Annotated in this window: 112 protein-coding genes and 2 riboswitches (1 of these 114 only partly in view); of the genes, 46 read left to right on the top strand and 66 right to left on the bottom strand. The window is 71.3% G+C overall.

Annotated elements, in window-relative coordinates; translation table 11 throughout:
- Positions 1-540, bottom strand: the 5' portion of a protein-coding gene (locus BLS95_RS09945; protein WP_090930626.1) for an aspartate carbamoyltransferase catalytic subunit. It extends 378 nt beyond the left edge of the window; the window shows 540 of its 918 coding nt (coding positions 1-540); the start codon lies at positions 538-540; the stop codon falls past the left edge of the window.
- Positions 537-1,109: a bifunctional pyr operon transcriptional regulator/uracil phosphoribosyltransferase PyrR gene (gene pyrR, locus BLS95_RS09940; RefSeq protein WP_090930625.1), complete on the bottom strand. Its 573-nt coding sequence runs from the start codon at positions 1,107-1,109 to the stop codon at positions 537-539. The genes BLS95_RS09945 and pyrR overlap by 4 nt, the downstream gene beginning before the upstream one ends.
- Positions 1,110-1,260: 151 nt before the next feature.
- Here pyrR and BLS95_RS09935 point away from each other — a divergent pair, with 151 nt between their 5' ends.
- From BLS95_RS09935 to bldD, 4 genes are all read left to right on the top strand, one after another.
- Complete coding sequence (locus BLS95_RS09935; protein WP_090930624.1) at positions 1,261-2,505, top strand: arginine deiminase; 1,245 nt, start codon at positions 1,261-1,263, stop codon at positions 2,503-2,505.
- Positions 2,506-2,514: 9 nt separating this feature from the next.
- A complete protein-coding gene (gene arcC / locus BLS95_RS09930; RefSeq protein WP_090930623.1) occupies positions 2,515-3,450 on the top strand; it encodes a carbamate kinase in 936 nt (311 codons plus the stop codon).
- Positions 3,451-3,460: 10 nt separating this feature from the next.
- Positions 3,461-4,882: an amino acid permease gene (locus BLS95_RS09925; protein WP_090930622.1), complete on the top strand. Its 1,422-nt coding sequence runs from the start codon at positions 3,461-3,463 to the stop codon at positions 4,880-4,882.
- A gap of 590 nt (positions 4,883-5,472) precedes the next feature.
- Positions 5,473-5,967 (top strand): transcriptional regulator BldD, encoded by a 495-nt coding sequence (gene bldD / locus BLS95_RS09920; RefSeq protein ID WP_026214021.1) that lies wholly within the window; start codon positions 5,473-5,475, stop codon positions 5,965-5,967.
- Between the two features lie 1,047 nt (positions 5,968-7,014).
- Here the strand turns inward: bldD and BLS95_RS09910 are convergent.
- Positions 7,015-7,461: an SAV_6107 family HEPN domain-containing protein gene (locus tag BLS95_RS09910; protein ID WP_090930620.1), complete on the bottom strand. Its 447-nt coding sequence runs from the start codon at positions 7,459-7,461 to the stop codon at positions 7,015-7,017.
- 457 nt (positions 7,462-7,918) lie between these two features.
- Between BLS95_RS09910 and BLS95_RS09905 the strand changes: the two genes are divergently transcribed.
- Positions 7,919-9,091 carry a hypothetical protein gene (locus BLS95_RS09905; protein WP_143043649.1) on the top strand — a complete coding sequence of 391 codons (1,173 nt, stop codon included), beginning with the start codon at positions 7,919-7,921 and terminating at the stop codon, positions 9,089-9,091.
- A gap of 168 nt (positions 9,092-9,259) precedes the next feature.
- Here BLS95_RS09905 and BLS95_RS09900 read toward each other — a convergent pair whose 3' ends face one another.
- Both BLS95_RS09900 and BLS95_RS09895 read right to left on the bottom strand, forming a co-directional pair.
- Entirely contained in the window at positions 9,260-9,451 is a 192-nt protein-coding gene (locus BLS95_RS09900; protein ID WP_090930618.1) for a ferredoxin, read from the bottom strand.
- Between the two features lie 6 nt (positions 9,452-9,457).
- The gene (locus BLS95_RS09895; protein ID WP_090930617.1) at positions 9,458-10,645 is read right to left on the bottom strand and encodes a cytochrome P450; all 1,188 of its coding nucleotides are present in this window, start codon (positions 10,643-10,645) and stop codon (positions 9,458-9,460) included.
- Positions 10,646-10,741: 96 nt separating this feature from the next.
- On the opposite strand from BLS95_RS09895, the gene BLS95_RS09890 reads away from it, so the two are divergent.
- Positions 10,742-11,347 (top strand): TetR/AcrR family transcriptional regulator, encoded by a 606-nt coding sequence (locus tag BLS95_RS09890; RefSeq protein ID WP_090930616.1) that lies wholly within the window; start codon positions 10,742-10,744, stop codon positions 11,345-11,347.
- A 33-nt stretch (positions 11,348-11,380) separates the two neighbouring features.
- Complete coding sequence (locus tag BLS95_RS09885; RefSeq protein WP_090930615.1) at positions 11,381-11,914, top strand: hypothetical protein; 534 nt, start codon at positions 11,381-11,383, stop codon at positions 11,912-11,914.
- 21 nt (positions 11,915-11,935) lie between these two features.
- On the opposite strand, the gene BLS95_RS09880 is transcribed toward BLS95_RS09885, so the two are convergent.
- Complete coding sequence (locus tag BLS95_RS09880) at positions 11,936-12,769, bottom strand: L,D-transpeptidase family protein (protein WP_090930614.1); 834 nt, start codon at positions 12,767-12,769, stop codon at positions 11,936-11,938.
- 122 nt (positions 12,770-12,891) lie between these two features.
- Here BLS95_RS09880 and BLS95_RS09875 point away from each other — a divergent pair, with 122 nt between their 5' ends.
- The 5 genes from BLS95_RS09875 to alc all read left to right on the top strand — a co-directional run bounded on the left by BLS95_RS09875 (position 12,892) and on the right by alc (position 17,652).
- Complete coding sequence (locus BLS95_RS09875) at positions 12,892-13,368, top strand: YbaK/EbsC family protein (RefSeq protein WP_090930613.1); 477 nt, start codon at positions 12,892-12,894, stop codon at positions 13,366-13,368.
- A 10-nt stretch (positions 13,369-13,378) separates the two neighbouring features.
- Positions 13,379-13,966, top strand: coding sequence for a GNAT family N-acetyltransferase (locus tag BLS95_RS09870; RefSeq protein ID WP_090930612.1), 588 nt, complete (start codon positions 13,379-13,381; stop codon positions 13,964-13,966).
- Between the two features lie 281 nt (positions 13,967-14,247).
- The gene (locus BLS95_RS09865) at positions 14,248-15,402 is read left to right on the top strand and encodes a glycerate kinase (RefSeq protein WP_090931001.1); all 1,155 of its coding nucleotides are present in this window, start codon (positions 14,248-14,250) and stop codon (positions 15,400-15,402) included.
- Positions 15,403-16,707 carry an allantoinase AllB gene (gene allB / locus BLS95_RS09860; RefSeq protein WP_090930611.1) on the top strand — a complete coding sequence of 435 codons (1,305 nt, stop codon included), beginning with the start codon at positions 15,403-15,405 and terminating at the stop codon, positions 16,705-16,707. It abuts the gene before it with no gap.
- The gene (alc, locus tag BLS95_RS09855) at positions 16,708-17,652 is read left to right on the top strand and encodes an allantoicase (RefSeq protein WP_090930610.1); all 945 of its coding nucleotides are present in this window, start codon (positions 16,708-16,710) and stop codon (positions 17,650-17,652) included. It abuts the gene before it with no gap.
- A 121-nt stretch (positions 17,653-17,773) separates the two neighbouring features.
- Here alc and pknB read toward each other — a convergent pair whose 3' ends face one another.
- The 4 genes from pknB to BLS95_RS09835 form a co-directional block, all read right to left on the bottom strand.
- The gene (pknB, locus tag BLS95_RS09850; protein ID WP_090930609.1) at positions 17,774-19,705 is read right to left on the bottom strand and encodes a Stk1 family PASTA domain-containing Ser/Thr kinase; all 1,932 of its coding nucleotides are present in this window, start codon (positions 19,703-19,705) and stop codon (positions 17,774-17,776) included.
- Between the two features lie 203 nt (positions 19,706-19,908).
- Entirely contained in the window at positions 19,909-20,664 is a 756-nt protein-coding gene (locus BLS95_RS09845; protein ID WP_090930608.1) for a thiazole synthase, read from the bottom strand.
- Positions 20,657-20,857: a sulfur carrier protein ThiS gene (gene thiS, locus BLS95_RS09840; RefSeq protein WP_090930607.1), complete on the bottom strand. Its 201-nt coding sequence runs from the start codon at positions 20,855-20,857 to the stop codon at positions 20,657-20,659. Before thiS ends, BLS95_RS09845 begins: the two co-directional genes overlap by 8 nt.
- Positions 20,854-22,257, bottom strand: a complete 1,404-nt coding sequence (locus BLS95_RS09835; protein ID WP_245764959.1) for an FAD-dependent oxidoreductase — start codon at positions 22,255-22,257, stop codon at positions 20,854-20,856. The genes thiS and BLS95_RS09835 overlap by 4 nt, the downstream gene beginning before the upstream one ends.
- Positions 22,247-22,363, bottom strand: a riboswitch (TPP riboswitch). Its footprint overlaps the gene before it by 11 nt.
- Positions 22,364-22,415: 52 nt before the next feature.
- On the opposite strand from BLS95_RS09835, the gene BLS95_RS09830 reads away from it, so the two are divergent.
- Genes BLS95_RS09830 through thiE form a run of 3 tightly spaced genes read left to right on the top strand, consistent with a single transcriptional unit; the run spans position 22,416 to position 24,606 of the window.
- Complete coding sequence (locus BLS95_RS09830; protein ID WP_245764958.1) at positions 22,416-23,585, top strand: NAD(P)/FAD-dependent oxidoreductase; 1,170 nt, start codon at positions 22,416-22,418, stop codon at positions 23,583-23,585.
- Between the two features lie 30 nt (positions 23,586-23,615).
- Positions 23,616-23,990 carry an Rv2175c family DNA-binding protein gene (locus BLS95_RS09825; RefSeq protein WP_090930605.1) on the top strand — a complete coding sequence of 125 codons (375 nt, stop codon included), beginning with the start codon at positions 23,616-23,618 and terminating at the stop codon, positions 23,988-23,990.
- Positions 23,968-24,606, top strand: coding sequence for a thiamine phosphate synthase (gene thiE, locus BLS95_RS09820; RefSeq protein WP_090930604.1), 639 nt, complete (start codon positions 23,968-23,970; stop codon positions 24,604-24,606). Before BLS95_RS09825 ends, thiE begins: the two co-directional genes overlap by 23 nt.
- 67 nt (positions 24,607-24,673) lie before the next feature.
- Here the strand turns inward: thiE and BLS95_RS09815 are convergent, their stop codons facing one another.
- Positions 24,674-25,741 (bottom strand): polyprenyl synthetase family protein, encoded by a 1,068-nt coding sequence (locus tag BLS95_RS09815; RefSeq protein WP_245764957.1) that lies wholly within the window; start codon positions 25,739-25,741, stop codon positions 24,674-24,676.
- A 128-nt stretch (positions 25,742-25,869) separates the two neighbouring features.
- Between BLS95_RS09815 and metF the strand changes: the two genes are divergently transcribed.
- Entirely contained in the window at positions 25,870-26,790 is a 921-nt protein-coding gene (gene metF, locus BLS95_RS09810) for a methylenetetrahydrofolate reductase [NAD(P)H] (RefSeq protein WP_090930602.1), read from the top strand.
- A gap of 30 nt (positions 26,791-26,820) precedes the next feature.
- Positions 26,821-27,990 carry a winged helix DNA-binding domain-containing protein gene (locus tag BLS95_RS09805; RefSeq protein WP_245764956.1) on the top strand — a complete coding sequence of 390 codons (1,170 nt, stop codon included), beginning with the start codon at positions 26,821-26,823 and terminating at the stop codon, positions 27,988-27,990.
- Between the two features lie 58 nt (positions 27,991-28,048).
- On the opposite strand, the gene BLS95_RS09800 is transcribed toward BLS95_RS09805, so the two are convergent.
- From BLS95_RS09800 to BLS95_RS09765, 8 genes are all read right to left on the bottom strand, one after another.
- Entirely contained in the window at positions 28,049-28,261 is a 213-nt protein-coding gene (locus tag BLS95_RS09800) for an EF-hand domain-containing protein (protein ID WP_090930600.1), read from the bottom strand.
- Between the two features lie 64 nt (positions 28,262-28,325).
- On the bottom strand, positions 28,326-29,711 hold the full coding sequence (locus BLS95_RS09795) for an 8-oxoguanine deaminase (RefSeq protein WP_090930599.1): 1,386 nt from the start codon (positions 29,709-29,711) through the stop codon (positions 28,326-28,328).
- A complete protein-coding gene (locus tag BLS95_RS09790; protein WP_090930598.1) occupies positions 29,711-30,226 on the bottom strand; it encodes a (2Fe-2S)-binding protein in 516 nt (171 codons plus the stop codon). Before BLS95_RS09790 ends, BLS95_RS09795 begins: the two co-directional genes overlap by 1 nt.
- Positions 30,226-31,086, bottom strand: coding sequence for an FAD binding domain-containing protein (locus BLS95_RS09785; RefSeq protein WP_090930597.1), 861 nt, complete (start codon positions 31,084-31,086; stop codon positions 30,226-30,228). Before BLS95_RS09785 ends, BLS95_RS09790 begins: the two co-directional genes overlap by 1 nt.
- 5 nt (positions 31,087-31,091) lie before the next feature.
- Positions 31,092-31,955, bottom strand: a complete 864-nt coding sequence (pucL, locus tag BLS95_RS09780) for a factor-independent urate hydroxylase (RefSeq protein WP_090930596.1) — start codon at positions 31,953-31,955, stop codon at positions 31,092-31,094.
- Positions 31,956-32,255 carry a hydroxyisourate hydrolase gene (gene uraH, locus BLS95_RS09775; protein WP_090930595.1) on the bottom strand — a complete coding sequence of 100 codons (300 nt, stop codon included), beginning with the start codon at positions 32,253-32,255 and terminating at the stop codon, positions 31,956-31,958.
- Positions 32,252-32,755 (bottom strand): 2-oxo-4-hydroxy-4-carboxy-5-ureidoimidazoline decarboxylase, encoded by a 504-nt coding sequence (uraD, locus tag BLS95_RS09770; protein ID WP_090930594.1) that lies wholly within the window; start codon positions 32,753-32,755, stop codon positions 32,252-32,254. Before uraD ends, uraH begins: the two co-directional genes overlap by 4 nt.
- 114 nt (positions 32,756-32,869) lie before the next feature.
- Positions 32,870-33,814: an NADP-dependent oxidoreductase gene (locus BLS95_RS09765; RefSeq protein ID WP_090930593.1), complete on the bottom strand. Its 945-nt coding sequence runs from the start codon at positions 33,812-33,814 to the stop codon at positions 32,870-32,872.
- 162 nt (positions 33,815-33,976) lie between these two features.
- Between BLS95_RS09765 and BLS95_RS09760 the strand changes: the two genes are divergently transcribed.
- Positions 33,977-34,840, top strand: a complete 864-nt coding sequence (locus tag BLS95_RS09760) for a deoxyribonuclease IV (protein WP_090930592.1) — start codon at positions 33,977-33,979, stop codon at positions 34,838-34,840.
- A 342-nt stretch (positions 34,841-35,182) separates the two neighbouring features.
- On the opposite strand, the gene BLS95_RS09755 is transcribed toward BLS95_RS09760, so the two are convergent.
- The 5 genes from BLS95_RS09755 to BLS95_RS09735 form a co-directional block, all read right to left on the bottom strand.
- Entirely contained in the window at positions 35,183-36,676 is a 1,494-nt protein-coding gene (locus BLS95_RS09755) for a sodium:solute symporter family transporter (RefSeq protein ID WP_090930591.1), read from the bottom strand.
- Positions 36,673-36,963, bottom strand: a complete 291-nt coding sequence (locus BLS95_RS09750) for a hypothetical protein (protein WP_090930590.1) — start codon at positions 36,961-36,963, stop codon at positions 36,673-36,675. The genes BLS95_RS09755 and BLS95_RS09750 overlap by 4 nt, the downstream gene beginning before the upstream one ends.
- Positions 36,964-36,985: 22 nt before the next feature.
- Positions 36,986-37,726: a LytR/AlgR family response regulator transcription factor gene (locus BLS95_RS09745; RefSeq protein ID WP_090930589.1), complete on the bottom strand. Its 741-nt coding sequence runs from the start codon at positions 37,724-37,726 to the stop codon at positions 36,986-36,988.
- A 66-nt stretch (positions 37,727-37,792) separates the two neighbouring features.
- Positions 37,793-38,950 carry a sensor histidine kinase gene (locus BLS95_RS09740; protein ID WP_090930588.1) on the bottom strand — a complete coding sequence of 386 codons (1,158 nt, stop codon included), beginning with the start codon at positions 38,948-38,950 and terminating at the stop codon, positions 37,793-37,795.
- Positions 38,951-39,005: 55 nt separating this feature from the next.
- Positions 39,006-39,602 (bottom strand): molybdopterin-dependent oxidoreductase, encoded by a 597-nt coding sequence (locus BLS95_RS09735; RefSeq protein WP_176993110.1) that lies wholly within the window; start codon positions 39,600-39,602, stop codon positions 39,006-39,008.
- 238 nt (positions 39,603-39,840) lie between these two features.
- On the opposite strand from BLS95_RS09735, the gene aroF reads away from it, so the two are divergent.
- The gene (gene aroF, locus BLS95_RS09730) at positions 39,841-40,884 is read left to right on the top strand and encodes a 3-deoxy-7-phosphoheptulonate synthase (protein WP_090930586.1); all 1,044 of its coding nucleotides are present in this window, start codon (positions 39,841-39,843) and stop codon (positions 40,882-40,884) included.
- Positions 40,885-40,970: 86 nt separating this feature from the next.
- Here the strand turns inward: aroF and thiI are convergent, their stop codons facing one another.
- Positions 40,971-42,167: a tRNA uracil 4-sulfurtransferase ThiI gene (gene thiI / locus BLS95_RS09725; protein ID WP_090930585.1), complete on the bottom strand. Its 1,197-nt coding sequence runs from the start codon at positions 42,165-42,167 to the stop codon at positions 40,971-40,973.
- A gap of 252 nt (positions 42,168-42,419) precedes the next feature.
- On the opposite strand from thiI, the gene BLS95_RS09720 reads away from it, so the two are divergent.
- On the top strand, positions 42,420-43,289 hold the full coding sequence (locus BLS95_RS09720) for an MHYT domain-containing protein (protein WP_090930584.1): 870 nt from the start codon (positions 42,420-42,422) through the stop codon (positions 43,287-43,289).
- A gap of 240 nt (positions 43,290-43,529) precedes the next feature.
- Here the strand turns inward: BLS95_RS09720 and BLS95_RS09715 are convergent, their stop codons facing one another.
- From BLS95_RS09715 to BLS95_RS09705, 3 genes are all read right to left on the bottom strand, one after another.
- Positions 43,530-44,555: a 6-phosphofructokinase gene (locus tag BLS95_RS09715; protein ID WP_090930583.1), complete on the bottom strand. Its 1,026-nt coding sequence runs from the start codon at positions 44,553-44,555 to the stop codon at positions 43,530-43,532.
- Positions 44,556-44,869: 314 nt separating this feature from the next.
- Positions 44,870-46,210, bottom strand: a complete 1,341-nt coding sequence (locus BLS95_RS09710; protein WP_090930582.1) for a N,N-dimethylformamidase beta subunit family domain-containing protein — start codon at positions 46,208-46,210, stop codon at positions 44,870-44,872.
- Positions 46,211-46,262: 52 nt separating this feature from the next.
- Complete coding sequence (locus BLS95_RS09705) at positions 46,263-47,177, bottom strand: lactonase family protein (protein WP_176993109.1); 915 nt, start codon at positions 47,175-47,177, stop codon at positions 46,263-46,265.
- A 31-nt stretch (positions 47,178-47,208) separates the two neighbouring features.
- Here BLS95_RS09705 and BLS95_RS09700 point away from each other — a divergent pair, with 31 nt between their 5' ends.
- Complete coding sequence (locus BLS95_RS09700; RefSeq protein ID WP_218135679.1) at positions 47,209-48,123, top strand: bifunctional helix-turn-helix transcriptional regulator/GNAT family N-acetyltransferase; 915 nt, start codon at positions 47,209-47,211, stop codon at positions 48,121-48,123.
- On the opposite strand, the gene BLS95_RS09695 is transcribed toward BLS95_RS09700, so the two are convergent.
- Positions 48,092-50,284 (bottom strand): MMPL family transporter, encoded by a 2,193-nt coding sequence (locus tag BLS95_RS09695; protein ID WP_090930580.1) that lies wholly within the window; start codon positions 50,282-50,284, stop codon positions 48,092-48,094. The genes BLS95_RS09700 and BLS95_RS09695 overlap by 32 nt on opposite strands.
- 94 nt (positions 50,285-50,378) lie before the next feature.
- Here BLS95_RS09695 and BLS95_RS09690 point away from each other — a divergent pair, with 94 nt between their 5' ends.
- Positions 50,379-50,972 (top strand): TetR/AcrR family transcriptional regulator, encoded by a 594-nt coding sequence (locus tag BLS95_RS09690; RefSeq protein ID WP_176993108.1) that lies wholly within the window; start codon positions 50,379-50,381, stop codon positions 50,970-50,972.
- A 144-nt stretch (positions 50,973-51,116) separates the two neighbouring features.
- On the opposite strand, the gene BLS95_RS09685 is transcribed toward BLS95_RS09690, so the two are convergent.
- From BLS95_RS09685 to BLS95_RS09670, 4 genes are all read right to left on the bottom strand, one after another.
- Positions 51,117-52,139: an alkaline phosphatase PhoX gene (locus BLS95_RS09685; RefSeq protein WP_090930578.1), complete on the bottom strand. Its 1,023-nt coding sequence runs from the start codon at positions 52,137-52,139 to the stop codon at positions 51,117-51,119.
- A gap of 113 nt (positions 52,140-52,252) precedes the next feature.
- Positions 52,253-52,885: a class I SAM-dependent methyltransferase gene (locus BLS95_RS09680; protein WP_090930577.1), complete on the bottom strand. Its 633-nt coding sequence runs from the start codon at positions 52,883-52,885 to the stop codon at positions 52,253-52,255.
- Complete coding sequence (locus BLS95_RS09675) at positions 52,882-53,520, bottom strand: TIGR04282 family arsenosugar biosynthesis glycosyltransferase (protein ID WP_090930576.1); 639 nt, start codon at positions 53,518-53,520, stop codon at positions 52,882-52,884. The genes BLS95_RS09680 and BLS95_RS09675 overlap by 4 nt, the downstream gene beginning before the upstream one ends.
- A gap of 110 nt (positions 53,521-53,630) precedes the next feature.
- Entirely contained in the window at positions 53,631-54,098 is a 468-nt protein-coding gene (locus BLS95_RS09670) for a Dps family protein (protein WP_090930575.1), read from the bottom strand.
- A gap of 138 nt (positions 54,099-54,236) precedes the next feature.
- On the opposite strand from BLS95_RS09670, the gene BLS95_RS09665 reads away from it, so the two are divergent.
- The gene (locus BLS95_RS09665) at positions 54,237-55,217 is read left to right on the top strand and encodes a helix-turn-helix domain-containing protein (RefSeq protein WP_090930574.1); all 981 of its coding nucleotides are present in this window, start codon (positions 54,237-54,239) and stop codon (positions 55,215-55,217) included.
- Positions 55,214-57,658, top strand: coding sequence for a VIT domain-containing protein (locus BLS95_RS09660; RefSeq protein WP_090930573.1), 2,445 nt, complete (start codon positions 55,214-55,216; stop codon positions 57,656-57,658). The genes BLS95_RS09665 and BLS95_RS09660 overlap by 4 nt, the downstream gene beginning before the upstream one ends.
- 257 nt (positions 57,659-57,915) lie before the next feature.
- Here the strand turns inward: BLS95_RS09660 and BLS95_RS09655 are convergent, their stop codons facing one another.
- Complete coding sequence (locus BLS95_RS09655) at positions 57,916-58,179, bottom strand: YciI family protein (RefSeq protein WP_090930572.1); 264 nt, start codon at positions 58,177-58,179, stop codon at positions 57,916-57,918.
- Positions 58,180-58,252: 73 nt separating this feature from the next.
- Between BLS95_RS09655 and BLS95_RS09650 the strand changes: the two genes are divergently transcribed.
- Positions 58,253-58,912, top strand: a complete 660-nt coding sequence (locus BLS95_RS09650) for a Crp/Fnr family transcriptional regulator (protein ID WP_176993107.1) — start codon at positions 58,253-58,255, stop codon at positions 58,910-58,912.
- 100 nt (positions 58,913-59,012) lie between these two features.
- Positions 59,013-59,879 (top strand): homocysteine S-methyltransferase, encoded by an 867-nt coding sequence (gene mmuM / locus BLS95_RS09645; RefSeq protein WP_090930570.1) that lies wholly within the window; start codon positions 59,013-59,015, stop codon positions 59,877-59,879.
- Positions 59,880-59,944: 65 nt separating this feature from the next.
- Here the strand turns inward: mmuM and BLS95_RS09640 are convergent, their stop codons facing one another.
- Positions 59,945-60,373, bottom strand: a complete 429-nt coding sequence (locus BLS95_RS09640) for a DoxX family protein (protein ID WP_090930569.1) — start codon at positions 60,371-60,373, stop codon at positions 59,945-59,947.
- Positions 60,374-60,455: 82 nt separating this feature from the next.
- Here BLS95_RS09640 and BLS95_RS09635 point away from each other — a divergent pair, with 82 nt between their 5' ends.
- Positions 60,456-60,917, top strand: a complete 462-nt coding sequence (locus BLS95_RS09635; protein WP_090930999.1) for a MarR family winged helix-turn-helix transcriptional regulator — start codon at positions 60,456-60,458, stop codon at positions 60,915-60,917.
- 55 nt (positions 60,918-60,972) lie between these two features.
- Here the strand turns inward: BLS95_RS09635 and BLS95_RS09630 are convergent, their stop codons facing one another.
- Positions 60,973-61,689 carry a lysophospholipid acyltransferase family protein gene (locus BLS95_RS09630; RefSeq protein WP_090930568.1) on the bottom strand — a complete coding sequence of 239 codons (717 nt, stop codon included), beginning with the start codon at positions 61,687-61,689 and terminating at the stop codon, positions 60,973-60,975.
- A gap of 161 nt (positions 61,690-61,850) precedes the next feature.
- On the opposite strand from BLS95_RS09630, the gene BLS95_RS09625 reads away from it, so the two are divergent.
- Together BLS95_RS09625 and BLS95_RS09620 are read left to right on the top strand one after the other, a co-directional pair.
- On the top strand, positions 61,851-62,609 hold the full coding sequence (locus BLS95_RS09625) for an alpha/beta hydrolase (RefSeq protein WP_090930567.1): 759 nt from the start codon (positions 61,851-61,853) through the stop codon (positions 62,607-62,609).
- Positions 62,610-62,655: 46 nt separating this feature from the next.
- A complete protein-coding gene (locus BLS95_RS09620; protein ID WP_090930566.1) occupies positions 62,656-63,111 on the top strand; it encodes a hypothetical protein in 456 nt (151 codons plus the stop codon).
- Between the two features lie 71 nt (positions 63,112-63,182).
- On the opposite strand, the gene BLS95_RS09615 is transcribed toward BLS95_RS09620, so the two are convergent.
- The 7 genes from BLS95_RS09615 to BLS95_RS09585 all read right to left on the bottom strand — a co-directional run bounded on the left by BLS95_RS09615 (position 63,183) and on the right by BLS95_RS09585 (position 68,903).
- Positions 63,183-64,295, bottom strand: a complete 1,113-nt coding sequence (locus tag BLS95_RS09615) for a hypothetical protein (RefSeq protein ID WP_245764955.1) — start codon at positions 64,293-64,295, stop codon at positions 63,183-63,185.
- 9 nt (positions 64,296-64,304) lie between these two features.
- Positions 64,305-65,027 (bottom strand): endonuclease/exonuclease/phosphatase family protein, encoded by a 723-nt coding sequence (locus tag BLS95_RS09610; protein ID WP_090930565.1) that lies wholly within the window; start codon positions 65,025-65,027, stop codon positions 64,305-64,307.
- A gap of 11 nt (positions 65,028-65,038) precedes the next feature.
- Positions 65,039-65,971, bottom strand: coding sequence for an ROK family glucokinase (locus BLS95_RS09605; protein WP_090930564.1), 933 nt, complete (start codon positions 65,969-65,971; stop codon positions 65,039-65,041).
- 14 nt (positions 65,972-65,985) lie between these two features.
- Positions 65,986-66,372, bottom strand: a complete 387-nt coding sequence (locus BLS95_RS09600) for a DUF5304 family protein (RefSeq protein WP_090930563.1) — start codon at positions 66,370-66,372, stop codon at positions 65,986-65,988.
- Positions 66,373-66,411: 39 nt separating this feature from the next.
- On the bottom strand, positions 66,412-67,623 hold the full coding sequence (locus BLS95_RS09595) for an ArsA family ATPase (RefSeq protein ID WP_090930562.1): 1,212 nt from the start codon (positions 67,621-67,623) through the stop codon (positions 66,412-66,414).
- Between the two features lies 1 nt (position 67,624).
- Positions 67,625-68,062, bottom strand: coding sequence for an SRPBCC family protein (locus BLS95_RS09590; RefSeq protein ID WP_090930997.1), 438 nt, complete (start codon positions 68,060-68,062; stop codon positions 67,625-67,627).
- Positions 68,063-68,135: 73 nt separating this feature from the next.
- Entirely contained in the window at positions 68,136-68,903 is a 768-nt protein-coding gene (locus BLS95_RS09585) for a metallophosphoesterase family protein (protein WP_090930561.1), read from the bottom strand.
- 145 nt (positions 68,904-69,048) lie between these two features.
- Between BLS95_RS09585 and BLS95_RS09580 the strand changes: the two genes are divergently transcribed.
- The 5 genes from BLS95_RS09580 (at position 69,049) to BLS95_RS09560 (ending at position 74,930) form a co-directional block, all read left to right on the top strand.
- Positions 69,049-70,797: an AMP-dependent synthetase/ligase gene (locus tag BLS95_RS09580; protein ID WP_090930996.1), complete on the top strand. Its 1,749-nt coding sequence runs from the start codon at positions 69,049-69,051 to the stop codon at positions 70,795-70,797.
- 210 nt (positions 70,798-71,007) lie between these two features.
- Positions 71,008-71,391: a hypothetical protein gene (locus BLS95_RS09575; RefSeq protein ID WP_090930560.1), complete on the top strand. Its 384-nt coding sequence runs from the start codon at positions 71,008-71,010 to the stop codon at positions 71,389-71,391.
- 472 nt (positions 71,392-71,863) lie between these two features.
- The gene (locus BLS95_RS09570; RefSeq protein ID WP_090930559.1) at positions 71,864-73,144 is read left to right on the top strand and encodes an ABC transporter substrate-binding protein; all 1,281 of its coding nucleotides are present in this window, start codon (positions 71,864-71,866) and stop codon (positions 73,142-73,144) included.
- Complete coding sequence (locus BLS95_RS09565; RefSeq protein WP_090930558.1) at positions 73,144-74,016, top strand: carbohydrate ABC transporter permease; 873 nt, start codon at positions 73,144-73,146, stop codon at positions 74,014-74,016. Before BLS95_RS09570 ends, BLS95_RS09565 begins: the two co-directional genes overlap by 1 nt.
- A complete protein-coding gene (locus tag BLS95_RS09560; RefSeq protein ID WP_090930557.1) occupies positions 74,013-74,930 on the top strand; it encodes a carbohydrate ABC transporter permease in 918 nt (305 codons plus the stop codon). Before BLS95_RS09565 ends, BLS95_RS09560 begins: the two co-directional genes overlap by 4 nt.
- A gap of 3 nt (positions 74,931-74,933) precedes the next feature.
- On the opposite strand, the gene BLS95_RS09555 is transcribed toward BLS95_RS09560, so the two are convergent.
- The 6 genes from BLS95_RS09555 to BLS95_RS09530 form a co-directional block, all read right to left on the bottom strand.
- Complete coding sequence (locus BLS95_RS09555) at positions 74,934-76,031, bottom strand: glycosyltransferase family 4 protein (RefSeq protein ID WP_245764954.1); 1,098 nt, start codon at positions 76,029-76,031, stop codon at positions 74,934-74,936.
- Entirely contained in the window at positions 76,028-77,659 is a 1,632-nt protein-coding gene (locus BLS95_RS09550; RefSeq protein WP_245764953.1) for a M48 family metallopeptidase, read from the bottom strand. The genes BLS95_RS09555 and BLS95_RS09550 overlap by 4 nt, the downstream gene beginning before the upstream one ends.
- A 10-nt stretch (positions 77,660-77,669) precedes the next feature.
- Entirely contained in the window at positions 77,670-78,359 is a 690-nt protein-coding gene (locus BLS95_RS09545) for a gluzincin family metallopeptidase (protein ID WP_090930556.1), read from the bottom strand.
- 406 nt (positions 78,360-78,765) lie between these two features.
- Positions 78,766-79,311, bottom strand: a complete 546-nt coding sequence (locus BLS95_RS09540; protein ID WP_245764952.1) for a C40 family peptidase — start codon at positions 79,309-79,311, stop codon at positions 78,766-78,768.
- Between the two features lie 52 nt (positions 79,312-79,363).
- A riboswitch (cyclic di-AMP (ydaO/yuaA leader) is annotated at positions 79,364-79,529 on the bottom strand.
- A 657-nt stretch (positions 79,530-80,186) separates the two neighbouring features.
- Positions 80,187-81,161: a C40 family peptidase gene (locus BLS95_RS09535; RefSeq protein ID WP_245764951.1), complete on the bottom strand. Its 975-nt coding sequence runs from the start codon at positions 81,159-81,161 to the stop codon at positions 80,187-80,189.
- Between the two features lie 95 nt (positions 81,162-81,256).
- Complete coding sequence (locus tag BLS95_RS09530; protein ID WP_245764950.1) at positions 81,257-82,528, bottom strand: NYN domain-containing protein; 1,272 nt, start codon at positions 82,526-82,528, stop codon at positions 81,257-81,259.
- A 195-nt stretch (positions 82,529-82,723) separates the two neighbouring features.
- Between BLS95_RS09530 and BLS95_RS09525 the strand changes: the two genes are divergently transcribed.
- Complete coding sequence (locus tag BLS95_RS09525) at positions 82,724-83,785, top strand: phosphotransferase family protein (protein WP_090930552.1); 1,062 nt, start codon at positions 82,724-82,726, stop codon at positions 83,783-83,785.
- Between the two features lie 4 nt (positions 83,786-83,789).
- Here BLS95_RS09525 and BLS95_RS09520 read toward each other — a convergent pair whose 3' ends face one another.
- Together BLS95_RS09520 and BLS95_RS09515 are read right to left on the bottom strand one after the other, a co-directional pair.
- A complete protein-coding gene (locus tag BLS95_RS09520) occupies positions 83,790-84,437 on the bottom strand; it encodes a response regulator (RefSeq protein ID WP_090930551.1) in 648 nt (215 codons plus the stop codon).
- Positions 84,434-85,654 (bottom strand): sensor histidine kinase, encoded by a 1,221-nt coding sequence (locus BLS95_RS09515; RefSeq protein ID WP_090930993.1) that lies wholly within the window; start codon positions 85,652-85,654, stop codon positions 84,434-84,436. The genes BLS95_RS09520 and BLS95_RS09515 overlap by 4 nt, the downstream gene beginning before the upstream one ends.
- Before the next feature lie 111 nt (positions 85,655-85,765).
- Here BLS95_RS09515 and BLS95_RS09510 point away from each other — a divergent pair, with 111 nt between their 5' ends.
- The 3 genes from BLS95_RS09510 to BLS95_RS09500 are packed head-to-tail and all read left to right on the top strand — an operon-like array spanning position 85,766 to position 88,088.
- Positions 85,766-86,005, top strand: a complete 240-nt coding sequence (locus BLS95_RS09510; RefSeq protein WP_143043648.1) for a hypothetical protein — start codon at positions 85,766-85,768, stop codon at positions 86,003-86,005.
- Entirely contained in the window at positions 86,002-86,496 is a 495-nt protein-coding gene (locus tag BLS95_RS09505; RefSeq protein WP_090930549.1) for a PH domain-containing protein, read from the top strand. Before BLS95_RS09510 ends, BLS95_RS09505 begins: the two co-directional genes overlap by 4 nt.
- A complete protein-coding gene (locus BLS95_RS09500) occupies positions 86,493-88,088 on the top strand; it encodes a PH domain-containing protein (protein ID WP_090930548.1) in 1,596 nt (531 codons plus the stop codon). The genes BLS95_RS09505 and BLS95_RS09500 overlap by 4 nt, the downstream gene beginning before the upstream one ends.
- Before the next feature lie 156 nt (positions 88,089-88,244).
- Here the strand turns inward: BLS95_RS09500 and BLS95_RS09495 are convergent, their stop codons facing one another.
- The 3 genes from BLS95_RS09495 to BLS95_RS09480 form a co-directional block, all read right to left on the bottom strand.
- On the bottom strand, positions 88,245-89,849 hold the full coding sequence (locus tag BLS95_RS09495) for a hypothetical protein (protein ID WP_176993105.1): 1,605 nt from the start codon (positions 89,847-89,849) through the stop codon (positions 88,245-88,247).
- 79 nt (positions 89,850-89,928) lie between these two features.
- On the bottom strand, positions 89,929-91,389 hold the full coding sequence (locus BLS95_RS55515; RefSeq protein ID WP_176993104.1) for a serine/threonine-protein kinase: 1,461 nt from the start codon (positions 91,387-91,389) through the stop codon (positions 89,929-89,931).
- A complete protein-coding gene (locus BLS95_RS09480; protein ID WP_090930545.1) occupies positions 91,379-92,884 on the bottom strand; it encodes a serine/threonine-protein kinase in 1,506 nt (501 codons plus the stop codon). The genes BLS95_RS55515 and BLS95_RS09480 overlap by 11 nt, the downstream gene beginning before the upstream one ends.
- A gap of 75 nt (positions 92,885-92,959) precedes the next feature.
- On the opposite strand from BLS95_RS09480, the gene BLS95_RS09475 reads away from it, so the two are divergent.
- Both BLS95_RS09475 and BLS95_RS09470 read left to right on the top strand, forming a co-directional pair.
- Complete coding sequence (locus tag BLS95_RS09475; protein ID WP_090930544.1) at positions 92,960-94,687, top strand: DEDD exonuclease domain-containing protein; 1,728 nt, start codon at positions 92,960-92,962, stop codon at positions 94,685-94,687.
- Positions 94,688-94,704: 17 nt separating this feature from the next.
- A complete protein-coding gene (locus tag BLS95_RS09470; protein ID WP_090930543.1) occupies positions 94,705-94,992 on the top strand; it encodes an Lrp/AsnC family transcriptional regulator in 288 nt (95 codons plus the stop codon).
- Positions 94,993-95,276: 284 nt separating this feature from the next.
- On the opposite strand, the gene qcrB is transcribed toward BLS95_RS09470, so the two are convergent.
- Genes qcrB through ctaE form a run of 4 tightly spaced genes read right to left on the bottom strand, consistent with a single transcriptional unit; the run spans position 95,277 to position 99,515 of the window.
- A complete protein-coding gene (gene qcrB / locus BLS95_RS09465; RefSeq protein WP_090930542.1) occupies positions 95,277-96,935 on the bottom strand; it encodes a cytochrome bc1 complex cytochrome b subunit in 1,659 nt (552 codons plus the stop codon).
- Positions 96,932-98,044 (bottom strand): cytochrome bc1 complex Rieske iron-sulfur subunit, encoded by a 1,113-nt coding sequence (gene qcrA, locus BLS95_RS09460; RefSeq protein WP_090930541.1) that lies wholly within the window; start codon positions 98,042-98,044, stop codon positions 96,932-96,934. The genes qcrB and qcrA overlap by 4 nt, the downstream gene beginning before the upstream one ends.
- On the bottom strand, positions 98,041-98,850 hold the full coding sequence (gene qcrC, locus BLS95_RS09455) for a cytochrome bc1 complex diheme cytochrome c subunit (protein WP_090930540.1): 810 nt from the start codon (positions 98,848-98,850) through the stop codon (positions 98,041-98,043). Before qcrC ends, qcrA begins: the two co-directional genes overlap by 4 nt.
- Before the next feature lie 14 nt (positions 98,851-98,864).
- Positions 98,865-99,515 carry an aa3-type cytochrome oxidase subunit III gene (ctaE, locus tag BLS95_RS09450; RefSeq protein WP_090930539.1) on the bottom strand — a complete coding sequence of 217 codons (651 nt, stop codon included), beginning with the start codon at positions 99,513-99,515 and terminating at the stop codon, positions 98,865-98,867.
- Positions 99,516-99,734: 219 nt separating this feature from the next.
- Here ctaE and BLS95_RS09445 point away from each other — a divergent pair, with 219 nt between their 5' ends.
- Together BLS95_RS09445 and trpD are read left to right on the top strand one after the other, a co-directional pair.
- Positions 99,735-100,133, top strand: coding sequence for a hypothetical protein (locus tag BLS95_RS09445; RefSeq protein ID WP_090930538.1), 399 nt, complete (start codon positions 99,735-99,737; stop codon positions 100,131-100,133).
- A gap of 36 nt (positions 100,134-100,169) precedes the next feature.
- Positions 100,170-101,207 carry an anthranilate phosphoribosyltransferase gene (gene trpD, locus BLS95_RS09440; protein ID WP_090930537.1) on the top strand — a complete coding sequence of 346 codons (1,038 nt, stop codon included), beginning with the start codon at positions 100,170-100,172 and terminating at the stop codon, positions 101,205-101,207.
- 51 nt (positions 101,208-101,258) lie between these two features.
- On the opposite strand, the gene BLS95_RS09435 is transcribed toward trpD, so the two are convergent.
- The 4 genes from BLS95_RS09435 to ctaC form a co-directional block, all read right to left on the bottom strand.
- Positions 101,259-102,473: a L,D-transpeptidase gene (locus BLS95_RS09435; RefSeq protein WP_090930536.1), complete on the bottom strand. Its 1,215-nt coding sequence runs from the start codon at positions 102,471-102,473 to the stop codon at positions 101,259-101,261.
- A 142-nt stretch (positions 102,474-102,615) separates the two neighbouring features.
- On the bottom strand, positions 102,616-103,029 hold the full coding sequence (locus BLS95_RS09430) for a cytochrome c oxidase subunit 4 (protein WP_090930535.1): 414 nt from the start codon (positions 103,027-103,029) through the stop codon (positions 102,616-102,618).
- The gene (gene ctaD / locus BLS95_RS09425) at positions 103,029-104,693 is read right to left on the bottom strand and encodes an aa3-type cytochrome oxidase subunit I (protein WP_090930534.1); all 1,665 of its coding nucleotides are present in this window, start codon (positions 104,691-104,693) and stop codon (positions 103,029-103,031) included. The genes BLS95_RS09430 and ctaD overlap by 1 nt, the downstream gene beginning before the upstream one ends.
- Positions 104,690-105,472 carry an aa3-type cytochrome oxidase subunit II gene (gene ctaC, locus BLS95_RS09420; protein ID WP_483869874.1) on the bottom strand — a complete coding sequence of 261 codons (783 nt, stop codon included), beginning with the start codon at positions 105,470-105,472 and terminating at the stop codon, positions 104,690-104,692. The genes ctaD and ctaC overlap by 4 nt, the downstream gene beginning before the upstream one ends.
- Positions 105,473-105,662: 190 nt before the next feature.
- Here ctaC and BLS95_RS09415 point away from each other — a divergent pair, with 190 nt between their 5' ends.
- Positions 105,663-106,805: a cysteine desulfurase family protein gene (locus BLS95_RS09415; protein ID WP_218135678.1), complete on the top strand. Its 1,143-nt coding sequence runs from the start codon at positions 105,663-105,665 to the stop codon at positions 106,803-106,805.
- Positions 106,802-107,047 carry a sulfurtransferase TusA family protein gene (locus BLS95_RS09410; RefSeq protein WP_090930531.1) on the top strand — a complete coding sequence of 82 codons (246 nt, stop codon included), beginning with the start codon at positions 106,802-106,804 and terminating at the stop codon, positions 107,045-107,047. Before BLS95_RS09415 ends, BLS95_RS09410 begins: the two co-directional genes overlap by 4 nt.
- Positions 107,048-107,119: 72 nt before the next feature.
- Here the strand turns inward: BLS95_RS09410 and BLS95_RS09405 are convergent, their stop codons facing one another.
- Complete coding sequence (locus tag BLS95_RS09405) at positions 107,120-108,106, bottom strand: carbohydrate kinase family protein (RefSeq protein WP_090930530.1); 987 nt, start codon at positions 108,104-108,106, stop codon at positions 107,120-107,122.
- A gap of 102 nt (positions 108,107-108,208) precedes the next feature.
- Complete coding sequence (gene erpA, locus BLS95_RS09400) at positions 108,209-108,562, bottom strand: iron-sulfur cluster insertion protein ErpA (protein WP_090930529.1); 354 nt, start codon at positions 108,560-108,562, stop codon at positions 108,209-108,211.
- A gap of 155 nt (positions 108,563-108,717) precedes the next feature.
- On the opposite strand from erpA, the gene nadA reads away from it, so the two are divergent.
- On the top strand, positions 108,718-109,875 hold the full coding sequence (nadA, locus tag BLS95_RS09395) for a quinolinate synthase NadA (RefSeq protein WP_090930528.1): 1,158 nt from the start codon (positions 108,718-108,720) through the stop codon (positions 109,873-109,875).
- Between the two features lie 70 nt (positions 109,876-109,945).
- On the opposite strand, the gene BLS95_RS09390 is transcribed toward nadA, so the two are convergent.
- Together BLS95_RS09390 and BLS95_RS55510 are read right to left on the bottom strand one after the other, a co-directional pair.
- Positions 109,946-110,548 (bottom strand): SIMPL domain-containing protein, encoded by a 603-nt coding sequence (locus BLS95_RS09390; protein ID WP_090930527.1) that lies wholly within the window; start codon positions 110,546-110,548, stop codon positions 109,946-109,948.
- Between the two features lie 55 nt (positions 110,549-110,603).
- Positions 110,604-111,695 carry a hypothetical protein gene (locus tag BLS95_RS55510; RefSeq protein WP_090930526.1) on the bottom strand — a complete coding sequence of 364 codons (1,092 nt, stop codon included), beginning with the start codon at positions 111,693-111,695 and terminating at the stop codon, positions 110,604-110,606.
- A gap of 107 nt (positions 111,696-111,802) precedes the next feature.
- Between BLS95_RS55510 and BLS95_RS55505 the strand changes: the two genes are divergently transcribed.
- Positions 111,803-112,026, top strand: a 224-nt coding sequence (locus BLS95_RS55505) for a hypothetical protein (RefSeq protein ID WP_176993103.1), incomplete at its 3' end; no start/stop codon positions are given.

The following is a 112,026-nucleotide window of genomic DNA, read 5'->3' as shown; positions in this document are numbered from 1 at the left end:
CGCGCCGAGCGTGTGCAGCAGCAGCACGTTGGAGCGGGCGACCCGGCTGTGCAGCACGTCGCCGACGATCGCGACCTTGCGCCCGTCGAGGTTGCCCAGGCGGCGGCGCATCGAGAAGGCGTCCAGCAGGGCCTGCGTGGGGTGCTCGTGGGTGCCGTCGCCGGCGTTGACCACGCTGCCGTGCACCCAGTTGGCCAGCCGGTGCGGCGCGCCGGAGGCGCTGTGGCGGATGACGACCGCGTCGGCCCCCATGGCCTCCAGGGTGAGCGCGGTGTCCTTGAGCGACTCGCCCTTGGACACGCTCGACCCCTTGGCCGAGAAGTTGATCACGTCCGCGGACAGCCGCTTGGCCGCCGCCTCGAACGAGATCCGCGTCCGGGTCGAGTCCTCGAAGAACAGGTTGACCACCGTACGCCCGCGCAGCGTCGGCAGCTTCTTGATGGAACGTTCCGAGACCCTCGCCAGCTCCTCGGCGGTGTCCAGGATGAGCAGCGCGTCGTCCTTGGTGAGGTCGCCCGCGGAGATGAGGTGCCGGTTCACCTGGCCTCCCCCTTCATGAGCAGGACGGCGTCACGGCCGTCCGTCTCCTGCAGATAGACCTTGACCTTCTCGCTCTTGGCCGTCGGGAGGTTCTTGCCGACGTAGTCGGCGCGGATGGGCAGCTCGCGGTGACCGCGGTCGACCAGGATGGCGAGCTGGACGGCGGTCGGGCGGCCGAGGTCGTTGAGCGCGTCGAGCGCGGCCCGCACGGTGCGGCCCGAGTAGAGCACGTCGTCGACGAGCACCACGATCTTGCCGTCGATCCCGTCAGGCGGCACCTCGGTCCGGCCGAGCGGCCGGGCGGGCTTGAGCCGCAGGTCGTCGCGGTACATTGTGATGTCGATCGAGCCGACCGGGGTCTTGACGCCTTCGAACTGCTCGATGCGCTCGCCGAGGCGCGTCGCCAGCGTGGCGCCGCGGGTCGGGATGCCGAGGAGGACGACGTCACCGGCGCCCTTGGTGCGTTCGAGGATCTCGTGCGCGATCCGGGTCAGCGCCCGGTGGATGTCCGGCGCCTCCAGCACGGCCCGGCCATCGGGCCCCCTGGAGTCGGGTCGGGAATCGGACATGGCGAATCTCACCACCTTTCCCGCCTCACGGGACGGGTCTTAAAAGGGTGTTGGTCGGGACACACAGTACCAGGGGCTACCTGGAACAACGGGAGCACCCTCCCGTGGCGGCGGCCGGCGTGACGGCCGCCGGAAGGGGGATAGAGCAAAGATGACATTCCACGTCGATTCGGAGGTCGGGCCCCTCAGGCAGGTCCTCCTGCACAAGCCGGATCTGGCGCTGAAACGGCTGACCCCGACCAACAAGGACGGATTCCTCTTCGACGACGTGCTCTGGGTCCAGCGCGCCAAGGAGGAGCACGAGGAGTTCCAGCAGGTGCTGCGTGGCCGCGGCATCCGCGTTCACGAGCTGTCCGACCTGCTCAGGGAGACGGTGGAGATCCCGGAGGCGCGCAAGCACATCCTCGACGCGGTCATCGACGAGCGCTGGCTCGGCCGGGGCGCCATCGACGACATCCGCAACACGCTCGACGGCATGGACGCGGCGACGCTGCAGGTCTACCTGACCGGCGGCATCACCAAGCGGGAGCTGGCCGAGCTGGGCTGCGCCCCCGACTCGGTGACCTTCCACACGCTGGGCGGCCAGGACTTCATCCTGCCGCCGCTGCCGAACCACCTGTTCACCCGCGACACCTCCTGCTGGGTGTACGACGGCGTCTCGATCAACGCGATGAAGAAGAAGGCCCGCATGCGGGAGACGGTCAACATGGAGGCCGTCTACATGTTCCACCCGACGTTCGCCGGCGGCTTCAACCGGCCCGACGAGGGCGGCTACCACTGCTGGATGCCCGGCCAGGCGGTGGCGCCGGCCACCATCGAGGGCGGCGACGTGATGGTCATCGGCCGGGGCGCGGTGCTGATCGGGATGAGCGAGCGCACGCAGCCGCAGGCGGTGGAGATGCTGGCGCAGCGGCTGTTCCGGGCCGGCTCGGCGAGGACGATCGTGGCCCTCGACATGCCGAAGGCGCGGGCGTTCATGCACCTGGACACGGTGATGACCATGCTGGACGTCGGCGTGTTCACCCAGTACGCCGGGCTCGGCATGCTGCCCGCGTACACCATCGAGCCCGGCGTGACGCCGAAGGAGCTCAAGGTCACCGACCACCCGCCGGAGGACATGCACAAGGCCATCGCCCGTGCCCTGGACCTGCCCGCCATCACGGTCCTGACGCCCACGCAGGACGTGTCCGCCGCCGAGCGGGAGCAGTGGGACGACGGCTGCAACGGGCTGGCGCTGGAGCCCGGGGTGATCGTCGCCTACGAGCGCAACACCACCACCAACAACCACCTGCGCGAGCACGGCATCGAGGTGATCACCATCAGGGGCAGCGAGCTCGGCAGGGGCCGCGGCGGGCCGCGGTGCATGAGCTGCCCGCTCGAACGCGACGGCATCTAGGGGGAGGCCATGCGGGTCATCGTGGCACTGGGCGGCAACGCGGTGCTCAGGCGCGGCCAGCGGCCGGACGCCGACACACAGCTCGCCAACGTTCGCTCCGCCGTCAGGACGCTGGCCAGGCTCGCCGCCCGGCACGAGCTGGTCATCACCCACGGGAACGGCCCCCAGGTCGGCATGCTGGCCCTGCAGAGCGCGGGCGACCCGAACCTGAGCCGCCCCTACCCGTTCGACACGCTCGGCGCGCAGACGCAGGGCATGATCGGCTACTGGATGCAGCAGGCGCTGCAGAACGCGCTGCCGGGCCGGCAGGTGCTGGCCATGATCACGCAGACGCTGGTGACGGCCGTGGACCCGGCCTTCGAGCGGCCGACCAAGTTCGTCGGGCAGTCCTATGACCGGGAGGAGGCCGAGAAGCTGGCCGGCGAGCACGGCTGGACGGTCGCGCGGGACGGCACCGCCTGGCGGCGGGTCGTACCCTCCCCCGCCCCGCGGCGCATCGTCGAGACGCGGCTGATCCGGCAGCTCGTGCGCGAGGGCGTGATCGTGATCTGCGCGGGCGGCGGCGGCATCCCGGTCGTGCGCGACGAACGCGGCCGGCTGGCCGGCGTCGAGGCGGTCGTGGACAAGGACCTGACGGCGGCGATGCTGGCCGAGGCGCTGGAGTGCGACGCGTTCCTGAGCCTGACCGACGTGCCGCGCGTGATGCGGGACTTCGGCACGCCGGAGCAGACGGAGATCGCCCACACCACGCCGCACGAGCTGCGGGCCATCGACTTCCCCGCCGGGTCCATGGGCCCGAAGGTCGAGGCCGCGTGCCGGTTCGTGGAGACGACGGGCGACATGGCCGCCATCGGGAAGCTGGACGATGCCGAACGCATACTCGACGGCTCGGCGGGGACCATCGTCACGCCCAACGGCAGGTGGCCGCTGACGAGCACCCTGTAGGGGGTGTCGCATGACACTGGCCCGACGGCTCCTGCGTACCAAGCCGACCGAGCGCATCGTCGCCGAGGGCGGGCACGGGGAGGGCGGTGAGCTGCGGCGCACGATGTCGCTGTGGCAGCTCACCCTGTTCAGCGTGGGTGCCACGCTCGGCACCGGCATCTTCGTCATCCTGGGGCAGGCGGTGCCCAAGGCGGGGCCGGCGGTGGTGCTGTCGTTCGTGCTGGCGGCGATCACGGCGCTGTTCTCGGCGCTGTCGTACGCCGAGCTGGCCGGGACGATCCCGGTGTCCGGGTCGTCCTACTCGTATGCGTACGCGACGCTGGGCGAGCTGGTGGCCTGGATCTGCGGCTGGTGCCTCATGCTGGAGTACGCCGTGTCCGTGGCGGCCGTGGCCGTGGGCTGGGGCGAATATCTCAACGCTTTCCTGCGGGCGCTGTTCGGCTTCACGCTGCCGGAGGCGATCACCCGCTCCCCCGGCCAGGACGGCGGCGTGGTCAACGTCGCCGCGATCGCCATCGTCTTACTGGCCACCTGGCTGCTGCTCCACGGGGCCTCGGAGAGCGCCACGGCCAACGCGGTCCTCGTGCTGGTCAAGGTCGCGGTGCTGGCGTTCTTCTGCGCGGTGGCGTTCACAGCCTTCCGGTCGGGGAACCTCGCGCCCTTCGCCCCCATGGGGGTGGCCGGGATCACGGCGGCGGCCTCGCAGGTGTTCTTCTCCTACATCGGCTTCGACGCCGCCTCCACCGCCGGCGAGGAAGCGAGGAACCCCAGGCGTGACCTGCCGCTGGCGATCGTCCTGTCGCTGGCCCTCGTGACCGCCGTCTACGTGCTGGTGGCCCTGGCGGCCGTCGGGGCGATGCCGTGGACGGGCTTCGACCCCGAGGGCACCCAGGCCGGCCTGTCCCGCATCGCGGACCTGGCCGTGGGCGCGACCTGGCCGGGGCTGATCGTGTCGTTCGGCGCGGTGATCGCCATCGCCAGCGTCGTGCTGACGGTCATCTACGGGCAGACCCGCATCCTGTTCGCGATGTCCCGTGACGGGCTCATCCCGCGTGTCTTCCAGCGGGTCAGCCCGCGCCGCCGGGTCCCGGTGGCCAACACCCTCATCGTGGCGGCGTTCATCTGCGTACTGGCCGGGCTGGTGCCGCTCGGGCAGCTCGCGGAGGCGACCAGTATCGGCACGCTGTTCGCCTTCGCCCTGGTCAACGTCGGCGTGCTGGTGCTGCGTTACCGCCGCCCCGAGCTGCCGCGAAGCTTCCGCACGCCGCTCTTCCCGGCCACGCCGGTGCTCGGCGCGATCCTCTGCGGCGTCGTGATGGCGGGGCTGGCGGGGGTCACCTGGCTGGCGTTCGGCCTGTGGATGCTCGTGGGCCTGATCTGCTACTTCCTGTACGGCTATGGCCATTCGCGGCTCAATGCCGAGGTGTCCTGAACGAGGCTTGACGACGTACAGGCCGGCCATGTGGCGCACACCAGTTCCCGCACTCCCCCCGTTGCCCCGCACGACGCCGACCTGTGGTCCGCAGCGGGCGGAGGTCGAGGCGCTGGAGGGTCGTGACGTCGCCCAGGCCCTTGGCGCGACCTCGTGGCCCCCCGGCAAGATGATCATAAGCGCTTCGAGCGACACCGGGCGACTCGGGCGGATCTTCCCGGCGACACCTCGGTCAAGATCATGATGGCCTCGACCTGCCCTTTCTTGGTCCTCACCAGGCAGATCCGAGGCGAACACGCCACTCGGCAAACTCTGACGAAGTAGTGTTAGCACCGGGACATGAGGGGCGTTTGTTGCGTTCCCTCCCGGACCGGATTCGGCATCTTTTTTCCAATCAGCTTGACCTCAGGCGTCCACCCCTTTACCGTCACTGTGCGTAACCACACCGCGCGGCGTTCTGGGGTAAACCCAGGGCCACGGCTACCGTTGGTGCCGAGCTTGGCACCAGACCCCCCGGTGGCTCGGGCATTCGCCGCAAGGGAGCACAATCTACTGAGAGCGATACATTACGAGAGCCGGGGGGCCACACGATGCCGTCTGAGTACGCAAAGTCGCTGGGTGCACGACTCCGCGCCATCCGCACCCAGCAGGGGCTGTCCCTGCATGGAGTCGAGGAGAAGTCACGCGGCAGGTGGAAAGCCGTAGTCGTGGGCTCTTATGAGCGTGGCGACCGTGCGGTGACCGTGCAGAAGCTTGCCGAGCTTGCCGACTTCTACGGGGTGCCCGTTTCAGAGCTGCTGCCGGGCGGAGCCGCGCCCAGTCCGCTCGGGCCGACGCCCAAGCTTGTGATCGACCTGGAGCGCCTTGCCACGCTGCCCAAGGAGAAGGCGGGGGCCCTGGCCCGCTACGCCGCCACGATCCAGAGCCAGCGCGGCGACTACAACGGCAAGGTCCTGTCGATCCGCCAGGAGGACCTGCGCTCGCTTGCCGTGATCTACGACAAGTCGCCGAGCGAGCTGACCGAGGAGCTCATCAGCTGGGGCGTCCTGGACGCCGAGGCGCGCCGCGCCGTCGAGTCCTTCTGACCCGCCCGAGGGGCGGCCGGCCTCAGGCCGCTCCTCGCACAGCCGCCCGCCGAGCCCGAGGCCCGGTCACCCCTGTGCCCTGTCCGGCTCCTGCTCCGCCTGGTCCGTCCAGACTCGCGCCCACGTCGCTCTGAGACCCCTCAGCCGCGCGAACCCCGCTTGTCCGACCACAGGACGGCCGGACCTCCCCCTGACGGGGACCTCGGCCCTCCTGGACCTCACCAGCGACGACCTCCGACCCGCGGACCCCGCCCCGAGCGCCCATCCGGCCATGCGCGCCCGCGCCCCGGTGCATCGTCCGGCCATGCGCGCCCGCGCCCCGGTGCATCGTCCGGCCATGCGCGACCGCGCCCCGGTGCTCGTCCGTCCATGCGTGGCCCGCCCCCAATGCTCGTCCGGCTATGCGCGCCCCGCGCGAGTGCACATCCGGCCATGCGTAGCCCCGCTCCATGAGCCGCCCTCCGCCCAGGGTCCGCTCCAGGCCAGGGCCGTGCGCCCGCGCAGGCCCGCTCCAAGCGAAGGCGGCATGTACCGCTCGGATGAGGGGCTGCGGCCGTGTGGAGTCTCGTTCAGAAGGTCGTCGGGCATGTGTGGCCCGCTCGGAGTCACAGGGCAGCGGCTCGCTCGGGTCCCAGGACACGCCACGGGCACCGGTAAGCCCGCCGGAGACCGCCCGCACTCCGACGATCAGCACCCGTGACCGTCGGCGCCTGACGCGAAGCCGGTGGCGCCTGAGCGCGCTCCCGGCACAGGCCACGGGCCAAGCGCAGGCCGCAAGTCAACCGCAGGCCGCAAGTCAACCGCAGGCCGCAGGTCAACCGCAGGGCAGGGGGCAGCCGGGCACGGGCACGCCGGTCCACGCCGCCTATCCGCCGCCCATCCGCTACTCATCGCGCCGCCCATCGCGCCGCCGAAGCGCAGCGAGGGCGTACCGGGGGCGCGGACGCGTGCGAGCGCGCACTGGAGCGCACTGGGCGCGCCGAAGCCCGTGGGCGCGTGGTCGGCGGGGGGCCGTCGCTTTGAGGGGTGGCTTCGGGGCCTCGGAGATCAGCCTGCCAGGGGGACGTTCATCGGGAGTTGGGGCTGGGCGGGGAGGCCGAGGATGTCTTCGATCGTGGAGACGAACGTCTCCGCCTCGGCCAGGATCTCGTCGGCGTCGGCGGCGCTGATCCGGCGGACCATGCCCGCCTCCGCGGCGGCGCGCTTGTCGGCGCTCACCGAGAAGTAGGCGGCCCACTCGGCCAGGTGCGGCTCGACCTCGGGCAGCAACTCCCACGCGCTGCGCAGGCGGCGCCTGCGGCCTTCCATGGGCCGAGGGCGGGCGGCCAGGATCGCCGCCGCCGCTCGAAGAGCCGCCAGGTGAGCCGCCACATATCGGGATGCCGCGGTGCGGGCGCTAGCCGCCTCCGCCAGGCAGGAACGTGAATCGGTCAGATGTGCCCGAACCGCAGGCGACAGCCGGGGCCCGGGCGTCTCTCTAGGCCTTGGTGCCATCTTGCGCGCCTCCTTGGAGTCATGGGCGGCTGCCGACGTCTCCGCCGGTGGAGCCAACACTTGCAGACTCCACTGACATTTCCGCCAGGCCGGCCGGACGAGGAGCTTCCCCTCTCCCCGTCCGGCCAGGACGCGCCCACTCGTCTCCGCCGACGACGAGGACACACCCTTCGCCCGTGGACCTGACCGCGGGTATCGCTTGGGGAAGCGAACGGCCCGCGGCCAGGTCCCAGTGACGCTGAGCCGCGAGCCTCACCGTCACTAGATCGAACATAATTTCGATCAAGCCTTGTGTCAACCTGTTCCACGAACATGGGTTCGACGACCATGAATCCGGCCACACCGCCTCCCATCGCGCATGGAGGCGCCAAGCAGACCCGGCAGGCACGGCGCGACCGTGACGCATTTGTAATGAGGAAGGCCGGCTTGCCGGCCTCCCCGCGAACTCCAACTGAGCGTGACTCCAAGCGCCAAGATCATGCTGCTGTTCGCCGTGGCGATGATGGTGGTGAGCTGTTCCTCGACCGCCCCTGCTGGATCGCCGCCGAAACCGGTACGCGTCTCACAAGCCACCGTCGCCCGGCCGCCCACGGCGGTCGCCGAGACTCCGCCAGGCCTACGCGCGCTCCCGCCCTCGGGAGTCGGCCCGGCCACCTACGCCTACACCTGCGGCAGCGAGGCCGCGGGCGAGACGGCCGGCGCGTGCGGACACTGGCGCCTCCTGACCCGCGACGGCGGCGTCTGGTACCTACCCGAGGCGCTGGGCGACTACGAGACCGACGATGAGAGCGGCACGGCCCCGCTGGCGATCAGTCCGGACGGCCTGCGCATCGCCTACTACCGGGCGAGCGACGGGCGGCTGGTCGTACGCGAACTGGCCACCGGCGCGACGACCCCCATGCAGCACGCGTTCACGTGGGACATCGCGGGAAGCACCGACACCGCCGCCATGGAGTTCCTGGGGAAGGGGACGTGGCTGATGATCTACAACCTGCCCCCCGACGAGGAGGGCGCCGTGCTCGCCGCGGTCGCGACAGGGGAGACCCGCGAGGTGCCCGGGAACGTGATCGACGTGGACGCGACCGGCTCCCGGCTCACCACGGAGACCGCGGCGGACACCGGGGTGCGCCTGCAGACCACGGGCGGCCCCGTCCACCACATCACCGTCACGGGGTTGCACGACCAGAGGGCTCTGGGCGGGTTCATCGCCCAGGACGGTCTCGCCTTCGACCTTGTCCCCAGGAACATCCCTGCGTGCGGCAACGACATCAGCCCGGACAAGCTGGTCACCGTGGACCTCACCACCGGGAAGACCATCTCGGTCGTCACCCCCCGGCTGCCGGCGGATGTTCTCCGAGGATGGGGGATCGGCTGGTTGAGCCCCAGAGAGGTACTCGTGAGCGTCGTCCGCAAGCGTTCGCAGGACACGACCGTCGAGAACACCTTCGCACTGGACATCATGACCGGCGGCGCCCGGCAGACCGGCAGGATCGACAAGGCAGGGCTTCGAGTTCGCGACCCGGGGCTGGTCCCCTACGGGAGCGCGGTGTACGGCGGCTACCTCGCGGCGCCACCGTACAAGGCGACGCCGGAGAAGGTCGTCCCGATCAAGCACAGGGGCTGCGAGTGAGCGTCGCGAGCCCACCCGCCGATGCCGGGCGCAAGGCGGCGTGGACGTCAGGCGTGACGGCGGCGCGGGGAGGGGGCCGTGTCAAGGGGGGCGGGGCCGTCGCCGGATGGGCATCGGGGGCGGCGGCCCCGGTAGTTCGGGGGGTGGCAAGGCGAAAGGCGGCGGACGTTACGAGATCGAGATGGCTCCCGATGGGCACAGGGTCACGGCACGGCGGACAGCGTCCTCCAGGTCCGCCGGCGGCACCTGCTGCAACAGCAGGACCGTGCCCTCATCCTCGCTCTGGTCGAACACCGCCGGCACCGTCAGCGCGCACATGCCCGCTCCGATGCACACCGTCGTATCAGCCTTGATTTCCATTGTGACCTACCAAGTGACAGGGAGGCGGTGCACTCCATAGATGGACATGTCCGAGCGCATCGGCACCTCCTCGGGTGTTACGGCCAAGCGTAGGCCAGGAAAGCGGCGCAGCAGTGCGGGGTACGCGATGCGCATCTCCTCTCGGGCGAGCTGCTGCCCCAGGCACTGGTGGATGCCGTGGCCGAAGGACAGGTGCCCACTGGCGGGGCGGGCGAGGTCGAGGTCGTCACCGCCGTGGAAGCGGGACGGGTCGCGGTTGACCGTGGGCAGGTGAACGGCGACCGTCTCGCCCTCCTTGACGAGGTTGCCGTCGATCTCGACGTCCGCCGTGGCGGTCCTGAACGGGCCGAGATGGATGATCGTGAGGTAGCGCAGCAGCTCCTCGACGCCGTTGTCCACCACCGCCGGGTCGTCCCGCATGGCGGCGAGCTGGTCGGGGTTGGTGAGCAGCGCGTACGTCCCCAGGCCCAGCATGTTCGCGGTCGTCTCGTGCCCGGCCACCAGCAGCAGGAACGCGATCCCGGTCAGCTCGTCGTCCTGGAGCTCCCCGCCCTCGATGAGCCCGCTGAGCAGGTCGTCGGCCGGCGTGTCCCGCTTGCGCCCGATCAGCCCGTGCAGGTAGGCCATGACCCGGCCCAGCGCGGCGACCGCGTCGTCCGCCTTGGTCTCCAGGTTGAGGAGGAGCCTGGATTCCTCCTGGAACTGCGCACGATCCTCGTACGGCACCCCGAGCAGCTCGCAGATGACCAGTGACGGGATCGGCAGCGCGAACGCCTGTACGAGGTCCACGGGACCGCCGGCGGCGGCCATCTGGTCCAGGCACGCCTCGGTGATCTCCGCGATCCTGGGTTCGAGCAGCTTCATCCTGCGCACCGTGAACTGACCGGTGAGCAGCTTGCGGTAGCGCGTGTGCTCCGGCGCGTCCATGCGCAGGAAGAAGCCCGGCGGCACCTTGAACTGCCCGCGCTCCGCCAGCCTCCCGATCGCGATGGGCGGGTGCATCAGCTCCGGGCGGTTGCTGAAGTCGGGGTGTGCCAGCACGGCGCGGGCGGCCGCGTAGCCGGTCACGAGCCAGCCGAGGTGGCCGTCGGCGTAGGTCATCCGGTGCATGGAGGCCCGTTCGCGCAGCCGGGTGGCCGCGGCGGGCGGGTCGAGCGGGCGCTCGCGGACGGTGGGATAGGTCAGTTCGGACATGAACGGCTCCTCTCCTGTTGTCTCCTCCAGAAAACCTCAACCGATGCAAAATTACAATAGGTGAAAAAACCTCTTCAAATGTCGTATAGTTCCGTCATGGTGGGACTGCGGGAGCGCAAGAAGCAGCGCACGCGCCGGGCGCTGATCGAGGCGGCGCTCCGGCTGTTCGAGGAGAAGGGGTTCGAGGAGACGACGCTCGCGGAGATCGCCGCGGCGGCCGACGTCTCGACGCGCACGTTCTTCAGCTACTTCGCGGCCAAGGAGGACGTGCTCTTCTACGACACGGGCGCCCGGGCCGAGCTGGCCATGTCCTTGCTGGCCGGCAGGGCTCCCGACGAGTCCCCGGCCGACGTGCTGATGAAAGTGGTCGACGAGAGCATGCGGATGACGGCCACGTACGAGGAGCTGACGTTCGAGAACACCGAGCTGCGGATACGGCTCATCCTGACGGTGCCGGCGCTGCAGGCCAAGGCTCTGCTGCTGCTGTTCGACACCCAGCTCGCGCTGGCGCGGGCGCTGCACGACGCCTACCGGGACCGGCTGAGCCTGACCGAGGCCGCCGCGGCGGTGGGAGCGTTGGTCGGCGCGATAAAACTCGCGGTCTTCGCCAACCTGGACAACAGCCGGTCGTTGCAGGAGATCTGGGACACTGGTCGCCGCGCGGCCCAGATCACGCTGGCCGGGCTGCGCTCTCTCGGCTAGGACCGCACACGGACATTCCCAGGAGGTGAGCGGATGGCGCGGAACGTTCGGGGGCGGCCGATCGGCCTGGTCCTGCTGGCGCTGGGGCCGCTGCTGGTGGCGGCGTACGCGGTCGTCAACCACGCCGCCATCCGCACGGCGGTTCGGGCCCAGATCACCGCTCCTGGCTGGGAGGGCCGGGTGGACGCCGACGGGATGACGGCGGTGGGCGTGGACACCTGGCGGCTGATCTGGTGGCTGACCCTGGCCGTGGAGCTGCTCGCGGTGGCGTTCGGGGTGATCGGCGTGCTGCTGCGGCGGTCCGGCCGGGGGCGCACGTTCCTTCTCGTGCTCTCCGGGGTGCTGATCGTGCCGTACGCCGCCGCGTCGCTGGTCGCGTTCGTCAACCCGGTACGGCTGCTGGCGGAGCTCTACAACGCGGACGGCTTCGTCGACGGCCTGCCCTCCTGGCTATCCGGAACGGCCCTCATCCTGGTCGCGGCCGGGCTGGCGCAGGCCGTGGGCCTGGCGTCGGCGGCGGGGGCGAGCAGGCGCCCGCCGGTGGCGGCCGACCAGGAACGCGCCTAGCCGCCCCGGCCACGTCCGAGGTCAGGCGCGCCGGAACTTGCCGCGTACGTGGACCGGCACGCCCTTGCCGAGCATCCCCGGCAGGACCTGGGCCACGTTCATCGGCATGCGCACGCACCCGTGCGAGGCGGGGTACAGCGGCACCGACAACGCCCCGTGGAAGGCGATCCCGCCGTTGAAGAAGATCGGGTTGTAGAGCTCACCGAGGTAGGACTTGTGCCAGCCGCTCGCGCGCCACGTCGTCCGGTAGTTGCCCGTCGGGGTGCCGGCCGAGCCGCAGAACCGCTGCTGCTTGCCCTGCCAGGTGGTGGTCTCGCAGTACGGGATGCCGCTGCCGGACGAGACGTGGGTGATCAGCTTGGCCTCGCCCCGGACGTACAGGACCATGATCTGCTTGGTGAGGTCGACCTCGGCGCGGGTCGGCCTGCCGTTCCTGACCAGGACCCTGGGGGCCTTGGGGGTCTCCAGGGCCTCCCAGGTGCGCCTGGCGATGGTGGAGGTCGGCTTGAGACCGTTGACCTTCTGGAACGCCCACACGGCGGCCAGCGTCGTCCCGCCGTACCTGCCGTCGGCCCTGCCGGGGAGATAGCCGAGCTCGGTCAGGCGCCGCTGCATCCAGGTGACGGCCTTGCCCTTGGCGCCGAGCTTGAGCGTCCTGCGCGGCGCGACGACGGGGTCCTCGGCGGAAGAGGTGGAGGGGGCGGCGATCGGGCCGGACCGGGATGCCCCGGACAGGTCCGACGGCGTGCCGGCCGGGACCGCGGAGCCGGCTAAGGGAGAGGACGGCGCACGATCCACCGTCCGCGTGCCGCAGCCCGTGAGTACGACGGCGCCAGCCGTCAGAAGAGCAGCCATCCCGGGCAGCCGTCGAGCCCCCACCAGTACCACCTCTCATATCATTGACGAACAGATCAGTGGACCCTACACCACTGCCCATGAATGGGTAATGAAGCGGTCAATCTGTTTAGAGTGTCTTCATGTCTGAGAACCTGCCGGCGAATGCCGTTGTCGTGGAATCCGCGTTGCGCGAGTTGGGCGCGAGCGGGGAGGTCGTCGTGCTGCCGGAGAAGGCGCCCACGGCCGCGACCGCGGCGGCCCAGCTGGGCTGCGAGGTCGGCGCCATCGCCAACAGCCTGATCTTCGACGCGGACGGCGCGCCGCTGCTGGTGCTGACCAGCGGGGCGCACCGCGTGGACGTGGAGCTGATCGCGCGGACGGCGGGCGTCGAGCGGGTACGCCGCGCGACCCCCGAGTTCGTCAGGGCCGCCACCGGCCAGCCCATCGGCGGCGTCGCCCCGGTCGGGCATCCGGCGCCGGTCCGGACCCTGGTGGACAACTGGTTGAGCAAGCACGAGGTGGTGTGGGCGGCCGGTGGGCATCCGCTGACGGTGTTCCCGACGACGTTCGACGAGTTGGTGCGCATCACCGGAGGCACTCCGGTGGACGTCGAGTAGTGTGCGACGAGTGATCGAGTTTCGCGGGGCGGGTCCGGCCGAGTTCACCGAGCAGTTGGAGACGGTGATCGGCATTTACACGGCGGCCATGAACCCACCCGCGGAGCAGATCGCCGGCCGCAAGACCATCATGCGAAATCACGGGACATATCCCCATTTTCAGTGTTATTTCGCCGAATTGCGTGATTCATGCCCCGGTTTGCCTGGCCTCGAAACCCCCGGCCTCACCCCCAAAGTCGTCGGTTTCGCCTACGGCTTCCGCGGCGCACCCGGGCAGTGGTGGCACGACGTGGTCCTGAGGGCCCTGACGGAGAAATCGGGCCGGGAGGCCGCCAACGCCTGGCTGGGTCACGCGTTCGAGCTGGCCGAGATCCACGTACACCCCGACTACCAGGGCAAGGGCATCGGCCGGGCGATGATCCGCACGCTGTGCGCGGGCCGCGTGGAGCGCTCGGCCGTCCTGTCCACCCACGACCAACCCACGGCCGCCCGCCACCTCTACGGCGCCATGGGGTTCCAGGACCTGCTCACCGAGTTCGTCTTCCCGGGCGGCTACGAGCGGTACGCGATCGTGGGCCGTCCCCTCCCCCTGCCCTGACCACTCATGAGGCGTACGTGACTCCTGGGTTTGCCGTGGCATGGCCACGGGCACTGTCCATGACAGAAAGTAACTGACTCTTTACCTGTCGGCTACTGTCCCCTGCCCGTCACCCGCCCGGTCCCCCTGCGGGCGGGTGGCGGGACTTCGTACGCGCCGCCCGCCCGGCAGGGCTCCCCGCCCGTAGCAAATGTCAGGATGATGAGTCACGCCTTCCTGCCCGCTCGCACCGGGCAGGAAGGCGTGTCAGGACATTGTTCATCAATGTGTGGGAGTTCGTAGTGGTTCAGCATGTTCTCGTCGCCCCTGACAAGTTCAAGGGGTCGCTGACCGCGGCCGAGGTCGCCTCCCGGGTGTCAGCGGGGCTCGGGGTGCCGACGGTCGAGTTGCCGGTGGCCGACGGTGGTGACGGCACGGTCGACGCCGCCGTGGCGGGCGGCTTCACCCGGGTCACGATCGAGGTCACCGGGCCCACGGGCGAACGGATCCCGGCCTCGTACGCCTGGCTGCCCGCCTCCGCGGACGCGGTGGTGGAGCTGGCGGAGGCGTCCGGCCTGCGGCGGCTGCCGGGCGGGCGTGAGCCCCTGACCGCCACCAGCTACGGCACCGGCGAGCTGATCGCCGACGCGGTGCGCCGCGGCGCCCGCCGTGTGGTGCTGGGCCTGGGCGGCAGCGCCTGCACGGACGGGGGCGCGGGCATGGCCCAGGCCCTCGGCGCGCGCCTGCTGGACGCCGCCGGCGCCGACCTGCCCCGGGGCGGGGCCGCGTTGCGTTCCCTCGACCGCATCGACCTGTCGGGCTTCCTCGATGTCGCCGGGGTGGAGTTCGTGGTGGCGAGCGACGTGGACAATCCCCTGCTCGGCCCGCACGGGGCCGCCGCCGTCTATGGGCCGCAGAAGGGCGCCACCCCCGAGGACGTGAAGACACTGGAAGCGGGCCTGTCCAGGCTGGCCGCCGTAGCCACGGCGACGCATGGGCTGCAGGGGGCCGTCGAGCATGACGACGTCCCCCGGGCGATGGGGGTGGCGGGCGCGCCGGGGGCCGGGGCCGCGGGCGGGGTGGGGTTCGCCGCGCTGGCCTTCCTGCACGCCGAGCTCCGGCCCGGCATCGGCTACCTGCTCGACCTGCTCGGGTTCGGGGAGCAGGTCCAGGGCGCGCGGCTGGTGATCACCGGCGAGGGCTCCCTGGACGAGCAGTCGCTGCGCGGCAAGGCGCCCGTCGGCGTCGCCCAGGCCGCGGCCAAGGCGGGCGTGCCCGTGGTGGCGGTCTGCGGCCGGCGTACGCTCACCGACGCCGAGCTCAAGGCCGCGGGCATCGAGGCCGCCTACGCCCTCACCGATCTGGAGCCCGACCCCGCCCGCTGCATGGCGGAGGCCGGTCCCCTGCTCGAACGCCTCGCCGCCCGGGTCGCCGTCGTCCACCTCCATGGGGAATAGATGATCGATCTGGTGATCCGGTCCCGCAGGACCGTCACGCCGGAGGGCGAGCGGCCGGCGGCCGTGGCCGTGCGGGGCGAGCGGATCGCCGCCCTGTACGACTACGCCGCGCCCCTCGACGCCGCCGCCGACGTCGACCTGCGCGACCTGGCCCTGCTCCCCGGCCTGGTGGACACGCACGTGCACGTCAACGAGCCGGGGCGGACCCACTGGGAGGGCTTCGCCGCGGCCACGCGGGCAGCGGCGGCCGGCGGCGTCACGACACTCCTGGACATGCCGCTCAACTCGCTGCCGCCCACCGTGAACGTGGCGGCGTTCGAGGCCAAGCTGCGGGCGGCGCGCGGGCAGTGCCACGTGGACGTCGGATTCTGGGGCGGCGCCGTGCCCGGCAACGTCAAGGACCTGGGCCCCCTGCGCGAACGCGGGGTCTACGGGTTCAAGTGCTTCATGTCGCCGTCGGGGGTGCCGGAGTTCCCGCCGCTCGGACCGGCCGGGATGCGGCGGGCCATGGAGGAGGTCGCCGCGATCGGCGGGGTGATGGTGGTGCACGCCGAGGACCCGGCGCTGCTCTCGGAGCCGGGCGGCCCGACCTACCGGGAGTTTCTGGACTCCCGGCCCGGGGCGTCCGAGCGCAGCGCCGTCGCGCAGGTCGCGCGGCTGGCCGCGGAGACCGGTGCGAGGGCGCACGTCCTGCACGTCTCCAGCGCCGAGTGCCTGGACGTGCTGGCGGCGGCCCAGGCCGACGGCGTGGCCGTCACGGCGGAGACCTGCCCGCACTACCTGACGCTCTCGGCCGAGCAGGTGCCCGAGGGGGTCACCGCGTACAAGTGCTGCCCGCCGATCCGCTCCGGCGCCAACCGCGACCGGCTGTGGGAGGGCCTGGCCCGGGGGGTGCTGAGCTGCGTCGTGTCCGACCACTCGCCGTCGCCGGCCGAGCTGAAAGTGCCCGACTTCGCCGCGGCCTGGGGCGGCATCGCCTCGCTCCAGCTCGGCCTGGCCGCGATCTGGACGGAGGCTTCGCGCAGGGGGTACGGGCTGGCGGACGTGGCCCGCTGGATGTCGGCCAATCCCGCCTCGATGGCGGGCATCCCACGGAAGGGGGGTATCGAGGCCGGCAACGACGCCGATCTGGTCGCCTTCGATCCCGCCGACGACAACCTGGTCGACGCCGCCCTCCTGCATCACACGCACCCGGTCACCCCGTACCACGGCCACAGGCTGCGGGGGGCCGTACTGACCACCTGGTTGCGCGGCCGGCCCGTGGACGGCGAGCCGCACGGACGACTCCTGTTGGGAGAGCAGTAGATGCCACCGTTCACCACCCTGCCCGATCTCGCCCTGCGCACCCTCGGCGGCTCCGTCGTGGCGGCCAGCGACGAGTCGTTCGCCGAGAAGGAGAGCCTGATCAAGCCGGGACGGCCCGGCTTCCTGGCGGAGACGTTCGGCCACAAGGGGCAGGTGTACGACGGGTGGGAGACCCGGCGCCGCCGCGAGCCCGGCCACGACTGGGCCCTCGTCCGGCTCGGGCTCCCCGGGGTCATCCGCGGGGTGGTGATCGACACGGCCTGGTTCAAGGGCAACTACCCGCCGTACGCCTCCGTCGAGGCCGCGGCCGTCGGCGGCCATCCGTCACCGGCCGAGCTGCTGGCCGCCCCGTGGACCGAGATCGTCCCGCGGGCCGGGCTCAAGGGCGACGCCGAGCACCACTTCGAGGTGGCCGACGAGACCCGTTACACCCACGTACGGCTGAACATCCATCCCGACGGCGGTGTCGCCCGCCTGCGGGTGCACGGTGAGGTCCGTCCCGATCTGTCGGTCTACGAGGGCCTCGGCCTCGACCTGGCCGCGCTGGCGAACGGCGGCCTGGTCACCGCGTGCTCCGACGACTTCTACTCCGCGCCCAACAACGTCATCTCCCCCGGCCTGGCCCGCCACCAGGCGGAGGGCTGGGAGACCGCGCGCCGCAGGGACGGGGGCAACGACTGGCTCCTCGTCCGGCTGGCGGGCCGGGGCGTGCTCGCGCTGGCCGAGATCGACACCACGAACCTGCTGTTCAACGCTCCCGCCGCGGTCTCGCTCACCGGGATCGACGGCGACCGGGAGATCGAGCTGCTGCCCAGGACCAGGCTCCAGCCCGACACCCCGCACCGCTTCCCGTTGCGCCACCGCGACCCGGTCACCCACGTGCGCGTGGACATCTACCCCGACGGCGGCCTGGCCAGGGTCCGCCTGCACGGACACCTGGCCTGAGAGCCGCCGCGCGCCGCTCAGTGCCAGAGGTGGCGCGCGGCGGTCAGTGCCAGAGGCGGCGCGCGGCGGTCAGTGCCGGAGGCGGCGCGCGGCGGTCAGTGCCGGAGGCGGCGCGCGGCGGTCAGTGCCAGAGGTAGACGGTGCTGCCGGGCGGGCGCTCGCTGTTGGGCAGCGGCCGCTGATATTGCACCACGCCGCCGTTGGCCAGCCGCTGTAAGCGCACCTGGAAGCCGAGCGCCTGCAGCTCGGCCTGGGCGTCCTTGACGTCCTTGCCGATCACCGCGGGCACCATGCTGAACTGCTGGTCGTCGCGGGCCTCGTGGTCACCGCGGCGGAACCAGTCCCAGAAGTCCGTCTGGCACCGCGCCACCGTGATCATCGCCGGCGCGCCCTTGTCCACCTCGGCCTTGGCCTTGGGTGCCTGCGCGATCACCGTGCACGGCTCGGCGTCGTCGTCGACCTCGTTGACCTGCACCTGGAAGCCCTGCCCGCCGAGGTATCCGGCGGCCTCGTCCTTCGTCATGCCGGTGACGTCGGGCATGACCAGGCCGGCGCTGACGTAGATGTTGACCTTCGCGCCCTCCTTGACCCGCTCACCCACCTGCGGCGAGGTGCGGATCACCTTGTCGCGCTCGACCTGCTGGTTGGCCAGCCGCTTGACCGAGCCCACCGTCAGCCCGGCCTTGGCTATGGTGTCGCGGGCGTCGTTACCGGTCATGCCCGCGGTGTTGGGCACGGTCACGCGCTTGGGCCCGAGCGAGGGCACCAGCGTGATCGTGGAGCCGCTCTCCACCTCCGACTGGGGCACCGGGTCGGTGCTCAGGATCAGGCCCTCGGCGACCTTCTCGTCGTGCTGGCCCTGGGCCGTACGGACCTTCAGGCCGAGCCCGGCCGCGTTCTTCTCCGCCACCACGAGGGACTTGCCGACCAGGTCGGGGACCCGGACGTATTCGGTCTGGGAGAAGTACCAGCCGGTCAGGCCGACCGCCACCACCATCACGGCGGCCAGCGTCACCAGGAACCAGCTGGGCCGGAACCCGCGCCGCGCCGGCGCCGCCTCCACCCGCGGCTGGATCAGCGTGTGCGCCGGCGCCGCCTGCGGCATAGACGCGGGCGCCGAGTGGGCCCCCGTGTGAGGCACCGACGGCGCGGCGTGGGCCGGTCCGGTGTAGGGGCGGACGGGCGAGCCCTGCGGGTCGGTCGTGCGCGGCAGCATCCGGTGCGCGTCCACCGCGGCCACCAGCATCGCGGTGGCGTCGGCGGGGCGGTCCTGCGGCTCGCGGGCGGTCGCGTGTGCCACCAGCGTGTCGATCAGCGGCGGCACGTCGTGGATCAGCGACGACGGCGCGGGGACGGTGTCGTGGACGTGCCGGTAGGCCACCGACATCGGGGTCGCGCCGTCGTAGGGCTGCTGGCCGGTGACCAGCTCGAACAGCATGATGCCGGCGGCGTAGACGTCGCTGCGCACGTCGGCGGCGCCCATGGTGACCTGCTCGGGCGCCATGTAGCCGATGGTGCCGATCATCATGCCGGTGCGGGTCTGGTTGGTCGCCTCGATGGCCCTGGCCAGGCCGAAGTCGACGACCTTGACCCGGCCGTCGTCGGTGATGAGGACGTTTTCCGGCTTGACGTCGCGGTGGACCATCCCGGCCTGGTGGGCCGCGCCGAGGGCGGCGAGCACCGGGATCAGGATCTCCAGCGCCTCGCGGGCGGGCAGCCGGCCGCGCTCGCGCAGGACGTCGCGCAGCGTCCTGCCGGGCACGTATTCCATCGACAGGTAGACGATGTCGTGGTCGGTGCCCTGGTCGAAGACGTGCACCACGTTGGGATGAGAGAGGCTGGCCACCGACTTGGCCTCGCCGATGAACCTCCGGACGAACGCCGGGTCGTCGGCGAGCGAGCGGTGCATGACCTTCAGCGCCACCGTCCGGTCGAGCCGGATGTCGAGCGCCAGGTAGACGGTCGCCATACCGCCCCGGGCGATCCGGCTCTCGATGCGATAGCGCCGATCGAGAAGCCGCCCGACCAGGGGGTCCGCAGTCGTCGTATCCACCCGGCTGAGTTTACGGGCGTTTTGGCACTGGCAGGGCCCGGCCGCCCGAAACCGATGCGGAGACGTTCTCGTTGCTTCGCCGCCACATTTTGACAAAGCGGACACAACTTCACTGGTGTCACAGCCCTGACAGGGCGGACGTCACGACCGCACTGCCAGGGCCGGACAGCCGCCCTGTCAGGGTGGGGACGGCGCCGTCGCGGTCAGGGGGTCATCGGCGAGGACGCCTCGGCGTAGCGCCTGCGCGGGATGCGGCCCGCCTGCCGCGCCAGCCGCCCCGCGACCACGGCCGCCTTCATGGCCGCCGCCATGAGATCGGGCCGCTGCGCCCTGGTGACCGCCGTGGCCAGCAGTACGGCGTCGCAGCCCAGCTCCATCGCCTGAGCGGCGTCGCTGGCCGTGCCGATGCCCGCGTCGAGGATCACCGGCACCGAGGCGGCCTCCACGATCAGCTCGATGTTGTGCGGGTTACGGATGCCCAGCCCCGAGCCGATCGGCGCGCCCAGCGGCATCACGGCCGCGCAGCCCGCCTGCTCCAGCCGCCGCGCCAGCGCCGGGTCATCCCCGATGTAGGGCAGCACCACGAACCCTTCGGCCACCAGCCGCTCGGCCGCGTCGAACGTCTCGATCGGGTCGGGGAGCAGCGTCCGCTCGTCGGCGATGACCTCCAGCTTGACCCAGTTGGTGCCGAGCGCCTCCCTGGCCAGCCGGGCCGTCAGCACCGCCTCGCCCGCGGTGAAGCAGCCCGCGGTGTTGGGCAGCACCTTGATGTCGCGCTCGCGCAGCACGTCCAGCACGGAGCCGCGGGCGGCGGGGTCGAGCCGCCGCATGGCCACCGTGGTCAGCTCGGTCCCGGACGCGGCCAGCGCCTGGTCGAGCACCTCCAGAGAGGGCGCGCCGCCGGTCCCCATGATGAGCCGGGAGGAGAACTTCTCCCCGGCGATGATCAGATCATCCACCTTGCACCGCCGTCAGAACCTCCACGCGGTCGCTGTCGCCGAGCACCGTCGTCTCCCACGAGCTCCGCGTGACCACCTCGTCGTTCACGGCCACCGCCACGCCGGTGGTGGCCGCGGTCAATGTGCGTACGGCCTGCGCCACCGTAATCCCGTCGGCCACCTCGTGTGCGGCCCCGTTGATCGTCACAATCATGAAATTTCCCGAAATCTCTCCGGCGAGCACAAGTCCGCCAACTCGCCCTCGTCACCCAGCACCGCATCCGCCACGGACCGGCCGGAGCCGTCCGCCTCCGTGCTTCCCCCGACCGTCCCCGCCGCTCCGCCCGCCGCTCCTGGCACGGAGGGCACCGCCGCACCCGGCACGGCCGGCATCGCCGCACCGCCCGCGGTGTCCGCGGTGTCCGCCGCCACGGCGCCTGACACGAGGGCCGCCGTGAGGGGAGCCAGCAGCACCCCGCCCCGGTGGTGCCCCGTGGCCAGGAACAGCCCCGGCGTGCCGCTCGGGCCGATCAGCGGGAGGTTGTCCGGTGTGCCCGGGCGCAGGCCCGCCACCACGTCGGCGACCTCCAGCTCCGTCACGCCCGGCACCAGCTCCCTGGCGTCGCGCAGCAGCTCGTACAGGCCGCCGGCCGTCACCCTGGTGTCGAACCCCAGCTCCTCCTGCGTGGCCCCGACCACCAGCTCGCCGTCACCCCGGGGGACGAGGTAGACGGGCGAGCCGTGCACGGTGCCGCGCACACACCGGCTGAGCAGCGGCTGCGGTGACCGCAACCGCATGATCTGTCCCTTGACCGGCCGGACCGGCACGTCGGCCAGCTCGGTGCTCCAGACCCCGGCCGCCAGGATCACCCGGTCGGCCCCCAGCTCCGGCGGCCCGCCGGGCTCCGCGTCCCCGGGGTACGCCAGGCGCACCCCGGTGACCCGGTCGCCTTCGCGCAGGAGCCCGCCCGCCCGCGCCCGCACGAGCGGCACGCCCAGCCGGTCGAGGGCGGCCAGCAGCGCGGCCGTCACCCGCCGCGGGTCCACCCAGGCGTCGCCGGGAGCCAGCAGCCCGCCGCGCACGGAGGGGGCCAGCATGGGCTCCAGGCGGCGGCATTCGCGGCCCGTCAGCCGCTCGACCCGCAGCCCCAGCTTGTCCATGTACGCCGCCAGCTCGTCCAGCGCCGCCAGGTCGTCGGCCCCGAACGCCACGTCGAGCGTGCCGTCCGCCCGCAGGTCCAGCCCGGCCCGCGCCTGCGCGCTGATGCCGAACCCGCCGTCCGTGCCGGCGGGCGTGAACCCCGGCCCCGCGCGCCCGCCGAAGGTCCCGGAATCCGGGCCGGCGGGCGTGAACCCGGAGTCGGCCGCCGCGAGGCCGGCGTCGGCGGCCAGGTCGGCGGCGAAGGAGGGCCAGCGGCGCAGCGAGGCCACGCCCAGCCGCAACAGCGGCCCCTCCGTGTAGGTGACCTCGCTGACCGGGGCCAGCATCCCGGCCGCCGCGTGCGAGGCTCCCGTGGCCGGGGCCGGATCCACCACGGTGACCGGCCGCCCGTCGCGGGCCAGCCGCCAGGCGATCGACAGCCCGACGACCCCGGCACCCACGATCACATCCATCTGCGCTCCCTTCGCCGGCATGATCCGGATCAGGTGTCTTGCGGTCGAAGGCCCGATGAAGCCTTCCTCTCAGCCCGGTGACGGCCGGACTCCCGCGCGGCTAACGTCCCCAGCCTACGGCCTCAGTGCGACATCCAAGCACCGCCCCCGTTATGGTCATGAACGTGAACCATGTCGTGGTGGTAGGAGCGGGCCTGGCCGGCCTGCGAACGGTGGAGGCGCTGCGCGGGCGCGGATTCACCGGCAGGATCACGCTGATAGGCCAGGAGCGGCACCGTCCCTACGATCGGCCGCCCCTGTCCAAGGCCGTGCTGCTCGGCGACGCCGACACCAGCTACGTGGACACCGACCTCGCGGCGCTGGAGGTCGACTTCTGGGCCGGCGTCACCGCCAAGGCCCTGCGCCCCGGCGTCGTGGAGACGACGGAGGGCGAGCTGGGCTATGACGGCCTGGTCATCGCCACCGGGGCCGAGCCGATCATGCTGCCCGGCGACGGCCCCCAGCAGGTGCTGCGCACCCTCGACGACGCCCACGAGCTGCGGGCCATGCTGGTGCCAGGAGCCAGGGTCGCGATCATCGGCGCCGGGTGGATCGGCGCGGAGGTGGCCACGGCCGCCCGCCGCGCCGGGTGCGTGGTGACGGTGATCGAGGCCGGCCCGGCCCCGCTCGCCACCGCCGTCGGCGCCGAGATCGGGGCCCGCACCCAACGCTGGTACGACGGCATCGACCTGCGCCTCAACACCATGGTCGAGTCCGTGGACGAGGGCGGCGTGCGGCTGGTGGACGGCGAGTTCGTCGAGGCGCACGTGGTGGTCACCGGCATCGGCGTGCGCCCGGCGATCGAGTGGCTGGCCGCCGCCGACATCGACCTGCACAACGGCGTCGTCGTGGACGAGCACCTGCGTGCCTCGCTGCCGAACACGGTCGCCGTCGGCGACTGCGCCGCCTGGTGGTCGCGCCGCTGGCAGACCAGGCTCAGGGTGGAGCACTGGGACACCGCGCTCAACGCCCCCGAGGTCGCCGCCGCCAGCCTGCTGGGCGAGGACGTGGTCTACGATCCGGTGCCGTACTTCTGGTCGGAGCAGTTCAAGCACATGGTCCAGTACGCCGGCCACCACCCGGCCGGGGAGCGCATGATCTATCGCGGCGATCCCGAGGGCCCGTGGTCGGCCGTCTGGCTCACGGCCGCCGACACCCTGGCCGCGGTGCTGGCCGTGGACCGGCCGCGCGATCTCGTACAGGGGCGCAGAATCATCGACGCGGGTCACACCCTCGACACGGAACGCCTGGTAGATCCAGAGGTCTCCCTACGGGATTGTGTTGTTTGAGCAAGCACGGCATGTGGTAGTTGTGGTTTCGTGACGCTTTCTGTTGCACAGATCGACCGGGAGACCGACAAACTCGTAGACGAGTGGCTCACTCTCCCCGAAGTGGCCTCGCGCCTGGAGCTCTCGCTCGGGCGGGCCAAGCAACTCCTCAAGGACCACAAGCTCCTCGGCGTGCGCCGCGGGAGCGGCGGGCCTCAGGTGCCCGCGGTGTTCCTGGACGGAAAGGACGTGATGAAGGGCCTGCCCGGCACACTGACCGTGTTGCAGGACGCCGGCTACGACGATGTCGAGTCGCTGCGCTGGCTCTTCACTCCTGACGAGTCGCTGCCAGGATCGCCCATCCAAGCGATCAGAGCCGGTCGTCACACGGAGGTCAAGCGGCGTGCCCAAGCTCTCGCTTTCTGAGGCCCGCCTCTATCTCTGCACCGACGGTCGCCGCGACCGCGGCGACCTGGCGGAGTTCCTCGACACGGTGCTGGCCTCCGGCGTGGACATCGTCCAGTTGCGCGAGAAGAATCTTGAGGCGCGTGAGGAGCTCGCGCTGCTGGAGGTGTTCCGCGACGCCTGTGACCGGCACGGCAAGCTGATGGCCGTCAACGACCGGGCGGATCTCGCCTACGCCGCCCGGCCCGACGTGCTCCACCTGGGGCAGGACGACCTCCCTGTGGCGGTCGCGCGAGAGATACTCGGCGACGACATCGTCATCGGACGGTCCACCCACTCCGCCGCCGAGGCTTCCGCCGCGGCCGTGGAGGAGGGCGTCGACTACTTCTGCTGTGGTCCCGTCTGGCCCACGCCCACCAAGCCCGGCCGCCCCGCGCCCGGCCCGCCGCTGCTCCGGCACGCGGCGTCGCTGGACACCACGCGGCCGTGGTTCGGGATCGGCGGCATCGACCTCGACAACCTGGACGAGATGTTGTCGTACGGAGTGAGCCGGGTGGTGGTGGTGCGGGCGATCACCGACGCGGACGATCCGGGGGCGGCCGCGGCGGAGTTCGCCAAGCGCCTGGCACCACGCTGACCCGCGGCGGCCCGCCGAACGCGGGTGGCCCCCTGCCCACCGGCTAGCGCGGGCAGGGGGAAGGCGGTCAGGTCTTGCGCGAGGTGGCGGCGATGGCCAGCTCGGTGAGCGCCGCGCGGGCCTGCGTCGTGACCGGCGCCACGTCGAGGCACGCCAGCGCCTTGGACAGGTAGTCGCCGATCAGGTCCTCGCACTCCTGCAGCGCGCCCGTCTCGTCGATGATCTCCCGCAGCGTCTCGACCCCGCCCCCGTCCAGCTCCGGATCACCGAGCAGGCGCCGCACGGTGGCCGCGCCGGCCGGCGAGGCGGCCGCGAGCGTGCGGGCGACGAGCATCGTCCGCTTGCCCTCGCGCAGGTCGTCGCCCGCGGGCTTGCCCGTCTGCGCCGGGTCGCCGAACACCCCGAGGATGTCGTCGCGGAGCTGGAACGCGATCCCGACCCGGGTGCCGAAGCCGGTGCACAGCTCGTCCATCCACGGCGCCACCTCGGCCGCCGCCAGCACCAGCCCCAGCCTCAGCGGCTGCTCCACCGAGTATTTGCCGCTCTTGAACAGCGCCACCCGCAGCGCCGACTCGAACGTGTTCTCCCCGTGCGCCTGCTCCAGCAGGTCGAGGTATTGCCCGCACATCAGCTCGGTGCGCATGTGGTCGTGCACGGGCTGGGCCGCGTCCAGCGCCTCGCGCGACAGGCCGCTCGTGCGCCACATCTCGCCCGACCAGATCAGCAGCAGGTTGCCCAGCAGGATCGCCGCGCCCTCGCCGAACTGCGCGGCCGAGCCGTGCCAGCCGGACTTCTCGTGCATCGACTGGAAGCGGCGGTGCGCCGCCGGCATGCCCCTGCGCAGGTCGCTCCTGTCCATCACGTCGTCGTGCACGAGCGCGCTGGCCTGCAGCAGCTCCAGCGAGGCGGCCGCGGTGAAGATCTCCGGCACGTCCGTGCCGCCCGCACCGCGCCAGCCCCAGTAGCAGAACGCGGGGCGCAACCGCTTGCCGCCGGACAGCAGCTCGGCGGCGAACGTGCGCAGCGGGACGAACTCGGCGTCGCCGGAGGCGGGCAACCGCCGTGCGACGAACTCCTCCAGCGCCCGCTCGACCCGCGTGCGCAGAACGTCCATTCCGGCGGCGTCAGTGGTCATGTCTTGAGCGTAGTGGCCGGGTGGAGGAGATCGAATCCCCAGGTACGTCTCCCGGCCGCCACTCTCTGCCACCCCGGCCCCAGCCGGACGGTGCCGCCGCCCGAGTGCGTACCTGTAATCTTGGGCCCATGGCGCTTGGTCGACCTTCCATCCGGCCGGAACGTGTGCCCACCGTCCGCGATCTGCTCGCCTCCGGTGGCCACACGTTCTCCTTCGAGTTCTTCCCACCGAAGACCGACGAGGGCGAGCGGCAGCTGTGGCGGGCCATCAGGGAGCTGGAGTCGCTGCGGCCCACGTTCGTGTCGGTGACCTACGGGGCCGGCGGCACCACCCGCGACCGAACGGTCGACATCGTCGAGCGCATCGCGCATGAGACCACGCTCACCCCGGTCGCGCACTTCACCGCGGTCAACCACTCGGTCCGCGAGCTGCGCCACCTGGTGGGGCGCTTCGCCGACGCCGGCGTGCGCAACATCCTGGCCGTGCGCGGCGACCCGCCCGGCGACCCGATGGGCGAGTGGGTGCGGCACCCCGAGGGCGTGCTCTACGCCGAGGAGCTCGTGCGGCTGATCAGGCAGGCGGGCGACTTCTGCGTCGGCGTGGCCGCCTTCCCCTACAAGCATCCGCGCTCGCCGTCCATCGAGTCCGACACCGAATACTTCATCCGTAAGTGCCGCGCGGGCGCCGACTACGCGATCACGCAGATGTTCTTCGAGGCCGACGACTATCTGCGGCTGCGTGACCGGGTGGCGGCGGCGGGGTGCGACACCCCGATCATCCCATGCCTCATGCCGGTCACCCGGATGAGCACGATCGCCCGTTCCGAGCAGCTCTCGGGGGCGCCGTTCCCGGCGGGCCTGGCGGCCCGCTTCGAGGCCGTGGCCGACGACCCGGCGGCGGTGCGGCGGCTCGGCATCGACCACGGGGTGGAGATGTGCCGGCGGTTGCTGGCGGAGGGCGCGCCGGGCATCCACTTCATCACCTTCAACCAGTCGAGCGCCTCACGCGAGGTGTTCCAGCGGCTCGACGGGATCGCCGTCTCCGCCTGAGCACCCGTGGCGGCGGGAGGAGGGACGTTCGTGCGGATCTCGGCGCGGCAGCGGCGGGCCAGGCTCGGCTCCAGGCACCGGCTCGCGGCCAGGGCGGCCACCCCGGAGGCGGCGGCGGCGTCCGTGGTGGCGCTGCACGGCACCGACCCGGCGACGGTGTTCCTGTCGGCGGGCGCCCGGCTCCTCACCCCCGGCCCGGAGCCGGTCGAGCGGGCCCTCTACGAGGACCGCACGCTGGTGCGGATGACCGGGATGCGGCGGACGGTGTTCGTGGTGCCGGTGGAGCTGGTGCCCGTCGTGCACCACTCCTCGATGGCGGCCATCGCCCGCAGGGAGCGGGCGTCGATGCTGAAGACGTTCGGGCCGGGCGGCTGGGACGAGGCTCGCCTCAAGGACGTCGAGGCGTCGGTGCTGGAGCTGCTGGCCGAGGCGGGCGAGGCGACCGCGGCGGAGCTGGGCGCGCTGGAGCCGCGGCTGCGCGAGCAGGTGCGGGTCGGCGTGGGCAAGCCGTACGAGGGCCTGGTGAGCGTGGGGTCGCGGCTGCTCAACCTGATGGCGATGGACGGCCTCCTGGTACGCCGGGGGCGCGCGGGCGGGACCTGGATCAACGGGCAGCATCGCTGGGCCCTGGCGCCGGAGCCGACCGAGCTGGCGCCGTCCGAGGCGCGGGCGGAGCTGGTGAGGCGGTGGCTGGCGGCGTTCGGGCCGGGCACGGAGGCCGATCTTAAGTGGTGGACCGGCTGGACGCTGAAGGACGTGCGCGGAGCGCTGGCCGCCGTCGGCGCGGTCGAGGTGGAGCTGGGCGAGGACGCGGGCGTGGGCTACGTGCTGCCGGACGACCTGGAGGAGGTCGCCGAGCCGGAGCCGTGGGCGGCGCTGCTGCCCGCGCTCGACCCGACGCCGATGGGCTGGCAGGCCCGCGACTGGTATCTGCCGCCCGCGCACCGGGCCGAGCTGTTCGACCGCAGCGGCAACGTGGGCCCGACCGTCTGGTGGGACGGCCAGGTGGTGGGCGGCTGGGCGCAGCGGGCCGGCACCGGCGAGATCGTGTGGCGGCTGCTGACGGACGTGGGCGCCGAGGCCAGGGCCGCCATCGAGGCCGAGGCGGCCGGGCTGGCCGCCTGGCTCGGCGGGGTCACGGTGACCCCTCGCTTCCGCACGCCCCTGGAACGGGCGCTGTCGGCGGCGCCCCCCGCCTAGCCCCGGCCGGAGGGCGTCATCCCTGGCCACGGCGAGGCGGTGGGTGACAGGCGTGGGCCTACGCGACCGTGCGGACGAACTCCTCGAAGGAGTAGCGGCCGTCCTGGTCGGAGTCGGCCTCCTGGCTCATCGCGCCCAGGGCCTCGGCCGGGAGGCCGGGGAAGTGGGTCTTCAGCTCGGACTCGCTGATGTAGCCGTCGCCGTCGGTGTCGATCGACGCGAAGGTGCTCTTGAGCTGTTCCAGCCGCTCGCCTGAGATTTCCGCCGTCACGGGGCCGCCCTTCGTGCTCGTGTCCAGATATTTCCTACCTTAGTCATCGGCGGCTTCTCCCTGGTCAACGCGCCTGCCCCGCGCTCCCGAACCCCGCTTCCTCCGCCAGCCGCATCAGCCGCCGGTGCGCGTCGGCCCCGGCGCGGCCGGCCGCGTCCTGGGGGACGGTCCTCAGCTCGCCGTCCACCACCACGCTCCGCCCGCCGACGAGCACCCGGGCGAGCGGCGGCAGGGGCCCGAAGACCAGCGCGCAGACCGGGTCCATGACGGCGGCGGTGAACGGCCCGTCCACCCGCCACAGGGCGAGGTCGGCCAGCTTGCCGGGTTCGAGCGTGCCCAGCTCCCGCTCGCGGCCGAGGTTGCGGGCGCCGCCGAGGGTGGCGAGCTCCAGGGCCTGCCGGGCGGTGAGGGCGTCAGGACCGTACCGGGCACGCTGGAACAGCAGTGCCTGCCGCATCTCCCCGGCGAGGGGGGTCAGCTCGGAGGAGGCGCTGCCGTCCACGCCGAGCCCCACGTTCACGCCCCGGCGCAGCATCTCGGCCACGGGGGCGATGCCGGCGCCGAGCCGCCCGTTCGAGGACGGGCAGTGCGCGGAGCCGGTGCCGGTGGCCGCCAGCTTGCCGACGTCGGCCTCGCTCAGGTGCACGGTGTGCGCGAGCCACACGTCCGGCCCCAGCCAGCCCAGCTTCTCCATGTAGTCGACCGGACGCATCCCGAACTGCTCCATGCAGTGCCGGTCCTCGTCGAGGGTCTCGGCGAGGTGCGTGTGCAGGCGTACCCCCTTGTCCCTGGCCAGGGCGGCGGACTCGGTCATCAGCTCGCCGCTGGCCGAGAACGGCGAGCATGGCGCGACGGCCACCCGCACCATCGAGGAGAACGACGGATCGTGGTAGGTGTCGACGGCGGCGGTCGTGGCGGCCAGGATGTCGTCGAGCTCCTCGACCACGACGTCCGGCGGCAGCCCGCCGCGCGACTCGCCCCGGTCCATGGAGCCGCGCGCCGGGTGGAACCTGATGCCCACCTCGCCCGCGGCCTCGATCGCGGCGGCCAGCAGGTCGCCGCGGCCCTTGGGGAAGACGTAGTGGTGGTCGCTGGAGGTGGTGCAGCCGGACAGCGCCAGCCAGCCCAGCCCGGCCGTGGCGGCGCCCTTGACGACCTCGGCGTCCATGGCGGCCCACACCCGGTAGAGCGCGACCAGCCACTCGAACAGGGTGGCGTCCTGGGCGAGCCCCTGCGAGGCCCACTGATAGAGGTGGTGGTGGGTGTTGACCAGGCCGGGGGTGGCCAGGCAGCCGGTGCCGTCGATCCGGGTGGCGCCGGCGGGCGCGCCGGGCGTGGGTCCCGGGCCCAGGGCGACGATGCGATCCCCCTCGATCCTGATATATCCGGACTCGATCTCCGGGCCGGCGACCGGCGCGATGTGGACGTTCTCGATGACGATCTCGCTCATCAGTCCGCCTTCCGTGCCTTCTTCTGGGCCATCTTCTGGGCCGTCTTCCGGGCCATCTTCCGGGCCGCCGCCAGTCGTACCGCGTCGAGGATCTGCTCGTAGCCGGTGCACCGGCACAGGTTGCCCGCCAGGGCCTCCCTGATCTCGGCGTCCGACGGCCGCGGCACCCGCTCCAGCAGGTCGTGCGCCTGGACGATGAGCCCCGGCGTGCAGAACCCGCACTGCACGGCCCCGCACTCCACGAACGCCTCCTGCACCGGATCGAGCCGGCCGCCGTCGGCCAGCCCCTCGACGGTGCGCACCTGCCGCCCCTCGGCCTGCCCCGCGGCGACCAGGCACGCGCAGACCGGCAGCCCGTCCAGGTAGACCGTGCACGAGCCGCATTCGCCCTGCTCGCAGGCGTTCTTGGAGCCGGGCAGGCCGAGGCGCTCGCGCAACACGTACAGCAGGCTCTCGCCCTCCCAGACGTCGTCGGCGCTTTCTTCGCGGCCGTTGACGGTGAAGGTGACACGCATCAGGCGGCCCTCCTTGCCAGATGGTCGTTCCAGGCCCAGGTGAGCGTGCGGCGGGCCATCACGGCGATGGCGTGCACGCGGTACGCGGCGGCGCCGCGTACGTCGTCGATCGGCGCGGCGGCGGCCGCGCACAGCTCGGCGAAGCGCCCGGCCAGTGCCGGGTCCAGGGGCGCGCCCCAGTCCAGCTCCTGGGCCAGCAGTTCCTCGGCCTCGGGCGCCCGGCGCGGGGTGGGCGCGGCCGAGCCGATCCCCGTGCCGACCCGCCGCTCGCCGGGGTGCAGCGCGATCGCGAAGGAGCACACCGCGATCACCATGGCGTTCCTGGTGCCGATCTTGGAGAAGTATTGCGGCCCGGTGGCGGGCCTGACGTGCACGGCCCTGATCAGCTCGTCCGGCTCCAGCGCGCTGCGCTTGACCCCCAGGTAGTACTCGGCGGCGGGGATCATCCTGACCCCCCGGGCGAGCGACTCGACCTCGACGACCGCGCCGGCGGCCAGCAGCGGCGGATGGCTGTCCCCGGCGGGCGAGGCCGCTCCCAGGTTGCCGCCGATCGAGCCGCGGTTGCGGATCTGCGGCGAGCCGACCGTACGCGCCGCCTGCGCGAGCCCCGGCAGCGGCCCGGCCAGCTCCTCGATGACCGTCGTGTACGACACCCCGGCCCCGACCCGGCACGCGCCGTCCACCATGGCCCATTCCCGCAGCTCGGCCACCTGGTTGAGATCGAGCAGCGCCGGCGGCCTGCGCCGGTCGAAGTTGATCTCCACCATGACGTCGGTGCCGCCCTGGACGGGCACCGCCTCCGGCTGGTCCGCCTTGGCGGCCAGCGCGTCCTCCCACGTCGTGGGGCGCAAGAAGTCCATCTCTCCTACTCCCAGGCGAATCCGGCGTCCGGCGCGTCCTCGCGCAGCACGGCGCCCTCGATGAGGCCGTAGGGGCGGTCGGCCACGTGGAAGACCTCGTTGTCGTTGTCCAGCCCGAACGGCGACAGGTCCACCGGGAAGTGGTGCCGGTTCGGCAGGGTCAGCCTGACCTCGCAGATCTCCGGGCAGGCCGTCAGGGCGCGCTCGCCCATGGCGTAGAGCGTCTGCTGCAGGGACAGGCTGTGGGTGTCGGCGAAGGCCTCCAGCAGGCTGCGCCGCACCTCGTCGTAGGACGTGCCGTAGGAGGAGACGGCGGTGCCGGTGTGCCGCCACCGCGCGGTCACGCTGGTGGCGAGGATGCGGTCGTCGGTGGGCCGGAGCGTGGTGTACTCGTCCACCAGGTAGCCGTGGAACTCCGACCCCGCCGAGTTCAGCACCACCAGGTCGGTCAGCCCCGACACCACCGTGGCGCGGCCGTCGGCGTCGTGGTGCACGACGCACGTGCGCACCTCGCTCCCGTCGCGCACGAAGGAGTGGGGGCCGCGGCGGTTCCACGCGAACTCCTCGATTTGCACCCTGGCGTGGTGGATCGTCGGCTGCGACTCCACGAAGTGCCGAGCCAGCAGCAGCGCGAACTCCTCGATCTGGCCGACGCCGTGCCGGGCGGCCAGGGCGTAGGCGGTGTTCTTCTGCGTGTCGGTGGGCAGCACGGCGGCGTTGTCGCCGGTCAGGTGCGCGGCCTCCATGTCGCCGGAGAGCGAGGTGCTGACGTTGAGGTCCTTGAGGTGGTGCACGGGACCGTCCCTGACGACGCGGACGAGCCTGGTCTCCGCCTTGCCGTAGCGGTTGGGGCCGAGCTTGACGGACATCTAGCTCCCTCGGTAGGTGGAGTACGCGTACGGGCTGAGCAGCAGCGGCACGTGGTGGTGCCGGCCGGGGTCGGTCACCGTGAAGGTGACGACGACCTCGGGGTAGAACGTCTCCGCCAGGTAGGAGCCGGTGTCGAAGACGACGCGGTGGACTCCGGCACCGGCCTCCCAGCCCGTGACGCGGCCGTCGGCGTCGGTGCGGCCCTCGGCGACGACCCGGCCCCCGTGCTCCAGGCGTACGTGGAGGCCGGCCGCGGGCAGCCCGGTGACCGCGTCGAGCACGTGTGTCGAGAAGCTCATCGGGCCTCCTCCCCCATCGACTTGGCGATCCGCAACCGGGTGATCTCGGCCAGCTCGTGCCGGACGACGCCGCGTTCGGTCTCCTCGTCGTTGCCCAGCCGCTCGCGGAGCCTGGCGAGCAGTTGCCCGCCGGTCAGGCCGGTGGCGCAGATCAGGTAGACGTGGCCGAAGCGCGCCTCGTAGGCCCGGTTGCGCTCGGCGAGCTCCGCGCGCAACCCGTCCGTCACGCCCGACTGCTCCTGCCGCGACCACTCCGCGGCCCGGCCGGTGCCGCCGGCGCGCTCGCCGATCCTCGGGTGCGCGGCCAGCGCCTCCAGCACGTCGGGCCACTCCAGCCCGCGTACGGCCGCGACGGCGGCGGCGCTCAGCCCGTCGAGGTCCGGGAACGGCCGCCGGGCCGCCACCTCGGCGGCGAAGGCACGCGAGTGACAGCAGGCCAGCAGCTCCGCCTCGGCCTCGGCCGGGGTTCGCGCGTTGAAGGCGTCGAGTGGGGTGGGCATGTCAGCAGTACACACATGTGCCCTGTGCCCGGTCCATCCGCCAGAACTCCCAAGTGCCCGCCCCGTTGGCCACGACTTTTCGTGTCATGCTCCAACGGCCTCCCGCCGGGGGCCTCACATCGTGAACACCGTCTTGCCCCGGGCGCCGCGCCCGGGGAGCTCCCGGAGCTTGACGGTGGCCAGCTCCAGCGGCACCAGCGACTCGACGCGCACGCGCAGTTCGCCGCTGTCGATGACGTCGGCCAGCTCGGCGAGGACGGGACCGGTGACCTGGTTGACGACGTTCACGCCGCGGATCTCCCTGGCGGCCAGGGTCTCGGGGTCGAGCGCGTGGATGGCGCTGCAGATGACGCCACCGGGGCGCAGCAGCCCGGCGACGGCCTCGATCGCGGCGGGCGGGGTGACCAGGTCGATCACCGCGTCGATGCCTTCGGGGTGGGCGGCGAGCACCCGGCCGGGCATCGAGCCCTTGGTGTGGTCGATGATCTCCGTCGCGCCCAGGTGCCGCATGAGGTCGACGGCGTCCGGCGCGGCGGTGGCGATGACGTGGGCGCCGCGCAGTGCCGCGAACTGGGTGGCCGACTGGCCCACGCCGCCGGTCGCGCCGACGATCAGGACGGTCTGGCCCTCGTCCAGGCGGGCGGCCTCGACCATGTCGCGGGCGGTCACGGTGGCGGTGGGCACGGCCGCGGCCTGCTCGGGGAGCGTGCCCTTGGGCATGAGGGCGACCGGGCCGTCCTGGGCCACCACGCCGTACTCGGCGAAGCTGCCCAGGCCGCGCGAGGGGTCGCTGAAGCGGCCGTAGACCTCGTCGCCCGCCTTGAAGCCGGTCACCTCGGAGCCCACGTCCGCCACGACCCCGGCGCCGTCCTGGCCCATGATCATCGGGAAGCGGGGGGACATCCGGTCCCGCATGGCGCCGGCGGCGATCTTGGTGTCGACCGGGTTGTAGCCGGCGGCGCGCAGCCGTACGAGCAGTTCGTCCGGGCGGGGCTCGGGCTCGGGCGTATCGATGAGCTCCGGGTCCGCGCCGAAGTCGGAAATGGCGATGGCACGCATGGGCTGTCCCCCGTCTGGCCTGCGGCTGTGACGAAGTAGGGCGTTCCCCGCGCCCGCCCCGGGCAAGTGGGGGCGCGCGGGCTCTTGGAGCAAGCTTTGTGCGGCGGGCGGCGACGCCGGGCAGAAGGAGCGTCGGAGGCTGCCCCTAAACTGGGACCCATCATGACCCCAACATCCCTGATCGGCGGGCACGTGCTCGTGGCGGGCGGCCTGGCGACAGGCGGCCTGAAATACATGGCCGAGATCGGCGCCGAGATGATCCAGGTGTTCGTCACCAACCCGCGCGGCTGGGCCCTCACGGAGGGCCGGCCCGACCAGGACGCCAAGCTGGTCGAGTCGGGGGTCGACACCTTCATCCACGTGCCCTATCTCGCCAACTTCGGCTCGCCCAGCACCGAGACGCTGGCCAACTCCATCGCGATCGTCCGGCACACGCTGCGGCGCGGGGTGGAGACCGGCGCCAAGGGTGTCGTGGTGCACACCGGTTCGGCGGTGACGCAGTCGCGCGACGACGCGCTGCGCCAGATGCGGGAAAACCTGCTGCCGCTGCTCGACGCGATCCCCGACGGCGGGCCCGACCTGCTGCTGGAGCCGATGGCGGGCCAGGGCGCCATGCTGTGCGCCACCGTCCAGGATCTGGAGCCCTACCTGGCGGCGCTCGACTGGCATCCGCGGGCCGGCGTCTGCCTCGACACCTGCCACGCCTTCGCCGCCGGGCACGACCTGGCCGCGGCGGGCGGGGTGGAGGAGACGTTCGACGCCCTGCACAAGATCGCGCCGGGGCGGCTCAAGCTGATCCACGCCAACGACTCCAAGGACGTGTGCGGCGCCAAGAAGGACCGCCACGAGAACATCGGGGCGGGGCACATCGGGAGCCGGCCGTTCGCCGAGATGATGCGGCATCCGGCCGTGGCGGGTGTGCCCATCTGCATCGAGACCCCGGGCAAGGCGCCCAAGCACGCCGAGGACATCGCGCTGCTGAAGCGACTGCGTGACGGCGGCCCGGAGACCGGCCAACCGGGATAAGGCGGCCGATCGACGGGAAAGCGTGATAGGGGCACCCACTCGCGCGATCCGGCCGCCCCCGAAGGCCGGATCACGGGGCCGATCTTCGGCCTCGGCGGGTGCCCCATCACCTGATCGGCATGGCGGGCCCTACCCCCGGATGAGGGCCCGGCAGCCGTGGCGACCTGCGCGGTCACCGGTGAATCCGGCGCATCAGACCTGCGTGAGCCTTTGCGGCTCGTCCCCCCCGATGCGCCGAGGTGGCTTTCCGATGCCGAAACACTACGGTCGCGATCTTGTGGGCGAAACCCCGTTTACGGTCAGCTCGTCGAACGGTCTGTAGTCATCGCCATACGGAGAGTGCTAAGGCGATGAGCGGTCACCCGGAAGCGACGGACGGTAGGTTCGTGGGTTCTGGAGCCGTTCCGGCAGGTGCATCCTGGCCATCATCCGCCCCACTCCACGGGGCACCCGACCCGGTGTGACCAGGGAGATCCCTATCATCGCGGCGAAGGCGACCGGCACCGCCACCGGTGCCGGATAGGAGGTCAGCGCGCCCATTTTCACGCCCGCCTCCGCACACACGACGATCGTGACCGTCACGCCCCCGCCGAGCGCGAACCCGGCCGCCGCCCCCGCCGCCGTCAGCCGCCGCCACCAGATCCCCAGCACCAGCAGCGGGCAGAACGTGGCCGCCGAGAGGCTGAGGCCGACCAGCACCAGCGCCACCGACGCCCGCGGGCTGGTGACCGCGGTCAGGACGAGCGCGGCCAGCAGGACCGCGCCCACGGCGGTGCGGAAGGCGCGGACCCCGGCCCGCGTCAGGGACGCCGACACCGCTCCCCCGACCGCCACCAGCACCCCGCCCGTGGTGCCCAGGAAGGCCGCGAACGCCCCCGCGGCCAGCAAGCCGGTCAGCAGCTCGCCCACCAGCCCTGGGTGCATCCTGGCGGGCAGCAGCAGCACGATCTCGTCCGCCGCCGCCCCCGAGACGTGGACGTGCCCCAGCAGCCCGTAGAGCGGCGGCACGAAGCAGAACAGCGCCAGCATGGCCTGCGTCGCCACGATCGACCTGCGGGCCCCGTGCCCGTCCCGGTTGGTGTAGAGGCGGACGATCAGGTGCGGCAGCCCCATCGTGCCCAGCGCGCACGCCAGCAGCACGGTCAGCACGCCCGGCAGCGACGGGTCGCCGCTCCCCGCCAGCTCCGCCGTCCCGCCCCGGTAGCCCTCCTCGAACCAGGAGACCGGCCGCGTGCCGGACATCCACCAGCAGGCCACCCCCACCCCCAGGAAGACGACCAGCTTCAGCCAGAACTGCACGGCCTGCACGCTCGTCACGCTGCCCAGCCCGCCCGCCAGCGCCACCGCCAGCGTCACCGCCGCCACGGCCGCCCAGCCCAGCCACGGCGGCAGCCCGGTCAGCAACCGCACCACGATCCCGGCCGCGTGCAGCTGGGCCACCAGGAAGGCGAGCCCGATGAGCAGCACGAAGCAGGTGGCGAACTGCCGCAACCGGGCCGACCCCAGCCGCCATTCGGCGAAGTCCGGCAGCGTGTACGTGCCCGAGCGCCGCAACGGCGCCACGACCAGCGCCAGGATGACGACGAAGCCCGCGGCGGCCCCCACCGGATACCACAACATCGGCCCGCCCCGGGTGGCGATGAGCCCGGCGGTGCCCAGGCAGGCCGCCGCCGAGGTGAACTCCGAGGTGATCGCGGCACCGTTCCACCAGGGAGGAACCGTCCTGGCCGCCACGTAGAAGTCGGAGACACCGCTGGAGCGGCGTGGTCGCGCGGCACCCACCATGACGCCCAGAACCAGCACGAAGGCGATCCCGGTCAGCACCGCGACGGTCATCGCTCCAGCCGCTCCGCCCGCCTCAGATGCAGCACGGCCAGCCCCACCCAGACGCACTGCACGCCCATCGACAGGGCCACCCACACCCCGGGGGCGGGCACCCACAGGGCGACCACCGGGACGCCCACCAGCAGCCCGGCCATGGCGCCCACGGTCAGCAGCGCCTGCCGTAACTGCCGCCGCATGACGGCCCGCACGTCGGGTCCGTCCTCCGCGGAGCCCGGGCGGGCGCGCGCCCGCCCGGACGCGGCCGGCCGCCGCGGGAGGCCCACCCGCCGCGCGGTCACCGCACGACGCCTTGGCTGCCGATCACGACATCACACCCCGATGCTGGCGGACGAGCTGCTCGCGGACCTGACGGCTGTGCCGCCTGCTGACCTGAAGGATCTCGGTGCCGACGGTGAGCGTCACCCGGCCGCCCTCGAACCTGAGCTCGCTGACGTGCCGGGCCGAGACCAGCGTGCTGCGGTGGATGCGGATGAACCCGGCGTCCGACCAGCGGCGCTCAAGCGCGGCCAGCGACATGCGCACCAGATAGCTGCCGTCGACGGTGTGCAGGCGCACGTAGTCGCCCTTGGCCTCGGCGAACCAGACGGACTGCTGCGGCACGAACCTGGTGCGCCCGCCCAGCTCGACCGGGATGACGTCGTCCTGGCCGGGCTCGGCGGTGGGCGAGGTGGCGGCCTCCAGCCTGCGCACGGCCTCGGACAGGCGCTCGGCCCTGACGGGCTTGAGCAGGTAGTCGACCGCTTCGAGCTCGAACGCCTGCACCGCGCACTCCTCGTGCGCCGTCACGAACACCAGCCGGGGCGGGCTGGGGAAGCCGCCGACGAGCCGGGCGAGGTCGAGCCCGTCCAGCCCGGGCATCCTGATGTCCAGGAACACCCCGTCGAGCCGCTCACCCCCGCCGATCATCTGGACCATGTCCTGCAGCGCCGTGACGCCGTCGGCCGCGGTCGTGACGTGCTCGATCCTGTCGTCCTGGCGCAACAGATAGGCGAGCTCCTCCAGAGCCGGCACCTCGTCGTCGACGACCAGGACTCTCAGCATGTCCTCCACGCTGCCGTATACAAGCAAAGGTCACAAGCGACACGCCAGCCCTGCGTAATCATTCGGCTACAATGTGGTGAGTTGCGTCTTGGGAACTCGCAGCCGCACCTTGGTGCCCGCGCCCAGCGCCGTCTCCACCACGAGCCCGTAGCCGTCGCCGTAGATCTGCCGCATGCGCAGGTCCACGTTGGCCAGCCCGATGCCGCTGCCCTCGCGGGCGGGGTCGTCGTCGAGCATGCGCCGCGCGCACTCGGGGTCCATCCCGGCGCCGTCGTCCTCGACGGTGATGTGCGCCTCGGGGCCCGCGTCGCGCACCACCACGCGCACCTCGCCGGCCCCGCCGCGGCCCCGCATGCCGTGCTTGATGGCGTTCTCGACCAGCGGTTGCAGGCACAGGAACGGCACCGGCACGGGCAGCACCTCCGGCGCCACCTGCATGCTGAAGCGCAGCTTGTCGCCGAATCGGGCGCGCTCCAGCAGCAGATAGCGGTCGACGCAGGTCAGCTCCTCGGCCAGGGTGGTGAAGTCGTGCGCCCGGCGCAGGGCGTACCGGGCGAAGTCGGCGAAGTCGAGCAGGAGGTCGCGGGCGCGCTTGGGGTTCGTGCGGACGAAGGAGGCGATCGTGGTGAGCGCGTTGTAGACGAAGTGCGGGGAGATCTGCGCGCGCAGGGCGCGCATCTCGGCCTCCAGCGCGCGCCGCCGCGAGGCGTCCAGCTCGGCCAGCTCCAGCTGGCCCGAGACCCAGCTCGCGACCTCGGTGACGGTACGCACGAGCGCCGCGCTCACCTCGTCGTCGAAGGCCGCCAGCGCGCCCACGACCGTGCCGTCCACGGTCAGCGGCACCACCACGGCCCCGTGCGGCTCGCCGGGGAACACCTGCGCCCGCCCGGCGGCCAGCGTGGCCCTGGCGTGGGTGAGCACGTCGTCGGTGCACGGCCCGTCCCAGGCCAGCGCGGCGTCGGTGGAGGTGATCGCGACGGCCTGGGTTCCGAGGAGCGTGTGCAGGTGGCCCACGGCCTTGCGGGCCGAGTCGCGGGTGAGCCCGGCGCGCAGGGCGGGGGCGGCCATCGCGGCGATGTGCAGCGTGGTGAACGTCGCCTCGTCCGACCTGCGGCCGCACTGCGGCGCGGCGGGGCGCCACCGGGCCCGGGCGAGCCCGAAGCCGGCCAGGGACCCCGCGAGGAAGAACAGGCATGACAGCGCCACGCACGCGGTGGTCAGCATGCGGGCAACCGTAGCCAAGAACGGACCGTGTCCGGGGGAAAACTCAGCGTGAAGTCTAAGGGGGGCCTTCGCCGGGTTCTTCCTGGTAGGAGTAGCGCTGCTCGCGCCAGGGGTCGGCGATGTTGTGGTAGCCGCGCTCCTCCCAGAAACCGCGGCGGTCCTCCAGGAGGTATTCGATGCCGCGCACCCATTTGACGCTCTTCCATGCGTACAGGTGCGGCACCACGATCCGCAGCGGGAAGCCGCGATCAGGGCTGAGCGGCTTCTCGTCGAGCTCCGTGGCGAACAGCGTGTCCGCCGCCGTGAAGTCGGACATCCGCAGGTTGGCGCCGTAGCCGTATTCGGCCCAGATCATCACGTGGCTCACGCCGGGGCCCGGCGGGGCGACCTCCATGATCGTGGCCGGGGCGACGCCACGCCACTCGTTGGCCATGAGCGAGAACTTGGTCACGCAGTGGAAGTCCGCGATCCGGGTCACGCGCGGCAGCCGCTCGAACTCGCTCCAGGTGTAGCGGTGCTCCGCGCCCGAGGCGGTGGCGCCGGAAACACGGAAGTCCCAGCTCTCCGGCTTGAACCGGGGCACCCGGCCGTAGTGGATGACGGGTCGGCCGCGTGGGACGTACTGGCCCGGCGGCAGCCGCGACTCCTCCACGATCACTCCTTCACCGATCTCGCGTCTTGAGCCATCCTGCCACCGGATCTCCGATGGCTCGCGGGCGGGTGCTGTGCGCTACGATTGGGACCTATGCGCAACGCGTTCCTGTTTTGGTATGGCGACGGACCCGAGTCCGTTCGCCATCTGACGCTGCGCTAGCAGACAGGCGAACGAAGGCCCCGGGTCCACCAGGACCCGGGGCCTTCGGCATTTCCGGACACAGAAGGAGCAGCACATGGTGATCGTGATGGGGCCCGAGGCCACCGCGGACGATCTGGCGTCGATCGTGTCGGTCGTCCAGTCGGCCGGGGTGGAGGCGTTCGTCAGCAAGGGGGTGCGGCGCACGATCGTGGGGCTGGTCGGGGACGTGACGCAGCTGGACGCGGCGGCGCTGCGCGGGATGGGCGGGGTGCGCGACGTCATGCGGGTGTCGACGCCGTACAAGCTGGTCAGCCGGGAGAACCATCCGGAACGCTCCACGATCCACGTGGGCGGCGTGCCGATCGGCCCCGGCACTGTGACACTGATCGCGGGGCCGTGCGCGGTGGAGACGCACGAGCAGACGCTGGAGGCGGCCAGGATGGCGCAGGCGGCGGGCGCCGCCCTGCTGCGCGGCGGGGCCTTCAAGCCGCGCACCTCGCCGTACGCCTTCCAGGGGCTGGCCGAGCAGGGGCTGCGCATCCTGGCCGACGTGCGCGAGGAGACCGGGCTGCCGATCGTGACGGAGGTGGTCGACGCCAGGGACGTGGAGCTGGTGGCCTCCTACGCCGACATGCTGCAGGTCGGCACCCGCAACATGCAGAACTTCGCGCTGCTGCAGGCGGTCGGCGCGGCGGGACGGCCGGTGATGCTCAAGCGCGGCATGAACGCCACCATCGAGGAGTGGCTGATGGCCGCCGAGTACATCGCGCAGCGCGGCAACCTGGACATCGTGCTGTGCGAGCGGGGCATCAGGACGTTCGAGACGGCGACCCGCAACACGCTCGACGTCTCGGCGGTGCCGGTGGCGCAGCGCCTGTCGCACCTGCCGGTGATCATCGACCCCTCGCACTCGGGCGGCCGGCGCGAGCTGGTGCTGCCGCTGACCCGGGCGGCCGTCGCGGTGGGCGCCGACGGTGTGATCATCGACGTGCACCCGCGGCCGGACCAGGCGCTCTGCGACGGCCCGCAGGCGCTGGTGGACGCCGACCTGGGCGAGCTGGCCCAGGTCATGACCGACTTCCCGGCGCTGCTCGGCAAGTCCGCGGCGGTCGCGGCGGACGGCTGGGTGACCGCCTGACCTGATGCCGCCTCACCCGCCACGAGCGATCGGGTACGGCCGCCGCACGCCACGAGCCCGCACCGGGCGTACCCGGACCACCCGCGTCAGAGCGTGTACTCCTGGATCGAGTCGGCGAGCTGCACACACAGCTCCTCGGCGTCGAGCCGCTTCTCGATCTGCCGCAGATCTTCGATCTTCGCCCGCGTCTCGGCGCGCTTGGGCGCGAGCAGCGTGCAGCAGTCCTCGTCGGGCAGCTCCGAGATCTCCAGCGTGCCGATGCGCCGCGCCTCGGCCATGATCTCGGTCTTGTCCCAGCCCACCAGCGGCCGCAGGATCGGCAGCTCCACCGCGTTGTCCTGGGCGGTGATGTTGGCCAGGGTCTGGGAGGAGACCTGGCCGAGCGCGTCGCCGGTGATCAGCGCGGAGGCGCGGATGCGGTGGGCGACCTCCTCGGCCGTCTTGAGCATGAGCCGCCGCTGCGCGATCACGGCCAGCCGGTCCTGGCCGGAGGTGCGGATCGACTGCTGCGCCTTGCCGAACGGCACCACCCAGAGCCGCGACCGCCCCTGGAACCTGTCGAGCTTCCTGACCAGCGCATAAGCCTTGTAGATCGACTCGGAGGTGGTGAACGGGATGCCGGAGAAGTGCAGGAAGTCGACGTGCAGGCCGCGCCGCATCATCCGGTAGGCCGCCACCGGGGAGTCGATGCCGCCCGACATGAGCACCAGCGCCCGGCCGCTGCTGCCGACGGGGAGGCCGCCCTGGCCGGGGATGCCGCCGGTGAAGACGAACACCTCGTCCCTGTCGACCTCGATGCTCACCGTCAGCTCAGGGTTCTTCAGGTCGACGGGCAGGCCGTACTCGTCGTTGATGGCGCCGCCCACGAGCCGGTCGAGCTCGTTGGAGCGCAGCGGGAAGCGCTTGTCGCGGCGGCGGGAGCGGACCGCGAAGCGGGCGCCCCGCTTGGCCTCCTCGCTCTCGCCGACCAGCTCCAGCCCGGCCTTGAGCACGGTGTCGGGATCCTTGGCCACCCGCCAGGCCTGGTGGATCCACACCAGGCCGGGCACGTCGGCGACCCGCTCGGCCACGGCCCGCGCCTGCTCGGCGGTGGCGCCCTGGGGCAGGAAGATCGCGATGACGCCATGCCGCTTGCGCACGTCCACCTTGAGGTCGAGGCTCTTGAGCGCGTCGCGGATGTTGGCGATCAGCCGGCGTTCGAACACCTCGCGGTTCTTGCCTTTGAGGACGATTTCGCCCAGCTTGAGCAGAACGCACGGCTCGCCCAAGGCGGACATCGTCATGGTGGAACCTCCGGGAAGATGGGGATATGCGCGCGTTGATGGCAACGTCGCGACCCATCGAGTTTAGTCCGCCTCCCACCCCCGCTCGATCGGATATCTCACCAGCTCTACGGGAGGAGCCGGGCCGGGCCAGGCCCCGTGAGGTGCCCTCACGCCCCGACTGTCAAGTTGACAGATAGTTTCGATATCTATGCGAAAGGGACATGCCGGGTGCCACAATCCGGGGATCCCCAATGCAAGGAAGCTCGATAGATGACCGCTGTCAACCATTTCACCTATGGCCTGCTCACACCGCTGCTCGCCTACGTGATGTCCTGCATCGGTTCGATGCTCGGGCTGCGGCTCACCGCCCAGGCGCACGCCTCGCGTGGCGGCGCACGGGTGCGCTGGTTGCTGGGCGCGGCCGTCTCCATCGGCGGCACCGGTATCTGGGTCATGCACTTCATCGCCATGATGGGCTTCGAGGTGACGGGCACCCAGATCAAATATGACGTATGGCTGACCGTGGCCTCCGCCGTGGTGGCCATCGTGGTCGTCGGCACCGGCCTGCTCCTGGTCTCCTACGGCCGGGGCGGTGTCGTGGCGCTGCTCGGCGGCGGCCTGCTCACCGGCCTCGGCGTGGCCTCCATGCACTACCTGGGCATGTACGCCATGAACATGTCGGCCCACGTCGCCTACGACCGCCTGACCGTGGGCCTGTCCGTGGCCATCGCCGTGGTGGCGGCCACGGTGGCGCTGTGGTTCACGCTCAGGGTCAGGAAGACCATCTGGATCACCGGGGCGGCCCTTCTCATGGGCGTGGCCGTCTCGGGCATGCACTACACCGGCATGTACGCGATGCACGTCACCGTCGACCCCCAGCCCGGCATGATCGCCGGCGCCGACGCCCTCGACTTCCTCGTGCCTCTCATGACCGTCATCAGCCTGATCACGCTGACCATGCTCCTCATGGTCATCCTGTCCCCCTCCGAGGAGGAGCTGCACGAGGACGCCGAACTGGTGGCCAAGCTCGAAGAGCGCCGCCGCACCAACCAGCAGCCGCAACTCCCCTATCCCACGCCCGCGCCCGTCACGCCGCTGCCCCAGCGGCGGCAGCCGCCGGTCCAGACCCGCAGGCGATAGCGCCTCAGCCCAGGGCGGCCACGGTGGCGCTCTGGTTCTCGCCGCCGCGTACATGCGGCAGGGGCGCGCCGGAGGTATCCCTTCCGGCGCGCCCCTGCGCTTGAGCTATGTCCTGGGTACGGCTCGCCTCACACAGTGGGCCGCCAAACTCATTGCGACGCGAGCCGTACCCTGAGGGGGTTTTAGCGGTAACCCCGCTGGTTCAGAAGCTACGACCCCCCGCTTGCAATCGGCTTTCACTCAGCCGAAGAACACCTCGGCCTCGGAGTAACGCGACACCGGCACGGTCTTCAGCTCCGCCGTGGCCTCGTCGAGCCCGACGCGGACGATGTCGGTGCCGCGCAGCGCGACCATCTTGCCGTAGTCGCCCTCGTGCGCCGCGTCGATGGCCTGCAGGCCGAACCTGGTGGCCAGCACCCGGTCGTAGGCCGTCGGGGTGCCGCCGCGCTGGATGTGGCCGAGCACCGTCGTGCGGGCCTCCTTGCCGGTGCGCTTCTCGATCTCCCTGGCCAGCACCTCGCCGATGCCGCCCAGCCGTACGTGGCCGAAGGCGTCCAGCTCGCCCGCCTGCAGCGCCATCTGGCCCTCGATCGGGTGCGCGCCCTCGGCCACCACGATGATCGGCGAGTAGCGGGTGCGGAAGCGGGACTCGACGTATTCGCAGACCCGGTCGATGTCGAACGGCTTCTCCGGGATGAGGATGACGTTCGCGCCGCCCGCCATGCCCGCGTGCAGCGCGATCCAGCCGGCGTGGCGGCCCATGACCTCGCAGATGAGCGCCCGGTGGTGGGACTCGGCGGTGGTGTGCAGCCGGTCGATGGCCTCCATCGCGATGTTGACGGCGGTGTCGAAGCCGAAGGTGTAGTCGGTGCCCGACAGGTCGTTGTCGATGGTCTTGGGCACGCCGACGACGTTGACGCCACGGTCGTAGAGCTGCTTGGCGACGCCCAGGGTGTCCTCGCCGCCGATGGCGATCAGCGCGTGCACGCCGGTGGTGGCCAGGTTCTCCTTGATCCGGTCGACGCCGCCCTCGATCTTGATCGGGTTGGTCCGGGAGGAGCCGAGTATCGTGCCGCCGCGTGGCAGGATGCCGCGTACGGCCTGGATGTCGAGCGGCATGGTCTCGCCCTCCAGCGGACCCCGCCAGCCGTCGCGGAAGCCGACGAACTCGTGGCCGTAGACGCTCACCCCCTTCCGCACCACCGCCCTGATCACAGCATTGAGACCGGGGCAGTCGCCACCTCCGGTGAGCACTCCAATACGCATGACGGGTTCCTCCCGATGGGGTTCACGAACCGGACCGCATTGTTCAGACTCGCATTCTGCCCGTCGCCTCCGGCAGTGGTCTAGACCAAACGCCACGGTCCGCGGTCCGAACCAGATTTCGTGACCGTGTCGGCCATTTTCGCCAGGACAACCAGGGTCATCACTCTCGTAGTCCCCAAAAACCGACAAAATGCCCGTCGCGGGCTACGAGAAGCTTGCCCGGCATTTTCCCTTCCCTCGCACGGTCGCGCACAATCCCGGAAGAGCCCGGAGGGGGCGGTCCGCGCGAGGAGAGGCCATGGAGGCGCGGCGGGCTACGGAAGGCCGGCCGGGCCGCGGGCGAAGCGGGTCAGGAGGTTGAGCGTCGAGCGCCGGGTGAAGGCGGCAGCGGAGTCGGTGACCCCGTGCCCGCACCGGCTCCCCCGCAGCGCGCACACCCAGCGCATCGTGCCCGAGGCGAACACCCCCGCCCCGCTGGGCGCGACATAGTACGTGCTGTGGCTGACGGTCGCCCGCCCGCCGCAGGAGAACGGCGACTCGGCCAGCACCTCGACGTTCGCCGGCGACCCCGGCGACACCTTGTCGGTCTCCACCCCGAGGAGCCCGGGGAAGCGCCGCCCCTTCGTGCCGTCGAAGATCCAGTGCCCGGGCCTGCGCACCCGGTAGACGCCCTCGGCGGGGAAGCAGTCGTACATCTGCCCCACCAGCGCGCTCTCCGGCCGCGAGTCGCGCCACAACCGGCACAGGCGCTCCTTGTCGCAGGCGACCTTCCTGTCGTGCGGGCCGATCCGCCAGTAGACGGCGTTCGCGCCGAGGAAGGCCAGGTTCGTGCCGTGGTCCCTGGCCTGGGTGACGGTCCTGCGCATCTCCGGCGACCAGTACTCGTCGTGGCCGAGCGACACCACCGCGCGGGCCCCGTCGAGCGCGCCCGGCCGGAGGTCCAGATTCGTCAGGTACGCCAGCGGCACCCCGCTCTGCTCGGCCACGGCCAGCGCGTCCTTCTCGAAGTCCAGGAACAGCCGCGCGCCCGCGCCGTCGTACGGGCGGTCGAACGTCACGGTGCGCGAGCGCCCGGCGAACCCGCCCGGCCCCTCGTAGAGGCTGCGCCCGCCCCACAGGTTGTACGCCTGCCAGGTGGTGACCGCGTTCACCAGCACCACGCGGCCGGCCGTGCTCGCCGAGCGCACGGTGACCGGGACGTAGCGCTGGGCGCCGGAGGAGGCGTCCAGCCTGATCAGGTACGCCCCCTCCGGCCAGCCCCCGGTGTCCACGGTCAGCGAGGGAGCCCAGTGCGCGGCGGTCACGGTGCCGTCCACCACCCGTGCCGGCGCCTGCCGTGCCCCGCGGACCTGGGGCGACTCCCATACCTTGGCCGGGTTCGCGCCCATCCGGAAGGCGCTGGCGGTGAAGCGCCGCGCGGTCGTGGAGACGTGCAGCCGGAAGGGCTCGCCCGGCAGGACGCTGACCCGGTCGGCGTAGCCCTCGATCTCGTGGTCCGCGCCCTGTTTCGTGATGCGCCACGACTCCTGCACGTCCACGGCGGGTTCGCGCACGTCCACGGCGGGCGGCGGCGACGGGCTGGCCGGAGGCACGGCGACGGGCGTGCCGCCGCACCCGGCGGCCAGCAGGACGAGGGCGATGACGATCTTACGCACAGGCCCATGGTCATGACCGACCGCCTCGATGGTGCGTGACTTGGCGAACTCCTTACATGATCAGCACGCAGGCCGGGCTTTCCACCTCGTACGTCGGCCCGGCGGGCGAGGGGACGCCGTCGTCGAGGGTGAAGGCGGTGACGGTGCCGGACCGCTGGTTGGCCACGTACATCCGGTCGCCGTGGATGGCGAAGTGCCTGGGCCAGCGGCCGCCGCTGGGGACCTCGGCCACCGGCGACAGGTCGGCGGCGCGCAGCACCGAGATCGTGTCCGGCCCGCGGTTGGCGACGTAGACGAGGTCGCCGTCGAGCTGGAGGTGGGAGGGGCCGTTCGGGCCCTCGCGGCGGGAGGCGGGCACGGTCGTGCGGCGCTCACCGTCGATGAGGGTGAGGCTGCCGTCCAGCTCGCCGGCCACGTAGAGGCGGGAGCCGGCGAAGGCGAAGTGGCGCGGGCCGGTGCCGGGGGGCAGCGTGATCGGCTCCAGCGCGGTGCCGTCGTGCCGGTAGCGGCGGATCTCGTCGGTGCCGAGGTCGGAGACGTGCAGCAGGCCGTCGTGGAAGACGGCCTGGTGGGCGTGCGGGCCCTGCTGGCGGTCGGGGTCAGGGCCGGAGCCCTGGTGGCGCAGCACGATCGGCTCGCCCTCGAACGCGCCGCGGGAGTCGAGCCGGTAGAGGACGGCGGTGCCGTCGCCGTAGTTGGCCGCCGCCAGCAGGCGGCCCTCGGGGTCCACGGCGACGTGGCAGGGGCTGTCGCCCTCGCTCGGCCGCTCGTCCAGGGGGGCGAGCTTGTCGCCGGCCTCGAAGGCGGTCAGCCAGCCGCGTGCGAGCTCGCCCACGGCGTACAGCACCGGCAGGGACGGGTGCGCGGCCAGGAACGAGGGCGCCGCGATTCTGGTCAGAACCTCGTCGCCGGCGCCGCCGACGGTGACGATGCCCGGGCCGTATCCGCCTATGTGCAAGTGCTTCACAGCGGGGATCCTCTCATGGTTGACTATGACAATGAGTTCGCTGACAGAGGCAAGGGTCGCCGAGGTCCGAGCCTTCAACCGGTTCTATACGAAAGTGATCGGCGCACTCCAGGCAGGCATGCTCGACTCGCCCTACTCGCTGACGGAAGCGCGGGTGCTCTTCGAGCTGGGCCGGGCCGAGCAGATGGAGACCGGCGACCTTCGCGGCCTGCTCGACCTCGACGCGGGCTACCTGAGCCGGATCCTGACCCGCCTCGACGGCGACGGGCTGATCGTGCGCGAGCGCTCCGCCTCCGACGCGCGCCGACAGCTCGTCCGCCTCACCCCGGCCGGCTCCGGCACCTTCGCCGGGCTCGACCGGCGCTCGGCCGAGGAGGTCGAGCGGCTGCTCGCCACACTGGCCGAGGAGGACCAGACACGGCTGGTGGGGAGCATGGCGACGATCAGGCGGCTGCTGGGCGCCACGGAGCCCGGCCGCGAGCCCTTCCTGATCAGGCCCCCGCGCCCCGGCGACCTGGGCTGGGTCGTCTATCGGCACGGCGTCCTCTATGCCCAGGAATACGGCTGGGGCACCGAATTCGAGCGGCTCGTGGCCAGGATCACGGCCGACTTCGACCCCGCCCACGACGCCGGGTGGATCGCCGAGGTGGGCGGGGAGCGGGCCGGGTGCGTGTTCTGCGTGCGCCAGGACGCCACGACGGCCAAGCTGCGCCTGCTGCTGGTCGAGCCGTCCGCGCGCGGGCTCGGGCTGGGGCGGCGGCTGGTCGAGGAGTGCGTGCGGCACGCGCGGGCCGAGGGCTACAAGCGGATCACGCTCTGGACGCGCGACTGCCTGGTGAGCGCGCTGCGCATCTACCAGGCGGCCGGGTTCGAGCTGGAGTCGGAGCAGCCGGGCAGGGAGAACGGGATCGAGCTCACCGAGCAGGTGTGGACGCGCGATCTCTGACGCGCCCGCCCGGCCACCAGTTGAGCGGGCCCGCCAGCCGCATCAGGCTCGGCACGAGCACCGCCCTGACCACGGTCGCGTCCACCAGCACGGCCACCGCCATGCCCACGCCCAGCATCTGCACGAACACCACCTGGGCGGTGGCGTACGCGGCGAAGGTGAGCGCCAGGATGCCTCCGGCCGCCGTGATCAGCGGCGCCCCCCGCTGCAGGCCGGCGGCCACGGCTCGCTCGGTGTCGCCCGTCCTGTCGTACTCCTCTTTGATCCTGGACAGCAGGAAGACCTCGTAGTCCATGGACAGGCCGTAGGCGATGCAGAGCATCAGGATCGGGATGCTCGGGTCGAGCGTGCCCGTCGGGGTGAAGCCGAGCAGGCCCGACAGGTTGCCGTCCTGGAAGACCCAGACGACGGCGCCGAACATGACGCCGAGGCTGAGGACGTTCAGCAGGGTCGCCTTGACCGGGAGGATCACGCTCCTGGTCATGAGGGTCAGGACCAGGAACGTCACGCCCAGCATGAGCGCCAGGACCAGCGGGAGCCGGTCCACGACCGAGGCCCGGTAGTCGGCCAGCTCGGCCGGGTAGCCGCCGACCAGCACCTCGAAGGGCGGCTCGACGGCGCGTACGGACTCCACCAGCCGTACGGGGTCGACGGCCAGGACCGCGGCGGACGGGACCACGGAGAGCCAGGCGCCCTCGCCCTCGAACCTGGCCGGGGCGCCATCGCCGGTCCGCAGGCCGTTCGTGTAGGAGCCGGTGGCGGAGTCGACCCGGGCGACGCCGGGCAGCGCCGACAGCTTCGCCGCGTACTGCGAAACATCGCCTGGCGCCGCGGTTTTCGAGATCACTTGGATGGCGTCCGTCTCCTCCGCCGGGAAGGTCTGGCGGATGACCTCCTGCACCTGCCGCGCGGGCGCCTGCGGGGGCAGGATGCGGTCGTCGGCCACGCCGAAGCGCAGGCCCAGGAACGGCGCGGCGAGCAGCAGCAGCACCGCCGTGGCCAGGCCGCCGAACACCAGCGGGCGGCGCATCACCCGGGTCGCCAGGCCGTGCCAGAACCCCGTCTCGCGCTCGGGCCGGATCCGCCTCGGCAGCAGCGCGCCGCCGATCGAGGCGAGCACGGCGGGCAGCACGATCACCGCCGCGACCAGGCCGCCCGCGACGACGGCGATGCCCGCGTACGCGAAGGACCGCAGGAAGTCGAACGGCAGCGCGAACAGCACCGCCAGCGACGCGGCCACGGTGATCCCGCTGAACAGCACGGTCCGGCCCGCGTGCTCGACGGCCCCGGCGACCGCGGCCGCCCGGTCCGCGCCGCGCCCGGTCTCCTCGCGGAACCGGTGGATGACGAACAGGCAGTAGTCGATGCCCAGGCCGAGGCCCATGGCCAGGGTCAGGTTGAGGGCGAAGGTGGAGATCTCGGCGAACGGCAGCACGGCGCTCAGCAGCGCCAGCGCGATCACCATGGCGAACACTCCGGCCAGGATGGGCACCAGGGCCGCCATGGCACGCCGCTGGTAGAGCCAGAGCAGCGCGAAGGCCAGCGGGAAGATGACCAGCTCCGCGCGGACGAAGTCCTGCCGGGCCAGCGGCACCGTCTGCCTGAAGACCTCCTCACCGCCCCCGGCCCGTACCTGCAACAGGGCGGTGCCCCGGGTGATCTCGGGGACCAGCCGGGGCAGCACCTGGTTCCGTACGTGGTCGGCGTCTCCCGGGACGCGCACCAGGATCAGGGCCTGCCGGCCGTCCCGGCTGCGCAGGGTGGCGGGCTCGCCGCGGGTCCAGTACGAGGCCGACTCCGCGACGCCCTCCGCGCGGCCGACGCGCGCGGTCAGCTCCCTGCCCTCCGCCTCGACCGCGGGGTCGTCCACGGTGCCGCGGCGCACGGTCACCAGGAACACCAGGTCGGGGCTGCCGGTGCCGAACCGCTCTGCCAGCTCGGCCCGCGCCGTGTCGGACTCCGAGCCCGGCGCCTCGAACCTGGCCAGCGACAGCCGCGGCACCACCCCGGCCGCCAGCGCGCCCGCGACGACCAGCGCGGCCAGGGCCAGCGACAGGACGAGCCGGCGGCGGCGTACGAGGAGGAAGCCGAGCCTGCGCAGCCGGGGCCCGCTCCCCTGCTCGCGGGCGTCGGCGCTCCGCGCGTCGAGCGCGGTTCTCATGGGGCCTCCCGATCAGAAGTCGGTAAACTGCTCGTGTTTTACTTCCGGAGCCAGAAATACAAGTAAATGCTCGCATTTGTCAATGAGGAGACCCATGCCTGAACGCACGGTCCGCCGGCAGGCGCGCGGTCTGAAGCGCATGGCCGAGATCCTCGACGCCGCCGAGGCGGTGGTCTCGGAGGTCGGCTATCCGGACCTGACCACCAACCAGGTCGCCGCGCGGGCGGGGATGTCGCCGGGGTCGCTGTACCAGTTCTTCCGGAACAAGGAGGAGATCCTGGACGGGCTGGTGGCCCGCTACACCGACGAGCGCCAGGAGTTCTGGGCCGCCCGGCTGGCCGCCGTCACCCCGGACGTGCCGCTGGAGGTCCTGGTCGGGCAGCTGGTGGATGAGAGCGTCGCGTTCAAGAGCGCGTCGCCTGCGTACTGGTCGCTGCTCTACGGCACCGCCACCGGCGACCGGCTGGCCGCGGCCTCGCAGCGGCTGCACGACGACCTCGCCCGGCGGATCGCCGCCATGCTGCGCCGCCGCTCCCCCGGCGTCTCAGAGGAGCGTGCCCGGCTCGCCGGCACGATGACGCTGGCCACGGTGAAGGCGGTGATGCCGCTGATCGCCACGGCGTCGCCGGAGCACGCCGCCGAGCTGGTGAACGAGCTGAAGGTGCTGCTGGTGCGCTATCTCGCCTGACCGCCCGCCCGGCGCGCGGGGGGCATGGGCGCGGAAGGGGCCGGCGCGCGGAAGGGGCATGCGCGCGGAAGGGGCTGGCGCGCGGAAGGGGCCGGACCAACCGGACGTGCGGACCCTGCACGCGGATGGGCCGGACCCCTGGTCCTAGGCGCGGAAGCGGCCTGACACCTCGAAGGTGGAGCCCTCCGCGCGGCCGCGCCTCGCCGAGAAGTAGAGCCGGTCACCGCCCGGGGAGAACGCCAGCCCGGTCAGCTCGAACCCGTCGTGCCCGTCGAGCCTGAGGAACGGCGTCACCGCCCGGTCGGGCGCGATCACGTCGATCTCCGTCGTCTCCCTGGCGACGTAGAGGTCGCCAGAGGGCGCGGCGGTGATGGCGCGGACGCCCGCGCAGAGCCGGTCGAGCGTGCCGGTCTGCGCGTCGTAGGCCCACAGGCCGGTGTCGCCCTTGGTGGTGAAGTAGCAGACCCCTCCCGCGTAGTGGCAGCCGTCGCCGCCGTCGAAGTGGCGGGCGTCGTCGACCTGGTGGCGGGCGGCCTTGAGCAGGGCGGCCGGCGAGGGCACCACCTGCCAGCTCCCGGAGGCGCACAGCACCTCCAGCGTGCCCTCGGTCAGGTCGCCCCAGTCACCCGGCCGGAACCGGTAGAAGCACCCGTCGGGCTCGTCCTCGGTCATGTAGACCACGCGCCGCTCCGGGTCGCAGGCCGCGGCCTCGTGTTTGAAGCGGCCCATCGCCAGGCGGGGCCGGGCGGCCCTGGCGCCGTAGGGGTCGCACTCGAAGACGCGGCCGCGGTGGCCGAGCTCGCACGACAGCCAGCTGTGCCACGGGGTGGCGCCGCCCGCGCAGTTGAGGTCGGTGCCCGACAGGATGCGATAGGCGTCGGCGATGCTGCCGTCGGCCCGGAACCGCAGCGCCGACGCTCCCCCGAGCAGCGGCAGCTCGGAATTGGACACATAGATCCAGCCGGCCCCGTCGGGGAAGCAGGCGCCGCCGTCGGGGGCGGCGTGCCAGGTCAGCCCGGCCACCTTCTGCCCCGAGCGGGCCACGATCCTGCTGCCGAACCCCGAGGGCAGCGCGAGACCGTCGGCGCCCGGCAGGCCGAGCGGTCCATACGGGCTCATGCCGCCCTGCAAGAGCGGGCCCGTCCGGAGAAGAGTCTTGTGGGACATCGTGGGGCCTCCCTCTAGGTGCCACGCTAGTCGACCGCACCGACATGAATGACAGGGACTCGCGACACCAAACTCTGCGCAAACCTCGTGCCCCCGTTGCGCGATCTTCCGAATTACGGCGCCGTTCCGCAGGCCGGGCGCAGGAACGCGAACCATCGACCGGCCCGCTCGTGGCACTCCGCGACCGTGAATCCGCTCTCCCCGGCCGGCCGGGACACCTCGGAGGCCGAGACGTTCGCCCAGCGGAACCACTCGCCGGTGACCTCGCCGTGGCGTAAACGGACACGTTCGATGCCGCTGGGTGTGCCCGGGGGCGCGACCTCGACGATCACCTCGCCGTCCGGCCTGACGAGCTCGCGCATCCGGCGCAGCAGGGCCGCAGGGTCGCCGCCGATGCCGATGTTGCCGTCGGCCAGCAGCGCCGTGGGCCACCGGCCGCTGCCGGGCACCCGGTCGAACACGTCCCGGCACAGGGCCAGGCCGCCGGCCCGGCGCGTCAGGCGTACGGCGTGCGGGGTGACGTCGATGCCGAGCGCGGGGACGCCGCGCCGGGCCAGCTCGACCGTCAGCCGCCCCGGGCCCGAGCCGACGTCGAGCGTGGGGCCGCCGCAGCGGGACAGCATGGCCTCGTCCCCGTCGATGGGCTCCAGCCAGCGCGTCGCGTCCAGGGGTGTACGGCGGCCGTCCTCGTATTCGAGGTCGATCCCGGCTCCCCGCAGGGAGTCGGCGTAGAGCCGGCCGATCACCTGGCGGACTCCGCGCCGAGGCGGGCCAGCGTGGCGGCGAAGCGGGTGTGCGGGGCCAGACCCGCCACCTCGCGGGCGTCGGCCGCGTCGTCCACGTCGGTGAGGCACGGCATCGTGGCGACGGACAGGCCGCACAGCCGCCGCAGCTGCTCGGCGCCCGTGTCGGGCCTGGACATGGGGACGCCGACGATCCTGGCCGGGTCGGGCCTGCGCAGGCCGAGCAGCCAGTAACCGCCGTCGGCGGCGGGCCCGAACACCGCGTCGTGCTCCTCCAGCGCGGCCCCCGCTCGCGCCAGCAGGTCAGGGGTGAGCTGGGGGGTGTCCATGCCGACGAGCAGCACGGGCACCGGGCGGCGGGCGTAGGCGTCCTCGAAGGCCCAGGCCAGCCGCTCGTCCAGGCCGTCGCCGCGCTGGGCGAGCACGGTGAAACCGTCCGCGGCGAAGCCGTCGGCGTCGTCCAGCGCCAGGACGCGGGCGGCGGCGGGTGTGGCGGCGACGGCGTCCAGCGTGTCGTCCAGCGCGTCCGCGGCCAGCTCCGCCGCCTCGGCCGGAGTGTACGGCGGCGTCAGACGGGTCTTCACGTGCCCGGGCCGCGGCCGTTTGGCCAGCACGACGATCTGCGTGCGCTTGCTCATGCTCCCGCACGCTAGATCACCAAGGGCCGAGCGGCTCTTACGTGCCGATTACGACACGCGAAAGCCCGGGTACCGCGCGTCGGCTTCCCGGGCCTTCTTCGCATATCGGCTCAGCGCTGAGCCTGGAACATCCAGTGCTGCTTGTCGATCTCCTGGGCGACGGCGATGAGCAGGTCCTGGGTGACCGGGTCGGGCTCCTCGGTGGTGTGGACGCGCTCGTGCATGCGCTTGCTGATGCCGTCCAGCAGGTCGGTCATGGTCGCCACGACCTTGCCGTCCTCCAGCCAGCCACCGTCCGGCTGCGGGAGCTTCGTGCTCCTGGCCACGGTGGCTGCCCGGCCGTCCGGGTTGATCCCGAGCGCGACGGCGCGTTCCGCGATCTCGTCCATGTGCGTACGGGCCAGGCTGGTGACCTCGTCGAGCTGGAGGTGGATCGGACGGAAGTGAGGCCCGACGAGGTTCCAGTGCGCCTGCTTGGCGACCAGCGAGAGGTCGATCAGGTCTACCAGGGCGCCCTGGAGGACTTCCGCGACGGTGTTCTTGGCTTCGCCCGTGATCGGGCCGGTGATTGCAGCCATTGTCCTTGTTCCTCCCCGTAGGTCGGACTTTTCCCATATCGGTCGGACATTTCCCCCATTACAACGAAATATGCCCCACCGATCTTCCGGTCTCCTTCCTTGTTGACAGTGTAATAATGACAGTGTCATTGTGGAGGTATGAGCGACACCTGGACCATCGGCGAGCTGGCCGCGCACGCGGCGCGGGCGCTGCGTGCCGCCACCCCGCCGCAGGCGGCCAACGGCCGGGTCCGCGATGTGCCCGGGGAGCGGCTGATCAGGTGGTATACGACCATCGGCCTGGTCGACCCGCCGCTGACCAGGCGCGGCCGGGTCGCCCGTTACGGACGGCGGCACCTGCTGCAACTCGTGGCCGTCAAGCGGCTGCAGGCGGCGGGGCAGTCGATCGCGCAGATCCAGACGGCGCTGACGGGGGCGACGGACCGGATGCTGGAGGCGGCGGCCCAGCTGAGCACCGCGGACCTGATCCCGGCGGAAACGCCGCTCATGGACCCTCCGCTCAGCCCGTCCCACCCGCCGTCCGCGACCGCGCCGGGCAATGCGGCCGCCCCACCGGCCCACACGGCTCACGGGCTCACCACCGCCGCCCACGACGCCATGGAAGGCGACGCCACGCATGACGGCGTGCCACCTGTCACGAGCACGGCCCCAGGCGGCCTCCGAGCCGACCACGCCGGCCCGGACGGCTCGCGAACCGACGATGGTGGTCCGGACGAACTGCGGGCCGCTGATGGTGGTCCGAGCGAAGTGCGGGCCCAGGGTGGTGGGCCGGACGGCCTGCGAGCTGGTGGCGATGGGCCGGACAGCCTGCGGGCGGACGGTGGTGGGCCGGACGCTGGAGGGTCGGTGCGCGGGCGATTCTGGGCGGAGCGGCCGCGGGAGAGTGCCGTAAGCCCGAGGATGCCCGCCGCGGCCCCGGGTGCGCCCGTCCCAGCGCCGGGTACGCGTTCCGGGAAGGCTCCGGGCCGGGGTGGGGCCGTGGTCAGCGGAGTGTGGCTGGCGGACGGGGTGCGGCTCGTGCTGGACGCGGGCCGGGTGCCGTCCGAGGAGGACGTTCAGGCGGTGCTGGCGGCGGCGGGTCCGCTGCTCGCGGTGCTCGAAGAGAGGGAGCTGATATGAAGATCACTTCGCTGGAGCCCGCACGGTGCCTGCCGGTGCCGGACGCCGGGTTCGGCGCACTGCGGACGGAACGCGGCAATCTGCCGCTGGAGAGCGTGGACGTGACGGCCGGCATCTCGGGGCTCATCGCCGGGGTCGAGGTCACGCAGGGGTTCCGGAACCCGTTCGACGTCACGCTGGAGGCCACGTACGTCTTCCCGCTCCCCGACCGGGCGGCGGTGACCGGGTTCCGGATGGAGGCCGACGACCGGGTGGTCGAAGGCGTGCTGAAGGAGCGCGGCCAGGCCAGGGCGGACTACGACCAGGCGCTGCGCGAGGGCAGGCGGGCCGCCATCGCCGAGGAGGACCGGCCTGACGTGTTCACGATCCGGGTGGGCAACATCCTGCCCGGCGAGCGCGTCTCGGTCCGGCTGACCATGAGCCAGCCGCTCCCGTACGAGGACGGCGCGGCCACGTTCCGCTTCCCGCTGGTGGTGGCCCCGCGCTACATCCCCGGCAGCCCGATCGACGGCGCGCCCGCCGGGGACGGCGTCGCGCCCGACACCGACGCCGTGCCGGACGCCTCCAGGATCAGCCCGCCCGTCCTGCTGCCCGGCTTCCCCAACCCCGTCCGTCTTTCGCTCACCGCGAGCGTGGACGCGGCGGGCCTGGAGCTGCGCGAGCTCGCCTCCAGCCTGCACGTGGTGGAGGAACAGGGCCACACGGTACGCCTGCGCCCCGACGAACGCCTGGACCGCGACTTCATCCTCCGGATGTCGTTCGAGGCGTCCACGTCGTTGCAGCTCGACCGCGGAGCCGAGGGGCCGGGCACGTTCGCGCTCACGGTCGTGCCGCCGGCACTCGAAGGCACCCGCACGCCTCGTGACCTCGTCCTGCTGCTCGATCGTTCCGGCAGCATGGGCGGCTGGAAGATGGTCGCCGCCCGCCGGGCCGCCGCGCGCATCGTCGACACGCTGACGCCGCGTGACAGGTTCGCGGTGCTGACGTTCGACTCGGTGGTGGAGCAGGCGTTCGAGGGGCTCGTGGAGGCGTCGGACCGCAACCGCTTCCGCGCCGTCGAGCACCTGGCGCGGGTGGACGCCCGCGGCGGCACCGAGCTGCTCGAACCGCTGCGCCAGGCCACCGCCCTGCTGGGCGCCGGTACGGAGCGCGAACGCGTCGTCGTGCTCGTCACCGACGGTCAGGTGGGCAACGAGGACCAGATCCTGGAGCAGGCGGGCGGCCCGTTGTCGGCCATGCGCGTGCACACGGTCGGCATCGACAGAGCCGTGAACGCCGGGTTCCTCGGCAGGCTCGCCGGGCTGGGCGCGGGCCGGTGCGAGCTGGTCGAGTCGGAGGACCGGCTGGACGCCGCCATGGAGCAGATCCACCGCAGGATCGGCGCTCCCCTGGTGACCGACCTGTCCATCAAGGGCCTCGAGGTCGAGCCCGGCACGGTCACGCACCTCGGCTCGATCTTCCCCGGCGTCCCGCTGCGCGTGTACGGGCGCTACCGGGAGGGCTCCTCGCTGACCGTACGCGGCATGGCGGCCGGCATGCCGTGGGAGGAGCAGATCGCGGGCGTGGCGGTGGACAATCCGGCCCTGCGCGCCGTCTGGGCCCGCGCGCACCTGCGCGAGCTGGAAGACCGGTACGCCATGGGCGAGCACGACCTGGAGTCGCAGATCGTACGCACGTCCCTGGAGCACGGCGTGTTGTGTCGCTTCACCGCATACGTGGCGATCGACACCCGGCAGGTGACGGACGGCGGGCCCGAGCACCGCGTCATCCAGCCGGTCGAGCCGCCGAGCGGGTGGGAGCCGCCGCAGGCGACGCCGCTGATGGGCGGATTCGCGGGGCAGGCCGTCATGGCGGCGCCCGCGGGGTTCGGGCGGATGCGGACACCTGCGCCCGGTTTCGACACCTCCAATATGGACCAGGGCCTCATCGCCGGTGGGACGGGTGAGGCGTTCGGCGGGCCGCCGCCCCCGCCCCCCAGGATGCCGGCAATGCCGGGAATCCCCGGCCGCATGCCTCCGCCTCCCTCCGGGACGCCCGGCGGCAGGCCCGGGGGCGGACGCGGGCGCCTGCCGCAGCACCCGCGGCCGGGGCACCCGCTGGACTCGGTCAGGCCGCAACTCGTGGCCGAGCTCGACCGGCTCAAGGCGATGCCCGTACCCGACCTGCTGTTCCTGGCCGACCTCGGGTCCCGGCTGGCGGCGCTGGCGGCCTACCTCGGGGGGGAGCCGCGGCTGGAGGCGCTGGCCCGCGAGCTGGAGGCGGCCGAGCAGCCGGGCGCGGACGCGCGGGCCCTGCACGATCGCGCCGTCGAGGTCCTGACGGCGCTGACCGACGGCACCGCGCCGGGTTCCGGCGGCTCACAGGGTCCGAGCGGTTCGCCGGGTCCGGGCGGCTCACCGGGTCCGGGCGGGCGCCGCGGCCCGTTCTGGAAGCGCACCTGACCCCACGGCCTGCGTGTCTCCGGGGCGCCCGCCACCGCAGGCGGGCGCCCCTACTGCGGCGGCTCTCCCAAGCGCCCTCCCCGGACAACCGTTCCAGGACATCGCCCGCCTGTCTCCCGGGGGCGCCCGCCACCACGCGGGCGCCCCCGGCTGTGGAGGCTCTCCCGGGCGGCCTCCCCGGAGGACTGTTCCGGGATGGCCGTCCCGGGGCCACAGGATCGGGGTGGTCGTCCCAGGGTGGTCACAGGATCGGGTGGTCACAGGATCGGGGTCCACTCCTTCAGCAGCACGATCTCGTAGCCGTCCACCGCCGTGTACGGGTCCTCCCGGAGGATGTCCCGCAGTTCGGCCTCGTCGGCGACCTCGTAGACGTGCATCGCCCCGGTGTCGTCCGCCCAGGGCCCGGCGCTCACCAGCCGCCCCTGGTCCTTGAGCCGCCGCAGGTGCTCGCGGTGCGCGGGCCGGACCTCCAGCCGCCGGGGATCGCCGTCGAACGCCAGGTGCAGTACGTATCTCGCCATGCCCGGCACGCTAGAGCCCGGCCACCCGGACGCTCAGCATCGCAGGTCACCATGGTGGTGTATATCCGGATACATGACGTACACGCTGGCCGACCTCCCGATGTTCGCCGACCTCGACATGGCGGTGCTGCGCGGGCTGACGGCGCGGCGGCGGAGCTACCCGGCCGGGCAGGTGTTGTGCACCGAGGGCGATCCGGCGGACCAGCTCATCGTGCTGCTCGACGGGCGGGTCAAGGCGGCGCGGGTGAGCGCGGAGGGCCGGGAGGTGGTGCTGGCCGTGGAGGCCGCGCCGGTCGCGTTCGACAAGACGGCGCTGCTCGTGGACGGCCCGCACCGGGCCACGCGCACGGCCATGACGCCGGTGGAGGTGGCCTACCTGCCGCGCCCGGCGGTGCTGGAGCTCGTGGCGACCGAGCCGTCCGTGGCGGCGCGGCTGCTGCGCACGCTGGCGGCGACCGTACGCGACCTGGACGAGCGCCTCATCGACGCCGCGGTGCGTGACGTGCCCTCGCGCGTGGCCACCTGGCTGGTCCGCCGCTGCGCCACCGGCGGCCCCGTCCCGCTCTATGGCGGGCAGGCCGGGTTGGGCGCCGAGATCGGGGCGACCAGGGTGAGCGTCAACCGGGCCCTGCGCGGGTTCGAGCGCCGGGGGATGATCGAGATCCGCGCCGGTGAGGTGACCGTACTGGACCGGCGGGCGCTGGCTCGCCTGGCCGCCGTCGCGGTGGGGTGAAGGCGCCGGCCCCGGTGATCGGCTGGAGTGATGGGAGCTCGCCCGCGACCCGGTCTTCAGCGCGTTCCCCGGCACTCGGCCGGGCTCATACCCTGGATGGGTGACCACACTCGTCCTGGACGGCGGCCTGTCCACCCAGCTCGAACACCTCGGTGCCGACCTCGGCGACGAGCTCTGGTCGGCCCGGCTGCTGATGGAGAAGCCCGACCTGATCCGGCGGGTGCACGCCGACTATTTCGCCGCGGGCGCCGATGTGGCCACGACCGCGAGCTACCAGGCCACGATCCCGGGGTTCGTCCGCCGCGGACTCGGCGTGGCGGGGGCCGAGCGGCTGATCAAGCTGTCGGTGGAGCTGGCGGGGCAGGCGCGTGACGAGGCGGGCGGCGGGCTGGTGGCCGCCTCGGTCGGCCCGTACGGCGCCTATCTGGCCAACGGCGCCGAATACACCGGCGACTACGACCTCGACGAGGACGGCCTGTTCGCCTGGCACCTGCCGCGCTGGGAGATCCTCGCCTCGGCCGGCGCCGACCTGCTGGCCTGCGAGACGATCCCGTCCTATGCCGAGGCCCGGGCGCTGGCCCGGCTGCTCGACATGACGCCCAAGGTCAAGGCGTGGGTGAGCTTCTCCTGCCGGGACGGCGAGCGGATCAGCGACGGCACGCCGATCCACACGGCGGCCGCTCTCTTCAGCGGAAACCCGCAGGTGGTGGCGGTGGGTGCCAACTGCACCGCGCCGAGCCACATCCCCGGGCTGATCTCGTGCCTGGCCGGCGGCCTGCCCGTGGTGGTCTACCCGAACTCGGGCGAGACGTGGGACGCCGAGCACCGCCGCTGGGCGGGCCTGGCCGATCCTGCCGAGTTCGGCCAGGCCGCCCGGGAGTGGCAGCAGGCGGGTGCCGCGCTGATCGGCGGCTGCTGCCGTACCACTCCCGAGCACATCAGGCAGATCCGCGCGCACCTGTCCTGAACCACCGGCCGGGCCCCGAAGCACCTCCCCCGGGGCCGCCGTACCGTCATTCGCCGGCAGAGGTGCTAGGCGGGCGCGATGAGCGTGCGGCGGCGCCGGCTCATCCGGTTGTCCAGGGCCAGCGCGCCGCCCCCGGTGAAGCCGATCGCCAGGCTGGCCGCGGCCAGCGCCATGACGAACTCGTAACCACCGCCGTCCGCACTGAACCCGCTGGCGCCGTGGACGAACACGATCGCGCCGACCATGTTGATCGCCAGCAGCGTGCCCACGACAGGCAGTGCCGCGCCCAGGATCATCGCCAGGCCGCCCACCACCTCCAGCGCCGCCACCCCAGGAGCGGCCAGCCCGGCCAGCGGGATGCCCACGGACTCGAAGAACTTGGTCGTGCCCGCGATGCCCATCTTCGCGAACTTCTGGTATCCGTGCACGAGGAAGATCGCCCCGATGGCGATCCGCGCGATGAGCAGTGCCACGGGACGCGCGTGGTCGAGCATGCGCACTCCTTGGATGTCGTTCAGATTTGAACATCACCTTAGCATCGAATGTTCAAATTCGAACGAGAAGTAGACTGTGGCGGTGACAGACACCCGATGGCTGGACGCGACGGAGCTGGCGGCGTGGCGCGCCTTCCTGAACACGTCCCATCTGCTGGAGCGACGCATCGAAGAGCAGCTCAAGGCCACGGCCGGGCTGACGCACCCCCAATACGAGATCCTTGCGCGGCTCGCCGAGGCCCCCGGACGCCAGATGCGCATGACGGAGCTGGCAAGGGTGGTCGTGGTGTCGAAGAGCGCGCTGACCTACCAGATCACCCAGCTCGAGAAGGCGGGGCTGGTGGAGCGCACCACGTGCCCGTCCGACGACCGGGGCGTGCTGGCGGTGCTCACCGAGGCCGGCACGCGTTGCCTGGACCGGGTGGCGCCCGGTCACGTGGAGGTCGTGCGGGCCTACCTGATCGACCGGCTCAGCCGCGCGGAGCTCGACGCGATGACCAGCGCCATGCTGCGCACCGAAGAGGCGTTACGGACCACCGCATGACCGGCACGGCGGGCCATGGCGTCACGGGCCCGACCACGTGAAGGCCGTCCCCTGGCTAGTTTTTCGCGGCCGCGGCCGCGGCCGCGCGGGCCGCGCGCTCCATCTCCACCCTGGCGCTGGCCGCGTATTTGTCGACGTATTCCTGCCCCGACAGCTCCATCAGCGCGTACATGATCTCGTCGGTCACCGCGCGCAGGACCAGGCGGTCATCCTCCATCCCGTAATAGCGGGAGAAGTCGAGCGGCTTGCCGAACCGCACCCCCGGCCGGATGCCGAGCTTGGGCAGCGGCCGCCCCGGCGGCATCATCTCGTAGGTGTTGACCATGGCCCACGGGATCACCGGCGCCCGCGACTCCAGGGCGAGCCTGGCCACCCCGGTCTTGCCCTTGTAGAGGCGGCCGTCGGGCGAGCGGGTGCCCTCGGGGTAGATGCCCAGCACGTTGCCCTCGCGCAGGATGCGCAGCCCGGTGCGCAGCGCCGCCTCGCTGGCCTTGCCGCCCGAGCGGTCGATCGGCACGGTGCCGACGCCGCTGAAGAACAGCCGGGTGAAGAAGCCCTTGATGCCGCGCCCGGTGAAGTAGTCGGCCTTGCCGAGCGAGATCACCTTGCGGCGGATCTGGAGCGGGCCGAAGAAGTGGTCGGCGAACGAGAGGTGGTTGCCGGCCAGGATCGCGGGCCCCTGCCTGGGGACGTTTTCCGCGCCCTCGGTCCACGGGCGGAAGACTGCGAGGAGCATCGGACCCAAGATGGCCTTGACCACCCAGTAGAACACCCCGGCACCTCTTCTCCAGCGCGACGTCGGCGGGCAGAGTCATCTTCCCATCCCGAACGTCATGGTCCTACACCAGCACTCGCACAAATAACCCAAAACGTGCGACGATCGGGCCGTTCCAGCATGAAATTGCCGGAATGAAATCGCATGGAGGAGCTGTTATGCCGCTCATGCCAGGCGCGGAGCCCTATCACCACGACGCGGGTCAAGTCGGCGTGCTGCTCTGCCACGGATTCACCGGCACGCCGCAGTCGCTGCGGCCCTGGGCCGAGTTCCTGGCCGGGCACGGGGTGAGCGTGTCGCTGCCCCGCCAGCCCGGGCACGGCACGCGGTGGCAGGAGATGAACCGGACCCGCTGGGGTGACTGGTACGCCGAGCTGGAGAAGGCGTTCGCGGACCTCCAGGGCCGCTGCCCGGAGGTGTTCGTGGCGGGGCTGTCCCTGGGCGGCTGCATGGCGTTACGGCTCGCCGAGGTGCACGGCGCGGCGATCAGGGGCGTGATGGTGGTCAACCCCTCCATCGTGAACGACGTGCCGCTACTGAGGCTGGCTCCGCTGCTCAAATGGTTCGTGCCGTCGGTTCCCGGCGTCGCCAACGACGTCAAGAAGCCCGGCGTGACCGAGCTGGCCTACACCCGCACACCGGTGAAGGCGGCGGCGTCGCTGCCGGGCCTGTGGTCGCTGGTGCAGGCGGACCTGGCGAAAGTGACACAACCGCTGCTGGTCTTCCACAGCAGGGAGGACCACGTGGTGAAGCCGACCAGCGTGGCCATCATTCGCCGGAAGGTCCCGCAGGCCACGATCGAGGAGCTTACCGATAGCTACCATGTTGCGACGCTGGACAACGATGCCGACAGGATCTTTGCCGGGAGCCTCGACTTCATCCGGACACATGCCTCGGTACCCTTGCAGAGGGACTGATCGCACCCAGGGGGAAGTCGCGATCGTTGCGGAGAGGCCCATCTAGGTGACGCCCCAGCGTGATGAGGACGAGATCTGGCGGCAGATCGTCGCGTCCTTCAACGACACAGCCGAGCGCGACTCGGCCGACCAGCCCTGGCCGGACAGCGAAAACGTCCCCGCCGAGCCCACCCGCCGGGTGGTCAAACCCTCCGAGGACCCCGAGACACCGGAGGAGCCGGAGGATGAGCGGGCCCGCGGCGACGAGGAGGACGAGGGGCACTTCGAGCCGCCTCCACCGCCGCCGCTGCCCAAGCTGGACCTGCCGACCAAGCTGGCGTGGGTGGCGCTGTTCGGCGGGCCTGCCTATCTGCTGGTGGCGGCCATGGCGAGCTGGCACATGGAGGGCTGGGCGCTGTTCACGGCGGTGGCGGCGTTCATCGGGGGGTTTGTGGCGCTGGTGGTGCGCATGGGCGACGACCGGCCCAACGACTCGGGCTGGGACGACGGCGCGGTGCTCTAGGAGGCCGGCGCTCCACGCCGGCGGGAGTGCTCCCGGAGGCCGTCCTGGCGGCGGTGCTCCGGGAGGGCGCCTCAGGATTTCGCCGTCGTGCTCCTGGGCGCGAACGTCTCCACCACGTCGGTGTAGCGGTCGGCGGTGTCGACCGCGTGCCCGACCGCCCAGACCGTCCCCTTGCCCGCGAGATAGGCCACCGACTGGAGGCGTACGCTGCTCCTGCCCTGCTGGGTGGCGCCGCGGATGGCCTCGCAGTCGGCCTTCTCGCAGCGGATCATGAACGGCTCCGCCTCCTGCGAGTCGTCGTAGCCGACCATCCAGTAGCGGCCCTTGCCGTCGCCGGTCACCCCGTAGAGCCGGGCGTCGGGCTCGGGCACCGGCTGCTGCCGCCAGCGCTTGCCGTTCCAGGTGAGCACGAGCGGCGAGACGTCGCCGGGGCCGTGGTAGACGCCGCCCACGGCCATCGCCCGTTTGGAGCTGTCGACCTGCACGTCACGCAGATAGCCGCCGGGGATCGAAGGCAGCGGCATCCGCTCCCACGAGCCGTCGGTGTAGTGCACGATCATCGGCTCCGCGCCGGTGTCACCGACGGCGAACCCGCCGGCCACCGCGTAGAGCGCGCCGTCCTCCTCGATCTCCTGCACCGTCCAGGTGTTGTCCTCGCCGGTGAGGACGAGGGCCTGCTTGTCCCGGCTGCCGACCGCGACGACCTTCCCGGACTTGGCGTCGATGCCGCCGAGCCAGTCACCGGCCCGCAGCACCGGTGGCCTGACCCGGTCGAACCCGGCCGCGTCGCCGTGCGCCAGGTAGGGCACCCCGTCGTGCCCGTCGCCGACCGCCCACACGTTGGAGGACGAGACGGCGGCCAGCCCGCGCAGGTTTCCGGCGGCCGTGGCGTCGCGCACGGGCACCTCGGCCCACGCGCTGCCGTTCCAGTGCCGGATGGTGCCGCGGTTCTTCCAGACATCCCAGATCTCCTGCTGGCCCACCGCCCACACGTCGGTTGGCGAGATCGCCAGCACGTCCGACAGCGAGGCGTCGGCCTGCAGGCGCACGCTGGTCGACTGCTGCCACGCCTCGATCGTGGACGGGCGGCGAGGATCGGCATGCGCGGCGGGCGTGACCTGAGACCAGGCCACGGACGTCGCCAAGATCAAGGAGATCGCACGCCGCCGAAAGCGACGGGTCATGAACAAATGCTACGGGTTGGCGGATGCACTTGCCCGGCAGACCCCGACACGCAACTCGGCGACGACCGGCAGGTGGTCGGAAGCGGCGGCCAGATCGGCGCCGGAGGCCTCCGCTCCCCCGCAGGCCACGACCTGCGCCTCGCGCGCGGCGAACACCCCGTCGATGCGGACCGCGGGATTGCGGGCGGTGAACGTCGGGCCGTCGCCCCGGGGCGCCGTCGCGTAGCAGTCGGCCAGCCGCCCGGCGAGAAAGCGCCAGGCCGGCTGGTGCGCCTGCTCGTTGAGATCGCCACCGAGCACGATGGCCGCGCCGAACCGGGTGGCCGCCCGCTCCATGATCGCCATGGCCTCGGCGGCGTGGTGCACCCTGGCCGGGTCGTTGAGGTCGAGATGGAGCGAGCCGACCGCCAGCCGGGCCCCCTCCGTCTGCACGACGGCCACGGCCAGCCCGCGGGCCTCCAGCCCGAGGAAGACCCGCAGCGGATGGGTCTCGGCGTGCAGCACGCCGACACGCGGCCCGGTGAGCACGGCCACGCCGCCGACCCTGCCCGGCGTGGCCACCCGCAGCCCCGCGGCGGCGGCCAGCGCCTGACGCCTGGCCCGCCAGCGTACGAGCCTGGGCGCCTCCTGCACGCACAGCACGTCGGCCCGCAGGGAGGTGATGACCCTGGTCAGTGCGGACGCGCTGTCACGCAGCCCGCGGAGGTTGTAGGTGGCGACCCTGACTTTCACGTACGCGGGCTCTACCGCAGCCTCGCCAGGTCGGCGGCGCCCACCATGCCGGCGGAGGCCCCCAGCTCGGCCAGCCGGATCTCGGCCAGCGGCCGGTGTCCGCGCCCGGTGAGCCGTTCGGCGAAGGCGGCGCGGGCCCGGTCGAGGAACAGGTCGGCGGCCCGGGAGACGCCGCCGCCGAGGATGAAGCAGCCGGGATCGAGCACGGAGGCCAGGTCGGCCATGCCCTGGCCGAGCCAGTCGGCGAAGCTGGCGAACGAGGCGAGCGAGGCCTCGTCGCCCAGGCGCGCGGCCTCGGTCACCTCCTCGCCCTCGATGGTGCCGCCGGCCAGCCCGAGCAGGATGCGGGCCCGCTCCGGGTGGGCCGCGGCGATCTCCCTGGCCTCCTTGACGAGGGACTGGCCGCTGGCGTACTGCTCCCAGCAGCCGACGTTGCCGCAGCCGCACGGCCGCCCGCCCGGCAGGACCTGCATGTGACCCATCTCGGCGCCCATGCCCCAGCGCCCGCGGTAGAGCGAGCCGTCGAAGACCAGGCCGCCGCCGATGCCGGTGCCGAGCGTCATGCACACCACGTGGGACTGGCCGCGGCCGGCGCCGAACCTGGTCTCGCCCCAGGCCATGGCGTTGGCGTCGTTCTCCACCACCACCGGCAGGCCGACCAGGCCGCTGATCTTCTTCTGCAGCGGCTCCTCGCGCCAGGCGAGGTTGGGGGCGAAGCGCACCATCGACCGGCTCTCGTCCACGAACCCGGCCGCGCCGACCCCCACGGCCTCGATCTCCCTGCCCGTGGCCAGCTCGCGAACGACGTCGGCCACCGTCTCGGCCACCACGTCGGGGCGGTCGGCGGCGGTCGGCCTGAGCGTTTCCGCGACGATCTCGCCGTTCTCGTCGACCACACCGGCGGCGACCTTCGTCCCGCCGATGTCGACACCGATCGTGAGCATTGCCCCGTCTTCTCCTATCCCAGATCTATGTGCTCGACGTCGCCACGCCGATCACGTTCACGGGGCCCGCGGGGGGCGGGCCTGCTCAGCGCGTCGAGCGCGCCGCGGAAGGCGGCGAACAGCTCGCCGCCCGCGGCCACCAGGTGCCCGGTGACGTCCGAACCCGACTCACGCTGCGCCGCGATGGCCCGGCAGACCGGGCAGGCGCGGCAGATGTACTCGTCGTGGGGCTCGGACACGGCCTCCTCCCAGACGTCCCGCTCCCTGCGCCCGCCGCCGGTGAACGAGTTGAGCACGCTCTTGCCGACCTGGCGCGTGGCGCGCCCCTGGATCGACTCGAACAGTTTGCGCGCCTCGTCGGCGACGGTCCCGATCGGGTCTCTTTCGTTGCTCTCGGTCATGTGGCCCTCCCTGCTTATGGGGTCGCTCATCCTCTCAACTCATGAAGTGACGGATTCGCTCCCCGAGGTAGACCGTAATCCAGTCTCCGCGTCTTCGGGCGTGTCGTCGGGCGCGGAGAACCGGACGCGCAGGGCGCCGTCGCGGAGCTTCGCGCCGCTGATCCGCCTGCGGGCCAGGGCCGCGGGCAGGGCCAGGATCCGCCGGTAGGGCCCGGCGGTGACGATCAGCTCGTCACCCTTGCGGGCCAGGTCGACCTCGCCCCGGTCGGCGCCGGGCAGGGCGAGGGTCAGCTCGTCGGTGCTCAGCCTCAGCGGGGGCTCGACGGAGTGGGCGGCGAACGGGTCGTGCCCGCCGTACATCGCCTCGCCCAGCTCGGCCAGCGCCTGCCTGCCGACGGGCTCGGCGGGCAGGTACGGGACGACGTGGACGGGCAGCGGCGCGAACGACTGCTCCGCCTCGGTCAGCAGCCTGGACTGTGCCTCCACCCACTGGGTACGCCACTGGTCCGCGCCGCCGGCCGGGAAGACGCGGTTGGCGATGACGGCGTCGACGCGGTAGCCGTACAGGCTGAGGGAGGTCAGGGTGCGCCTGGCCTCGGCGAGCACCACGGACTCCGGCGTCAGCACGAGCCGGACGGAGGCGTGGTCGCCGGTGAGCAGGTCGCGCACCTCCATCAGGCCGCGGTGGAAGCGCTCGCCCGCGCTCATGACGTCCTCGCCCGGGGTGCTGACGTGGGCCACGCTGCGGACGAACGGCGACACCACCCGCATGATCTTGCGGCCGACCGGCATGAGCTTGGTGACGTGCCAGTCAAGCGCCTCCGGCAGGGCCAGCAGCCGCAGCGTCTCGGCGGTGGGCGCGCAGTCGACCACGATCACGTCCCAGCGGCCCTCGCGGGCGTGCTCGCGCAGCTCCAGCAGGGCGATGACCTCCTCGGCGCCGGGCAGCACCGTGATCTCCTCGGAGGTGATCTCGTCGAGGCCCAGCTCGGTCAGCAGCCCCTGGGCGTAGTCCCGCAGCTCGCCCCAGTGGCGCTCCAGCGACTTCTGCGTGTCCACCTGGTGCAGGTGCAGGCCGGGCGCGATCTCGCCCGGCTCGACGGCGAGCGCGTCGGCCAGGGAGTGGGCGGTGTCGGTCGACACGACGAGCGTCTTGAGCCCGCGGCCGGCGGCGAGGGTGGCGGTCGCGGCGGCGGCCGTGGTCTTGCCGACGCCGCCCTTGCCGGTGAAGAGCAGGACTCGTGGGCTCAACTCAACTGCCCTCGACGCGCTTCTTGAGACCCTTGAGCGCGGTGTCCACGATGACCTTCTCCGCCTTGCGCTTGATCATGCCGATCATCGGCACGCTGAGGTCGACCGTCAGCTCGTATGTCACGTCGGTGCCCCTGCCCGTCTCGGCGAGCCGGTAACTCCCGCGCAGCTGGGCGACCATCTTGCCGGGCTCGACCACCTGCCAGCTCACGCCGTCGCCGTCCTGCCAGGCGTAGCCGAGGGTGTAGGTATCGCTGATCATGCCGGCGTCGAGGGTGAACCGCACCGTCTCCGGCCTGCCGTCCGCGTCGGTGGTGAGGACCTCGGCGCTCTTGACCTGCCCGGCCCACTCGGGGTAGCTGGGGAAGTCCGCGATGACCGCCATGATCTCGGCGCGATCGGCGCTGATGGTGGTGCTCGACGTGGTGCGATCTGCCATGCCGACCACGGTAGTGCAGATTCCTCCGGTTGCGGCGGAACGCCGGACTCACGCTCCCCGGCGGGGCGGCGGATCACCATTCGAGCACGTACGGAACGCCCCTTCCGCGGAAGTGACCCACGTTCACGCATTCGGTGCGTCCCACGCGCGTGCGCCGGTGCAGGGGGTTGTGCACGTGACCGAACAGCGCGTATCGCGGCTGGGTACGCCTGATCAGCTCCAGGGTGGCCTCGCTCCCCCGCTCGAACCGCCTGGCCACCACGTCGTAGAGCAGTTCGGGCACCGCCGGCGGGATGTGGCAGCACAGCACGTCCACCGCGCCGACCGCCTCCACCTTGGCCGCGAACTCCTCGTCGGCCAGCTCGTACGGAGTCCGGTAGGGGGTCTTGAGGCCGCCTCCGACGAACCCGAACCGCAGGCCGCCGATCTCCGCGACCTGCCCGTCGAGCACGTGGTGCCCGGGACGGGCGTAGTCGGCCCACAACCGTGGGATGTCCACATTGCCGTACGTGAGGTAGGCGGGGGCGGGCATGGCGGCGAAGAGGGTCTCGTACTGGGCGCGTACGTTGCGTTCGATGTGCTCGCGGGGGTCGCCGTCGAGCGTGGCCCACAGCCGCGCCGACAGCTCCCTGGCCTCGTCGAACCGCTTGGCGGTCCGCAGCCCGATGAACACGGCCGCGTTGTCCGCGCCGAACAGGTCGGCGAAGATGCCCTGCGCGTGGTCGGCGTAGTCGATGAAGAGGATCAGGTCACCCAGGCAGACCAGCGCGTCCGCGCCGTCGCCCGCCCTGGCCAGCGCGTCGGCCCGGCCGTGCACGTCGCTCACAACATGGACCCTCATGGGCAAATCCTAGGCGCCCCCGGCTGGGCGGCGGGCTCGGCGGTGACTGCTAGCGTGAGGATTGCCCCACGAGCGGCGGGCAGAGGCTACCGGTGGGTTTTTCTACCCGGTAACGTCGGCGATCCCCTCGGAGAGGAGTTTGTTCGTGCGTGAGTACAGCGTTCCCGTCCTGGTCGACGTGCCTGCCTCCGCGAGCCTGACCGACACGGTCTTCAAGCGGGCCGTGCAGCAGCCGGGCGCCGTGGTGATGCGGCGCAAGACCGACGCCGGATGGCCGGTGGTCACCGCGGCCGAGTTCCGTGACCAGGTGGTCGAGGTGGCCAGGGGCCTGATCGCGGCGGGTGTCGAGCACGGCGACCGGGTCGCGCTGATGTCGCGCACCCGCTACGAGTGGACGCTGGTCGACTACGCCGTCTGGGCGATCGGCGCGGTCACCGTGCCGATCTACGAGACGTCCTCGGTCGAGCAGGTCAGGTGGATCCTGTCCGACAGCGCGGCCAAGGCGGTGTTCGTGGAGCTGGACGCGCACGAGCAGACGGTGCGCGAGGCCGCGCCCGAGCTGAAGGCGATCTGGCGGGTGGACGGAACGCCGGACAGCGGCGACGTGCCCGCCACGGCCGTCGAGGAGCGCCGGCAGCAGGTCGCCGCCGCCGACCTGGCCACGATCGTCTACACCTCCGGCACCACGGGGCGGCCCAAGGGCTGCCGGATCACCCACGACAACCTGCTCTTCACCGCGCTCAACGTGCTGCGCGGGCCGCTGGAGCCGCTGTTCGCCATCAAGGAGCCGGCGGCGCTGCTGTTCCTGCCGCTGGCGCACATCTTCGCGCGGATCATCCAGGTGGTGCTCATCGAGGCGGGCGCGATCTTGGCGCACACCCCCAACATGAAGAACGTCGCGCCCGACCTGCAGGACTTCAAGCCGACGTTCCTGCTGGGCGTGCCGCGCGTGTTCGAGAAGGTCTACAACGGCGCCGAGCAGAAGGCCATCGCGGGCGGCAAGGGCAAGATCTTCGCCCGCGCGGTGGACACGGCGGTGGCCTGGAGCCGCGCCGAGAGCTCCGGCGGCGCGCCGCTCGGGCTGCGGCTGAGGCGGGCGCTGTTCGACCGGCTGGTCTACACCAAGCTCCGCGCGGCCACCGGCGGGCGGCTCGCGGCGGCGGTGTGCGGCGGCTCGGCGCTGGGTGACCGGCTCGGCCACTTCTTCAGGGGCGTCGGCATCGAGGTCTTCGAGGGGTACGGTCTGACCGAGACCACGGCGCCCTGCTCGGTCAACATGCCGGGCGCCAACAAGATCGGCACCGTGGGCAAGCCGCTGCCCGGCGTCACGCTGCGCATCGCGGACGACGGTGAGATCCTCGCCAAGGGCAGGCACGTCTTCCCCGGCTACTGGCACAACGACGCCGCCACGGCCGAGGTGCTCGATCCCGACGGCTGGTTCCACACCGGCGACGTGGGCGACCTGGACGCCGACGGCTACCTGCGGATCACCGGGCGCAAGAAGGAGATCCTGGTGACGGCGGCGGGCAAGAACGTCGCCCCGGGTCCGCTGGAGGACGCGCTGCGCGCCCACCCGCTGATCTCCCAGGCCATGCTGGTGGGCGAGGGCCGGCCGTTCGTGGCGGCCCTGATCACCCTCGACCCTGAGGCCCTGCCGGCCGGGGCCGTGGTGAAGGAGCTGCGCTCGGACCCGAAGGTGCTGGCCGAAGTCCAGGGGGCCGTGGACCGGGCGAACCTGTCGGTGTCGAAGGCCGAGCAGATCAAGAAGTTCGTGATCCTGGACAGGGACATCACTGAGGACAGCGGGCATCTCACGCCTACGCTGAAGGTCAAGCGCAACCTGGTCATGCGCGACTTCGCCCAGGAAATCGACGAACTCTACGACACGCACTGACCGTGTGTCGGTAGGACCGTCCGAAAAATGGCGTCATGACATTTGCCGATACTTTCCGATTTAAGCCCCAACCTTCCCCCTGACCAGGGGAATCTTCTTTCGACTTCGGCCTTTGAGCGGCGATCCGAGGGGTATCCTCTTGGCAAAGAAGCGGGACCGGAGATCGCTAACATCCCCGGTCCCTTACCCACAACGGTAGGGGAGATCAAGATGAGCATCAAGGAAGCCGCCATGGAATTCGGCACCAAGATCGAAAATGAGCACATTCAGATCCGGGCGGACATCCGGGAGCTCGGAGAGGTCCTCACGCACCGCATCAACGCCGTCGACAACCGCGTCAAGGAGCTCGACGCCAAGGTCGAAGCCAGGTTCACGATGATGGACCTCAAGATCACCGACCTGCAGCAGGGCCAGCAGCGCCTGCAGGAGCAGGTATATGCCCTGCAGGAGGGCCAGAAGGGCCTGCAGGAGCAGGTACATACCTTGCAGGAAGGACAGAAGAGCCTGCACGAGGGCCAGAAGGGCCTGGTGGTGGGTCAGACGGAGATACTGAAGGTTCTCGTTGCCATCCAGCGCAAGCTGGACGTCAACTGATCGGCTGATTCCGCACCGACAGGCGGGCCTGGTTCGTCACAGGCCCGCCTTTTCATGTCCGCGGGCGGGGTAGGGCGGGGTCGGGTTTGTCGGCGATGATGAGATCCCTCACGCGCTCGGACGCCGAGGAACAGCAGGTCGCGTTGAGCTCGCGGATCGCGGCCACCGCCACGGGTCCCACCAGGGCGTCGGACGGGGTGCGCACGCCGCCCGGTGGAGCCGACGGTGGTCACCCGTGTTCATGCCTGACGAGCTTCAGAATCGCCTGCTGACGCTGTGGCGCGGAGCATCGCCTCACCAGATCCAAACAGGTTCGAACAGTGCCGCTCGCATCATGACACGGCCGGAGACATGGGGAATGTGGTCAATTCGCCATTAAACCGTGCGTTGACAGTCAGAAATGTTCGTTTTTCGATGAAAAAGGTGAGCGAACTCGGGGGAATCTGAAGGGTCCGGCAAGGAGGAACCCACCATGGCCCAACGTCTGCCGATCTCCCGCCGCAATCTCCTGCTCGGCGCCGCCGCGCTCGGCGTCCCAGCCGCCCTCGTAGGATGCGGCTCCGACACACCCGCCCCCGGAGGCACGGCCTCCGGCAACCTCGGCACGGTCACGATCGGCTCGAACGCCTCCGACGAGATCCCGAAGAGATCCCTCGAAAGCCAGGTCAAAGCCTTCACCCAGGCCACGACGAAAATCAACACCGTGGACCACAACACGTTCCAGGAGAACATCAACCGCTACCTGCGCGGCACGCCCGACGACGTGTTCACCTGGTTCGCGGGATACCGCATGCAGTTCTTCGCCGAGCAGGGGCTGGCCATCGACATCTCGGACGTGTGGCGGGAGATCGGCGCCGACTACACGCAGGCCTTCAAGGACCAGTCGACCGGCACCGACGGCAAGCAGTACTTCGTGCCGTCCACGTACTATCCGTGGGCGGTCTTCTACCGCAAGAGCCTCTGGCAGGAGAAGGGATACGCGCCCCCGGCCACGCTGGACGAGTTCACCGCGCTGGCCAGGCGGATGAAGGCCGACGGGATCATCCCGATCGCCTTCGCCGACAAGGACGGCTGGCCGGCCATGGGCACGTTCGACATCCTCAACATGCGGATGAACGGCTACGACTTCCACATCTCGCTCATGGGCGGCAAGGAGTCCTGGACCGACCCGCGGGTGCGGCGGGTCTTCGACACCTGGCGCGGGTTGATGGAGTTCCACCAGCCCGCGGCGCTCGGCCGCACGTGGCAGGAGGCCGGGCAGTCGCTCGCGCAGAAGAAGACCGGGATGTACCTGCTCGGCATGTTCGTGGCCCAGCAGTTCCCCGAGGCCGATCTCGACGACCTCGACTTCTTCACCTTCCCCGAGGTCGACCCGGCGTACGGCACCGACTCGATCGACGCCCCCATCGACGGCTACATGCTCTCCGCCAAGGCCAAGAACGTGGACGGCGCCAAGGCCCTGCTCAAGCTCCTCGCCCAGCCCTCGTCGCAGAACATCGCCACCAAGCTGGACCCGGGCATGCTGGCGGCCAGCTCCAAGGCCGACACCTCCGGCTACAGCGCCCTGCAAAAGCGCGGCGCGGAGCTGGTGTCGAAGGCCACGCACATCGCCCAGTTCCTCGACCGTGACACGCGGCCGGACTTCGCCTCCACCGTGATGATCCCCTCATTGCAGACGTTCGTCGGCAAGCCGGACGAGATCGACCCCTTACTGGCCAGCATCGAGAAGCAGAAGGCCAACATCTTCCGCTGATGGCCGTCAGAACCCGTCGCTACTCCGCCCGCGACATGACCGTCCTGGTCATCGGGCTGGGGGTGGCCGTCATCGTCAACCTGGGTCTCATCTGGGCGCCCACACTGGCCTCCATCGGACTGTCCGGCACCGACTGGAACGGCATCGGGCCCATCGAGTGGGTGGGCGGACAGAACTACCACGACCTGTCCGCCGAATACCCGCCGTTCTGGTCGGCGGTCCGCAACAACCTGCTGTGGCTGGGCTTCCTCGGCCTGGTCGCGACCCCGTTCGGGCTGTTCTGCGCGGTGCTGCTGGACCGGCGGCTGCGGTTGTCACGGGTCTACCAGAGCGCGCTCTACATGCCCGTCGTACTATCGCTCGCCGTAGTGGGCTTCATCGCCCAGCTCGTCTACTCCTCCGACTACGGCGTGCTGAACGCGGTGACCGGGCTGACCGTGGACTGGCTCGGCGACAGCTCCGTCAACATCTGGGTGGTCATGGTGGCGGCCGCCTGGCGGCACGTCGGCTACGTCATGATCATTTACCTGGCCGGGTTGAAGGCGGTCGATCCGGCGCTGAAGGAGGCGGCGGCGATCGACGGGGCCAACGAGCGGCAGTCGTTCTTCCGGGTGGTCTTCCCCACGCTGCGGCCCGTGAACGTGATCGTGCTGGTCATCACGGTGATCGAGGCGCTGCGGGCGTTCGACATCGTCTACGCCATCAACAAGGGCAGGAACGGGCTGGAGCTGCTGTCCGTGCTGGTCACGGAGAACATCGTGGGCGAGGCGAGCAGGATCGGGTTCGGCTCGGCCATCGCGGTGATCCTGCTGGCGATCTCGCTGGGGTTCATCGTGACGTACCTGTCGCAGTTGTTCAGGGAGGAGCGATGACGCTCACCGCGCCCGCCTCCGCCCCTCCCTCCCAGGCCCGGCGTCCTCCCGCGCGGCGTCCGGTGCGTCCGCTGCGGGTGCTGCTGCACGCCTTCCTCGTCCTGGTGGCGCTGGGGTGGCTGCTGCCGCTCGCACTGGCCCTGTACGCGTCGCTGCGCCCGTACGAGGAGACCGGCCGCCTGGGCTACCTCTCGCTGCCCGAGCACCTCACGCTGGACTACTACGGTCAGGCGTGGAGCCAGGCCGAGCTGCCGCACTACTATCTGAATACGTTGATCATCGTGGTGCCCGGCGTGGTGATCACGTTGTTCCTGGCGTCGTTCACGGCGTTCGCGATCGCCCGGCTGCGCATTCCGGGGCGCAAGGTGCTGCTGATCGTGTTCACCGCCGGGAACCTGCTGCCGCCCCAGGTGCTCATCACTCCCCTCTACACCGTCTACACCCTGGTCCCGCTGCCCGGGTGGCTGTCGGACTCCCAGTCGCTCTACGACTCCTACCTGGGGTTGATCCTCATCCACGTGGCGTTCCAGTTCGGCTTCTGCGTCTTCGTGATGGCGAACTTCATGCGCACGATCCCGGAGGAGATCAGCGAGGCCGCGCTGGTGGACGGGGCGGGGGTGTGGAAGCGGTACTGGCGGCTGACGCTGCCGCTGTGCCGGCCGGTGCTGGCGGCGCTGTCCACCCTCCAGTTCACCTGGATGTACAACGACTTCCTGTGGGCGCTGGTGCTGATGTCCTCGGGCGACAAGCTGCCCGTCACCTCGGCGCTGAACAACCTGCGCGGCCAGTTCTTCACCGACTACAACCTGCTGGCGGCCGGATCGATGCTGGTGGCGCTGCCGACGCTGATCGTCTTCCAGCTCCTGCACAAGCAGTTCGTCGCCGGGCTCACGCTGGGGTCGACGAAGGGCTGACTCTCACAGAAGGGTGTGGAAGCGGGCCGCGACCTGGTCCCAGGCCCATTCGCGGGCGATCCAGTCGCGGCCGCCCGCGCCCATCTTGCGCGCCTTCTCCGGGTCGCTCAGCAACTCGACCACGGCCTGGGCGATCTCCGCCACGTCCGTGCCGTCCACGACCAGCCCGGTCTCGCCGGGCCTGACGGCGTCGGGCGCGCCGCCGGACGCCCCCGCCACCACCGGCAGCCCGGTCGCGGACGCCTCCAGGAACACGATCCCGAGCCCCTCCACGTCCACCCCCTGCCACCGGGTACGGCACGGCATCGCGAACACGTCGGCAGCCGCGTAGTAGCCGGGCAGGCTCGCGGCCGGCACCGTGCCGGTGAACCTGATGGACTCCCGCCCCGCCGCCAGCCGCTCCAGGGTGCGCCGGTAGGGGCCGTCGCCCACCAGCAGCAGCACCGCCTCCGGCACCGAGCGCAGCACCAGGGGCCAGGCCCTGATGAGCTGGTCCTGGCCCTTGCGCGGCACCAGCCGGGACACGCAGGCGACGACCGGCCGGCCGGCCAGGCCCAGCTCCGCCTTGCGCGCCCCGGGATGGAACTGGGCCACGTCCACGCCGGGCGCGAGCCGTACGAGCTTGGCCGCCGGGATGACGGCGGCCAGCCGCTCGCGGGTGTAGTCGCCGAGATAGGTCACCACGTCGGCGTGCCGGCCGATCCTGCGCAGCGTGGCGCGGAACCCCGGCGCGCCCGCCCACGACGCCTCGTGGCCGTGGGTGAGCATCACCACGCGCCGCGCGCCCGCCCGGCGCAGGCGCGGGGCGAGCAGGCCGAGCGGCGCCGCCGCGCCGAACACGACGGTGCCGGCGCCGTGCTCGGCCACCAGCCCGGCCGCCCTGTGCGCGACGGCCGGGGTGGGCAGCATCAGCCGCGTCGGATGCCGGACGACGCGGAACGGCTGGCGCCGGTCGAACTCCGCGCAACCCGGCCAGGCGGGGGCGTAGACCACCACGCCCGGCGTTCGCAGCGCCAGCCCGTGGACGAACGACTGGATGCCGCCCGCGCGGGGCGGGAAGTCGTTCGTGACGATGACCACGCTGGTCGTGGCGTCCGTCACGGCACTGGGACGCCGTTCAGCTTGGCCCATGCGCGGGCCATGGCGATGCGCTCGGGGCTGGAGGGATGGGAGGCATAGAGCACATATTCCACCGCATCCGGCGACAAGTCGGAAATATTGGTGATTGCCAGGCGCTTCTGCATCGCGATGAACGTGGCCGGGTCCCGCGTGATCTGCAGCGAGTGTTCGTCGGCCCTGGCCTCGATGTGCCGGCTGAGCAGGTTGTGGGCGGGGCTGATGAGCAGCGAGCCCAGGGTCGTCAGGCCCAGGAGCGCGCCGACCGCGCGGGGATCGGTGATCGAGGTGACGCCGGCGCGCCGCCGTACCGGGCCGAAGATCAGGAACAGCGCGATCGCGGCCAGCGCGGAGGCCAGGCCGCCGACGAGCGTGCCGTAGAGCACGTCGTCGTGCTTGGCGTGGCCCAGCTCGTGCGCCACGACGAGCTCCACCTCGGGCTGCGGGGCCCGCAGCAGCGTGTCGTAGACGACGATCCGGCGGGTGGCGCCGAAGCCGGACACGTACGCGTTGAGCGCCGTCGTCCTGCGCGAGGCGTCGGCGACCAGCACGTCCTCGACAGGGACGCCGTCACGCGCGGCCATGGCCAGCAGGTTCGTACGCAGCGGGCCCTGGCGCATGGAGGTGAAGTCGTTGAACAGCGGCTCGAAGACCACCGGATAGGCGAACGACGCCACCACCACCAGCGCGAACGCGCCCGCGGCGGCCGGGATCCACCAGCGCCTGATCTTGCGCGCCAGCGCCACCAGGGCCAGCAGCGTCAGGGAGAGCAGGAAGATCTCGACGCCCAGGCTCTTGAGCCGGTCGGCGGTCCAGGTCGTCCAGTTCTGGGTGGACAGGCCGTAGTCGCGCAGCAGCGTCTCGAACCACATGCCGAGCGGCCACTTGAGCGCCTCGGTGATCAGGCTGATCACCACGACGCCCAGGATCACCCGCAGCCACCACGGGCCTCTCAGCCGGCCGAGCACCTTCGCCCCGAACGGGGTGACGACCAGCACCACCGCGAACACGATCGTGATGATCAGGGCGAGATAGCTGGGCAGGCTCGTCATCGCGTCGAACGCCTGGGCCCTGGCGATCTGCGCGGCGGTGAAGTCCCGGGCGGGATCGGGTGGTCCCGCGGCCAGCACGCCCCACGGGGTGCTGAACCCCGCCACGGCCACCAGCACGACGGCCAGCAGCGCCAGCGCCACCCCGGCCTGCCGCCTCAACCGCCGGTCGCCGGCGCCCTCGTCTTGCTCACCGCTCGTCACGGACACGCCTCCACCATGCCCCCACCCGGCCTCCTGAGTCTCCGTTGTGCCCGGCATCGCCTTCGTCCGCCGGGGCCGGCCGCCGGAGTCCGGCACCCGCTCCCCTTCCGCAGGGCTCAGCCCGTCGTCCGACCGCTCGGCCGCCGCCGGGCCTCCCGCGTCGTGTGGCCGGTTCGCGTCCGTCGGGCCGGTGTCCTCAGGGAGCCGCTGCGGCCCCGCCGGGTTCGCGTCGTCTCCGGGCCGTTCAGAGCCCACCGTGCGCGGGCGGTGGGCGCTTGTGGGGTCCGCGACGGCGGTGGGCGGTGTGCCGGGATGGGCGCTCTCCTGGGATGGTTCGTCCGTTTCTCGCCGTTCCCTCACATGCCTCCCCTTACGCGAGCTGGTCCCGCACGTAATCGCGCCACCGCGCCGTCAAGCCGGCCGTGGAGAGCCCCAGTGAGGCTAGTGCCTTGTCGACGCCGGTCGCCCGGGCTTCACGGTAGAACCCCACCAGCGTCTCCTCACCGAACCTGTCAGCCAGGAACCGACACGCCAGCCAAGCCTCCTGGTACGCCCGCGCGAGCCGTACCGGGTCCCGCCCGTCCACCGCAAAAGCCGCAGGCCCTGGCAATGCGCGCGGCAGGCGCCCGGCCCGGACCTCGGCGGCCAGCTCGGCGGCGGCCGTCTTCACGGGGAGCCCGGAGTCGCGGTAGCCCACGTAGTCGGCGAACCCCTCGTAGAGCCAGGGAGGCAGGCCGCCGGTGCCCGCCACGACGTGGGTGAGCTCATGGGTGAGGACCACGTCCTTGCCCGTGGAGTTGAGCAGGGCGTAGAACTCGGGCACGATGATCACCCGCCCACCGTCCGCCACCGCGGCCAGCCCGTCGACGTGCTCGACTCCGGCCAGTTCGGCGGCCTCCCGGGCGCTCCGGGGCACGACCACCAGGGGGCGTACCGGCCCGCCCAGCACGCTCGCCACCCGCTGCCCGGCCGCGTCGGCCCTGCGTGCCAGCTCATCGAGCGAGGCGGGCGTGGCGTGGTGGCCGACGACCAGTGAGTGCCTCCCCCGCGACACGCTCATGCCATCGGACCAGAGGGCACGCAGCTCGGGGGGAACGACGGGGCCCGAAGTGCCCGTGGGGGTCACGAACGGAGTCAGGGCATTGAGGGGAGTTGGAGTGGCTGTGGGGGTTGAGATGCCCGTAGGGATGCTGGCCGGGCTGGCGAAGGCGAGAAGCAGCAGACCGGCCACCACGGCTCGTCGTCTCACCTGCACGGACACGCTGCCCGATCGTAGTCGGCCCACGCCCCTACGTTCCCGCCACCGGCCGTCGGATGCGCGTTCGGGGGTCCGGCCCGCGCTTGGCGTCGTCAGCGGCGCTCAGACGTGGCCGGCCACCGTGCGGCGGGTGGCGTGACGTTGGCCTGCCGTACCAGCTGGGTGTCATGTGAAGGCCCCGCCCGAAAATCGTCGGGCGGGGCCTTCGTCACATGCCGGGGCGGACTGCGCCGACGAATGACGACCTGCGCCATCCGCCCAGCTTGTCGATGCGCACCCGTTCGCCTGTCCGTGGCGAATGGACCATCTTGCCCTTGCCGACGTACATGCCCACGTGGCCGAGCCCGCTGAAGAACATCAGGTCACCCGGCTTGAGATGCCGCCAGGAGACCTTGGTCCTGGTGCGCGCGAACTGGCTGCTCGTCACGCGCGGGAGCTTCACTCCGGCCTTGCGCCAGGCGAACTGGACGAGACCGGAGCAGTCGAACCCACCCGATCCTGTGCCTCCGTAACGGTACGGGACACCGACCTGGTGCTTGGCCACGGCGACGGCCTTGCGGGCCATCGCCTTCTGACGGGCGACCTTGGCGGCCCGCTGCCGGGCGGCCGTGGCCTTGCTCGACGTCGCAGCGGTCGCTGCCGTTGCCGCCGTCGAGGTACGGGCCGAATCGCTGGTCGTCTTCGCCTGAGCCGTGGGGGCATGGAGGATCAAACCTCCGGCCGTCACGGTCATCGTGAGCGCTACGCCACTCACGGTAAGGCGGGACAGGCGGGGGTTATGCAGGGAGATAGACAGGATTTCTCCTTGTGTCTTCCACGAACGCCTACCGGGTTAGCTGACGGATTCGGGCCTGGAAGTAGCCCTACGGCGCGATAGGCGCGCCGATTCACCCCTGATCCCTAGGGGAATGTGGGATCGCTGGTTCCCCGGCTCCGTGCCTCCTGGCTGCACGAATTCGGCAGGCCGCCATCCGATTGAGGTGTCGAAATGGGGATATCGACGGCGGCCAATGGATCGTTATCTGTCTCACATCGGGGGGACCGATGCCGGTTCGCGATGACATGGCTTGTTCACCGCGACGACGCCAGAAGCTACGTCGAAAGGCTGAAAAACAGCAAAGCGACTGTCGTCCTGTAAAGATCAGATAAAGGGGTGAGTAAGGTGAGAAACCCCTGCTGGAACCCCAGGCGCTGTTATCGAAATGTGACCCTACTCACACTTCCCGGCACGCCGCCCTGTCAGGTCCCGATTGTCTCTTTTGTCACACCTTTCACATGGCCATCGTGAGCCATGTCACTGCGAGCACTCCCGCCGCTCCTCCGCCCGGAGCACCGCCCGCTTCACGGCCCTCTCGCCGCGCGGCAGTCATCTACGATGCAGCATCGTAGATCGCACAGACCTCTTCAGGAATGGCAGCGCACCCCGCCAAGCAGGGAGAATGTTGGTCAAGCGCCAACCCCGGCGGGCGCACACGGCCCAGCCTCAACGTTCAACACGTCACCCCTCGTAGTAGAGGGGCCGCCAATGCGGCGGAACGATCGCGAGCCGACCAGTGGACAGCCGAAACCCGTATCGCCCGTGACCGGAACCGCCCGGCGACGGACTCAGCGAACCAAGCGAACGAGCCGCTACGGGCGGACGGCGCCGACGATCGAGCGGCCGGAGGAGGCAAGGGGGACGACCTTGACCACGTCCCCGGTCTGCGGCGCGTGGACGATCTTCCCGTTCCCGGCGTAGATGCTCACGTGCCCCAGCCCCTCACTGAAGATCAGGTCACCGGGCTGCAGCGAATTGAGCGGAACCTTGCGCTTGGCGCCCCACGCCCACTGCTCCCACGTCGTACGAGGCAGTGACACCCCGGCCGCCCGCCAGGCCGCCTGGGTCAGCCCCGAGCAGTCGTAACCCCCCGGCCCCGTCCCGCCGAACACATACGGCTTGCCCACCTGCGCGAACGCGAACCGCAGCACCGCCGCCGCGTTCCCCGAGGCCGGCCCGGTGTATTCGATGCCGGTGCTGTTCGGGTTGCCCTGGTTGTAGGCGCCCAGCTTCCGCAGGAGCTTCTTCTGCTGGACGATCAGCTTGAGGACCTCCGAGCGCTCCTTCTCCACGCCGTCGCGCTCCTTGTCGGCCGACTCCAGCGCCTCCTGCGCCTTGTCCCGGTCGGCCTTCAGCCCGCGGTTCGCCCGGTCGAAGGCGGCCAGCTTCTCGGCCCGCTCCCGCGTCACCTGCTCGGCCAGCGCCAGCTCCGCCAGCCGGTCCTCGGGATCGGTCGTGCCGAACAACCCGGGGAAGGCGGTGACGTCGTTGCCCGTCTTGTAGCTCTCGACGGCCATGCTGATCACCTGGTCACGCAGGTCCGCGACCGTCGCCAGCTTGCGCTTGTAGCTGTCGTTCAGCTTGGTGTAGGCGGTCCTGGCCTTCTTGTAACGCTCGTTGGCCGTGTTGAACCGGTCGACGACCTTGTCCGCCCGGTCGTTGAGCTTGTCGAGCTTGGCCTTCGCCTGCCCGATCGTCGGCTCGGGATCGGCCCCCGCGGGGCCCGTCGGCAACAGCACCAGGCCGATCGCGAGACCCACCGCCACCGGCACCCGGCCAAACCTCACAGCGTCGCCTCCCAGGGATTACATCTGGGGCGAAATAGTACAGAAGTGACAGCTGAGGAAGCCGCCAATCCAGCGAAAATCCAGCAACTCGTAACTTAGGCCCGACCCAGCCTGCGCAGCAGCAAACCCGACGGAACGGGTCTGGCTCCCATCCGCCTGACGGACTCGGCCACCTCGCGGTCGGACGACACCACGGCGATGGCCCGGCCGGGCGGCTCGGCGCGTACGAGCCGGCGGATCAGGTCGTCGGCGATCTCCCCCGGCGCGCTGAACAGCACCCGCACCCCGCGCGGCGCCACCACCTGGACCGGGGAGTTCAGCTCGGCGCCGTCGAACACCACGGTCACCTCGACCCTGGTCTGCGCCACCAGCCCGCCGAGCCCGGCCATCAGCCGGTTGCGCTGGTCGGCGAGGGTGAGCGTGCCGTAGCCGGTCTTGGTGACGTTGTAGCCGTCGATGATCAGGTGCACCTGCGGCAGCGCCAGCAACTGGTCGAGCAGTTGCGGGTCGTCGTCGGCCAGGGCCCGCGCGGGCACCCCGCGCACCCCCGGCCGCTCGCCGGTGCTCGCCGCGACCGAATCGGCGGGCCGGCTGATCGTAGCGGGCAGGGCGAGCTCCCTGCGCAGCCCGGCGGAGGCGTCCTGCAGCGCGTCGAGCAGCACCCGGATGCGCGCCTCCTCGATGCTCCTGCCCTCGCGGGCGGCCCGGCGGGAGGCTTCGAGCTGTCTCTCCGCGTCGGCCAGCCGCTCGCGCAGCCGCCGCAGCTCCGACTCCCCCGCACTGCCCGCGGCGGAGGCGGCCACCCTGGCCTCCTCCGCCGCTCGCTCCATCTCCTCGGCCCGGCGCATCGCGCTCTTGGCCCGCTCGCGGGCGTCGTGGAGTTTGCGGCGCAGGTCGGAGTTTTCCGCGCGGGCCAGTTTGATCTGCTCGCGCAGCCGGTCGGCGTCCTCCTTGGCGGCGGTCTTCTGCGTGGCGAGCTGCTCGCGCAGCCGGGCGACCACCTCCTCGCGCTCGGACCCCTCGGCGGCCACGGCCGACTGCTCCAGGTCCGTACGGGCGGCCTCGATCATCTCCGCCCACCCCGGCGGCCGGGTCAGATAGGCGGCCGCGGCCACCAGCACCGGATCGGCGGCGGGCGGGACGTTGCCGTCGGCCAGCGCCGTGACCAGCTCCGGCCACCCGGCCGCCACCGACTCGGCGACCAGCTCGCGGAACTTCTTGTCGTTCTCCAGCTGCGCGGCTATGGGCGCGCTGCCCAGCTTGGCCCGCTTGCGCGGGTCGAACTTGGCGATCCCCCGCAGGGGCGGCGGGATGGAGGCAGCGGGCACCGACCCAAGAACCTGGGCCGCCAGGTCGACGACATTCACCCGCACCTGCTCGGGAAGCGGGCGAGACAAGCCTTCACCCGCTGAACTCATCCCACTTGTCCCTTCGTGACATGCCCTTTCAGACAAGGGTACGGCTGCCGCGTACCTGACCGTAACGGTCACCACGATATGGACAAGCGCTTGGTGGGGGGTATACGACAGATCCAGGACAGGCGTTCACCCTGGAGGCGGACCGTGACCGAGCAGATGCGCACCTCCACCCGCGACCTGGAAAAACTGCGCGAACAGGTGGCCGGCTGGCTTCGCGGCAGGCTCGGCGAGCACGCCACGGTGTCCGAACTGTCCAGACCGTCGGAGAACGGCCTGTCGAGCGAGACCCTGTTCTTCACCGCCACCTGGAGTCAGGGTAGAACGCGCTGCGTAGCCAGGCTCGCACCGGCGGTGGAAGCGGTTCCCGTCTTTCCCTCCTACGATCTGCGGGCGCAGTTCGAGATCATGCGACTGGCCAGGGAAAAAGCTGGAATCCCAGCGCCGCGCGCCCTCTGGTTCGAGCCCGACCCGGGACCGCTCGGCACGCCGTTCTTCGTCATGGAACGCGCGGACGGCGACGTGCCGCCGGACGTGCTGCCGTACACGTTCGGCGGCTGGCTGCACGACGCGGCCCCGGCGGACCGGCGCAGGCTGCAGGAGGCGAGCGTCGCGATCGTGGCGGCGCTGCACGAGACCGCCTTCACCCCGGAGGAGTTGTCCCCGCTGGGCCGGCCGGGACTACGTGCCCACGTCGACAGGCAGCGCGCCTACTACGCGTGGGCGCACGGCTCGCGCCCCGTCCCCGTGCTGGAGCGGGCCTTCGACTGGCTGGAGGCGCACTGGCCGGACGCTCCCGGGCCGGACGTGCTGTGCTGGGGCGACGCCAGGATCGGGAACCTGATGTTCCGCGATTTCACCCCGGTCGCGGTGCTCGACTGGGAGATGGCCGCGATCGCGCCGCGCGAGCTGGACCTGTCCTGGATGCTCTTCCTGCACCGCTTCTTCCAGGATTTCACGGTCGGTGGCGGCCTTCCCGGCATGCCCGACTTCATGCGCCGCGACGACGTCTGCCGGCAGTATCGCGAGCTCACCGGCTACGAGCCCCGCGACCTGGACTTCTACGAGATGTACGCGGCCCTGCGCCACGGCATCATCATGGCCAGGATCTGGCAGCGCAGGATCCACTTCGGCGAGCAACCCGCCCCCGACGACCCCGACGACCTGGTGCTGCACCGGGCCACGATCGAGGAGCTGCTGACCAGGTGACCCCTCACGCCCCTGCATCGTAGACCAGCAGCGCGACCTGCACCCGGTTGTTGAGGTCGAGCTTGGTCAGGATGCGCGACACGTGCGCCTTGACCGTCGGCACGCTCATGTAGAGCTCCCGCCCGATCTCGGCGTTCGACCTGCCCCGCCCCACGGCCAGCGCCACCTCCCGCTCCCGCCCGCTGAGCCGCCCGAGCAGCTCGCGCGCCCGTTCGGTACGCCGCCCCGCCCCGCCGTCGGACACCACGGTGATGAGCTGCCGGGTCACCGCCGGCGACAGGATCGGCTCCCCCGAGGCCACCTTCCTGATCGCCGCCACCAGGTCGCCCGGCGCGATGTCCTTCAGCAGGAACCCGGCGGCCCCGCCGCGCAGCGCCCGCAGCACCTGCGCGTCGGCGTGGAAGGTGGTCAGCACCACCACCTCGGGCGGCGCGGAGGTGCGGCGCAGCGCCTCGGTCGCGGTGAGGCCGTCGACGCCCGGCATGCGGATGTCCATCAGGACCACGTCGGGCCGGTGCTCGGCCACCTGCCGCGGCACCTCGGCCCCGTCGCCCGCCTCGGCCACGATCTTGATGTCCTCCACACCGCCGAGGATCATCGACAGCCCGGCCCGGACCATCGCGTCGTCGTCGACTATCAGCACCCTGATCAAGCGTCCTCCCGCGTCGTCTCCACCGGCCACGGTAGCCAGGCTCCCACCACGAACTCCCCTTCCGGCGTGGCGCCGTGCCGGAGCCGCCCGCCGGCCAGCTCCGCCCGCTCGGTCAGCCCGATGAGCCCGGCCCCGGCCCCGGGCAGGCGCGTGCCGGGCCGGGCCCAGAGCGGGTTGCGCACCTCCACGGACAGCTCCTTGCCGCGCGAGCCCGTGACCGTGACGGTCACCGGCGCACCGTGCGCGTGCTTGCGGGCGTTGGTGAGCGCCTCCTGCACGATGCGGTAGAGGTTGCGGCCGAGCCCCTCGGGCGCGTCGGCGGCCCGCAGGTCGAGCCGTACGTCCATGCCCGCCTGGCGGCACTCCTCGACCAGCGTGGGCAGGTCGGCGAGCGTGGGTTGCGGCCGGTCGGGCACGAGGTCGTCCGCATCGGGCGGCGCCTGCCGCAGCACGCCGATCACCTCGCGCAGGTCCTGCAGTGCCAGGTGGGCGTTGGTCCTGATGGCCCCGGCCGCCCTGGCGATCTCCGGGGGCGGCGCGTCGGGCCGGAACTCCAGGGCGCCCGCGTGCAGGCTGAGCATCGAGAGGCGGTGGGCGAGCACGTCGTGCATCTCCCTGGCGATGCGCTCGCGTTCGTGCCGCTTGGCGTCCTCGGCGGCGTTCGCGGCGCGCTCCCTGAGTGACCAGACGAGCTGCCGCCTGGCGCGGACGACGATGCCCCAGCCGAACACGGCCACCAGGATGGTCCCGCCGAGCAGGGCCTCCAGCGGCGTGCTCAGGTCGGTCTGCGCCCGCAGCAGGACGTACGGCACCAGGGAGACGGCGCCGAGCAGCATGATCGGCCCGGAGACCTTGAACGGCCGGTGCACGGCCACGGTGAACAGGGCGACGACCGAGGCGCCGCCGACGAGCTCCAGGTAGGACGACAGCAGCGTGGTCACCACCGCGAACCCCACCGGCCACCTGCGCCGCAGCCACACGCCCGCGCAGCTCAGCGCCCCGGTCACCTGTTCGATCGCCTGCAGCGGCTCCGGGCGGTCGTGGAGCTCGGGAATGCCCACCAGCGTCAGGCCGCTCGCCAGCAGGAACATGACGATGTCGACGATCCAGTCGCGCGTCGAGCGCTTGACGCGCCGGCCCTCCCAGGCATCGCCGAGCAGCACCGACGGCAGTGCCCACCGGTATTCGTGGCCCCCCTCGCCCCGCACTTCCGTCACGCTCACCGAGCGTAGGGCCTCTCGGGGGCCGCGCGACAGCGACCAAAGTCGGTGGCGCGCGAGACCTATGGCCGACGCCGGCGGCGGCTCGCGGGCACGACGCTGATGTCCATGAAACCGGTGCTGGAGGTGTTCGGCTGGCTGCTCCTCATGCAGGGGGTGGGCGGCCTGCTGAACACCCTGTTCGGATGGTGGACGTGGGCGCACGACCTGCTGGTGGTCAACCAGGTGCCCTTCCTGAAGGGATATGAGGTTTTCGCCTCGATCGTGATCGGCGTGCTGGGGTTCGTCCTGCTGGCGGTGGCCGAGTCCCTGGCCGGCTCGGCGAAGAAGGCGGAGGACGGGACGTGAGAGCGACGACGACGCTGCGCCCGCCGCGTCACCAGGCCGATCCCCGGGCGGTCGCGTGGTGGACGGTGCAGTGGCTCATCCTCATGGTTCCGGTGGCCGCCGCGGCGGTGGCGGCGTACTGGACCCTCACCGAGCGGCCGGTCTGGCTCGGGGCGGTGGTGGTGGTGTTCGCCGTGGGCTGCCTCGCGGTGGCGCTGGTGGCGCCGCGGGCGTCCTACCGGGTGGAGCGGTGGGAGGTCACGGACCAGGCGGTCTACACGCGCAAGGGAATTCTGACGCACACCTGGCAGGTGGCGCCGATGTCGCGGATCCAGCGGGTCGACACCGCGCGCGGTCCGGTGCAGCGGCTGTTCGGGCTGGCGGCCGTCACGGTCACCACGGCCTCGTCCGCCGGGGCGGTCAAGATCGAGGCGCTGGACCACGAGGTGGCCGCCGAGCTGGCCGAACGACTGATCGCCATCACCCACGCGACCCCCGGGGACGCGACGTGAACGGCCCGGCCGCGCGGCTGACGCAGGACGTGTCCGTCTGGATGCCGCTGTCCCGGCGGCGTCTGTGGGCCGACGGGGTCAAGTCGGTGCCGGTCGCGGTGGGCGCGGTGATCGCGCTGGTGCGCGTCCTGACGGGGCTCGACTGGCCGGCCGGCGCCGTCGTGGCCGCCTGCGCGGGGGCCACGGTGCTGGTCGTCGCCGCGGTGGTCGGTTACACCGCGGCCAAGCTCCGTACGACCCGGTGGCGGCTCACCCCCGAACGCCTCGAACTGCGCTCGGGCATCACCGTCCGCCAGCACCGCTCGATCCCGCGCGAACGGGTGCGCAGTGTGGACCTGCGGGCCGATCCGGTGCTGCGGGTGTTCCGGTTGGCCGTGGCCAAGGTGGGCACCGGCGAGCACGCCGGCGACGGGACCGAGCTCGTCCTCGACGGGCTGACCAGGCACGAGGCCGAGACGCTGCGCCGCACGCTGCTGCTCCAGGACGCCGAGCCCGCGGGGCGGGACGGGACGCTGGCGGAGCTGCGCTGGTCGTGGATCAGGTACGCGCCCCTGTCGGTGTGGACGTTCACCGGGACGGCGCTGGCGCTCGCCGGGCTCTACAAGGTGCTCAGCCCGCTCGGGCTCAAGGGGTTCGCCGGGCGGATGGTCACCGACCTGTGGGACTGGGTGACGACGCAGCCGCTGGTCGCGGTGCCGCTGCTGGTGGTGGTGAACATTGTCGTCGGCACGCTCGGCGCCGGGCTGCTGTTCGCCGAGTCGTGGGGCCGCTACCGCCTGGAACGCGAGCCCGGCCGCCTCCGGCTGCGCCGCGGCCTGCTGACCACCCGCTCATTGACGCTGGAGGAGCGCCGGCTGCGCGGGGTGGAGGTCAGCGAGCCGCTGCTGCTGCGGCTGGCGGGCGGGGCCCGCGTCAAGACCATCGCCACCGGGCTGGGCAAGGCCGCCGAGCACGAGACCGAGGACGTGGCCGCCCTCACCCCGCCGCTCCCCCGCGCCCTGGCCGGGCGCCTCGCCGCCGACATCGCGGGCACGCACTCCCCCGCCCCGGGCGACTCCACACCTGGCGACTCCGCACCTGGCGACTCCAACCCTGCCGGTTCCATGCTGGGCGAATCCGTGCTGCTCACGCATCCGGCCGCTGCGCGGCGCAGGCGCTTCGTGCGGGCGGTCGTGACGGCGGCGGTGCTGGCCGCGGGTGCGGGCACGGCCACCTGGCTGCTGCCGTGGCCGTGGCGCGCCTGGGTGTGGCTGGCGCCCGCGCTGGCCCTGGTGGCCGGGCTCCGGCTCGCCGTGTCGAGTGCCAGGAGTCTCGGCCACGCGCTGGGCGAGCGGCACCTGATCTCCAGGAGCGGCGCGCTGGTGCGGCGCACGATAGCGCTCGACCGCAGGGGCATCTCCGGCTGGACGGTCACGGAGTCGTACTTCCAGCGGCGTTCCGGGCTGCTCACCGTCTCGGCCACCACCGCCGCCGGCAAGGGCCACTATGACGTGGTGGACGTGGGCCACGGTGAAGGACTGGAGCTGGCCGCGCACGCCGTACCCGGCCTGCTGGAGCCCTTCCTGGTCCGGCAAAAGCAAAGAGCCGCGTGATCCGTACGGCTTGCCCATGCCCCTGTACTGGACAAACACGATCTCGCGGCTCAAGTGCTTGCAGAGATAACCGTATTTGTCACACTTGCAACCCGGTTGCAGCCTCATTAACCAGGTTGCGGATCGCCAGTCAGGGGCGCCGGTCCGCGTCCCGCCTCAGCTGCCCACCGGCTGCTTGTCCAGCGCCGCCAGGTACGCCCTGGCCAGGTTGAGCGCGCCGGCCATCGCTTCCTTCTCGGTCATGAACTCGACCTTGGGCGAGTTGGTCGGCTCATCCTCCGGCCGCTGGTGGCCGGAGTAGTCGACCCTGATGACGACCGGCCCCCTGCGCATGATCACCGAGGCGCTGGACGCGGAGACCTCACCACGCCTGGTCTGCACGAACTGCCGGTACGCCTGGTCGCCCAGCCCCTCCACGTCGATCAGCTTGCCCCAGGTGATGCCGCCGATCGAGGAGCTCTCGGTGGACTTGGCGCCGCCGTTCTCGCTGACGTAGTACGACTTGGCCGCGGGCTCGTCGGCGTCGCCCGCCCGGTTGGTGAAGCGGTGAACGGTGATCAGAGCGCTGCGGATCTTCGTCATGCCCGGCCCGCCGGGCAGCTCCCGGTTGAGCCAGCGGCACTCGGTCTGGTTGTCGCCGCCGACCTCGCTGCCCCGCGCGCGGGTGGTCGGCTCGGGCACGAGCCGGGTGGCCGTCTCCCCCACGGCCACGCAGTCGCCCGGGAACGCGGCCAGGACCGTCGGCGTGGGCGTCGCCTGGACGGTCGGCGTGACCGTGGCCCGCGACGTCTCCGGCTGGGCCAGCACGCCGGGGTTCTCGGCCTGCCAGGCGGCCACCCCCTTGGCGAAATAGCCGGCCAGGGCGGAGACCTCACGGATGGCGTTCGCCTCGGTGACGGACTGCGTGGTCTCGTTGGACAGGATCTCGGCGTCCTTGCGCTGCTGGCCCGCCTGATATTTGATCTTGATCGTCATGTCGCCGACCCGGGCGAACGCCTGGCCGAAGGAATACCACAACAGCTTCCCGTCGCGTCTCCACGTGTACTGCGCGAACGCGCTGTCGCCCACACCCGGGATGTCCTTGACGGGGGAGACGTACTGTTTCTCGTCCGGCTCCATCGACGGCGTGGCGGTGGCGCCGTACTGGCCGCCGCGGTAGTCCACCTCGTACGAGTTCTGGGCCATGGACCGGCCGGTCTTGACCCCCTCGCCCCTCCACTGCTCGACCCTGACGTCGACCTCCCTGGAGCGCCAGTACTCGCCGAACGAGATGCGCTGGTTCTGCCAGTTGCAGGTGAAGGTGACGGTGTACTCGCCGTCGTCCCTGGAGGAGCGGCTCACGGTCGCGTCGGGCACGAGCCGGTCGACCTGGTCCCGGGGCAGCATGGCGCACACGTCGGGGGCCTTGGCGGCGGCGGGCGCGGGCCTCGACGTCTCGGGCCGCTGCGCGACCGCCGTCCCGCGGGACATGTTGTCGTAGACGACGAAGGCGCCGACGCCGCCCGCCGCGACCAGCACGACCAGGGCGGCGGCCAGCGTGGGCAGCAGCCAGGCCGGCCGCGGGGGCGGCTGGGGCGGCCAGGGCGGCGGCATCTGCGGCATGGTGGGCGGCGGGGTGGGCGGCGGGGTGGGCGGCGGGGTCGGCGGCATGCCGGGCGGCCGGCCGGGTGGCATGGCCGGTGGCCCGATCGGTGGCTCGAACCGCCCGCCCGGCACCTGGTGGGGGGTGGGAGGCGGCTGGTACTCGCTACCGGGATTCACGGAGACTCCTGGGGTTGCCCTGACTTGCGGGGAAGGATGCTAGTGACATCGCTTGCAAGGCGCTTGCACCCCGCGACGATCACTTCGGCAACGCCGCGGCGACCAACCGGCCGGCGGCGACGGCCGTCTTCTGGTCCGAAGGGGCGGAGGCCGGCACGTCCTCGCGATGCCAGATCACTTCGCAGAGCAGATTACTCGTCCGGAAGAGCAGCGTGCTGTCGGATGAGCCGCTTTCGGTGCTGTTGAGGTAGAAGCGGTAGGAGTTCTGGACGATCGCCGACTCGCCGACCCCCGTGACGTCGTGCACCTGGCCGCGGGCCTCGCGCATGGCCTCGCCCTTCGACGCGCTGCGGCTGCTCCGCTCGCTGGCGAAGCGCCGCTGCGCCACCCCGGGGCCGTCGAGGTCGCCGCTGGGCTTCTCCGCCCAGGCTCGGACGATGAGGCGGCGGGCCAGGTCCGTGCCCTGGACCAGCCACTGGCACTCGCCCGGCCTGGTGAGGCTGCGTTCGGGGGTCTCCTTCATCAGCTCGGCGGCCTGGGCGTCGCTGAGGAGCGAGCACGGGTCGGGCGCCTGGACGAACGTCCCCGGGTAGGGCTCGGCGCTGAGCGCGTCGGCGGCGTACCAGCCGCCCGCGCCCACCGCCAGGACGGCGGCGAGCGCGGCGGCCGGCAGCCGGCCGCGACCGCGGCGCCGGGGCGCCCGGCCCTGGTGGGCGGCCAGGCCGGCCCCGCCGGTCATGGCGGCCAGCGCCTGGCGAACCTGCGCCGCCGTGGGGCGGGCACCGGGCTGCTTGGCGAGCATGGCCAGCAGCAGGCCGCCGAGGTCCCGGCCGGCCCTGGCCGGGAACGGCGGCTCGTGCAGCAGCACCGCCGCCGCCACCGCGGCGGGCAGGTCCCGCTCGAACGGCGCGCGGCCCTCCACGGCCGTGTAGAGGCTGGCGCCCAGCGACCACAGGTCGGACTCCGGTCCCGAGGGCTGCTCGTTGAGCCGCTCGGGGGCCATGTAGCCGAGCGATCCCCCGCCGGCGAACCTCGCGTCGTGCCCGCCCATGGAGACGGCGATGCCGAAGTCGGTCAGCATGGCCGAGCCGTCGTGATCGAGCAGGATGTTGGCCGGCTTGACGTCCTGGTGCAGCATGCCATGCGCGTGCGCGACCTCCAGCGCCGACAGCACGCGCAGGCCGACCGCGGCCACGAACGCCGGGGGCAGCGGCCCCTGCTCCTTGATCACCTTGTCGAGCGAGCGGCCGGTGACCAGGTCCATGATGATCCACGGCTGGGCGCCCTCAAGGACGACGTCGTGCACGAGCACGATGGCGGGGTCGCGGAGCCGGCCGGCGGACCTGGCCTCGTGGATGGCCCGGTCGGTGAACTGCGCACGTTCGTGGGGGTTGAGCCCTTCGGGCACGCGTACCTGCTTGACCGCCACCTGCCGGTCGAGCAGCTCGTCGATCGCCCGCCACACCGTGCCCGCGCCGCCCTGCCCGAGGCGCTCGATCAGCCGGTAGCGGCCCGCCAGCTGGTAGAGGTCACCCGGCATCGCGCAACATCCGCTCACTCGTCTGGGCCACTCTCAGCGCCGACTGCTTGATGTCCTCGTCGGTCGGCCTGTCGGCCGTGGTGGCGAACTCGGCGGACACCACCAGGTTGGCCAGCCGGTAGTAGACGTAGGCCGCGACCACCCGGCCCGTGGGGCCCTTGAGCTCGAAGGCGAACGCCTCCTCCGCGACGCCGCCGACCTGGCGCACCGGGGTGCGCTCGACCTTCAGCTGCTCCTTGACCCCGATCTCGGGCCAGGACCACTGCAGCTCGTCGTACTTGTCCCAGAAGCGCTTCTGGTTCTGGAAGAGCGTACGGGCCGACGCCGGGGTCATCGACCACGGGTCGACGGTGTCGGAGTCCTTCTGCACCTGCACGCCGACGCCGGTCTCGGCGATCGGCCAGCCGCACGTGGGGCCCTTCTCGTCGGCGCTCAGCTGCCCCTTGGGCGGCCGCTGGGTGCGCAGCAGGCCGCCGAGGTCCTCCGGGTTCATCAGCGTGCACACGTCCATGGGCGCGGTGAAGGCCGCCGGGGTCCCGCCGGTCGGGTTGTTGCCCAGCACGACGAAGCCCGTCACGCCGGCCGCGACGACGAGCACCGCCACGGCGGCGATCCAGAGCGTGAGCCTGCCGCGCCGCCTGACCTTGCCGGGCACGGTCGTGTCGTGGCCGGCCGGCAGCCGCGGGGCCTGACCGCCCGCGGCGACCTGCCGTAAGGCGGCGACGATCTGGCGCGGATCGGGGCGGGCGGCGGGGTGCTGCGCCATCATGGCCGTCACCAGCGGCCCGAGCGGCCCCGGCGGGACCGGGGGCGGCTGGGTCAGCGTGTCGCGCACCCGCTGGGCCGCCGACCCCTCGTAGGCGGGCACGCCCGCCAGCGCGACGTAGAGGGTGGCGCCGAGCGACCACAGGTCGCTGGCCGGGCCGCCGGGCTGGCCCTCCAGCCGCTCCGGCGCGATGAACCCGGGCGAGCCGATCATCAGCCCCTGCTCGGTGAGCGTGGCCTGGCCCTCCTGGCGGGCGATGCCGAAGTCGGTGAGCACGACCCGGCCGCTCTCGGTCAGGAACACGTTGCCCGGCTTGACGTCGCGGTGCTGCATGCCCTGGGCGTGCGCGGCCATCAGCGCCTCGAGCACGTCGGCGCCGATCCGGGCGGCATGCTCCGCCGGCATGGGTCCGAACCGGCTCACCGTCTCGGCGAGCGTGCGGCCCCGCAGCAGCTCCATGACCAGCCACGGCCGGTCGTTCTCGACCACGACGTCGTGCAGGGCCACGATGCCGGGGTGGCGCAGGCGCGCCGTGGCCTGCGCCTCGCGCACGGCCCTGGTCACCGAGTCGGCCCGCTCCTTCGGGGACATGCCCTCGGCCAGCGTGAGCTCCTTGACCGCGACTTCGCGAACAAGCATCTCATCCCTGGCCAGCCACACCTTTCCCATGCCGCCGGCGCCCAGAGGGCGGAGCAGGGAGTAGCGGCCGGCAAGTCTTCCCGCGGACATAAAGGGAAGGGTAACTAAGGATCAAGACGGATGGTGATTCGTTCCTGTCGGTCGCCGACTCTATGGTCTTGGTTCGTGGATCCGGTTCAAGGCACTCTCGACGAGCTCGGCACCCCGCTGAGCGAGGTCACGTTCGTCGTGTTCGACCTCGAGACGACCGGCGGCGCCCCCGCCGACGACGCGATCACCGAGATCGGCGCGGTCAAGGTGCGGGCGGGCGAGGTGCTCGGCGAGTTCTCCACGCTGGTCGATCCCGGCGGGCCGATACCGCCGTTCATCTCCGTGCTGACCGGCATCACCGACGCCATGGTGATGGCCGCGCCGCGGATCGAGGCGGTGCTGCCGAGCTTCCTGGAGTTCATCCGGGGCACCACCCTGGTGGCCCACAACGCCGGTTTCGACACCCGCTTCGTCAAGGCGGCCTGCGCCGCCCACGGCTATCCCCCGCCGGCCAACCCGGTCGTCGACACCGTCGACCTGGCCCGCAGGGTGCTGACCCGCGACGAGACGCCCAACGCCAAGCTCGCCACGCTGGCGAGGTTCTTCCGCAGCTCCGTCGATCCGTGCCACCGCGCCCTGCAGGACGCCAGGGCCACCGTCGACGTGCTGCACGGGCTCATCGAGCGGGCCGGCTCGTTCCAGGTGCACACGCTGGAGGAGCTCAAGTCGTTCGTCCGCGCGCCCACGCCGGAGCAGCAGCGCAAGCGCCACCTGGCCGACTCCGTGCCGCACGCGCCGGGGGTCTACCTGTTCGAGGACGAGCGCGGCGAGGTGCTCTACATCGGCAAGAGCACCAACCTGCGCAACCGGGTGCGCTCCTACTTCACCGCCGCCGAGACCCGCCCCCGCATCCGCGAGATGATCGGCATCGCCGAGCGGGTGCGCCACATCGTCTGCTCGACCGCCCTGGAGGCGGAGGTCAGGGAGCTGCGCCTGATCGGCGGCGCCAAGCCCCGCTACAACCGCCGTTCCCGCTTCCCCGAGAAGGTCGTCTGGCTCAAGCTCACCGTCGAGCCGTTCCCGCGCCTGTCGATCGTCCGCGAGCTCAAGGACGACGGCGCCACCTACCTCGGCCCGTTCGGCAACGCCCGGCTGGCCGACGAGGCCCGCATCGCGCTGCACGAGGCGGTCCCGCTGCGCCAGTGCACCCAGCCGATCACGTTGCGCACCCGGCGGGCGGCCTGCGTGCTGCACGAGATGGGCCGGTGCGGCGCGCCGTGCGAGGGCAGGGAGAGCCAGGAGGAATACGCGGTCCACGTGGAGAGCGCCCGGCGCGCGATGACGCTCGACGCCTCGATGGTCTACAGCGCCGTCTCGGCCCGCATGGAGCGCCTGTCGGTCGAGCAGCGCTACGAGGAGGCCTCCGTCGATCGTGACCGGCTGGCCGCGTTCGTCCGCACGGCGGCCCGCATGCAGCGGCTGACCGCCATCACGCGCATCCCGCAGCTGGTGGCCGCCAGCCCGACGTTCGACGGCGGCTGGGACATCCACGTGGTCCGCTACGGCCGGCTCGCGGGGGCCGGGGTCATGCGGAGGGGCACCCACCCGACCCCCTTCGTGGCCTCCCTGACCGCCACCGCCGAGGCTGTCATCCCCGGTCCCGGTCCCGTCCACGCCGCCAGCGCCGAGGAGACCGAGTGCATCCTGCGCTGGCTGGAGTCCCCCGGGGTGCGGCTGGTGGAGGTGGACGGCCAGTGGAGCCTGCCCGCCCGGGGCGCGGGCCGCCACAAGGCCCGCATCGACCTGGCCTATCGCCACCTCGACCAGCGACGTGGGCGGGAGGAGGGGCGACCTTTGAGGTGACCCGATACAGTTGGGGCATGGTCACGGCTATCGTCCACATAAATGCAGAGGTAGACCGCATCCCGGAGGTCGCCCAGACGATCGCCGAGATCGACGGGGTCAGCGAGGTCTACTCCATCACCGGCGAATACGACCTGATGGCCATGGTCCGGGTCGCGGCCTACGAGGAGATCGCCGAGGTGGTTCCCGGGCGGATCAACAAGGTCGCCGGGGTGCTGCACACCGAGACGCACATCGCCTTCCGCGCGTACTCCAGGCACGATCTCGACGCGGCCTTCTCCATCGGTTTCCCCGAGGCCGACTGATCCCTGCCGAGCCCCCGGCCGTGCCCGCGGCGGCACGGCCCTTTCGCGTGCCGGACCGGCCGTCGGCGCGGGCCACCCCCATGAGCACCCCGCAAGGGCCGTAACGAGCCGGGGCGGCCGGGGCCCGGCACGGACGACCGCTCACAACCTCCTCAGCGCGCCCCACAGCCGACAAAGCGCCCAGCAACCCACTCCCCTGTGCGAAGGCCGCAGAACGCCGCCAGGAACGCCGACGGGCCCGCCCGGAAAGGTTCCGGACGGGCCCGTACGGTGTGGCGACAGAATCAGTGGGTGAGGCTGCGGTCGTCGTCGCCCGACTCGATGGCGGCGTGCTCCTCCTCGTGCCCGTGCCCATGCCCGTCGTCCAGCGGGATCTTCTCCCCGCCGTACGCCTTCGACATGCGCCCGCGCAGCTTGCCGAGCGGCCCGCGCATGCCCTTGGGCGGGATGCCCGCGCCATCCTCGGCCACCGGCAGCATCGGCACCGCCTCCTTGCCGCGCAGGTGGGCCTCGATGTCCTCGGCCACCGGCGTGTGCACCTCGATGAACTCACCGTGCGGCAGCCGCTTGATGACCCCGGACTCCACCCCGTGCCCGATGACCGCCTGGTCGAAGCGCTGCAGGCCGAGGCACATGCGGTAGGTGATCAGGTAGGCCAGCGCCGGCGCCACGAAGATCAGCACCCGGCCGATGTAGGTGGTCCAGTTGAGGCTGATGTGGAAGAACGCCGAGATCTCGTCGTTGGCGCCGAGCACCCACAGCACACCGTAGAACGTGATGGCCGACATGCCGATCGAGGTCCGGTGCGGGTTGTTGCGCGGCCGGTCCGCGATGTGGTGCTCGCGGTTGTCGCCCGTCACCCAGCGTTCCAGGAACGGATAGAGCGCCAGCCCGGTCATGATGATGCCCATCGGCACCAGGGCCGGGATGATGACGCTCAGTGGCAGGGTGCCGGCATGGGAGGTGCCGAAGAGGTTGATCTCCCACGGCACCATGATCCGCAGCGCGCCTTCGAGGAAGCCCATGTAGAAGTCCGGCTGCGAACCGGCCGACACGTCGGCGGGGGTATAAGGCCCGAACAACCAGATCGGGTTGATCTGGGTGAACGTCGCCAGCCCCGCCACCACGGCGAGCGTGAACAGGAAGTACGCGCCGGCCTTGAGCATGAAGGCCGGGTAGAACGGCGCGCCCACCACGTTCTTGTTGTCGCGTCCCTTGCCGGGCATCTGGGTGTGCTTCTGCACCCACATGAGCACCATGTGCGCCGAGATCAGCGCCAGCAGGATGCCCGGGATGAGCAGGATGTGCAGCGAGTAGAACCGGGAGATGACATCCTCACCCGGATATTCCCCGCCGAACAGGAAGAACGTGATGTACGTACCGACCAGCGGCAGCGAGATCGCCACGCCCTCGGTGATCCGCAGACCGGCGCCGGACAGCAGGTCGTCGGGCAGCGAGTAACCGGTCAGACCCTCGGCCAGCGCCAGCGTCAGCAGCAGCACGCCGATGATCCAGTTGAGCTCGCGCGGCTTGCGGTATGCGCCGGTGAAGAACACCCGGAGCATGTGCACCATCATGCCGGCCACGAACAGCAGGGCCGCCCAGTGGTGCATCTGCCGGATCAGCAGACCACCGCGGACGTCGAAGCTGATCTCCAGCGACGACGCGTAGGCCTGCGACATCATCACGCCCTTGAGGGGCGCGTAGGAGCCGTCGTAGGCGATCTCCATCATGCTGGGCTTGAACCAGAACGTCAGGAACGTACCGGTCAGCAGCAGGATGATGAACGAGTAGAGCGCGATCTCACCCAGCAGGAACGACCAGTGGTCGGGGAAGATCTTGCGCAGGTTGCGCTTGAGGAAGTTGGCACCGCCGAGCCGGTCGTCGAGGAAGGTCGACGGGCCCGTGATGGCCTTGGGCACGGTCTTCAGGTCGTCGCTCATGCCTGGCCTCCCTTCGCCCTGGCCTCGGCCTCGGCGTCACCGCGCTCCCAGTAGCTGGGGCCGGGTGGCACTTCGAAGTCTCCCTGGGCGATGAGGTATCCCTCCTGGTCCACCGTGATCGGCAACTGCGGCAGCGGCCGGGCGGCCGGGCCGAAGATGACCTTCGCACCGTCGGCGGCGTCGAACGTCGACTGGTGGCACGGGCACAGGATGTGGTGGGTGTTCTGCTCGTACAGGGCCGCCGGGCAGCCCACGTGGGTGCAGATCTTGGAGTAGGCCACGATGCCGTCGTGCGTCCAGTTCTGGCGTACGCCGCTCTTGAGCTCCTCCGGCCGGAACTTGATCAAGATGAGCGTGGCCTTGGCCAGGGCGTTGAGGTCGTGCTCGTAGCCCTCGGGGACGACGGACAGGATGCCGCCCGGCGAGTTGAAGTCGGCGGCGCGGATCGGCTGGCCCGTGCCCTCGACGACGAGCCTGAGCGGCTTGCCCTCCTTGGTCTTGGTGCCCCAGACCGTGTGCCGCAGCAGCTTGTTGAACTGGGAGCCGGGCATCTTGCTGTTGTCGAGGTCACGCAGCAGCACCAGCGGCACCAGGCCCAGCGGCGCCGCGGCCAGCAGCAGCGTACGGCGCAGCAGCTTGCGCTTGACGAAGCCGCTCTCGTTGGCGCCCCGCACGAAGGTGTCGGCCACGTATTCGCGGTCGTCCTCGGCGGAGGCCATCGGGTGGCGCTCCTGGACCAGGGAGTATTTCGGCATGATCTGGCGGACCCAGACCACGATGCCGATCGCCAGCCCCAGGATGGCGACCGTCAGCGTGCTGCCCAGCGCGAGGTTCGACACGCCGGTCGCCTCGGGGCTGCCGACCTGGAACACCACATAGGAGATGAGGAACCCGATGGCGGCCAGGAAGGTGATCGTGAAGCAGAGCGCCACGATCTTCTCGGCCTTCCGGGCCTTGGCCTCGTCCGGCAGTATGACCCCGGGGATCTCCTGGTCGGCCTCCGCCACTTCCGCGGTGCCGAGCATCGAGGTGCCAGGCGGGGGGGTGCCGATGACGCGCTTGGGGACGCGCTCTTCCGGCTGCTCGATCTCGTGCTCGTTGTCTGTCATGACTTCTGTCGCTTCTTCGCGGTGATCCAGATGGCGGCGAGTGCGAGGGCGCTCAGGCCCACTATCCAAGCTACGAGACCTTCGGTGACGGGGCCGATGCGCCCGAGACCGAATCCGCCCGGGTCCTGCTGCTCGCGCACCTGGGTGATGTACGCGATCATGCTGCGCTTCTCCTCAGGCGTGATCGTCGAGTCGTTGAAGACCGGCATGGCCTGCGGGCCCGTGACCATCGCCTCGTAGATCTGCTGCGGGGTCGCCGAGTTCAGGTTGGGCGCGTATTTGCCCTGCGTGAGCGCGCCTCCGGCACCTGCCCAGTTGTGGCACTGGATGCAGTTGGCGCGGAAGAGCTCGCCGCCCTTGCCGGCGTCGCCGAGCTTGGGGTCGACGGCCTCGGCGGGGGGCACCTGGGGACCGCCGCCGAGCGACTGCACGTAGGCGGCGATCTGGCGGGTCGTCTCCTCGTTGACCCACTTGGCCTGGGGCTTGCGCGGCGCCTGGGGCCCGGGGGCGGCGGCGGGCATGCGGCCGGTGCTCATCTGGAAGTCGACGGCCGCGGCGCCGACACCGATGAGCGTGGGGGCCGTCGTGGTGCCCTGCGCGTTCATGCCGTGGCAGCTCGCGCAGTGCAGGACGAACAGGCTCTTGCCCTCGGCCACGTCATCGACCTTGCCGGCCGCCATCGCCGCGTCGGCGGGCTTACCCGCCTGGGCGAAGGCGGTGTATGTCATCCCGACCAGCGCCAACGCGAAAATCAGGACGGCATATCTCGCGAGGGGATGCCGCCGCCAAGCGGTGATCCTAGTCACAGAGATCCCGTTCCTTATCGAATGATGTAGATGGTCGCGAAAAGACCGATCCAGACGACGTCGACGAAGTGCCAGTAGTAGGACACGACGATCGCGCTGGTGGCCTGCTCATGCGTAAAGCGCTTCGCGGCGTACGTGCGTCCCAGCATGAACAGGAACGCGATCAGGCCACCGGTCACGTGCAGGCCATGGAAGCCCGTCGTCAGGTAGAACACCGAGGTGTAGGCGTTGGCGGACAGGGTCGCGCCCTCTGACGCCAGCTCGCCGTACTCGTACAGCTGCCCGGCGACGAAGATCGCGCCCATGAGGAAGCTGACGATGTACCAGAAGCGGAGCTTTCCGACCTGCCCCTTCTCCGCGGCCCACACGCCGAGCTGGCACGTCACACTCGACAGCACCAGGATGATCGTGTTGACCGTCGCGAACGGGATGTTCAGGTGAGCGCCTTCGGCCTCGGCGCCCACGGGCAGGAACGCGGGTCCCCACTCGATGCCTTTGCCCTCGCTCACCGACCGGATGGTGAAGTACATCGCGAACAGCGCCGCGAAGAACATGAGCTCGGAGGACAGCCACACGATCGTCCCGACGCTGACCAGGTTTGGCCGCCGGGACGACTGAGCTGCCGTCGTCGAAGTTATTGCGGATGCTGTCGCCACGGGCAGCATTATTGCGGCTCCGGTGGTCGGTCCGGCGCACGACCCCCCGTTAGCAGGTACAAACCACCAAGCAACCTGGGATAATCATCAGAAATCCCCCAGGAACCCGGCCACCGGCCGGGCGGCCTGGGATTGCACGCCGCCGCACCGGTACGATCCCAGGTGACCCTACCCCTACAAGCGATAGCGAGCGCGAAAGTGACGTCCACCGGGAGCACAGACGACACGATGAGGGTCCTCGTCTACAGCGACGACGCCGCCACCAGGGCCGAGGTGATCCAGGCCATCGGCAGGCGGCCCGCGGCCGACGTGCCTCTCGTGGAGATCGTGGAGTGCGCCACGGAGCCCAAGGTCCACCAGTGGCTGGGATCGGGCGAGATCGACGTGGCCGTCCTCGACGGCGAGACGCAGCCGGCGGGCGGCATGGGCGTCTCCCGCCAGGCCAAGGACGAGGTCTACGACTGCCCGCCCATCTGCCTGATCATCGCCCGGCGGGACGACCGCTGGCTGGCCGACTGGTCCAAGGCCGACGCCGTCGTGCCGCAACCCCTGGAGCCGATGGTCCTGGCCGACACCGTGGCCGACCTGATGCGGCGCCGTTCCTCGACCCGGCTCAACGCCAAATAGCCGTTCTCCACCCGACTCGACGCCAAGTAGGTGCCCATGGACTCCCGGACGACCTGGCCCGCCCTGCTGTCCGCTCTCCTGTCCGGAGAGCACCTCACCGCCGACGAGACGGCCTGGGCGATGCGGGAGATCATGTCCGGCGCCGCCACGTCCGCCCAGATCGCCGGCTTCGCCGTGGCCCTGCGCGCCAAGGGTGAGACGGTGGCCGAGGTGGTGGGCCTGGCCCGCACCATGCTCGACCTGGCCACGCCGCTGACCGTGGAGGGGCCGGTGGTCGACGTCGTCGGCACCGGCGGCGACCGCGCCCACACCGTCAACGTCTCGACGATGGCCGCCATCGTGGCCGCGGCCGCGGGCGCCCGGGTGGTCAAGCACGGCAACCGGGCCGCGTCGTCCTCGTGCGGCGCCGCCGACGTCCTGGAGCACCTGGGCATCCGGCTCGACCTCACGCCGGAGCAGACGGCTCGGGTGGCCGAGGAGGCGGGCATCGCGTTCTGCTTCGCCCCGGTCTATCACCCCGCGCTGCGCTTCGCCGGACCGACCCGCAAGGAGATCGGCGTGCCCACGGTCTTCAACTTCCTCGGCCCCCTCACCAATCCCGCCCGTCCCGCGGCCCAGGCCATCGGCGTGTTCGACGCCCGCATGCTGCCGGTGCTCGCGGGCGTCTTCGCCGAGCGCGGCGTGTCCGCCCTGGTGTTCCGCGGCGACGACGGTCTCGACGAGCTGACCATCGCCGGCACCTCGACGGTCTGGGTGGTCAGGGACGGCACGGCGACCCAGCGGACGTTCGACCCCGCGGTGCTCGGCATCGCGCGCGCCGAGGTCGACGCGCTGCGCGGCGGCGACGTGGCGTTCAACGCGCGGGCGGTGCACGACCTGGTGGGCGGCAAGACGGGTCCGGTGCGCGACGCCGTGCTGCTCAACGCCGCCGCCGCCCTGGTGGCGCTGCGGGGCCCCGGTGACGATCTCGACGCGGCCATGATCGACGGCTACGCCCACGCGACCGAGGCGGTCGACTCCGGCGCCGCCGCGGCCACCCTCGACCGCTGGGTGCGGGTCAGCGGCGCCTGCTGACCCCCTGGGAGGGCCTCAGAGGGCCCCTGACGGCCGCCCGGGGTGATGGGGCTACGGCAGTGCCATCGTCGGGGCGTCCTTCAGTACGCTCCACTGGAGCCACTCCTTCCAGTTCTCCTGCCAGTGCCCCCAGCCGTTGGTGGGCTCCAGTTTGCGCGGGGACCCGGTGAGGATGATCGGGTCCCCGATCAGGGTGTTCTTGAGGAACCAGCTGGCGTTGGCCGGGCTGATGTTCACGCATCCGTGGCTGACGTTCGAGTTGCCCTGCGAGCCCACCGACCAGGGCGCGCTGTGGATGTACTCGCCGCTGTTGGAGATGCGGACGGTCTTGTAGACCATGAGCGAGTAGTAGCCGGACTGGCCGGGGCCGATCCCCGGCGAGGTCATGAGCGTGGCCTCCTCGCGGGACATCGCCAGGTGGATGCCCGAGGTGGTGTAGTACTTCCACACACCCCCCTGGCCGGCGCTCATCGGCATCTCGCGGATCTGCTTGCCGTCCCGCCGTACGTAGAGCACGTGCTCCTTGAGGCTGCCCTCGGTGATCTGGGAACGGCCGATCTTGAAGTCGAGCGCGACGTCGCGCTTGCCGTACATGTTGGGTCCGCCGCGTACGCCGGCCAGCTTCGCCTCCACCCGCACCTTCGTGTGCGCCGGCCAGTATTTGCGCGGCCGGAAGTCCACGTGGGTGTCGTCGAACCAGTGCCAGGCGCCCTCCACCGGCTTGGAGCTCTGCACGGACAGGTTGCGCTCGACGGAGACCCGGTCGGCGACCGGCTGGTCGAAGGTGATCATGATGGGCATGCCGACGCCGACCGTGAGGCCGGTGTCCTCCTTGTTGGGGGTGATCGTCTTGATGTCGAACGTCTTGGTGCCCTTGACCGTCTGGAACGTGCTGGTGGTCTCGTTCTGCTGGCCCGCGGAGTTCACGGAGACCGCGGTGACCGTGTAGGTGCTGTTGGGGCGGACGTTGCCGAGGCTGCGCCAGCGGGTGCGGTCGGCGCTCAGCTCGCCCGGCAGGATCCCGGCCTTGCCGCCGGTCACCCGTACGCTCTTGAGCGTGCCTCCCTGGGCCGACACGACCACGCTCTGGTCGGTGGGCACGTTCCGGCTCTTGTCCGGCGGGAAGACCCCCGCGGACGCCGCCTTGACGCCTCCCGCAATGGCGACTCCCTTGGATTCCTCGGCCGGTTCCGCCGAGCACGCCGAGCACGCCGTCAGCAGCGCCAGGGCCAGCAGGCCTGACGATCCATACGCTACGCGACCCACGGGTGACTCCCTCGTCCAAGATCGAACCGCTTCTGCCTCCTTTACTACCCTGAGTGATCGAATCACCACATCCGTGCACTGGCAAAGAACACCAAAAAGCGGGCGTCCTCTCCCAAGAGAGACGCCCGCTTCGGTGGATACTTCAGTGCGAGAAGTGACCCCGGTAGTACTGGAACACGAACCCGATCATGGCCATGATCACCATGAAGACGCCGATCAGGAACATCCAGAAGCCGATCACGAACCCGGCGAAGGCGAAGGCCGCCGCCAGGCACAGGAACAGCGGCCACCAGCTGCTCGGGCTGAAGAACCCGATCTCACCGGCACCGTCGCTGATCTCGGCCTGCTTGTTGTCCTCCGGCTGCTCGCCGATGCGGCGCGCGGTGAACATCAGGTAGTAGCCCACCATGAACGCGAACCCGACCGAGATGGCCATGGCGGTGGTGCCGACCGGCTCACCGTGGCCCGTCTCGGCCTTGGTCCAGAACCAGTAGGCGATGTCGACGCCGGCGAAGAACAGTCCGCACAGCAGGAACAGCCAACCTTGGACTTTCATCAGGCCTCCACCTCCGCCTTGGCGGGCTTGGCGGACACGTGCGGATAGTGCAGGTCGAACGCGGGGCGCTCGGACCTGATGCGCGGCAGGGAGGTGAAGTTGTGCCGCGGCGGCGGGCAGGAGGTCGCCCATTCGAGCGAGCCGCCGTAGCCCCAGGGGTCGTCGACGGTGACCTTGGGCGCGCTGCGCCAGGTCTTCCAGACGTTGTAGAAGAACGGCAGCGTCGAGGCGCCCAAGATGAACGCGCCCACCGACGAGATCAGGTTGAGGTCGGTGAAGCCGTCGGCCGCGCTGTAGTCGGCGTAGCGGCGCGGGAAGCCGAGCATGCCGAGCCAGTGCTGCACCAGGAACGTGGTGTGGAAGCCGATGAACAGCAGCCAGAAGTGCACCTTGCCCAGCTTGTCGTCGAGCATCCTGCCGGTGAACTTGGGCCACCAGAAGTAGAAGCCCGCGAACATGGCGAACACGACCGTGCCGAAGACCACGTAGTGGAAGTGGGCCACCACGAAGTAGGTGTCGCTGATGTGGAAGTCGAGCGGCGGCGAGGCCAGGATGACACCCGTCAGACCGCCCAGCAGGAACGTGATGAGGAAGCCGATCGAGAACAGCATCGGCGACTCGAACGACAGATGCCCGCGCCACATCGTGCCGACCCAGTTGAAGAACTTCACACCTGTCGGCACCGCGATGAGGAACGTCATGAACGAGAAGAACGGCAGCAACACCTGCCCGGTCGGGAACATGTGGTGCGCCCAGACCGTGATCGACAGGCCCGCGATCGAGATCGTCGCGGCCACCAGGCTGATGTAACCGAAGACCGGCTTGCGGCTGAAGACCGGCAGCACCTCGGTCACGATGCCGAAGAACGGCAACGCGATGATGTAGACCTCGGGATGGCCGAAGAACCAGAACAGGTGCTGCCACAGCAGCGCACCGCCGTTCTCCGAGGCGAAGATGTGGGTGCCCAGCTTGCGGTCGGACTCCAGGGCCAGCAGCGCGGCGGCCAGCACGGGGAAGGCCATCAGCACGAGCATGCTGGTCAGCAGCACGTTCCAGGTGAAGATCGGCATGCGGAACATGGTCATGCCGGGGGCGCGCATGCAGATGATCGTGGTGATGAAGTTGACCGAGCCGAGGATCGTACCGAGGCCGGACAGGGCCAGGCCCATGATCCACAGGTCGCCGCCGATGCCGGGCGAGTTGATCGCGTTGGACAGCGGCGTGTAGGCGAACCAGCCGAACGACGCCGCGCCACCGGGGGTGAAGAAGCCCGACACGGCGATGATGCTGCCGAACAGGTAGAGCCAGTAGCTCACCATGTTGAGACGGGGGAAGGCCACGTCGGGGGCGCCGATCTGGAGCGGCATCAGCTCGTTGGCGAAGCCGGCGAACAACGGCGTCGCGAACATCAGCAGCATGATCGTGCCGTGCATGGTGAACAGCTGGTTGAACTGCTCGTTACTGGTGAACTGCAGCCCCGGATGCGCCAGCTCGGCCCGCATGATCAGCGCCATGACGCCGCCGATCAGGAAGAACACGAACGACGTGATCAGGTAAAGGTGCCCGATGATCTTGTGATCAGTGGAGGACAGCCACTTGGCGATCACTTGGCCCTTGGTGACGGGCCTCGCGCGCGCGACTAGTGGTTCTTGAATGGCGGTCACTGGGCACTCCCAGCCTGGTGGGTCGCGATGTACTGGTCGAACTCAGCCTGCGGAACGAGCTTCACCGAGAAGAGCATCCGGCTGTGGTCGACACCGCACAGCTCGGCGCACCGGCCGGCGAAGACGCCGGTCCTGTCGAGCGTCGTGATCTCGAACTTGCGGCCCGGGTTGTTCTCGGGGATGCCGGGGATGACGTCTCGCTTGAAGAGGAACTCCGGCACCCAGAACGAGTGGATGACGTCGTCGGTCGACAGATCGAACTCGACCTTCGACTTCGTCGGCAGGACGAGTTGGGGGCCCTGGTGGTAGTCACTCACGGGCACGCCGGCCACCGGCTGCAGCGTCTTGCCGTTGACGGTCGTGGTGAAGCGCCAGCTCCACTGGAACGCCTCCACCTTGACCTTCACCGTCGCGTCACCGTCAACGCGGGTGAGCACGTTGCTGTCACGGGCGGTGAAGAAGAAGAACACCGACACCATGACGAGCGGGATCAAGGTGTAGAGCATCTCGATCGGCAGGTTGTAGCGAACCTGCGGCGGGAGCTCGGCCTTGGCCCTGCGCTTGCGGTGGAAGATGGCCGCCCACAGGATCAGCGCGATGACGACGGCACCCGTGGCGAGTGCGGCGATCCAGGCCCCGTTCCACAGGCTTTGCACCACATCGCCCTGCTCGGTGACGTGCTCAGGAAGAAGGCCACGAGACCAGTCGGCCTTAGGAACGTCATTAGCACACGCCGTCGCGGTGGCCAGCAGCAACGCCAATGCGGCGGCGCGCGGCACCCTGCGCCGGGCCAACGAACGCCGCGTCGTACGGCGAGTCGGACTCACGGATCGCCTACCCCACAGATGAAGCCCAAGAGTCTCTCCCTTGGGCGCTCGTATTTCCAGATGCACAGCTGATTGCAGACACATTAGCGTGCACGTGCCTTGCCCTCCCGCGCGACCCCTCGATGGCGCCGCAAGTGGGACGATGAGTCTCGTGGCGTATTTCGACGCGGCTTCGAGCGAGCCGCTCCACCCTCAGGCGCGCGAGGCGCTGCTGGCGGCGATCGACGTCGGCTGGGCCGACCCCGCGAGACTCTACGGCCAGGCCCGCCGTGCGCACCTGCTGCTCGAACAGGCCCGCACGGAGGTGGCCGAGGCGCTCGGCGCGCGGTCCGACGAGGTGTCGTTCACCTCGTCCGGCACGCAGGCCGTGCATCTCGGCGTGCTCGGCACCCTACACGGCAGGCGAAGGGTCGGGCGCCATCTGGTCACCAGCGCCGTGGAGCACTCCAGCGTCCTGCACGCGGGTGGCGTGCACGAACGCGACGGCGGCACGGTCGAAACCGTGGGCGTGGATCTGACCGGGCGGGTGGATCTCGACGGGTTCGCCGCCGCGGTGGCCCGGCCGGGGACCGCGCTGGCCTGCCTGCAGACCGCCAACCACGAGGTCGGCACCCTGCAGCCGGTGGCGGAGGCGGCCGCCGCCTGCCGGGCGCACGGCGTGCCGCTGCTGGTGGACGCGGCGCAGACGGCCGGCCGCATGCCGATCCCGCCCGGCTGGTCGGTGCTGACCGCCAGCGCCCACAAGTGGGGCGGTCCGGCCGGGGTGGGCGTGCTGGTGGTGCGCAAGGGCACGCGGTTCCGCTCGTTCCTGCCGGAGGACGAGCGGGAGCGGCGGCGGGTGCCGGGGTTCGAGAACGTGCCGGGCATCGTCGCCGCGGCGGCGGCGCTGCGCGCGATGGCCGCGGAGGCGGCTCAGGAGCAGGCCAGGCTGTCGGAGCTGGTGGGCAGGATCCGCGACATGGTGCCGAAGACCGTCCCCGACGTGGAGGTGATCGGCGATCCCGCCGAGCGAGCGCCGCACATCGTGACCTTCTCGTGTCTCTACGTCGACGGGGAGGCGCTGCTGACGGAGCTGGACAAGGCCGGATTCGCCGTATCGTCCGGAAGTTCGTGCACCGCTAGTACGCTTCGTCCATCGCACGTTCTTGAAGCCATGGGCGTGCTGACCCATGGGAATGTCCGGGTGTCGCTGCCCAGGGGCACGTCCGCGGCCGAGGTCGACAGGTTTCTCGCCGTGCTGCCCGAGCTGGTGCGCCGCATCCGCCAGGACGCAGGAGTCGCATGACCGAGGTTACCCAGCCGGCTTTGACGATCGACGCGCTCGGCAAGAAGTGCCCGATCCCGATCATCATGCTCGCCGAGCAGATCAACTTCGTCCCGCTGAACGCCGTCGTGGCCGTGCTGGCCGACGACCCGGCGGCCTACACGGACGTGCCGGCGTGGTGCAGGCTGAAGTCACATCGGCATGTGGGGTCGTACGAGCTGCCCGAGGGCGGCTGGGCCATCCACGTCAGGCGTAATTACTGAGCTTCCCGGGACTGCCCCCGGCCCGTCCAGGCGATCCCCGCCGCCGGGCGACGGGGATCGCGGCCCTGCGGCTCAGGGGTGGTAGCAGCGGATGTGCTCGGCGATCTCCGCGCTCGCCTCGGCGCCGTAGGCCGAGCCGAAACGCTCGAGGAAGCCCTGCTGGCCGAGCTCGTATTCCTGGCCGCCGACGCGCTCCAGCACGTGGGTGGCGGTGAGGTTGCCGAGCTGGCCGCACCGCTCCAGCGACAGCCCCCAGGCCACGCCGGACATGAACCCGGCGCGGAAGGCGTCGCCGACGCCGGTGGGGTCGGCCTTGCCGTTCTCGGGGGCGGGGGCGACCTGGATGGACGGCTCGCCCTCGCGGTCGATGACGGCGCCCTTGGGGCCGAGCGTGGTGACCCGGACGCCGACCCGGTCCAGGATCTCCTGGTCGGACCAGCCGGTCTTCTGCTCGATGAGCCCCTTCTCGTAGTCGTTGGAGAACAGGTAGGCGGCCCCGTCGACGAGCTTGCGGATGTCCTCGTCGGCCATGCGCGCGAGCTGCTGGGAGATGTCGGCGGCGAACGGGATGCCGCGCCGGCGGCACTCGTCGGTGTGGCGCAGCATCGCGTCGGGGTCGTTGGGGCTGATCAGCACCAGGTCGAGCCCGCCCACGCGGTCGGCGACGGGCTGCAGCTCGATCAGCCGCGCCTCGGCCATCGCGCCGGTGTAGAACGAGGCGATCTGGTTGTGGTGCTCGTCGGTGGTGCACAGGAAGCGCGCGGTGTGCTGGGTCTCCGAGATGTGTACGGATCCGCAGTCCACGCCATGGCGCTCCAGCCACGAACGGTAGTCCGCGAAGTCGTTTCCGACGGCGCCCACGAGGATCGGCTGGAGACCCAGGCACGCCATGCCGAAGGCGATGTTCGCGGCGCAGCCCCCGCGCCGGATCTGGAGGTCGTCGACCAGGAACGAGAGTGACACCCGATCGAGCTGCTCGGCGATGAGCTGGTCGCCGAAGCTTCCGGGGAATGTCATCAGGTGATCTGTCGCGATGGAGCCGGTGACGGCGATGCGCACGGGATTCTTCTTCCTCGTTGTCAGCAGGGCCAAAATTGGGCCCCCCGAGAATACGCGAAGGTCCCGCCCGCACAAAGGCGAGCGGGACCCGGGGACCACCGGCTAGTTGAACGAGTCGCCGCAGGCGCACGAGCCCGTGGCGTTGGGGTTGTCGATGGTGAAGCCCTGCTTCTCGATCGTGTCCACGAAGTCGATGGACGCGCCCATCAGGTAGGGGGCACTCATCCGGTCGGTGACCACGCTGACCCCGCCGAAGTCCGACACCACATCGCCGTCCATCGACCGGTCATCGAAGAAGAGCTGGTAGCGCAGGCCCGAGCAGCCGCCCGGCTGCACCGCGACACGCAGCTGCAGGCCCTCTTCACCCTGCTGCTCCAGCAGGCTCTTGACCTTTGCGGCGGCCGCGTCAGTCAGGATCAGGCCCTGCGTCGTGGTCTCGCTGCTCTCAACCGTCATCTGCTGACTCCCTACCCAGGCTGTCTGGTTGACGTCCTACTAATGACGCTACCAACACCTGCGCCCTGCCACACATTCCCGGGTCGCCTCCTCCAGGAATAACCGCTTTTGTCGGTGTGTCATGATGAGTATCGTCAAACCGACGATAAGGGGGTATGGCCATGACCACCCGTACTGAGCTGCCGTTGTTCGTCCTCGGCCAGGGCACCGATCCGCACAGCGAGAGGGGGGTCGACTGCCCCGGCGAGCTGCCGGCGGCCTCCGACCCCGCGCTGGTGGAGCGCGCGCGCCGGGCCAAGGAGACGCTCGGCGACCGCTTGTTCGTGCTCGGCCACCATTACCAGCGCGACGAGGTCATCCAGTTCGCCGACGTGACGGGCGACTCCTTCAAGCTCGCCCGGCAGGCCGCCGCCCGGCCGGAGGCGGAGTTCATCGTGTTCTGCGGCGTGCACTTCATGGCCGAGTCCGCCGACATCCTGACCTCCGACGCCCAGAAGGTGGTCCTGCCCGATCTGGCGGCCGGCTGCTCAATGGCGGACATGGCGACGTTCGACCAGGTCGAGGAGTGCTGGGAGGCCCTGGAGGACGCGGGGCTGGCCGATCGGGTGGTCCCGGTCACGTACATGAACTCCAGCGCCGACATCAAGGCCTTCTGCGGCAGGAACGGCGGCGCGGTCTGCACCTCCTCCAACGCCCGCCGCGCCCTGGACTGGGCCTTCGAGCAGGGGGACAAGGTGCTTTTCCTGCCCGACCAGCACCTGGGGCGCAACACGGCGGTGCTGGAGATGGGCATGTCGCTGGAGGACTGCGTCGTCTGGAACCCGCACCGGCCGAACGGGGGGCTCACCCGGGAGGAGCTCGAACGCGCCCGCATGATCCTCTGGCGCGGCCACTGCTCGGTCCACGGCCGCTTCACGGCCGGCTCGGTCGACGAGGTCCGCGCCCGCATCCCCGGCGTGAACGTGCTGGTGCACCCGGAGTGCCGTCACGAGGTCGTGCTCAAGGCGGACCACGTGGGCTCGACGGAGCACATCATCCAGACGCTGGAGGCGGCGCCGGCGGGTTCGAGCTGGGCGATCGGTACGGAGCTGAACCTGGTCAAGCGGCTGGCGCAGACGTTCCCCGACAAGAGCATCTCGTTCCTCGACCGGACGGTCTGCTACTGCTCGACGATGAACCGCATCGACCTGCCGCACCTGGTGTGGGCGCTGGAGTCGCTGGTGCTGGGCGAGGTCGTCAACCAGATCACGGTGGACCCGGACACCACCCACTGGGCCAAGGTGGCGCTGGACCGCATGCTGGCCCTCCCCTGACCCGGCCGCCGCGAATCCGGTCGCGGCCGGTCAGGCGGCCGGCTACGGTCGCGGCCGGCCAGGCGGCTGGTTACGCGGCGAAGTCGTAGCCGACCTCGACCGTGACGGAGAGGGTCTGGCGGCCGGGACTGACCGAGGCCTTGGTGTCGGCCACCTCCAGCGCCGCCCTCATCGGCACCGGGCCGCCCCTGAGCTCCTCCTTCACCGAGACCACCCGGCCCAGCGGGCGCCCGGCCAGCTCGGCGAACTGGGCCGCCTTGGCGGCGGCGTCCCGGAACGCCCTCGTCCTGGCCTCCCGCAGCGGGACCGAGGGGTCGGACAGCTCGAAGGCCAGGCCGTTCAGCCTGGCCTCCTCCCCCACCCCGGCCACGGTGTCGATGACGTGGTCGGCCCGGGAGAGGTCGCGCACGACCACCTCCACCCCCTGCGCCGCCCGGTAGGCGGTCACCTTCGGGTACGCCTCGTACTCAGGGCCCAGGGAGAGCTCCACCGTGCGCACGTCCTGCGCCGCCACTCCCGCCCGGCTCAGCGCCTCGGCCAGCCGGGCGGCGGCGGCCCGGACGGCGGTGAACGCCTCCGCGGCCGACGCCCTGCGGACCTCGACCCCCGCGTGCAGCCGCAGGATGTCGGGCGCGGCCAGTACGGCGCCCTCGCCGACGACGGTGATATCCACGCCAACCCCCTCGAATGGGTTCAGCCTTGATCCTAGGGATGCCGGTGCCCAAGGACTACCCGGTACGGCTGAAGCGGAAGCCCATGCGATCGAACTCGGCCTTGCGCGGGGCCGTCGCGAGCACCCGGCGCACCTGGCCGGACAGGTCGGTCACCACGGCCTCGTACCCGGCGCCCTCGGCCCGCCACACCGCCAGGTGGTCGTCGTCCCACCAGCCGATGAGGCGCTTGCCGGCGACCGGAACGGTGATCGGGGCCGGGTCGTCGCCCGAGGTGGAGCGGGCGCAGAGCGAGGTGCCCTCGGTCGTGCAGAGGGCCAGGAAGCGGCTGCCCGACGGTGAGACGTCGTCGCCCTCCACCCACACCGGCGAGCCCACGTCCGACAGGGTCCGCAGGTGCTTGCCGTTCAGGTCATAGAACTTCATCCTGCCCGCCACCCAGGTCCCGACCGCCCGGCCGCCCGCGTCCCAGAAGAAGCGCCACTCCCCCGCGCCCTGCTCCTTGATCTCGAAGGCGCGGGCGGTGCCGGCGGCCACGTCGATGATGGCGTAGCCGTACTCGTCGGTGTCGCCGGCGGCCGTGCCCTTGTAGAGGGTGACCAGGCCGTACGCGCCGTCGGGCGACCAGCGGGGGGTGGTGGGATAGACCGGCCTGCGGCTGATCTTGACGACCCGCTTGTCGCCTGTGGAGTGGTCGACGACGGACACCGTGGAGAAGAAGTCGCTGCTGTAGTCCACGTCGGTGCCGAGGGCCTGGTTGGTCCGGAGGTTGAGGACGTAGTCGAAATAGCGGGAGTTCTGGGCGAAGGCGCCGGTGGCGTGCTTCCTGACGTAGAGGCGCTTGCCGCTGTTCACGGTGTAGGAGGTGAGCCTGAGTGGGTCACCGGCCCTCTCGATGACCTTCACCGACGTGCCGGGCAGGGTGATCGTGCGGCTCGTGGGGGCGGGAGAGGAGATCCGGGTGGCGGTGGACACGGGCGTGGGCGTGTTGGACACGGCGGCGGACGAGGTGGGAGGCGTGGTGGCGCCGGAGCGGCCGGCGAGGCGGAGGGCGACGAAGGCGGTGGCGGCCACGAGCACCAGCACGCCCGCCACACCGGCCGCGACGATCCAGCCGGTGCCCCGCCGCGGACCGGGCTGGGTGGGCATCGCCGGGTACGGCGGATGCGAGGGTCCGGGCGGTGCCGGGGGCGTCGCGGCGGCCGCGCTGCCCTGCCGGAGGAGCGCGGCCGGCTGGGACGGGAGGGAAGCGGCGGGTGGTCCTGGAGGGGCACGGCGGTGGCGGGGTGGCCCTGGAGGGGCGCGGCCGCCTGGGACCGCACAGGCGCGGCCTCACGCGGCTGCTGGGGGCCCGGGAGCTGGGAGACGTGGGGCTGCGAGCCCGCGAGCTGGGAGCCGGGGAGCTGGGAGCCGGGGAGCTGGGAGCCGGGGAGCTGGGAGCCGGGGAGCTGGGAGCCGGGGAGCTGGGAGCCGGGGAGCT

The sequence above is a fragment of the Nonomuraea jiangxiensis genome (assembly GCF_900099965.1).
GTDB classification, from domain to species: Bacteria; Actinomycetota; Actinomycetes; order Streptosporangiales; family Streptosporangiaceae; genus Nonomuraea; species Nonomuraea jiangxiensis.
The sequence above is the reverse complement of the archived record's forward strand: the minus strand, read 5'-3'. Positions and strand labels throughout refer to the sequence as shown.

Coding starts and splice junctions, on each gene's coding strand:
- pyrR (WP_090930625.1), bottom strand. CDS start 1,109: ATGTCCGATTCCCGACCCGACTCCAGGGGGCCCGATGGCCGGGCCGTG.
- BLS95_RS09935 (WP_090930624.1), top strand. CDS start 1,261: ATGACATTCCACGTCGATTCGGAGGTCGGGCCCCTCAGGCAGGTCCTC.
- arcC (WP_090930623.1), top strand. CDS start 2,515: ATGCGGGTCATCGTGGCACTGGGCGGCAACGCGGTGCTCAGGCGCGGC.
- BLS95_RS09925 (WP_090930622.1), top strand. CDS start 3,461: ATGACACTGGCCCGACGGCTCCTGCGTACCAAGCCGACCGAGCGCATC.
- bldD (WP_026214021.1), top strand. CDS start 5,473: ATGCCGTCTGAGTACGCAAAGTCGCTGGGTGCACGACTCCGCGCCATC.
- BLS95_RS09910 (WP_090930620.1), bottom strand. CDS start 7,461: ATGGCACCAAGGCCTAGAGAGACGCCCGGGCCCCGGCTGTCGCCTGCG.
- BLS95_RS09900 (WP_090930618.1), bottom strand. CDS start 9,451: ATGGAAATCAAGGCTGATACGACGGTGTGCATCGGAGCGGGCATGTGC.
- BLS95_RS09895 (WP_090930617.1), bottom strand. CDS start 10,645: ATGTCCGAACTGACCTATCCCACCGTCCGCGAGCGCCCGCTCGACCCG.
- BLS95_RS09890 (WP_090930616.1), top strand. CDS start 10,742: ATGGTGGGACTGCGGGAGCGCAAGAAGCAGCGCACGCGCCGGGCGCTG.
- BLS95_RS09885 (WP_090930615.1), top strand. CDS start 11,381: ATGGCGCGGAACGTTCGGGGGCGGCCGATCGGCCTGGTCCTGCTGGCG.
- BLS95_RS09880 (WP_090930614.1), bottom strand. CDS start 12,769: ATGGCTGCTCTTCTGACGGCTGGCGCCGTCGTACTCACGGGCTGCGGC.
- BLS95_RS09875 (WP_090930613.1), top strand. CDS start 12,892: ATGTCTGAGAACCTGCCGGCGAATGCCGTTGTCGTGGAATCCGCGTTG.
- allB (WP_090930611.1), top strand. CDS start 15,403: ATGATCGATCTGGTGATCCGGTCCCGCAGGACCGTCACGCCGGAGGGC.
- alc (WP_090930610.1), top strand. CDS start 16,708: ATGCCACCGTTCACCACCCTGCCCGATCTCGCCCTGCGCACCCTCGGC.
- thiS (WP_090930607.1), bottom strand. CDS start 20,857: ATGATTGTGACGATCAACGGGGCCGCACACGAGGTGGCCGACGGGATT.
- BLS95_RS09835 (WP_245764959.1), bottom strand. CDS start 22,257: ATGGATGTGATCGTGGGTGCCGGGGTCGTCGGGCTGTCGATCGCCTGG.
- BLS95_RS09830 (WP_245764958.1), top strand. CDS start 22,416: ATGAACGTGAACCATGTCGTGGTGGTAGGAGCGGGCCTGGCCGGCCTG.
- BLS95_RS09815 (WP_245764957.1), bottom strand. CDS start 25,741: ATGACCACTGACGCCGCCGGAATGGACGTTCTGCGCACGCGGGTCGAG.
- metF (WP_090930602.1), top strand. CDS start 25,870: ATGGCGCTTGGTCGACCTTCCATCCGGCCGGAACGTGTGCCCACCGTC.
- BLS95_RS09795 (WP_090930599.1), bottom strand. CDS start 29,711: ATGAGCGAGATCGTCATCGAGAACGTCCACATCGCGCCGGTCGCCGGC.
- BLS95_RS09790 (WP_090930598.1), bottom strand. CDS start 30,226: ATGCGTGTCACCTTCACCGTCAACGGCCGCGAAGAAAGCGCCGACGAC.
- BLS95_RS09785 (WP_090930597.1), bottom strand. CDS start 31,086: ATGGACTTCTTGCGCCCCACGACGTGGGAGGACGCGCTGGCCGCCAAG.
- pucL (WP_090930596.1), bottom strand. CDS start 31,955: ATGTCCGTCAAGCTCGGCCCCAACCGCTACGGCAAGGCGGAGACCAGG.
- uraH (WP_090930595.1), bottom strand. CDS start 32,255: ATGAGCTTCTCGACACACGTGCTCGACGCGGTCACCGGGCTGCCCGCG.
- uraD (WP_090930594.1), bottom strand. CDS start 32,755: ATGCCCACCCCACTCGACGCCTTCAACGCGCGAACCCCGGCCGAGGCC.
- BLS95_RS09765 (WP_090930593.1), bottom strand. CDS start 33,814: ATGCGTGCCATCGCCATTTCCGACTTCGGCGCGGACCCGGAGCTCATC.
- BLS95_RS09760 (WP_090930592.1), top strand. CDS start 33,977: ATGACCCCAACATCCCTGATCGGCGGGCACGTGCTCGTGGCGGGCGGC.
- BLS95_RS09755 (WP_090930591.1), bottom strand. CDS start 36,676: ATGACCGTCGCGGTGCTGACCGGGATCGCCTTCGTGCTGGTTCTGGGC.
- BLS95_RS09745 (WP_090930589.1), bottom strand. CDS start 37,726: ATGCTGAGAGTCCTGGTCGTCGACGACGAGGTGCCGGCTCTGGAGGAG.
- BLS95_RS09740 (WP_090930588.1), bottom strand. CDS start 38,950: ATGCTGACCACCGCGTGCGTGGCGCTGTCATGCCTGTTCTTCCTCGCG.
- aroF (WP_090930586.1), top strand. CDS start 39,841: ATGGTGATCGTGATGGGGCCCGAGGCCACCGCGGACGATCTGGCGTCG.
- thiI (WP_090930585.1), bottom strand. CDS start 42,167: ATGACGATGTCCGCCTTGGGCGAGCCGTGCGTTCTGCTCAAGCTGGGC.
- BLS95_RS09720 (WP_090930584.1), top strand. CDS start 42,420: ATGACCGCTGTCAACCATTTCACCTATGGCCTGCTCACACCGCTGCTC.
- BLS95_RS09715 (WP_090930583.1), bottom strand. CDS start 44,555: ATGCGTATTGGAGTGCTCACCGGAGGTGGCGACTGCCCCGGTCTCAAT.
- BLS95_RS09700 (WP_218135679.1), top strand. CDS start 47,209: ATGAGTTCGCTGACAGAGGCAAGGGTCGCCGAGGTCCGAGCCTTCAAC.
- BLS95_RS09695 (WP_090930580.1), bottom strand. CDS start 50,284: ATGAGAACCGCGCTCGACGCGCGGAGCGCCGACGCCCGCGAGCAGGGG.
- BLS95_RS09690 (WP_176993108.1), top strand. CDS start 50,379: ATGCCTGAACGCACGGTCCGCCGGCAGGCGCGCGGTCTGAAGCGCATG.
- BLS95_RS09685 (WP_090930578.1), bottom strand. CDS start 52,139: ATGTCCCACAAGACTCTTCTCCGGACGGGCCCGCTCTTGCAGGGCGGC.
- BLS95_RS09675 (WP_090930576.1), bottom strand. CDS start 53,520: ATGAGCAAGCGCACGCAGATCGTCGTGCTGGCCAAACGGCCGCGGCCC.
- BLS95_RS09670 (WP_090930575.1), bottom strand. CDS start 54,098: ATGGCTGCAATCACCGGCCCGATCACGGGCGAAGCCAAGAACACCGTC.
- BLS95_RS09665 (WP_090930574.1), top strand. CDS start 54,237: ATGAGCGACACCTGGACCATCGGCGAGCTGGCCGCGCACGCGGCGCGG.
- BLS95_RS09660 (WP_090930573.1), top strand. CDS start 55,214: ATGAAGATCACTTCGCTGGAGCCCGCACGGTGCCTGCCGGTGCCGGAC.
- BLS95_RS09655 (WP_090930572.1), bottom strand. CDS start 58,179: ATGGCGAGATACGTACTGCACCTGGCGTTCGACGGCGATCCCCGGCGG.
- BLS95_RS09650 (WP_176993107.1), top strand. CDS start 58,253: ATGACGTACACGCTGGCCGACCTCCCGATGTTCGCCGACCTCGACATG.
- BLS95_RS09640 (WP_090930569.1), bottom strand. CDS start 60,373: ATGCTCGACCACGCGCGTCCCGTGGCACTGCTCATCGCGCGGATCGCC.
- BLS95_RS09625 (WP_090930567.1), top strand. CDS start 61,851: ATGCCGCTCATGCCAGGCGCGGAGCCCTATCACCACGACGCGGGTCAA.
- BLS95_RS09615 (WP_245764955.1), bottom strand. CDS start 64,295: ATGACCCGTCGCTTTCGGCGGCGTGCGATCTCCTTGATCTTGGCGACG.
- BLS95_RS09605 (WP_090930564.1), bottom strand. CDS start 65,971: ATGCTCACGATCGGTGTCGACATCGGCGGGACGAAGGTCGCCGCCGGT.
- BLS95_RS09600 (WP_090930563.1), bottom strand. CDS start 66,372: ATGACCGAGAGCAACGAAAGAGACCCGATCGGGACCGTCGCCGACGAG.
- BLS95_RS09590 (WP_090930997.1), bottom strand. CDS start 68,062: ATGGCAGATCGCACCACGTCGAGCACCACCATCAGCGCCGATCGCGCC.
- BLS95_RS09585 (WP_090930561.1), bottom strand. CDS start 68,903: ATGAGGGTCCATGTTGTGAGCGACGTGCACGGCCGGGCCGACGCGCTG.
- BLS95_RS09575 (WP_090930560.1), top strand. CDS start 71,008: ATGAGCATCAAGGAAGCCGCCATGGAATTCGGCACCAAGATCGAAAAT.
- BLS95_RS09570 (WP_090930559.1), top strand. CDS start 71,864: ATGGCCCAACGTCTGCCGATCTCCCGCCGCAATCTCCTGCTCGGCGCC.
- BLS95_RS09565 (WP_090930558.1), top strand. CDS start 73,144: ATGGCCGTCAGAACCCGTCGCTACTCCGCCCGCGACATGACCGTCCTG.
- BLS95_RS09560 (WP_090930557.1), top strand. CDS start 74,013: ATGACGCTCACCGCGCCCGCCTCCGCCCCTCCCTCCCAGGCCCGGCGT.
- BLS95_RS09545 (WP_090930556.1), bottom strand. CDS start 78,359: ATGAGCGTGTCGCGGGGGAGGCACTCACTGGTCGTCGGCCACCACGCC.
- BLS95_RS09510 (WP_143043648.1), top strand. CDS start 85,766: ATGAAACCGGTGCTGGAGGTGTTCGGCTGGCTGCTCCTCATGCAGGGG.
- BLS95_RS55515 (WP_176993104.1), bottom strand. CDS start 91,389: ATGCCGGGTGACCTCTACCAGCTGGCGGGCCGCTACCGGCTGATCGAG.
- BLS95_RS09480 (WP_090930545.1), bottom strand. CDS start 92,884: ATGTCCGCGGGAAGACTTGCCGGCCGCTACTCCCTGCTCCGCCCTCTG.
- BLS95_RS09470 (WP_090930543.1), top strand. CDS start 94,705: ATGGTCACGGCTATCGTCCACATAAATGCAGAGGTAGACCGCATCCCG.
- qcrB (WP_090930542.1), bottom strand. CDS start 96,935: ATGAGCGACGACCTGAAGACCGTGCCCAAGGCCATCACGGGCCCGTCG.
- qcrA (WP_090930541.1), bottom strand. CDS start 98,044: ATGACAGACAACGAGCACGAGATCGAGCAGCCGGAAGAGCGCGTCCCC.
- ctaE (WP_090930539.1), bottom strand. CDS start 99,515: ATGCTGCCCGTGGCGACAGCATCCGCAATAACTTCGACGACGGCAGCT.
- BLS95_RS09445 (WP_090930538.1), top strand. CDS start 99,735: ATGAGGGTCCTCGTCTACAGCGACGACGCCGCCACCAGGGCCGAGGTG.
- trpD (WP_090930537.1), top strand. CDS start 100,170: ATGGACTCCCGGACGACCTGGCCCGCCCTGCTGTCCGCTCTCCTGTCC.
- BLS95_RS09430 (WP_090930535.1), bottom strand. CDS start 103,029: ATGAAAGTCCAAGGTTGGCTGTTCCTGCTGTGCGGACTGTTCTTCGCC.
- BLS95_RS09415 (WP_218135678.1), top strand. CDS start 105,663: ATGAGTCTCGTGGCGTATTTCGACGCGGCTTCGAGCGAGCCGCTCCAC.
- BLS95_RS09410 (WP_090930531.1), top strand. CDS start 106,802: ATGACCGAGGTTACCCAGCCGGCTTTGACGATCGACGCGCTCGGCAAG.
- erpA (WP_090930529.1), bottom strand. CDS start 108,562: ATGACGGTTGAGAGCAGCGAGACCACGACGCAGGGCCTGATCCTGACT.
- nadA (WP_090930528.1), top strand. CDS start 108,718: ATGGCCATGACCACCCGTACTGAGCTGCCGTTGTTCGTCCTCGGCCAG.
- BLS95_RS55510 (WP_090930526.1), bottom strand. CDS start 111,695: ATGCCCACCCAGCCCGGTCCGCGGCGGGGCACCGGCTGGATCGTCGCG.